Origin of the sequence: Amycolatopsis azurea DSM 43854 (assembly GCF_001995215.1) — a bacterium.
GTDB lineage: Bacteria > Actinomycetota > Actinomycetes > Mycobacteriales > Pseudonocardiaceae > Amycolatopsis > Amycolatopsis azurea.
The window spans coordinates 255,705-371,047 of record NZ_MUXN01000016.1; the positions used below are offsets into that span (position 1 = coordinate 255,705).

Consider the following 115,343-nt stretch of genomic DNA (forward strand, 5'->3'; position numbering starts at 1 on the left):
GCTGAAGGACGCTTTCGCCGCATGCGATGCGGCGAAAGGGCCCTTCGCCGCGTGAGACGTGACGAAAGGCCCCTTCAGCCCACGCCCGCCCTGCCGAAAGTGCGTGAAAGTCCCTGTCACGAAAAGAAATCCTTGCCTCCCGCGAGTCGCCGGGCGCACTCTTGATCTTGTGTTCATGCCGATCGCCTTCGCGGTGGCGGGCGCCGGATCGGCGCTCGCCACGCGCTCCTGCCTGCGCCGGGCGGGAGCGCCGGTGACGGCTTGGGCGGCCGCCCTCGCGGCGGTGGCGCTCGTCGCGGTCTGGCTGCGATACCAAGCGGGTGCCTGGCCGTCGTGGTGGCTCGCGGTCCCCGCCGTCCTGACCGTCTTCGCGGTCCCGCTGGCGCTCGCCGACCTCAAGTACCGCCGCCTGCCCGACATCCTGACCTTGCCCGCGTATCCGGCGCTGGCCGCCGCGCTGGCGGTCGCCGCGCACGGGGGCGGGGCGGCCATCGTCTGGCGGGCCGTGCTGGGCGCGCTGGTCTTCGGCGGGGCGCACGCGCTCGTCCACGCGCTGTCGCCGCGTTCGCTCGGCGCCGGTGACGTGAAGCTCGCCGGGAGCGTCGGCGCGGTCCTCGCCGCGACGGGCTGGCCGTCGGTCGTGCTCGGCGCCGTCGCCGCGGCGCTACTGAGCGTGGCGCTCGCGGTGGGCGGGCCCCGCCATCCCGCGGTGCCGCACGGACCCGGTCTCCTGGTCGCGGCGTGGGCGCTCGCCGTCTTCGCCGGACCCGGTCCGGGATAGCCCGGCCTGTCCTGGGACGGAGAGGAGGTTGTGACAGGATCTGTCAGGTGTTGCGCTGGATAACCGCAGGGGAATCGCACGGACCCGCCCTCGCCGCCATCCTGGAAGGGATGCCCGCCGGGGTCGAGGTCACCACCGCCGAGGTGAGCGAGCAGCTCGCGCGACGGAGGCTCGGCTTCGGCCGCAGCCCCCGGATGGGCTTCGAGACCGACCACATCGAGTTCACCGGCGGCGTCCGGCACGGGCTCACCCAGGGCGGCCCCGTCGCGGTCCAGATCGAGAACGCCGAGTGGCCCAAGTGGGAGAAGGTCATGTCGGCCGATCCCGTGCCCGCCGAGGAGCTGGCAGGCCTGGCGCGCAACGAGCCGCTGACCCGTCCCCGGCCCGGCCACGCGGACCTGCCCGGTATGCAGAAGTACGGCTTCCCCGAGGCCCGTCCGGTGCTGGAGCGCGCGAGCGCCCGCGAGACCGCGTCCCGGACGGCGCTCGGCACGGTGGCCCGCGCGTACCTCAAGCAGCTGCTCGGGGTCGAGATCCTCAGCCACGTCGTGTCCATCGGCGGCGCCTCGGCGCCGGAAGGCCCGCTGCCCGTGGCGTCGGACCTGCCCGCCATCGACGAGAGCCCGGTCCGCGCCTTCGGCCAGGAGGGGACCGACGCGATGGTCGCCGAGGTCGACGCCGTGCGGAAGGCGGGTGACACCGTCGGCGGCGTGATCGAGGTGATCGCCTACGGCCTCCCGCCGGGCCTCGGCTCGCACGTCCACTGGGACCGCAGGCTCGACGCCCGCCTCGCCGGCGCGCTCATGGGCGTTCAGGCGATGAAGGGCGTGGAGGTCGGAGACGGCTTCACCACGGCCCGGCGCTGGGGCAGCCAGGCCCACGACGAGATCGACCGCGGCACCGGCCCGGTCGGGGTGACCCGCCGGTCCAACCGCGCGGGCGGCCTCGAAGGCGGCATCACCAACGGCGAGCCGCTGCGCGTGCGCGTGGCCATGAAGCCGATTTCGACCGTCCCCAAAGCACTGTCCACTGTGGATGTCACGACCGGTGAACCCGCGGTCGCCATCCACCAGCGTTCCGACGTCTGCGCGGTACCCCGCGCCGGTGTCGTGCTGGAGTCGGTGGTCGCGCTGATCCTCGCGGACGCCGCGCTGGAGAAGTTCGGCGGCGACTCGCTGGCCGAGGGCAAGCGCAACGCCGAGGCCTACCTGAAGGCGCTCGAGGAGCGCTGGTGACTCCTCGCGCGGTGATCATCGGGCCGCCGGGCTCGGGCAAGAGCACGGTCGGCCCGGCGCTCGCCGCCCGGCTCGGGCTCGCCTTCCGCGACAGCGACGACGACATCGTCGCCAGTGCGGGCAAGCCCATCACCGACATCTTCGCCGAGGAGGGCGAGCCCGCCTTCCGCGCGCTGGAAGAGGAGATGGTCGCGAAGGCGCTGTCCGAACACGACGGCGTCCTCTCGCTGGGCGGGGGAGCGCCGATCACCCCGGGCACCCGGGAGCGGCTGGCCGGGCACACCGTGATCTTCCTCAACGTCGGGATGGCCGCGGGTGTGCAGCGCGCGGGCCTGTCGACCGCGCGCCCGCTGCTGGCCGGGGTGAATCCCCGCGCCACCTACAAGGCGCTGCTCGACGCGCGGCTGCCCATGTACCGCGAGGTGGCCACGTTCGAGATCGAGACGGACCGGCTGACCGCCGACGAGGTCGTCCAGGCCGCGCTCATCGGGTTGGCCGAGATCAGCAAGGAACGAGCATGAAGCGCACCACCGCCGGAGTACTGCTCGCCGTCGCGGCCCTGACCCTGACCGCGTGCGGCGAGGAGAAGCAGCCCGCGGGCGCCGACGTCATCCAGACCGGCGCCGCGACCAGTGGCGCGCCTGCCTCGGCGGCGCCCGAAGCGGATGTCGCCGCGGACGTCAAGGTCACCAAGTGCGACAGCGGCGGCTACACCCCGAAGGTCACCATCGAGGTCACCAACAGCACCGGTGAGGACGCGCGCTACGCCGTCACCATCGCGATCAAGGACGCCGACGGCAAGGCCTCCGGTGAAGCGCTGTTCGCGAAGAACCGGATGACGCCCGGCCAGAAGGTGACCGAGGAAATCCCGGGCGACACCCCGGTCAAGGGCAAGATCACCTGCGAGGTCGCGAGGGCCAAGCGGCTTCCGCCGAAGTGAGGGGAACGATGACCGAACCGGTCCGCATCACCGTCAACACCCCCAAGCCGTACGACGTCGTCGTCGGCCGGGGCCTGCTGGGCGAGCTCACCGAGCAGCTCACCGGCGCCTCCAAGGTCGCGCTGATCCACCCGCCGACGCTGACGACCACCGCCGAGGCCATCCGCGACGAACTGGCCGCGGCCGGTATCGACGCGCACCGGGTCGAGATCCCCGACGCGGAAGACGGCAAGGCGCTCACCGTCGCCAGCTTCTGCTGGGAGGTCCTCGGCCGCATCGGCCTCGACCGCCAGGGCGTGGTCGTCGGACTCGGCGGCGGTGCCGTGACCGACCTGGCAGGCTTCGTCGCCGCGACCTGGATGCGCGGCGTCCGCCTGGTCAACGTGCCCACCACGCTGCTGGGCATGGTCGACGCCGCGATCGGCGGGAAGACCGGCATCAACACCGAGGCAGGCAAGAACCTCGTGGGCGTCTTCCACGAGCCGAGCGCGGTCCTGGTCGACCTCGCGACGCTGGAGACGTTGCCGCCCAACGAACTCGTCGCCGGGATGGCCGAGATCGTCAAGGCCGGGTTCATCGCGGACCCGCGCATTCTCGAACTCGTCGAGCAGGACCCGGCCACCGCGCTGGACACCACCGGCGAGGTCATCGGCGAGCTGGTCCTTCGCTCGATCCAGGTCAAGGCCGACGTCGTCGCCGCGGACCTGCGCGAGTCGAACCTGCGCGAGATCCTCAACTACGGCCACACCCTCGCCCACGCCATCGAACGCCGTGAGCGGTACCGGTGGCGTCACGGCGCGGCGGTCAGCGTCGGCCTGGTGTTCGCCGCCGAGCTCGCGCGGCTGGCCGGTCGTCTCGACGACGCCACCGCGGAGCGGCACACGTCGGTCCTCAAGCTCCTGGGCCTGCCGACGACCTACGACCCGGACGCCCTCCCGCAGCTGCTGGAGACCATGAAGGGCGACAAGAAGACCCGGTCGGGTGTGCTGCGCTTCGTCGTCCTCGACGGGCTCGCGAAGCCCGGCAGGCTGGAAGGGCCGGACCCGTCGCTGCTCGCGGCGGCGTACTCGGTGGTGGCGGGCGAGCCCCCGAAGGCCGGCGGGAGCGTGCTGCTGTGAAGGTGCTCGTCCTCAACGGTCCCAACCTCGGCAGGCTCGGCCTGCGCGAACCGGGGATCTACGGGTCCACGACGCACGCCGACCTGGTGTCGACCTGCGTCGGCACCGGGAAGGAACTCGGGATCGACGTCGAGGTCCGGCAGACCGACCACGAGGGCGAGATGGTCGGCTGGCTGCACGAGGCCGCCGACGCGGGCTGGCCGGTGGTGCTCAACGCGGCCGCGTGGACGCACTACTCGATCGCGGTGCGCGACGCCGCCGCCCAGCTCAAAGCGCCGTTGATCGAGCTGCACATCTCCAATGTGCACAAACGCGAGCAGTTCCGGCACCACAGCGTGCTGTCGGACATCGCGACCGCGGTCGTCGCCGGGCTCGGGGTCGACGGCTACCCGTTGGCCCTGCGCTGGATGGCCACGAACGCGGCATGAACAACCCGCCCGCGATCGAGACCGCGAGGCTGCGGCTGCGCGCACTGACCGAGGCCGACACCGAAGCGGTCATCAAGCTCTTCGCCGACCCGCAGATGAGCGCGCATTTCGCGGTCCCGCTGACCGAACCGGAGCGGATTCGCGAAATGGTCGGCCGCCGGCTGTCCTACGCCGGACCGGCGGGGATGGGGCACTGGACGATCGACCGCGACGGCGAGGTCATCGGTCTCGCGCATCTGCGGCCGTCGGAGGAATTGCCGGGCGGCGTCCCGGAGATCGGCTACTACCTGTCGCGTGCGCACGGCGGGCAGGGGCTGGCGACCGAGGCCGCGCGTGCCCTGCTGGAGCACGGACTCGTCGGGCTCGGCCTGTCGTCGGTGTGGGCGCTGGTCGGCGAGTCCAATGTGGCCAGTCAAAACCTGGTGCGGCGCTTGGGTTTCCTCGACGTCGGCGGTGGCGACCACTACGGCAGCGGACCGCATCGCGTGTTCGTCGCGCTGCCCTCGGAGCACGGCAAGGCCCACCACATCGAACTGTGGGTGCCGGATCTCGTCCGGGCGGAGGAGAGCTGGGGCTGGCTGCTGCGCGAACTCGGCTGGCGTGAGTTCCAGCGCTGGCCCGCCGGAGTCAGCTGGAAGCACGGCGCGACATACCTCGTCGTCGAGCGTTCTCCCGCGCTCAGCGGCGAAAAGCACGAGCGGACCGCACCGGGTCTGAACCACCTCGCCCTGCACGTCGAGTCCCCCGATCGGGTGGACGAACTGGCTTCGAAAGCGCTCGAACACGGCTGGTCGGCGATGTTCGCGGACAAGTATCCGACTGCGGGGGGTGATCACCACTACGCCGCCTACCTCGAAAACACCGATGGCTTCGAAGTGGAATTGGTCGCCCTACCGGGGACTGATGTCACCCGGCTGGGTTAAGTCTCGCTACACTCGGCCATCATGCGCCTTTTTCGTGGGGGTCGGCGACCCGCCCGTCTCGTGGTGGCCCTCCTCTCGGCCGGCGCGGTCCTCATGGCGTGCAGCGACGGCACCGTCCAGTCCCAGGCCGACGGCAAGGGCGGCGGGATAGGCGGAGCCCAGCAGCCGCCCAAGGAAAAGCCGCGGCCGATGGACGTCGAACTCGCGACGAGCGATCCCCGGGCCGGCGGTGGCGTGGTGGGCGCGGGCGATCAGGACGCGGTCTACAACTACGGCCCGACCGTGATGCGCGATGGCGGCAAACTCAAGATGTGGTGGTGCAGCCAGTACGGCAGCGCCCAGCCGCCCGGTGACGACGTCCTCTACGCGCAGTCCCCGTCGCTCGACGGTCCTTTCACCGGTCCGTCCGGTGGCGGTCCGGCGGCGGTGTTCTCCGGCGCGCCCGGCGGTTTCGACGGGATGCACACCTGTGATCCGTCGGTGATCAAGGTCGGCTCGACCTACTACATGTATTACACCGGCGCGGCGGGCGATCACGCGCTCGGCAACTCGATCGGGCTCGCCACCAGTCCCGATGGGCTCACCTGGACCCGCGCGGCGGGCGGGCAGCCGATCATCGGGCCCGCGCACGACGTGCACCGTGACAACGTCTACGGCGCCGGTCAGCCCTCGGCGGTGTACCTCGACGGCTGGTTCTACGTGCTCTTCACCGACACCACCGCCAAGGCCGCCGGGTGGAACGGCGCCGGGCAGTTCCTGCTCCGCGCCAAGGACGCGGCGTTCACCCAGGGCGTGGAAACGCTGGGGGAGCAGGGTTTCGTCGCCAAGCCCAGCACGATCTCGCCGCGTACGCGCTCGCTGGTCGACGGGTTCAGCACCGACCTGATGTGGGTCGGCGCGCTCGACGCGTTCGTGATCGCGCACGAGACCGACGCCGGCACCACGCTCACCTTCTGGACCAGGGACTTCTCCGCACAGCCGTACCGGCCGGTGCTCATCCCCGGCGCGTGGAAGGAGGGCCCCGGGCTGGTCCGGCGGCCCGACGGGCACGCGCCGGTTTCCTCGGGCGACGTCTGCGAGCGGGTCCCGTTCGACGTCGTCCGTGCCACGATCGTCGGCGGCGCGGGGGCGCCGACCGACCTCAAACATTTCGGCCTCGACGTCCGCGGTTCGCGGGCCTGCGACGGCGACGCCCGGATCCGGACCTCGTTCGAAGGCGTCGCGATGCCGTCGCCGCAGCGGACCATCGACCTGGTCGCCGGCGGCAGCCTCGTGCGGGTCGACCGGCGCTCGGTGGCGGCGGCGCTCGCGGGCGAGGTGCTGGACCAGCGGATCAAGGTCGTCGACAAGTTCCCGCAGGCGGCGCGCCTGAGCGCCGGGGCGAGGATGGTGCGCGCGCCGGGCCGCGGGTTCGCCGTGGTGCTCGACGGCAAGCTGTACGCGATGCCGGACGCGGGCCCGGCGGGGCTGAACGACTCGACCGTCGAAGAGATCAGCGATCAGGCCTGGGACGGCTTCCCGGCGGGCTTCTCGCTCGCGGGCTGAACTTCGTCCTCGTCGTCGTCTTCCGGGGCCTTCTTGGCGATGAGCCCGCCGACGAACAGGCCGAGCCCGGCCGGGATCAGCACCAGCAGGGCGGAGAACGCGGCGCCGCCGGTGAGCGCGCCGCCGAGCTCCGAGGCGCCGGTCTGGTCGACGAACACCGCGCGGCCGATCACGTACAGCACGCCGGAGACCGGGCCGGCGATCAGCGCCGCGATGAACCAGTTCCTGCCGCGTTCGGGTTTGCCCTGCCAGGCGTCGACGGCGCTCCAGCCCGCCGCCGCGCCGACCAGGACGGCGAGGGCGAGGGAGGTGAAGAGGGTCTTGTCGGTGGGGTTGAAGACCTCGTACTTGGCCAGCACGGTGACGGCCGCGCCGTGCAGCAGCGCCATCACGAGTCCACGAGTCAGCCACGGTGCCATTGGTGAAGCTTAACTCGCCAGTAGCGACCAGTGCGGTCAAGTCCGTGAAGGCCTCCTTGAGGGACCCAGAGTCCCTCAAGGAGGCCTTCACGGACCACCGGCCGTCAGCGCGCGACATAATGCGACAGTGCGTGAATACTTCTCTCGCCGCCGCGCGGCGCTGCGTTCCCTGCTGGCCGACTCCGGCGTGGACGCGCTGCTGGTCACGGACCTGCTCAACATCAGGTACCTGACCGGCTTCACCGGGTCCAACGCCGCCCTCCTCGTCCACGGGAGCGGCGACGACAAGACGATCTTCTGCACCGACGGCCGCTACACGGTCCAGTCGGCGACCGAGGTACCCGATCTCGAAAGGGTGCTGGACCGCGCGAGCGCGGCCAAGCTCGCCGATCTGGCGGCCGAGAAGAAGCTCGGCAAGACCGGGTTCGAGAGCCAGCACGTGAGCGTCGAGCAGCACGAGGACCTCAAGGTGCGCTTCGACCGCGTCGAGCTGGTCCGGACGCCCGGTCTCGTCGAGCAGCTGCGGCTGGTCAAGGACGAGCAGGAGATCGAGGCGCTGCGCCAGGCGTGCGCGGCGGCCGACAGGGCGCTGGAGGACCTGGTGTCCGCGGGCGGGCTCCGGCCGGGCCGCACCGAGCTGGACGTCGCCCGCGACCTCGAGAATCGCATGCTCGGCCACGGCTCCACCGGGCCGTCGTTCGACACGATCGTCGCGGCGGGCGCCAACTCCGCGATCCCGCACCACCGGCCCACCTCGGCCGTGCTCGCGACCGGCGGCTTCGTCAAGATCGACTTCGGTGCCACGGTCGACGGCTACCACTCCGACATGACCCGCACGTTCGTGATCGGCAAGCCCGCGGCGTGGCAGGAGGAGGTCTACGAGCTGGTCCAGCGCGCGCAGGCGGCGGGCTGTGACGCCGTCCTCCCCGGTGCCGAAGTGTCCGAAGTGGACAAAGCGGCGCGTGGGGTGATCGTCGACGCGGGTCGCGGCGAGGAGTTCGGCCACGGTCTCGGCCACGGCGTCGGACTGCAGGTGCACGAGGCGCCCAGCCTCGCCACCACCGGCGTCGGTACACTGTCCGCCGGTATGGCCGTCACCGTCGAGCCTGGTGTGTATCTGCCCGGACGCGGAGGCGTGCGCATCGAGGACACGCTGGTCGTGCGGGAAGGTACGCCCGAACTCCTCACGCTGAGCACCAAGGAACTCGTGGTCGTCTGACGGCGGCCCGGAAGATCGACACAGGAGACTGCACACTCGTGGCCACCACCAACGACCTGAAGAACGGGCTCGTCCTCAACCTCGACGGCCAGCTCTGGACCGTCACCGCGTTCCAGCACGTCAAGCCGGGCAAGGGCGGCGCGTTCGTCCGCACCACGCTCAAGCACGTGCTGACCGGCAAGGTCGTCGACAAGACCTTCAACGCGGGCACGAAGGTCGATACGGCCACCGTCGACCGCCGCAACATGACCTACCTGTACAAGGACGGCGCGGACTTCGTGTTCATGGACGCGGAGACCTACGACCAGATCACCGTGCTGGCCGAGACCGTCGGCGACAACGCGAACTACCTGCTCGAGAACTTCGAGGTCCAGGTCGCGGTGCACGAGGGCGTCCCGCTGTACATCGAGCTGCCGACCTCGGTCGAGCTGATCGTCCAGCACACCGACCCGGGCCTGCAGGGCGACCGCTCGACCGGTGGCACCAAGCCGGCCACCCTGGAGACCGGCGCCGAGATCCAGGTGCCGCTGTTCCTCACCACCGGCGAGAAGATCAAGGTCGACACCCGCGACGGCCGCTACCTGGGCCGCGTCTCCAGCTGATGGCAGGCTCAGACAAGTCCGGCAAGTCGCCGAACCGCGGCGGGCCGATCAGCCGGCGGCAGGCCCGCAAGCGTGCCGTCGAGATGATGTACGAGGCCGCCCAGCGCGGTGCCGACGCGGTGACGCTGCTGGCGGACAGGGTCGGTTCGGTCGAGGTCGACCCGATCGCCGACTACACGATCTCGCTGGTCGAGGGTGTCACCGGGCGCAAGACCCAGATCGACGAGCTGCTCTCCGAGCACGCTCAGGGCTGGACGCTGGACCGGATGCCGCCGGTGGACCTCGCGGTGCTGCGGGTCGGCGTCTACGAGCTCCTGTGGGCCGAGGACGTGCCGGACCCGGTCGCCATCGACGAGGCCGTCGGGCTGGCGAAGGAGCTGTCGACCGACGACTCGCCGCGGTTCGTCAACGGCGTGCTCGGCCGCATCGGCACGATCGCCGACAGGCTGCGCGCGGTCCTCTAGAAGACGTACGACAACGGGCCGTGTCCTCTCACAAGGGCACGGCCCGTTCTCTTGCTCGGTGGCTCTGCTTGGCGTTTCCGGTCCCCCCGGACCGAAAACGTCGCCATCTCTAGTCCTCTTTGGACGGTCGAGCCTCGGGCGGCAGCACACCCCAGTCGATCAGCTGCTCGGTGAGCTCGCCGGGGGTCATGTCGTAGATGATCGCCAGCGAACGCAGGTCCTCGGTGCGGATCGAGAGCACCTTGCCGTTGTAGTCGCCGCGCTGGCTCTGGATCGTGGCCGCGTAGCGGGCGAGCGGCCCGACCTTCTCCGCCGGGAGCTGCTGAAGGCGCTCCAGGTTGATGACGATCTTCGTGGCGGGTTCGGCGCCCGACGGCACCCGGCCCTCCGGCAGCAGCTCGACCACCGGGACACCGTAGAAATCGGCGAGCTCGGCGAGCTTCTGCACGGTGACGGCGCGGTCGCCGCGCTCGTACGAACCGACGACGACGGCCTTCCAGCGGCCTCCGGACTTCTGCTCGACCCCGTGCAGGGACAGGCCCTGCTGCTGGCGGATCCCGCGGAGCTTGGCCCCGAGCGCCTTGGCGTAATCGCCCATCTGGTGGTTCTCCGTTTCCTCACCCCCAACCGGTCGGGGTGACCGGTCCAGGGGACTCCTCGAGTCGAATACTCAGAGTAATGGTTACGCATAGTTGTCACCAGGTCAAGCGGGTGCTTTCACGAGGGCTTCGTCACCTGGGGCGCGCCACCCGTAAGAATGAGGCCCAACTCCTGCTAGTGTCGACTCGATTTCCTCGCTACGCAGGAAGTCGACGTCCTTTAAGGACCCGTCCAGAGAGGCGGGGAAGGAGGTCCGCCTTGTCGTCACGCCCGCGTGGCGCGGCGGAACCGGCGGGAGAGCGTGAGCTGCTCTCGTCCGGTGATGTCGCGCGCACGATCGCCCGAATGGCCCACCAGGTCATCGAGAAGACCGCTCTCGGTGCCGGTGGCTCGACTCCGCCCGTGTTGCTGGGCATCCCCACTCGGGGTACCCCGCTCGCCCTGCGGCTCGCGGACAAGATCGCCGAGTTCTCCGGCATCCGTCCGCCGACCGGCGCGCTGGACATCACGCTCTACCGCGATGATCTCCGCCGCCGCCCGCCCCGCGCGCTCGAACATTCGCAGCTGCCGCCGACCGGTATCGACGACGCGGTGGTGATCCTGGTCGACGACGTGCTGTTCTCCGGCCGCACCGTCCGCGCCGCCCTCGACGCCCTGCGCGACCACGGCCGCCCGCGCGCGGTCCAGCTGGCCGTGCTGGTCGACCGCGGTCACCGCGAACTGCCGATCCGCGCCGACTACGTGGGCAAGAACGTGCCCACCTCGCGTGCCGAGGGGATCGAGGTCCTGCTGTCCGAAGTGGACGGACGGGACTCGGTTCTGCTGCGGTCGTTGAATGAGAGCGCTTCACCAGAAGGAGATCGATCGTGAAGCACCTGCTCGCCACCGACGGGCTTGACCCGGCGCTCGCGACAGCCGTGCTGGACACCGCCGAAGAGCTCAAGCACACCCTGCTGGGCCGCGAGGTCCGGAAACTGCCGACATTGCGCGGCCGCACCGTCATCACGTTGTTCTACGAGAACTCGACCCGCACCCGCGTCTCGTTCGAGATCGCGGGGAAGTGGATGAGCGCCGACGTGATCAACGTCTCCGCGTCGAGTTCCTCGGTCAACAAGGGTGAATCGCTGCGGGACACCGCGCTGACGCTGGCCGCGGCCGGCGCCGACTGCGTGATCATCCGGCACCCCGCCTCCGGGGCGGCGCAGCGCCTCGCCGGTTGGCTGGCCGAGCCGGGCACCTCGGTCGTCAACGCGGGGGACGGCACGCACGAGCATCCGACGCAGGCATTGCTCGACGCGGCCACGCTGCGGGAGCGGCTCGGCTCGCTGGAGGGCCGCCGCATCGGGATCGTCGGCGACGTCCTGCACAGCCGGGTCGCGCGGTCGAACATCCACCTGCTGTCCGCGCTGGGGGCGGAGGTGGTGCTCGTCGCGCCGCCGACGCTGCTGCCCGCCGGGGTCGAGACGCTGCCGGTCACGGTGTCGCACGAACTCGACGCCGAACTGCCCGCGCTCGACGCGGTCATGATGCTGCGAGTGCAGGCCGAACGCATGCACGGTGGCTTTTTCCCGAGCGCGCGCGAGTACTCGATCGCCTACGGGCTCAACGAGCGGCGGATGAAGCTCCTGCCGGAGCACGCCGTCGTCCTGCACCCCGGTCCGATGCTGCGCGGGATGGAGATCGCCTCGGCGGTCGCCGACTCCCCGGCCTCGGCCATCACCGAACAGGTCCGCAACGGCGTCCACGTGCGCATGGCGGTCCTCTACCACCTGCTCGCCAGCGAAGGAGCCGCCGCGTGACCACCGTCCTGATCAAGGGCGCCCGACCCTACGGCGAGGGCGACCCGGTCGACGTGCTCGTCGAGGACGGGGTCATCACCGACATCGGTTCTCTCGACGCGCCGACCGACGACACAGCCGAAGTGATCGACGCGGGCGGCCAGGTGCTGCTCCCCGGCTTCGTCGACCTGCACACCCACCTGCGCGAGCCCGGCCGCGAGGACACCGAGACCATCGCCACCGGTTCGGCGGCGGCCGCGCTCGGCGGCTACACGGCGGTGTTCGCCATGGCCAACACCGATCCGGTGGCGGACAACGCGGTGATCGTCGACCACGTGTGGCGGCGCGGCCAGGAGGCCGGGCTGGTCGACGTGCACCCGGTCGGCGCGGTCACGGTGGGCCTCAAGGGCGAGAAGCTCGCCGAACTGGGCACCATGGCCAAGTCCGAAGCCCAGGTCAAGGTGTTCTCCGACGACGGGCTCTGCGTCGCGGACCCGCTGCTCATGCGCCGCGCGCTGGAGTACTCGACGGCGCTCGGCGTGGTCATCGCCCAGCACGCCGAAGAGCCGCGGCTGACCGTCGGCGCGCAGGCGCACGAAGGCGAGCAGGCCGCGCGCCTGGGCTACACCGGCTGGCCCGCTTCGGCGGAGGAGTCGATCGTCGCCCGTGACTGCCTGCTCGCCCAGCACGCGAACGCGCGGCTGCACGTCTGCCACGTCTCGACCTCGGGCACGGCCGACATCCTGAAGTGGGCCAAGGATCGCGGCACCAAGGTCTCGGCCGAGGTCACGCCGCACCACCTGCTGCTGACCGACGAGCGGCTCGCGACCTACGACCCGGTCAACAAGGTCAACCCGCCGCTGCGCACCGGATCCGACGCCGAAAAGCTGCGCGCCGCGCTGGCCGAGGGCGTCATCGACTGCGTCGCCACCGACCACGCGCCGCACGCCGTCCAGGACAAGGACTGCGAGTGGAACTCGGCCCGGCCCGGCATGCTCGGTCTCCAGACCGCGTTGTCGATCGTGGTCGAGACCATGGTCCGCACCGGCCTGCTGGACTGGCGCGGCGTCGCGCGGGTGATGAGCGAGCGGCCCGCCGAGATCGGCAACCTGTCCGATCACGGCCGTCCGATCGAGGTCGGCGAACCGGCGAACCTGACGCTGGTCGACCCGGACACCGAATGGACCGTGCGGGGCGCGGAGTTCGCGAGCATCGCGGCCAACACCCCGTACGAAGGAATGCGGCTCCCCGGCGTGGTGACGGCGACGTTGCTGCGCGGGCGGATCACCGCGCGGGAAGGGAAGATCAGCGCATGAGCGACCGGATTCTGCTGACCCTGGCGGTCTTCGCCTTCTTCCTGATCTGCGTCTTCCTGATGTGGCGCGGCTGGCGGCGCAAGTCCCGGACGCAGAGCGTCCAGGTGCCGCCGTTCGCGGAGATCCCCGCCGAGCCCGGTGAGGCCCTGCTCGAATCGGTGGGCGTCTACATCAGCACGACGACCGCGGGCCACTGGCAGGAGCGCGTGGTCACCCGTGGCGCCGGCCTGCGCACCGGCGCGGTCTGGCGGCTGCACGAAGACGGCATCGCCATCGAACGCGGTGGCGCCCCGGACTTCTGGATCCCGCGCGCCTCGGTCACCGGCGTCCGCAAGGACAAGGGGATGGCCGGGAAGGTGATGGGCATCGACGCCCTGCTGGTCATCACCTGGCTGGCCGGGGACGTCGAACTGGACACCGGATTCCGCGGCGACGACGTCGATGACTATCCACAGTGGATCGAAGCTTTGCAAGACACTCGCAACGACATCAAGGGAGGTGCCTGATGAGCACCGCGAACAGCACCAGGACCCCCGCCGCACTGGTCCTCGAAGACGGCAGGGTGTTCCGCGGCTCCGCGTACGGCGCCCGCGGCCGGAGCCTGGGTGAGGCGGTGTTCTGCACCGGCATGACCGGCTACCAGGAGACGCTGACCGACCCCTCGTACCACCGGCAGATCGTGGTCCAGACCGCGCCGCAGATCGGCAACACCGGCTGGAACGACGAGGACGACGAGTCCTCGCGCATCTGGGTCGCGGGCTACGTCGTCCGCGACCCCGCGCGCACGCCGTCCAACTGGCGCGCCAAGCGCACGCTGGACGAGGAGCTGGAGCGCCAGGGTGTCGTCGGGATCTCCGAAGTGGACACCCGCACGCTGACCCGGCACCTGCGCGAGCAGGGCGCCATGCGGTCCGGCGTCTTCTCGGGCGACGCGCTCGGCACCGACGAGGAGATGCTCGCCGAGGTCAAGGCCAGCCCGCAGATGAAGGGCGCCGACCTCGCCGGCGAGGTCAGCACGAAGCAGACGTACGTCGTCGAGGCGCAGGGCGAGCGGAAGTTCCGCGTGGCGGCGTTGGACCTGGGCATCAAGTCCAACACCCCGCGCCTGATGGCCGCGCGTGGCATCGAGGTGCACGTGCTGCCCTCGTCGTCCACTGTGGACGATCTGCTCGCGGTCGAGGCCGACGGTGTGTTCCTGTCCAACGGTCCCGGCGACCCGGCGACCACCGCGCACGCGACGGAGCTGACGAAATCGGTGCTGGAGCGGGAGATCCCGCTGTTCGGCATCTGCTTCGGCAACCAGATCCTCGGCCGCGCGCTGGGGCTGGGCACCTACAAGATGCGCTACGGCCACCGCGGGATCAACATCCCGGTGATCGACGTGGCCACCAAACGGGTCGCGATCACCGCGCAGAACCACGGTTTCGCCCTCGAAGGCGAGCCGGGACAGCGGTTCGAGACGCCGTTCGGCGCCGCGCAGATCTCGCACTACTGCCCGAACGACGACACCGTCGAAGGTGTCCGCGCGTTCGACGTCCCCGCGTTCTCGGTGCAGTACCACCCCGAGGCCGCCGCCGGTCCGCACGACGCGGCCCCCCTGTTCGATGAGTTCGTCAGCTTGATGGAGAAGGCCAAGTAAATGCCGAAGAGGACAGACATCCAGCACGTGCTGGTGATCGGCTCCGGGCCGATCGTGATCGGCCAGGCGGCGGAGTTCGACTACTCCGGCACCCAGGCCTGCCGCGTACTCCGCGAAGAGGGACTGCGCGTCTCGCTGGTGAACTCGAACCCGGCGACCATCATGACCGACCCCGAGTTCGCCGACGCGACCTACATCGAGCCGGTCACCCCGGAATTCGTCGAGAAGGTCATCGCCGAGGAGCGTCCCGACGCGATCCTCGCGACGCTGGGCGGGCAGACGGCGCTGAACTGCGCCGTCGCCCTGCACGACCGCGGTGTCCTGGAGAAGTACGGCGTCGAGCTGATCGGCGCCGACGTCGACGCCATCCAGCGCGGTGAGGACCGGCAGAAGTTCAAGAACATCGTCGCCGAGATCGGCGCGAACACCCCGCGCAGCCGGGTCTGCAACACGATGGACGAGGTCCGCGCGACCGTCGCCGAGGTCGGCCTCCCGGTCGTCATCCGGCCGTCGTTCACCATGGGCGGGCTCGGCTCGGGCATGGCGCACACCGACGAGGAGCTGGAGCGCCTCGCCTCCACCGGTCTCGACGAGTCGCCGGTCACCGAGGTGCTCATCGAGGAGAGCGTCCTCGGCTGGAAGGAGTTCGAGCTCGAGCTCATGCGCGACCGGCACGACAACGTGGTGGTCGTCTGCTCGATCGAGAACATCGACGCGATGGGCGTGCACACCGGCGACTCGGTCACCGTCGCGCCCGCGATGACCCTGACCGACCGCGAGTACCAGCACATGCGCGACGTCGGCATCGACGTGCTGCGCGCGGTCGGCGTCGACACCGGCGGCTGCAACATCCAGTTCGCGATCAACCCGGCCGACGGCCGCATGGTCGTCATCGAGATGAACCCCCGGGTGTCCCGGTCGAGCGCGCTGGCGTCGAAGGCGACCGGTTTCCCGATCGCCAAGATCGCCGCGAAGCTCGCCATCGGCTACACCCTCGACGAGATCCGCAACGACATCACCGGCGAGACCCCGGCGGCCTTCGAGCCGACGCTGGACTACGTCGTGGTGAAGGTGCCGCGGTTCGCCTTCGAGAAGTTCCCCGGCGCGGACCCGACGCTGACCACGACGATGAAGAGCGTCGGCGAGGCGATGTCGTTCGGCCGCAGCTTCCCCGAGGCACTCGGCAAGGCGCTGCGCTCCATCGACACCAAGGCCACCGGCTTCTGGACCCGCCCCGACCCCGAAGGCGCGACGCTGGAGTCCGTCCTGGAGGCGCTGCGCACGCCGCACGACGGGCGGCTCTACGAGGTCGAGCGCGCGCTGCGGTTCGGCGCCACCGTGCAGCAGGTGCACGAGGCGTCGGGCATCGACCCGTGGTTCATCGACCAGATCGCCCTCATCGGCGAGGTCGGCGCCGAGGTCCGCGACGCCCAGGTGCTGGACGAGCCGTTGCTGCGGCGCGCCAAGCGGATCGGCCTGTCCGACCGCCAGATCGCCTCGCTGCGGCCGGAACTGGCGGGGGAGGACGGCGTCCGCGCGCTGCGCCGCCGTCTCGGCGTGCGGCCGGTGTACAAGACCGTCGACACCTGCGCGGCCGAGTTCGCGGCCAAGACGCCGTACCACTACTCGGCCTACGAGACCGATCCCGCCGCGCAGTCGGAGATCACCGCGCAGACCGAGAAGCCGAAGGTCCTGATCCTCGGCTCCGGGCCGAACCGCATCGGGCAGGGCATCGAGTTCGACTACTCGTGCGTGCACGCCGCCATCGCGTTGCGCGAGGCCGGTTTCGAGGCCGTCATGGTCAACTGCAACCCCGAGACCGTCTCCACCGACTACGACACCTCGGACCGGCTCTACTTCGAGCCGCTGTCGTTCGAGGACGTGCTCGAGGTCGTCAACGCCGAGCAGGAGTCGGGCACCGTCGCCGGGGTCATCGTGCAGCTGGGCGGCCAGACGCCGCTCTCGCTCGCGAAGCGCCTCGCCGACGCCGGCGTCCCGGTGATCGGCACCTCCCCGGACGCGATCCACCTGGCCGAGGACCGCGGCGCGTTCGGCGAGGTCCTCACCGACGCCGGGCTGCCCGCGCCGAAGTACGGCACGGCGACCTCGTTCGAGGGCGCGAAGCGGATCGCCGACAAGATCGGCTACCCGGTCCTGGTGCGGCCGTCCTACGTGCTGGGCGGGCGCGGCATGGAGATCGTCTACGACGAGGAGTCGCTCGCCGGCTACATCCATCGCGCCACCGAGGTCACCCCCGAGCACCCGGTGCTGGTGGACCGCTTCCTCGACGACGCCATCGAGATCGACGTCGACGCGCTGTTCGACGGCGACGAGCTGTACCTCGGCGGCGTCATGGAGCACATCGAGGAGGCCGGGATCCACTCCGGCGACTCCTCGTGCGCGCTGCCGCCGATCACGCTGGGCCGGACCGACATCGAGACGGTGCGCCGCTCGACCGAGGCCATCGCGCGCGGCGTCGGCGTCCGCGGGCTCCTGAACGTCCAGTACGCGCTCAAGGACGACGTCCTGTACGTCCTGGAAGCCAACCCACGCGCGTCGCGGACCGTCCCGTTCGTGTCGAAGGCGACCGCGGTGCCGCTGGCCAAGGCCGCCGCGCTGATCATGACCGGCTCGTCGATCAAGGACCTGCGCGAGTCCGGCGTCCTCCCGGCCGAGGGTGACGGGGGCCACCTGCCCGCCGATTCGCCGGTCGCGGTCAAGGAGGCGGTCCTGCCGTTCCACCGCTTCCGTACGCCGGAGGGCCACGGTGTCGACTCGCTGCTCGGCCCGGAGATGAAGTCGACCGGCGAGGTCATGGGCGTCGACGTCTCCTTCGGCAAGGCGTTCGCCAAGTCGCAGGCCGGCGCCTACGGTTCGCTGCCGACCTCGGGCAAGGTCTTCGTCTCCGTCGCCAACCGCGACAAGCGTTCGCTGGTGTTCCCGGTGAAGCGGCTGGCGGACCTCGGGTTCGAGATCCTCGCCACCTCGGGTACCGCGGAAGTGCTGCGGCGCAACGGGATCACCTGCACCGTCGTGCGCAAGCACTACGAAGGTTCGGCCGAAGGCGAACAGAACGTCGTGGATGTCATCCTCAGCGGCGAAGTGCAGATGGTGATCAACACCCCTTACGGCAACAGCGGTCCGCGGATCGACGGCTACGAGATCCGTACCGCCGCGGTGTCGCGGGACATCCCGTGCATCACCACGGTGCAGGGCGCCGCGGCGGCCGTGCACGGGATAGAGGCGGTCATCAAGGGCGACATCGGCGTCCGGTCCCTGCAGAGCCTCCAGGCGGCGCTGAAGGCGAAGGCGTGAGCGGGCGGTTCGGGGCGAGGCTGGCGCGGGCGGTCGCGGAGAAGGGGCCGCTCTGCGCCGGGATCGACCCCCACCCCGGGTTGCTCCAGGCGTGGGGTCTTCCGGCGGACGCGGGCGGACTGGAGAAGTTCGCCCTCACGGCCGCCGAGGCGATCGCGCCCGAGGTCGCGGTGATCAAGCCCCAGTCGGCCTTTTTCGAGGCCTACGGGCCTCCTGGGGTCGCTGTCCTCGCCAAGACGATGAAGGTGTGCCGGGAGGCGGGCGCGCTCGTCCTGCTGGACGTCAAACGCGGCGACATCGGCTCCACGATGGCGGCGTACACGGCGGCTTTCCTGCCGTCCGGCGCGGAACTCGAGGCCGACGCCATAACGGTGTCCCCATACCTCGGCTTCGGTTCGCTGGACTTCGCCGTCGAGGTTGCGCAGGCGCAAGGCAAGGGGCTGTTCGTCCTCGCGCGCACCTCCAACCCGGAGGCGCAGGGATTGCAGAACGCCTTGCTGCCCAACGGAAAGACCGTCGCGCAGGACATCGTCGACACGGCGGGCGCGCATAACGCCGGTGTCGGGCCGCTGGGTGACATCGGTGTCGTCGTCGGCGCCACCATCGCGCCCGGAGAGCTCGATCTGAGCAAGCTGAACGGTCCCGTCCTGGCACCCGGTTTCGGGGCCCAGGGGGCCACTCCGGCCGATTTGCGGGCCCTTTTCGGGCCGGGACTGCCGGGTGTGCTCCCCGCGTCGTCCCGCGACGTCCTCAAGCACGGACCGGACCCCGAAGCCCTCCGTGCGGCCGTTCGGCGGACACGGGATTCCCTCGGACCCCTGGAAAAAGACCAATAGCAGGCCCGGGAATCCGTCATGACCAGCCACCCCCGCATTGTGGGCCGAGGTAACGGGTGGGTACCGTCGCCACACCCACCCAGATTTGAGAACTACCGGAGGAAAACGTGGCACTTCCCCAGCTGACAGAGGAACAGCGCGCTGCGGCGCTGGAGAAGGCCGCCGCCGCCCGCCGCATCCGTGCTGAGCTGAAGGAGCGGCTGAAGCGGGGCGGTACCACTCTGGTCGACGTGTTGAAGCAGGCCGAGGAGAACGAAGTCCTCGGCAAGATGAAGGTCTCGGCTCTGCTCGAGGCTCTTCCGGGTGTCGGCAAGGTCCGCGCCCAGCAGACCATGGAACGACTGGAGATCGCACCCAGCCGTCGTCTTCGCGGCCTCGGCGACCGGCAGCGCAAGGCGCTGCTGGCCGAATTCAGCGGCGAGTGAGCGGCATCGGTCAGGACCACCCGGTGACCCCGGGCGCTGACCGCGGCGGTGAGCCGGTGGCGGGAGTCGAATCCCGGCACCGGCTCACGGTCGTCTCAGGGCCTTCGGGAGTCGGGAAGTCGAGCGTGGCGAAGGAGCTGCGCAAGCTGGATCCGGAGATCTATTTCAGCGTCTCGGTGACCACCAGGAAGCCGAGGCCGGGTGAGGTGGACGGCGAGCACTACCACTTCATCGACCGCGCCGAGTTCGACCGCATGGTCACGGGCGGCGAACTGCTCGAACACGCCGAGTTCACCGGCAACTGCTACGGCACTCCGCGCGAGCCCGTGGAGCGGGCTCTGACCGCCGGTCGCAACGCCATCCTGGAGATCGAACTCCAGGGCGCGCGGCAGGTCCGCAAGGCGATGCCGGAGGCGCGGCTGGTGATGCTGATGCCGCCGTCGTGGGACGAACTGGTCGGCAGGCTGACCGGCCGCGGCACCGAGAACGAAGCCGCGGTGAAGGCCCGGCTGGCCGAGGCCGAGCGCGAACTCGCCGCCGCCGGGGAGTTCGACGAGCGCGTCGTCAACGCCGACGTGCGAGAGGCCGCTGAGCAGTTGCTAAACTTGATAACCGGCGACAAGTAAACCGAAGATTCGGAGCACCACGAGTGACGACTCAGGCCACGCTGCACGAAGAGCTCGAAGGCATCACCAACCCGCCCATCGACGACCTTCTCGAGAAGGTCAGCTCGAAGTACGCGCTGGTGATCTACTCGGCCAAGCGCGCTCGCCAGATCAACGACTACTACGCCCAGCTGGGCGAGGGTCTGCTGGAGTACGTCGGCCCGCTGGTCGAGCCGGGCCCGCGCGAGAAGCCGCTGTCCATCGCCCTGCGCGAGATCCACGGCGGTCTGCTCGAGCACACCGAGGGTGAGTAAACCCCGGATCGTTCTGGGCGTGGGTGGCGGGATCGCCGCCTACAAGGCCTGTGAGGTCCTGCGCGGATTGACCGAATCCGGTCACGACGTCCGCGTGGTCCCCACCGAAGCCGCGCTGAACTTCGTCGGCGCGGCCACCTTCGAGGCACTGTCCGGGAACCCGGTCCACACCGGCGTGTTCACCGAAGTGCCCGAGGTCCAGCACGTCCGCGTCGGCAAGGAAGCCGACCTGGTGATCGTCGTGCCCGCCACGGCGAACCTCCTCGCCAAGGCCGCGCACGGCATCGCGGACGACCTGCTGACGAACACCCTGCTCACCGCCCGGTGCCCGGTCGCCTTCTTCCCGGCGATGCACACCGAGATGTGGGAGCACCCGGCCACCCGCGACAACGTGGCTCTGCTGCGCTCGCGCGGGCTGGTCGTCGCCGAACCCGCCGCGGGCAGGCTCACCGGCAAGGACACCGGCAAGGGACGGCTCGCCGACCCGGCCGAGATCGTCGACCTCGCCCGGCTCCTGCTCGCCGTGCCGAACGCCCTCCCGCGCGACCTCGAAGGCGTGCGCGTGGCGATTTCGGCGGGTGGCACCCGTGAGCCGCTGGACCCCGTCCGCTACCTGGGTAACCGCTCGTCGGGCAAACAGGGTTACGCGCTGGCCCGGGTCGCCGCCCAGCGCGGCGCGGAGGTCACCCTGGTCGCCGCGCACACCATCGCGCTGCCGGAGCCCGCGGGCGCGAAGGTCGTCCACGTGTCGACCGCCGAGGAGCTGCGCCAGGCGATGCACGCCGAGGCCGCCTCCGCCGACGTCCTGGTGATGGCCGCCGCCGTCGCCGACTTCCGGCCGTCGAACCGGGCCGATCACAAGATCAAGAAGTCCGACGACACGCCGGATCCCGTGGTCGAACTGGCGCGCAACGCGGACATCCTGGCCGAACTGGTGCGGAACCGGACGACCGGCCAGGTCGTCGTGGGATTCGCCGCCGAAACCGGGGACGACAAGGGCGGCGTCCTCGATCACGCCAGGGTCAAACTGAAGCGCAAGGGCGCGGACCTGCTGGTGGTGAACGCCGTCGGCGAGGGGAAGGCGTTCGGGACCGAGGACAACTCGGGCTGGCTGCTCGGGGCCGACGGGACCGAGATCCCGATTCCACTGGGTGCCAAGGCCGAGCTGGCGTCCACATTGTGGGACGCTGTTGTGACCTTGATGAAGCGTTGAGAGCCCCCGCGGCGATAGTCAGTAGGCTTGAGCATCAAGCTGAGGGGTGCCTAACTTACTGGGCATCAGACGTCTAGGTGAGGGAGTGACGGCCACCGTGACCGCGTCCACGAGGAGACTGTTCACATCGGAATCGGTGACTGAGGGTCATCCCGACAAAATTTGCGACGCCATCAGCGACTCGATCCTGGACGGCCTGCTGGCCAAGGACCCGCGCAGCCGGGTGGCGGTCGAAACCCTCATCACGACCGGGCAGGTACACGTCGCGGGTGAGGTGACCACCGAGGCGTACGCGGACATCCCGACGATCGTGCGCGACGTGATCCTGAAGATCGGCTACGACTCGTCGGCCAAGGGCTTCGACGGCAACTCGTGCGGCGTCAACGTCGCGATCGGGTCGCAGTCGCCGGACATCGCGCAGGGCGTCGACACCGCGTACGAGTCCCGCGTCGAGTCCGACGAGGACGAGATCAACCGCCAGGGCGCCGGCGACCAGGGCCTCATGTTCGGCTACGCCTGCTCGGACACCCCCGAGCTGATGCCGCTGCCGATCGCGCTGGCGCACCGGCTCTCGCAGCGCCTGACCCGGGTTCGCAAGGACGGCGTGCTGCCGTACCTGCGCCCGGACGGCAAGACCCAGGTCACCATCGAGTACGCCGGTGACCAGCCGGTGCGGCTCGACACGGTGGTCGTGTCCACCCAGCACGCGGACGGCATCGACCTCGAGCAGATGCTCGGCGTCGACGTCCGCGAGCACGTGGTCGCCCCGGAGATCGCCGAGCTGGGCCTCGACACCTCCAACGTGCGGCTGCTGGTCAACCCGACCGGCCGGTTCGTCATCGGCGGGCCGATGGGTGACGCGGGCCTGACCGGCCGCAAGATCATCGTCGACACCTACGGCGGCATGGCCCGTCACGGTGGCGGCGCGTTCTCGGGCAAGGACCCCTCCAAGGTGGACCGTTCGGCCGCGTACGCGATGCGCTGGGTGGCGAAGAACGTCGTCGCCGCCGGGCTCGCCGCGCGTGCCGAGGTCCAGGTCGCCTACGCGATCGGCAAGGCGGCCCCGGTGGGCCTCTTCGTCGAGACCTTCGGCACCGAGACGGTCGACCCGACGAAGATCCAGGCCGCCATCACGGAGGTCTTCGACCTGCGTCCGGCCGCGATCATCCGCGACCTCGACCTGCTTCGCCCGATCTACGCGCCGACGGCCGCGTACGGCCACTTCGGCCGTCCCGAGCTGGGTCTGCCGTGGGAGAGCACGGCGCGGGCCGCGGACCTGAAGTCGGCCGCGGGCGCCTGATCGCTTCGCTCCGTGAAGGCCTCCTTGCCTACCTTGAGGGTAGGGAAGGAGGCCTTCACTGCGTCGCCGACCCGACGTGCCCGGTACCGGCCTCGCCGCGAGTCGTCCTTCTGGACACATGTGTCGTCCGTCTGATCACGTGTGTCGTCCCTTCAGTCACGCGAACCCGCCCGTTCGCGGCCAGGACGGAAGCGTGATTCGCGTGATCAGATGCCGGACTCGCGTGACTGGGGCCGGAACTCGCGTGCTTGGAGGCGGAACTCGGGTGTACGGCGTCTGATCACGCGAGTTCCGGCTCCAAGCACGCGAGATCCGGCTCCGATCACGTGAGTGCGGTGTTCGATCACGCCGGGCCACGCGGTACGGCCGGTGACTGGCGTATCCGGGGGAGTCTGGTAGAGATCACCGGGTGAGCAGCAGTCCCGAACCGACCCCGCTGTGGGAGCTTCCGGAGCCTCCGCCGAAGGCCGAGCCCGCGCGGAAGGCCAAACCGGCACGCGGCAAGACCAGCCGTCGTGGCGCGCAGAATCCCGCGCCCGAGAACCCGGTCGCGCGGATCGTCGTGGACATCCCGCTCACGCATCTCGACCGCACCTTCGACTACCGGATCCCCGAGAAACTCCATGAGACCGCCGTACCCGGCTGCCGCGTGCGGGTCCGGTTCGCGGGGCAGCTCGTCGACGGCTACCTCGTCGAGCGTGCCGACACCACGGAGTTCACCGGGAAGCTCGCGTACATCGACAGGGTGACCTCCAGCGAGCCCGTCCTGCCGCCCGCGCTGCACGCGCTCTGCCGGTCCGTCGCGGACCGGTACGGCGGCACGCTCAGCGACGTCCTGCGGCTCGCGATCCCGTCCCGGCACGCGAAGGTCGAGGGCGAGCCGCCCGCCGAACCCGCACCGACACCAGAGGCACCTGAGACCGCGCTTTGGGACAAGTACCAGAGCGGTCCGGCGTTCCTGGAAGCCGTCGCGGAACGGCGTCCGGCCAACGCCGTCTGGCAGGCGTTGCCGGGGGAGGACTGGCCGCGCCGCCTCGCCGAAGCCGCCGCCGTCGCGGCCGCGGCGGGACGCGGTGCCGTCATGGTCGTCCCCGACCACCGTGACTTGACGCGGGTGCACGACGCGTGCGTTTCCTTGCTGGGCGCCGATTCCGTGGTCGCGCTGATCGCCGGTCTCGGCCCCGCCGAGCGGTACCGGCGCTGGCTCGCGGTGCTGCGCGGCGCGGTGCGCGTCGTCGTCGGCACCCGCGCGGCGATGTTCGCACCGGTCGCCGATCCCGGGCTGTTCGTGGTGTGGGACGACGGCGACGACGTCCACCTCGATCAGCACGCGCCGTATCCGCACGTCCGCGACGTGCTGATGGACCGCGCGCACGCCGCGAAGGGGTCCATGCTCGTCGCCGGTTTCGCGCGGACGGCCGAGGCGCAGTTCCTGGTGGAATCGGGCTGGGCACAGGCCCTCGTGGCGGCGCGTCCCGAACTGCGGGCGGCCGCGCCGAGGGTCACGCCGGTCGGCGAGGACTTCGACGTCGCGCGGGACGAAGCGGCGAAAGCGGCACGGCTCCCGTCGGTCGCCTTCGAGGCCGCACGGCAGTCGCTGGCCGGCGGGTTCCCCGTCCTGGTGCAGGTTCCGCGTCGCGGATATGTCCCGGGTCTCGCGTGCGGCAACTGCCGGACGTCGGCGCACTGTCGTCGCTGCGCGGGCCCGCTCTCCTTGCCGGGCGGGCTGATCGACGGCGCGCCGAGGCCGCCCGCCTGCCGGTGGTGCGGCGTCCCCGAGACGAACTTCCATTGCGCCGCTTGCGGTTCCGTCCGGCTGCGGGCGGTCGTCGTCGGCTCCAAGCGCACCGCGGAGGAACTGGGGCGCGCGTTCACCGGATTCCCGGTGCGGACCTCGGGCGCGACGGAGGTTTTGGCTTCGGTGCCCGGAAAACCGGCACTGGTGGTGTGCACGCCGGGAGCCGAGCCGGTCGCGGAAGGCGGCTACGGCGCGGCGTTGCTGCTGGACGGCTGGGCGCTGCTGGGGCGGCAGGACCTGAGGGCGGGCGAGGAGACCCTGCGCCGCTGGATGGCGGCGGCGGCCCTGGTGCGGCCGGGGACCGAAGGCGGTCGCGTGTTCGTCGGCGCGGAAGCGGGTCTTTCGGTGGTGCAGGCGCTGGTCCGGTGGGATCCGGGCTGGCACGCGAGCCTGGAACTGGCGGAGCGGCGTGAACTCGGTTTCCCGCCCGCGATGCGGATGGCGAGCATCGAAGGCACGCCGGACGCGGTCGCCGGGCTGCTCGACGACCTTCAGTTGCCGGAAACCGGCGAGGTACTGGGGCCGGTGCCGCTCGGCGACGTCGACGAGGACGGCAACGCCGAACGGGAGCGGGCCCTGGTGCGGGTCGCGCGTCCGGACGGGAAGGCGCTCGCGGCCGAGATCCACGCCGCTGCCGGCCGCCGGGACGCGCGCAAGGCCTCCGAACCCATCCGGATCCAGCTGGACCCCTTGGAACTCATCTAGCGCACCCCGCGTTTCGTCCGGTTGGGCCGCGCTGGCGGGCTTGAGTGGCGATTCGGGTTGTTGGGCCGTAAGGCAACGGTGTTGTGCCAGACCGCGCCGAGCCAAGGTGCGTGGTCTGGCGGGTCGTCTTTTCCCGGTCCCTGTTCCCAATGTCGCATTTGAGACGCTCAGCGTCTCAAATGCGACATTGGGAACCTTCGCCGCCGAGATCACAAGATCGCTAGCTTTGCCTTGCCCTCAAGAGAACGCGTGGGTCAGAGGGTGGTGCCGGGGGTGGCGAGGACGTCGGCGCGGGCCGAAGCATCCGAAGCGCCCGAAGTGCCAGGAGCGGGCGTAGCGGGTGCAGTGGGCTTAGCCGGCGCGGAGCCACCCAGGGCGGCGGTGAGCAGCGTGACGATCTGCGACGAGATCGCCGCCCGCCGCGCCTCGAAATCGGCGTCGGTCAGCGCCGAAGGATCGGCAGGTGTGCCGAGGACGGGCGTGTGCAGGTGCCCGCCCGCGATCCCGGCCAGCCCGAGTCCCGTCCGCAGCCGGTTGCTTCTGAACATGGACTCGTTCGACAGATAGTTGCCGCCGCCACCGGAAGCTGCGATCTCACCGGGCTTCGGCGCGTCCGTCCGGCAGACCGCGGTCCCGGTTCCCGGATGACCGCTGTCCGGCCAGACGCAGAACGCCTGGTTGTACTGCACGTCGTACGCCCCTGCGGGCGCGGCGAGCATCTTTTCGTACGGCAGCGTGGTTTCGATGAACTGGACGTCCGGCTGCGGCCAGCCGTCGGCGGGCGGGACCGGACCCTTCACCGGCACGTCCAGGTTGTCCGGCGAACCGCCGCGCCAGGCTCCGGCCCACCGCTCGATGTCGAACCGGCCGGGGCGGCCCTGGCTGATCGTCATGATCAGTTCCGGGCGGCGGAGGCGGTCCTTGAACGCCTGTCCGTAGGCCGCCTCGACGATCCCGGCGTCGAAGTAGCTCCACACCACCGGGAACGACACGGCCTGCACCTGCGCGGGCCCGGCCGGGGTCTGGATCACCTTGCCGTCCAGGTGCAGTGCGGCGGCACCGGACGGGTTCCCGATGCGGACGCCCGCGCCGTTGAGGGTGAACGGGTCGAATCCGCTCACCAGCACTCGGCGCGGCTTCGGGCCGGACGGGAAGCGGGAGTCGTCGAGTCCGCGCGCGCCGACGTCGAACGTCTTCAGCAGACCGGCACGGGCGGGCGCGGAGAGCGGGAACCGCGGCGTCCACTGACGCAGCGCCTTGCTCATCTGGAGGCGCGCCCAGTACAGCGGCCGGTCGTCGGCCTTGTCGATGCTCCCGAGATCGGGACGGCGGCCCTGCGCGCGGTCGACCGCGGTCCGCCAGAGCCCGGCACCGGCGGTCTCGGCGAGTTTTTCGGCGCGCAAAGCGGTCTTCGTCGCGCAGAGCCGCGTCGTGAAGTCGGAGACGAGCTTGTCGAAACCGGCGAGCCGGACCAGTTCGGGACCGACCGCCGGGCCGCCGGAAGGCATGGTCGCGGCGAGCCGCTTCTCTTCGACGGTGATCGCCGCGGAGTCGTCGAAGCAGGCACGCGCGCCTTCGGCTCGCGCGACGCCGGGGACCGCGAGGACGGGGAGGGCGATAAGCAGCGGGAGGAGCGCGCCCCACCGCCTGCCGGGAGTCTTCATGGGACCGCATTCTGCTCAGCACGGCGGGGCCGCACCACCGACGAACGCAGGGCTGGACGGGTCTTGTCCGAGGTGGACAGGCGGGGCAGACTCGCGCCATGGCCGCGCACAGAAGCACTCCGGTACGTATCACCGCAGTCACCGCGATCGCCGCCCTGGTCGTCACCGCCGCGCCGGGCACCGCGACGGCGGCGCCACCGACACCCAAGTCCCCGGTCGCCGTCGGTTACCTGGGCGCGGTGTCGAGCATCGACGCGGACGCGACCGCGATCGGCACGAAGATCCTGCGCGAGGGCGGCAACGCCGTGGACGCCGCCGTCGCGACGGCGGCCGCGCTGGGGGTCACCGACCCGTTCTCCGCCGGGGTCGGCGGTGGCGGCTTCTTCGTCTACTACGACGCGCGCACCGGCAAGGTGCACACGCTCGACGGCCGCGAGACCGCGCCGTCGTCGGCGAACGAGAACCTCTTCGTCGAGAACGGCAAGGCGATCCCGTTCGCCGAAGCCGTCACCAGCGGACTGAGCGTCGGCGTGCCCGGCACGCCCGCCACCTGGCAGGAAGCCCTGCGCAAGTGGGGGACGAAGTCGCTGGCGAGGGCGATCAAGCCCGCCGAAGACCTCGCCCGCAAGGGTTTCACCGTCGACCAGACCTTCACCACCCAGATCTCGAACAACGCCGCCCGCTTCTCGGCGTTCCCGTCGACCCGGTCGCTGTACCTGCCCGGCGGGGCGCCGCCCGCGGTCGGCACGACGTTCAAGAACCCGGACCTCGCCGGGACGTACGCGCAACTCGCCGCGAAGGGCACCGACGCGCTCTACCGCGGCCCGATCGGCGCCGACGTCGTCGACACGGTCCGGAAGCCGCCGGTCGACCCGGCCTCGACGCTGAACGTCCGCCCGGGTGACCTGAGGACGGCCGACCTCGCCAAGTACCGCGTCGTCGAACGGAAGCCGACCAAGACCGAGTACCGCGGCCTCGACGTCTACGGGATGCCCGCGCCGTCGTCCGGCGGTCTGACAGTCGGCGAGGCGCTGAACATCCTCGAGAACACGAAGCTCTCCAAGCTGGAGAAGGCCGACTACCTGCACTACTTCCTGGAGTCGACCCGGTACGCCTTCGCCGACCGCAACCGGTGGATCGGCGACCCGGCCTTCGTCGACGTCCCGGCGAAGGAACTGATCAGCCAGAAGTTCGCCGACAGCCGCGCGTGCCTGATCGACCCCGCGAAGGCCGGGACGAGCCCTGTCGCGCCCGCCGATCCGCGCAAGCCGGCGCCGTGCGTGGCGGGGACTAACGCCGCCCCGACGCCGTACGAGGGCGAGAACACCACGCACCTCACGGTCGCCGACCGGTGGGGCAACGTCGTCGCGTACACGCTGACCATCGAGCAGGAGGGCGGGAGCGGCATCGTCGTGCCGGGCCGCGGGTTCCTCCTCAACAACGAGCTGACCGACTTCTCCTTCACCCCGGTGACGCCGGGCGTGCCCGACCCGAACCTGCCGGGCCCGGCCAAGCGGCCGCGCTCGTCGATGGCGCCGACCATCGTGCTCGACCACGGCAAGCCGTTCCTCGCCGTCGGCTCGCCCGGTGGCGCGTCGATCATCACCACCGTGCTGCAGGTCCTCACCGGCCGCATCGACCGCGGCCTGAAGCTCGTCGACGCGATCGCCGAACCGCGCGCCTCGCAGCGCAACTCGGCGGCCGCGCAGGTCGAGCAGGCGTTCCTCGACCAGACCGACGTGCTCGCGATCCTCAAGGCCAAGGGACAGGGCTTCTCGACGGCGCCCGCGGAGATCGGGGCCGCGACCGGCGTCGAACGGCTACGGGACGGCCGTTGGCTCGCCGCGGCGGAACCCACGCGGCGGGGCGGCGGCTCGGCGGCCGTGGTCCTGCCCTGGCCACCCCGGTAGCCGAAGGGGACTTTCCCCGCATCTCACGCGGTGAAGGGCGCTTTCCTCGCATGTCATGCGGGGAAAGCGCCCTTCAGCGACCGCACAGGGAGAGCGGGCGCGCCGGGGAAGCGGGACCCTTCTAGACTTCTCGACGATGTTCGCCCAGTCAGAGGTACCCGTCCCCCCGGTGGAGGTGCGTTGATGCGCTTGGTCTTCGCCGGTACCCCGGAACCCGCCGTCCCGTCGCTGCGGGCGCTTCTCGCGTCCGAAGAGCACGAGGTCGTCGCCGTGGTCACCCGTCCCGACGCGCAGGCGGGCCGCGGCCGCCGGGTCGTCCGGTCCCCGATCGGCGCGCTGGCCGACGAACACGGGATCGAGGTGCTGACCCCGCCGAAGGCGAGCGACCCCGCGTTCCTCGCCCGGCTCGCGGAGATCGCCCCGGACGCGTGCCCGGTGGTCGCCTACGGCGCGCTGCTGTCCCAGGCCGCGCTGGACATCCCGGCGCACGGCTGGGTCAACCTGCACTTCTCGCTGCTGCCCGCGTGGCGCGGCGCCGCGCCGGTCCAGGCCGCGATCCGCGCCGGTGACGAGATCACCGGCGCTTCGACCTTCCGCATCGTCAAGGAACTCGACGCGGGCCCGGTCTACGGCGTGATCACCGAGCAGATCGCCGCCGGTGACACGGCCGGGGAGTTGCTCGGCAGGCTGGCGGAGTCCGGGGCGAAGCTGCTCGTGTCCACGATGGACGGAATCGCCGACGGCACGCTGCGCGCGGTCGCGCAGACCGGCGACGGTGTCAGCTACGCGCCCAAGGTGACCGTCGAGGACGCGCGTGTGTCGTTCGCCGACCCGGCCGCCGCGGTCGACCGGCAGATCCGCGCGGTCAGCCCGGAACCGGGCGCGTGGGCGGAATTCCGGGGCGAGCGGCTGAAGCTCGGCCCGGTGACGGTCGTCGACGAGCCGGGTCCCCCGCCGGGCGAACTCGTCGTGGAACGCAAGCGGGTCCTGGTCGGCACGGCGTCGAAACCGGTGCGGCTGGGCGAAGTGCAGGCGCAGGGGAAGAAGCGGATGGCGGCCACCGACTGGGCGCGCGGTACGAGGATCGAACAAGGAGAGCGCCTGCAGTGAACGAGCGTAGGGAACGTCGGCCGTCGAGGCCGCAGCGAGGCCGTCCGGCCCCGCGCAAGGAAGGGCCCAGCCGCCCGCCGCAGATCGACCCGGCCCGGCAGGTCGCCTTCGACGTCCTGCGCGCGGTGCGGGAGGACGACGCGTACGCGAACCTGGTGCTGCCGCAGCTGCTGCGCAACCGCCGGATCTCCGGCCGCGACGCCGCGCTGGCCACCGAACTGACCTACGGCACCTGCCGCGCGGTCGGCATGCTGGACGCCGTCATCGCGGCTTGCCTGGACCGCCCGCTGGAGAAGGTCGACGCCATCGTGCTGGACGGCCTGCGGCTCGGCGCGTACCAGCTGCTGCGCACCCGCATTCCCCAGCACGCCGCCGTCGGGTCCACTGTGGACCTCGTCCGTGCCGAAGTCGGTTCCTGGATCGCGGGTTTCGTGAACGCCGTGCTGCGCTCGGTGTCCGAAAAGGACGAAGAGACCTGGCTGAACGAGCTGGCGCCGGATGAGGCCGCCGACCCGATCGGCGCCTACGCGCTGCGGACCGCGCACCCGCGCTGGGTCGCGCGTTCGTTCGCGGAAGCGTTGGGGGACAAGGGAGCCGAGCTGAAGGCGGCCCTGGAGGCCGACGACGACCGCCCCGACGTGCACCTGGTCGCCCGCCCCGGTGAGATCAGCGCCGACGAACTGGCCGCCATCACCGGCGGCGACGTCGCCCCGTACTCGCCCTACGGCGTCCGGCTGCCCTCGGGCTCCGGCGACCCCGGCGACATCGAGCCGATCAAGGAGAAACTGGCCGCGGTCCAGGACGAGGGCAGTCAGCTGTGCGCGGTCGCCGTCACGAAGGTCCCGCTCACCGGCTCCGACGAACGCTGGCTCGACCTGTGCGCCGGTCCAGGCGGCAAGGCCGCGCTGCTGGGCGCGCTGGCGTCGATCAGCGGCGCGACCGTGGACGCCGTCGAGAAGGCGCCGCACCGCGCGAAGCTGATCGAGAACGCCGTCCAAGGGCTTCCTGTGACCGTCCACGTCGCCGACGGCCGTGAAACCGACCTCGAACCGGGCTACGACCGCGTCCTCGTCGACGCGCCGTGCAGCGGTCTTGGATCGCTGCGCCGCCGGCCGGAAGCGCGCTGGCGCCGCCAGCCCGGCGACATCTCGGACCTGACGAAACTCCAGGGCCAGCTGATCACCGCGGCGCTGGACCTGGTCCGCCCCGGCGGCATCGTCACCTACGTCGTCTGCTCGCCGCACCTGGCCGAGACCGAAGGCGTCGTGGGGGAGACCGCGCGCCGCGCGAAAGCCGAGATCGTCGACGCGCGGGAGTTCTTCCCCGGCGTCCCGCAGCTCGGCAACGGCCCGTACGTCCAGCTGTGGCCGCACCGGCACGGTACGGACGCGATGTTCTGCGCCGTCCTGCGGAAGCCGGAAACCACCGGGTGAGCAGGGTCCTCGGCCTGGTCGCGAGCTCGTGCGGCGGACTGGACACCCGGTTCGCCGCGCAGCTCGCGAAACCGGCCGCGGACCGCGGCTGGGACCTCGCGATCACGCTGACCCCGACCGCGGCCCGCTGGCTGGAGAAGACCGGCGGGACCGGTGACCTCGAAGCGTGCACCAGGCTGCCCGTCCGCAGCACTTCCCGGCTGCCCGGCGAACCCCGGCCGCATCCGGATCCCTCGGTGTTCCTGTTCGCGCCCGCGTCCGCGAACTCCGTGGCGAAACTGGCACTGGGCATCGCCGACAACCAGGCGCTGACCCTGCTCGGCGACGTCCTCGGCACGCCGGGGATCACGATCGTGCTGGGCTACCAGATCCAGGACACGCGGGTGCACCATCCGGCCTGGCAACGGCATCTCGACACGCTCGCATCGGCGGGCGTCACCACCGCGCGGCTCACCCCGGACGCGTCCTGGACCTCGGTGCTGGACCTGCTTCCGACGCCTTAGCGCGAGCAGAACGCCGTGTCGACGGCGGCGGCGAGATGCGCCGACGCCCCGTCCGGCAGCGGGTCCATGTTGGCGACGACGTTCACCCGCTTCCCGTGCGGAACCGCGCCGGAGATGTTCGAGAACCCGACGAGATTCCCGCCATGGCCCCAGAAAGTCCCGCCGCAGGACAGCGGGACGGAGCCGAGCCCGAGCCCGTAGGCGGCGCCGGGAATCCCCAGGTTCGCCGGAACGGTCCGCTGCATCTCCGCCTGCTGTGCCTTCGGCAGGAGACGGCCGTCGACGAGCGCCCCGTAGAAGCGGTTCAGGTCCTCACCCGTCGAGACGAGCCCGCCGGAAGCACCGGCCGCCGACGGGTCCAGTTCGGTGAAGTCGACCAGACCCGGCGCGTACCCCCTGGCGTGCGGCCGCGGCAGACTCTCGTCGCCGCGCAGCGGCAGGTAGGTGTCGCGCAGGCCGAGCGGCTTGGCGATCCTGCTCCGGATCTCGGTGGAGACCGATCGGCCGGTGAGTTTCTCGATGAGCATCCCGGCGATCACGTAGTTCGTGTTGGAGTAGGACCACTTCGCGCCCGGCTCGAATTCCGGCGGATGCGCGAGGCCGATCGCCACCAGCTCTTCGGGTTCGGCGCCGCGATGCCGCCACTCGTCGATGTCGAGGTCGCGGACGTAGTTGTAGAGCCCGCTGGTGTGCTGGAGCAGCTGCCGGACGGTGATCTTGGTCCCGTCGTTGCCGTTCCCGCGCACGAGACCGGGCAGATACCGGTCGATCGGCGTGTCCAGCCGGACCTTTCCTTCGGCGACCAGTTGCAGCACCACGACGGCGACGAAGGTCTTGGTGACACTGGCCGCCCGGAACTTCGAACCGTGCGGGAACGGCGTCCCGGTCTCGACGTTCCCGACGCCTTCGCGCTCCGACCACGTCCGGCCGGACGCGCTCGTCACGGTCGCCTGCGCGCCGGGAACGCCGTCCTGCACGAGTGTCTTCAGTGCTTTGTCGACCTCGTGATGGGAGCCGGTCACCGCGAGCGCCGGGGCGGCGGTCGTCGCCGCGAGCAGCGCGACCAGTGATCCGACGGCGATGATCTTCTTGCCTGGCAAGGATTTTCGCATGATTCAAAGTTAGGGACGCCGCGGGGGAGCGGCCATGGGGCAGGCCCCCACCCCTCATCGGGGGCCTGCCCCACCTTCACGAAACCGATCAGCGCAGCCGCAGAGCGCGCTTCAGGGTGTCGAAGAGGTCGGTCTGGTTGGTCAGGCCGACGACGTTCGCCGCCTGCGGACCGTAACCCGCGACGCGGATCTGCGTGCCGGTGTGGTCCTGCGACGAGCCGGGCATGCCGGTGCCGTAGTTGATGGTCATGTTCGCGCCCTCGTTGGTGATCAGGGTCGCGGTCTGGCCGGGGCTGACGGTGCCGTTGCCGATGATCTGGCTGGTGTGGCCGTGGTCGCCGGTGACGATCACCAGGGTGTCGGGGTTGCTGCGCGCGAACGCGAGCCCGGCCGCGACGGCCTGGTCGAAGTCGATCGTCTCACCGATCTGGCCGCACGGGTCGGCGGCGTGGTCCTGCTTGTCGATGCTCGCGCCCTCGACCTGGAGGAAGAAACCCTTGTCCTTGCGGCGGTCGTCGAGCAGCGAGATCGCCTTGCGGGTCTGGTCGGCCAGCTTCGGCTGGGTCTTGGGCAGGGCGGGGTTCGGCGTGCAGCGGGTCGGCGGGGTGCCGCCCTGCTTCGCGGCCGGGCCGGTCCAGTTGACCGGCAGGTTGCCGGCGGCGAACAGGCCGAGCAGCGGCTTGCCCGGCTTGGCCGCGTCGAGGTCGGCCGCGGTGTTCACCACCTGGTAGCCGGCGGACTTCGCCTGGTCCAGCACGGTCTTGCCGGCGAACTTCCCGGCCTTGACCGTCTGGTCGAAGTACTTCGCGCCGCCGCCGAGCAGGACGTCCGGCTTGGTCTGGACCAGCTGCTCGGCGATGGAACCGGCGCCGCCGTTCTCCTTGGCGTTGACCGCGCACTTCTTGCTGGTCTCTTCGGGGCCCTTGCAGTCGCGGTTGACGACGTGCGAGCCGAGCACCGCCGGGGTGGCGTCCTGGACCTCGGCCGTGGTGACGTCACCGGTGCGCAGGCCCGAACGCTTGGCGATCTCGAGGATCGACGGGACGGCGTTGCCGTACGGGTCGACGGAGATCGCGCCGTTGTAGGTCTTCACACCGGTGGCCCAGCCGGTGCCGGAGGCGGCCGAGTCGGTCACGTAGTCGGGCTTCGAGGGGTTGTTCTTCTCGACCGCGTACGTCGTGTAGTCACCGGTGAGGGGGAGGCCGTCCATCGCGAGCCGCCCGGCCGCGCCGCGTTCGTAGTTGCGCGCCGACGTGATCTCGGACTGGCCCATGCCGTCGCCGATGAACAGGATGACGTTGCGGGCGTGGCCGCCCTTGATCGCGGCGCGCACGTCCTGGGTGCGGTCACCCTGCGCGGACGCGAGGCGGGCGTCGTCGCCGGCGGCGAGCGCGGCGGGCGCCAGCGCGATGAGCGTGACGCCGAGCGCCCCGCCCGCGAGCCATTTGCGCCGTCCGGTGAACAGCGAAGCCATTGCAGTTTCTCCTTGTGACACTTTGGGATACCTGGGGATCAGGGCAGTCCCATTAGTCACCGCGCATGTGTGCGGCCGGGGGTCTCCGGGTGAACACGGGAAGAACAGCGGCGGTCCGCTAGCGCAGGCTGTGACCCGGTGCGACGATGCCTGTCTCGTAAGCGAACACCACCGCCTGACTGCGGTTGGCGGCGCCCAGTTTCCCGAAGATGTTGCCCACGTGGGTTTTGACGGTTTCGAGACTGATGACCAGATCGGCCGCTATGTCCACATTGGACTTACCGGTGGCGATGAGCCGCAGCACCTCGGTCTCCCGTTTCGTCAGCGACGACGGCCGGGGCGCCAGACCGGACGGGGCCGGGCGCGCGGTGACCATCCGCCGGATGGCGTCCGGGAACAGCAGCGTCTCCCCGGCGGCGATGGTCCGGATGGCGTGCGCGAACTCCTCCTTGCGCGCCCGCTTCAGCAGGAAACCGCTCGCCCCGGCCAGCAGCGCGTCGTAGACGTAGTCGTCGTTGTCGAACGTCGTGATCACGAGCACCTTCGGCGGCTCGGGGAACCCGGCCAGCACCCGCCGGGTCGCCTCGATCCCGTCCACCCCGGGCATCCGGACATCCATCAGGACCACGTCGGGATTCACCCGGCGCACCAGATCGACCACCTCGCCGCCGTCGCCCGCCTCGCCGACCACGGTCAGATCCGGCTGGTTGTCCAGCAAGGAGCGCAATCCGGCGCGCAGCAACGGTTCGTCGTCGACGATCAGGACACGAAGGGTCATGATCGCGACCGTAGCGGGATCGTGGTCACCAGCCGCCACAGCGGTTCCCCGTCGACGGCGGGGCCCGCGATGAGCTCGCCGCGCAGCGCCTCCACCCGTTCGGTCAGCCCGGGCAACCCGTTGCCACCACGATCCGGCGTGACGGCCAACTCCCTGAGCGGGTTCACGATCTCGATCCGCAAAGCGTCCGCCAGCACCGCGACCCGCACGGTCACCGGGCCGGGATGCGCGTGCCGCAGCGCGTTCGTCAGTCCTTCTTGGACGATCCGGTACGCCTCCCGCGAGAGGGTCGCGGGCAGTTCGGCGGCGGGTCCGGTCAGCTCGTAGTCGATCACCGCGCCGCCGGAGCGTGCCCGTTCGGCCAGCGTCGCGACTTCGATGAGCCGTCGCTCGGGTTCGCGGGACGACTTGTCCTCACGCAGCAGGCCGAGTACGTGATCGAGGTCTTCGAGCGCCGCCCTGGACGACTCCTCGATGGTGCCCAGCGCCCGGCGCACCAGTTGTGGCTCCGAATCGACCAGTTCGGCGGCCGCGGCGGCCTGGATGGTCGACGTCGTCAGCGTGTGGCCGATGGAGTCGTGCAGCTCGCGGGCCAGCCGGTTGCGCTGCTCGAAGTGGTTCGCCCGGACCTCGGCCGCGGCGACGCGTTCGGCGGCGGACGGGCCCAACAGCGAGATCGCGCTGTACTGGTAGAGCTTGGTGAACCCGGCGAGGACGTAGGCGATGACGACCAGTGTGACCAGACCGATGGGCAACGTCCACAGCCCCGCGGAGCCGGATTCGACCGTCACTCGCTCGCCGAAGAACTCGATGGGGCTGCCGCCGCCTGCCAGCCACACCAGGGGCAGGGCGAAGCCGAAACTCAGGAAGACGCCGACGCCGAACATCACCCATCCGAGTCCTGCGTGCACGACCAGCCATGCCGCCGAGCGCCCGCGTGCCGCCCAGGCGACCTTCGTATTCGGCAGGGGCTGCGCGATCCGGGTGCCCAGCATCTGGTTGGCGAACCACACGCCGACCCGCCGCATCGGCCCCGGCAGCCCGGCGAGTGCGACCAGCACACCCATCGCGAGCATGCCGTAGACCAGCTTCACCCGTACGTCGCCGGGGATGAGGATGGCGGGGATGAGCGCGATCGGGAACGGGATCGCCGTGATCGCCATGCCGAGGAGTCCGAAAGGCACACTCCGATAGCTGCCGATCCGGACCAGGGGCTTCAGTGGGTTGACCATGACCGGAACGCTATTCGGCGGCGTGTGCGCGCACCTCCCACTGCGGTGCCATTTCGCGTCATACTCCAGACCGGGACGCCGGTCACAGCCGGTTAGCGGGCGTTAGCGGCGTCCTCCTACACTCGGGCGCGTGGCTCACCGACCTTTGATCGCCCCCAGCATCCTTTCCGCGGACTTCGCCCGGCTCGGCGACGAGATCCGCGCCGTCGCCGGTGAGGGGGACACCCGCGCGGACTGGGTCCACGTCGATGTCATGGACGCGCACTTCGTGCCGAACCTGACCCTCGGGCTGCCCGTGGTGCAGTCGCTGCTCAAGGCCACCGACGTGCCGATCGACTGCCACCTGATGATCGAGAACCCGGACAAATGGGCCATCGGGTACGCCGAGGCGGGCGCCTACAACGTCACCGTGCACGTCGAGGCCGCGCACGACCCGGTCATGCTGGCGAAGAACCTCCGCGCCGCCGGGGCGAAGGCCGGTCTGTCGATCAAGCCGAACACGCCGATCGAGGATCACCTCGACACCCTCAAGCACTACGACACGCTGCTGGTGATGTCGGTCGAACCCGGCTTCGGCGGCCAGTCGTTCATCGAGGGCGTCCTCGACAAGGTGCGCACCGCGCGGCGCCTGGTCGACACCGGTCACCTCAAGCTCGTCGTCGAGATCGACGGCGGGATCAACGCCGACACCATCGAGCGGGCCGCCGAGGCCGGAGTGGACTGCTTCGTCGCCGGTTCCGCCGTCTACGGCGCCGAAGACCCTGGTAAGGCCGTCGCGGCGCTGCGTGAGCAGGCGGCCCGCGCCCGGGGCTGATCCCGGTTCTTGATCCGCCCGTCGGGTCAGGAGAAGGAATCGGCCCGGATGGGTGTTGGATGAGGGGAGCGCCGTTTCCAGCGACGGCGTGACCAGGAGGAGGGCAGCAGGAGTGTTCACCGGCATTGTCGAGGAACTCGGCGAGGTCACCGCGGTCGAGCAGGTCCCCAACGCCGCGCGGCTGACCGTGCGAGGGCCGCTGGTGACCAGCGACGCCGGTCACGGCGACTCCATCGCGGTGAGTGGCGTGTGCCTCACCGTGGTCGCGGTGGCGGGCGGTGAGTTTACCGTCGATGTCGTGCACGAGACCCTGCAGCGCTCCAGCCTCGCGAAGGTGAACGTCGGCGACGTCGTCAACCTGGAACGCGCGACGCCGGCGGGCGGCAGGCTCGGCGGGCACATCATGCAGGGCCACGTCGACGGCACCGGTGTCTTCCTCAAGCGGGACGAGCAGGGACTCACCTCGTTCGCCCTGCCTCCGAAGCTGGCCAGGTACGTGGTCGAGAAGGGGTCGATCGCGGTCGACGGCGTCTCCCTCACGGTCGCTTCGGTGACCGACGAGGAGTTCTCCGTCGCCCTGATCCCGACCACCCTCGAACTGACCACCCTCGGCCGGAACACCCCGGGTGACCTGGTGAACCTCGAGGTCGACGTGGTCGCCAAGTACGTCGAGAAGCTGGCCATGCCGCACCTGCGCACGCAGGGGGACAATGGCGGCACGGAGGAGCGGGCGTGAGTGAGACGAGTGCGATTCCGGGGTCGGCCGATCTGACCCCCTGTGGAGGCGGGGTGGCCGTGAACGCCGATGCCATCGAGGCGGCGATCGCCGACATCAAGGCGGGCCGTCCGGTCGTCGTGGTGGACGACGAAGACCGCGAGAACGAGGGCGACCTGATCTTCGCGGCGGAGAAGGCCACGCCCGAGATGATGGCCTTCATGGTGCGCTACACCTCGGGTTACGTCTGCGTGGCGCTGACCGAGGCCGAGGCGGACAGGCTCGACCTGCCGCCGATGTACCACACGAACCAGGACCAGCGCGGTACCGCGTACAGCGTCACGGTCGACGCCGCCGAGGGCATCACCACCGGCATCTCCGCGGCCGACCGGTCGCACACCGTCCGCCTGCTCGCCGACCCGGCGTCCAAGGCGTCGGACTTCCGGCGTCCCGGTCACGTGGTCCCGCTGCGCGCCAAGCAGGGCGGCGTCCTGCGGCGCCCGGGGCACACCGAAGCCGCCGTCGACCTGGCCCGCCTCGCCGGGCTCTCGCCGTCCGGCGTGCTCTGCGAGATCGTGTCGCAGAAGGACGAGGGCGACATGGCCCGCCGTGACGAGCTCGAGGTGTTCGCCGCGGACCACGACCTCAAGATGATCACCATCGCCGACCTGATCGCGTACCGGCGGCGCACCGAGAAGCAGGTCGAGCGGGTCGCCGAGGCGCGTATCCCGCTGAACGCGGGCACGTTCCGCGCGGTCGGGTACGACAGCCTGCTCGACGGCATCGAGCACATCGCCTTCGTCTACGGCGAGATCGCCGACGGCGAGGACATCCTGGTCCGCGTGCACTCCGAATGCCTCACCGGCGACGTCTTCGGCTCGCTGCGCTGCGACTGCGGCCCGCAGCTGGAGGCGGCACTGGAAGCGGTGGCCAAGGAAGGGCGCGGCGTCGTCCTCTACATCCGCGGCCACGAGGGCCGGGGCATCGGGCTGCTGCACAAACTGCAGGCCTACCAGCTGCAGGACGCCGGCGCGGACACCGTCGACGCGAACCTGCAGCTCGGCGTCCCCGCCGACGCGCGGGACTACGGCACCGGCGCGCAGATCCTGTGCGACCTCGGCGTCCGCTCGATGCGGCTGCTGACGAACAACCCGGCCAAGCGCGTCGGGCTGGAGGGCTACGGCCTGCGGGTCAGCGGCCGGGTGTCGCTGCCGATCTCGCCGAACCCGGAGAACCTGCGCTACCTCAAGACCAAACGGGACCGGATGGGGCACGACCTGTCCCAGCTGGAGCATTTCGACCAGGTCGGCGCCGAGGTCGACCAGGGCAACGGAGGTGGCACGCGGTGAGCGGCGAGGGCCGTCCGGACGTCGAACTCGACCTGTCCGACTGTAAGAACATCCGGCTCGGGATCGTGGCCACGCGCTGGCACACGAAGATCACCGGCGCCCTGCTGGAACGCGCCCTCGAGGCGGCCAAGGTGGCCGACCTGGAGGAGGAGCCGACGGTCGTGCGCGTCGCGGGTGCCGTCGAGCTGCCCGTCGCCGCGCAGGCGCTGGCCCGCACGCACGACGCGGTCGTCGCGCTGGGCGTGGTCGTCCGGGGCGGGACGCCGCATTTCGAGTACGTCTGCGACGCGGTCACCGCGGGCCTGACCAGGGTGGCGCTCGACGAGAGCACCCCGGTCGGCAACGGGGTGCTCACCTGCGACACCGAGCAGCAGGCCCTCGACCGGTCCGGTCTGCCCGGTTCCGTGGAGGACAAGGGCTACGAAGCGACCGTCGCCGCGCTGGACGCCGCGCACGCGCTGCGGAACCTGCGCCAGCCGTGGACCGAGCGGGGTTTCGTGTGAGTGTCGAGGCGGATGTGATGACGGAGTCCGAGGTCGTGGTGGTGCGGCCCCGTCGTGCGCTGGTGATGTGCTCGGTGCTGGCGGTGATCCTGCTGGCGACGTTCGTGGTCGTCGCGGTCCTGCTGCGCGGCTCGGACACCGGCGTGATCTTCCAGCCGTCCGATCAGGCGGCGATGATCGGCATCGGGGTCCTGCTCGCCGCGGGCACGATGCTGTTCGCGACCGCGCGCGTGAAGGCCGACGCCGACGGCATCGAGGTCCGGAACGTGCTGATGACGAAGAAGTTCGCGTGGAGCGAAGTGCTCTCGGTGAGCTTCCCGGACGGGGCTTCGTGGGCGCGGCTGGAGCTGCCGGACGACGAGTACTACTCGGTCATGGCCGTGCAGGCCGTGGACCGGGATCGCGCGGTGGCCGCGGTGCGGGCGCTGCGGCGGCTGCACAAGGCGGCCTGGAACGGCTGAGGCCTCGTGAGTGGTGAGGCTGGTTAGAACCGTCCTTGTCACTCACGAGACCCAGCGCCTTCACGGATTTGAGCAGGCGGGGCGGGCGCGGTTGGCTCCGCGTGCCGGTTTCGGGGAGTTGCGAAAGCCACTTTCGCAACCTTCAACGTTGCGAAAGTGGCTTTCGCGTCACCGCTGGGCCTTCATCACCGCTGATCACTGCCCAGCACCGGCTGGCGTCTCGTGAGTGGTAAGGACGGTTAGAACCAGCCTCGCCACTCACGACCTCAAAGCGAAAGGTCCACCACGATCGGCGCGTGGTCCGAGGAGCCCTTCCCCTTCCGCGCCTCACGGTCCACATAGGAATCCGTGACCGCGCCCGCCACCGTCGCGTCGGCGTACACGAGGTCGATCCGCATTCCCTTGTTGTTCGGGAAGTTCCCGGCCCGGTAGTCCCAGTACGTGAACGGGTGGTCGTACTTCAGCGGCCGCGGGAACACGTCGGACAGGCCGAGATCGCGCAGCGCGGCCAGGGCCTTCCGCTCCGGCTCGGTCACGTGCGTCGACTCGGTGAACACGCCGATGTCCCAGACGTCCGCGTCGGTCGGCGCGATGTTGAAGTCGCCGAGCACCGCGAAGGGCAACCCGCGCGCCTGCTCCTCGCGCACGGTCGCCTCCAGCGCCGAGAGCCAGGCGAGTTTGTAGTTGTAGTGCGGGTTCTCCAGGTCACGCCCGTTCGGCACGTACACCGACCACAGCCGCAGCCCGCCGCAGGTGGCGCCGATGGCCCGCGCGTCGGTCTTGTCCTCGAAGGTGGGCTCGCCGGTCAGGCCGCGCGTCACGTCCTCCAGGCCGACACGGGACAGGATGGCCACGCCGTTCCAGCGCCCGATGCCGTACGCAGCGGTCTCGTAGCCCGCTTCCCGCACGGCGTCGAAGGGGAAGGCGTCGGTGCCGCTCTTGAGTTCCTGCAGGCACAGCACGTCGGGCCGCACCGTGCCCAGCCACTCCAGCACCCTCGGCAGCCGGGGCCCGATCGAGTTCACGTTCCAGGTCGCGATCCGCATGCCCGCGAGCGTCCCACACCCCACCGACACACCGACGCGAAAGGGCCCCTCCGAGACGGGTCGCGTCTCGGAGGGGCCCCACCGGGGTGTGAGGTCAGACCCCGGCGGTCGTGCGGATCCAGGAGCGGGCCGAAGCGACGCTGCCGTAGTTGTTGGTGCCGCGGGTGTTCGAGCCGCTCTGGTTCTGCACGGTCGAAGCGACACCGACCTGGACGCCGTTGGAGACCTGGGGGCCGCCCGAGTCGCCCTTCCACGCCGAACCGTTGATGCCGACGCTCTGGATGGCCGGGCCGCCGTAGGCGTCCGAGGAGCTGCCGCTGACGCGGACGTTGGCGACCTTCAGCGCCGAGGCGGGCGGGCCGGTCGGGGTCTCACGGCCCCAGCCGTAGAGCTGGTTGGTGCTGCCCACCGACGGGTTCGAGCTGGCCAGGGAGATCGGCGTGACGCCGGCGTCGGAGGCCAGGTGCAGCAGCGAGATGTCGGAGCCCGCGGGCGAGGACACCTTGCGGTCGACGGCGATCACGCGGCCGCCCTGAAGGGCGTTGCTGCCGACGCGGACCCGCATGCCGCTGCCGTCGGAGTCGAGGCAGTGCTTGGCGGTCAGGACCCAGCGCTGGGCGATGACACTGCCGGAGCAGTTGAAGCCGTCCCACTGACGGCCCGGGGTGTTGACGTAGACCTGGGCGCCCCAGCTCACGGTGGGGGCGGTGCCGCCGCCCACGATGTTCGGCTGGACACCGGTCGGGGTGCCGGCGGAGGCGACGCCGGCGGTCATGGTGAGGGCTGCGGCGGCGAGTGTGGCGGCGCCGAGCGTGCGAAGACGGCTCACGGTGCAGGAGTCCTTTCGAGCGTCATCTGACGAAGAACCGAGTGAAGTGGAACTGAGACGGAAAGTAATCACCCTGTTCACCCGCTAGGAACCAACGAACGTCGGTTCCGGCCCAATACCCGACTTAGGTCGGTATACGTAGTGAAATAAGGACCGGATCGTGGGAATGGCCACTCGAAGGGTTGACCGGAGCCTGGCTAGGGGCGGGGGCTCGCAGGACTGTCGGTGGTGCCCAATAGTCTTGGTGGCGTGGCTGACCCGACCACCTACCGTCCCTCGCCGGGGAGCATCCCGGACGCCCCTGGCGTGTACAAATTTCGTGACGCCACGAAGAGGGTCATCTACGTCGGCAAGGCGAAAAGCCTCCGCAGCAGGCTGAACTCGTACTTCGCCGACCTCACCGGCTTGCACCCGCGCACGCGCCAGATGGTGACCACGGCGGCGAGCGTCGAGTGGACCGTGGTCGGCACCGAGGTCGAGGCGCTCCAGCTGGAGTACAACTGGATCAAGGAGTTCGACCCGCGGTTCAACGTCCGCTATCGCGACGACAAGAGCTATCCGATGCTCGCCGTCACGATGAACGAGGAGTTCCCGCGCCTGCACGTCTATCGCGGCGCACGGCGGAAGGGCGTGCGGTACTTCGGCCCGTACGCGCACGCCTGGGCCATCCGCGAGACGCTCGATCTGCTGCTCCGGGTGTTCCCGGCGCGCACCTGCTCGGCGGGCGTCTTCAAACGGCACGGCCAGATCGGCAGGCCCTGCCTGCTCGGCTACATCGGCAAATGTTCCGCGCCGTGCGTCGGCAAGGTCTCCGCCGACGAGCACCGCGCGATCGTCGAGGACTTCTGCGACTTCCTCGCCGGCCGCACCGACGCGCTGATCCGCCGCCTGGAACAGGAAATGGCGGCCGCGTCCGAAGAGCTGGAGTTCGAACGCGCCGCCCGGCTGCGTGACGACCTCGGCGCCCTGCGGCGTGCGATGGAGAAGCAGGCGGTCGTGCTCGGCGACGGCACCGACGCGGATGTCGTCGCCTTCGCCCACGACGAACTCGAAGCCGCCGTCCAGGTCTTCCACGTGCGCGGCGGCCGGGTCCGCGGCCAGCGCGGCTGGGTGATCGACAAAGCCGAAGAGATGGACGTCAAGGACCTCGTCGACCACTTCCTCACGCAGTTCTACGGCGAGGAGGCCGAACGCGCGGACGATCCCGACCTCGGGTCCCCGGTGCCGCGCGAGGTGCTCGTCCCCGAACTGCCCGCCGACGCGGAGGCGCTCGGCGACTGGCTTTCCGGGTTGCGCGGGTCGAGGGTGAGTCTCCGGGTGCCGCAGCGTGGCGACAAACGCGCGCTCGCGGAGACGGTGACACGCAACGCCGGCGAGGCGTTCACCCAGCACAAACTGCGCCGCGCCGGTGACCTCACGGCCCGTTCGGCCGCGCTGGCGGAACTCCAGGACTACCTGGCGCTGGAGACCGCGCCGCTGCGCATCGAATGCGTCGACATCAGCCATATCCAGGGCAGTGACGTGGTCGCGTCGCTCGTGGTGTTCGAGGACGGGATCCCGCGCAAGTCCGAGTACCGGCGGTTCGCCTTGCGCGAGGCCGCGGAGGAAGGCGACGTCGCCTCGATCGCCGAGGTCGTCCGCCGCCGTTTTTCCCGGTACCTCAAGGAAAACGCCGAGGGCGTCGAGGTCGATCCGGACCGTCCCGGCATCGACCCGGAGACCGGCAAGCCGCGCAAGTTCGCGTACGCGCCGAACCTGCTCGTCGTCGACGGCGCGGGCCCGCAGGCCACCGCCGCCGCGGACGTCCTCTCCGAACTGGGCGTCACCGACATCGCCGTGGTCGGCCTGGCGAAGCGGCTGGAGGAGGTGTGGCTGCCGGGCGATCCCGATCCGGTGATCCTGCCGCGCACCTCCGACGCGCTGTATCTGCTGCAACGGCTGCGCGACGAGGCACACCGCTTCGCCATCCGGTACCACCGGGAGAAGCGGTCCAAGCGGATGCAGGTGTCCGCATTGGACGGTGTGCCGGGACTGGGGCAGGCTCGTCGTACCGCGCTGATCAAGCACTTCGGCTCGGTGAAGAAACTCCGCGAGGCGAGACTCGAGGAGATCGAGGCGGTGCCCGGCTTCGGCAGGCGCACCGCGGAAGCGGTCGTCGCGGCGCTGGCAGGGGAGCCGGCCCAGACGACGGGGGAGTCCAGTACGTGATCGGGGAAAGGACCATCGTGAGTGCGCAAGAAGAAGGCCGCGGTTCCGGGATGGAGGTCGCGGTCGTTTCCGGGCTGTCCGGCGCGGGCCGCAGTACCGCCGCGAAATGCCTGGAGGACCTGGGCTGGTTCGTGGTGGACAACCTGCCGCCCGAGCTGATCGCCACCATGGTCGAGCTCGGCGCGCAGGCGCGGGGCGCGATCACCAAGGTCGCCGTGGTGATGGACGTGCGCTCGCGCGCGTTCACCGACGACCTGGCGTCCGTCATCAAGGACCTCGACGCCCGTGGCTACAAGCCGCGCGTCCTGTTCCTGGAGGCCACCGACGCGGTGCTGGTGCGCCGGTTCGAGGCCGTCCGCCGCGGGCACCCGATGCAGGGTGACGGCAGGCTCGCCGACGGCATCACCGCCGAGCGCACGCTGCTGGAGCCGCTGCGGGAAGAGGCCGACCTCGTGCTCGACACGTCGTCGCTTTCGGTGCACGACCTGCGCGCCAAGATCGAGGACGCCTTCGGTTCCGAGGCCGGCACGCAGACCAGGGTCACCGTGCTGTCGTTCGGCTACAAGTACGGCCTGCCGATGGACGCCGACCTGGTGATGGACGTCCGCTTCCTGCCGAACCCGTTCTGGATCCCGGAACTGCGCGAGCACACCGGTCTCGAGGGCGAGGTCCGCAACTACGTGCTCAGCCAGGAAGGCGCGGACGAGTTCCTCGACCGCTACCACCAGCTGCTGCGCCTGATCGGCGCGGGCTACAAGCGCGAGGGCAAGCGGTACCTGACGCTGGCCGTCGGCTGCACGGGCGGGAAGCACCGCAGTGTCGCCATTTCCGAGGAGCTCGCCCAGCGGCTGTCCAATGAGGACGGTATGGCCGTGAAGGTGGTGCACCGCGACCTTGGCCGCGAGTAGCGAGCCGCGTGCGGTGGCTTTGGGGGGCGGGCACGGACTGCACGCCACCCTCACCGCGTTGCGCCGGGTGACCTCGCAGGTCACCGCCGTGGTCACCGTCGCCGACGACGGGGGCTCGTCCGGCAGGCTGCGCCGCGAACTCGGGCTGCTGCCGCCGGGCGACCTGCGGCAGGCCTTCGCCGCGTTCGCCGCCGAAGACGGCGGAACGCTGTGGGCGGAGGTGTTCCAGCACCGCTTCGGCGGTGATGGCGCGCTCGCCGGGCACGCGGTCGGGAACCTGTTGCTGGCCGGGTTGTTCGAGGTGCTCGGTGACCCGGTCGCCGCACTCGACGAGGCGAGCAGGCTGATGGGCATCTCCGGTCGCGTCCTGCCGATGTCACCCGAACCGCTGGAAATCCAGGGCGAGGTTTCGGGGCTGGACGCCGAGAACCCCGAGGCGATCCGGCGCATTCGCGGTCAGGTGGCGGTGGCGACGACACCTGGGCAGGTGCACCGGATCAGCCTGCACCCGACCGGGCAGGCCGACCGGCCGCCGCGTGGGTGCCCCGAGGCGATCGAGGCCGTCCTCGGCGCGGACGTGGTGTTCCTCGGCCCGGGGTCGTGGTTCACCAGCGTGCTGCCGCATCTGCTGGTGCCGGATCTGCACGACGCGTTGCTCCGGACGGAGGCCACGAAGGTCGTGATCCTCAACCTGATCCCCCAACCGGGGGAGACGGCCGGATTCTCCCCGGAGAAGCATTTGGACGTACTCTTCGAACACGCCCCGGAATTGCGGGTGGACGCGGTCATCGCGGACCGGGACTCGGTGCCCTCACCAGCCCGGTTGCGGGACGCGGCCGGAGAGCTCGGCGCGCGGGCGTTGCTGGGGGCGGTGGCTGACCCGGTCGTGACGGGGCGGCATGATCCTGATGCGCTCGCGGGCTGTATGCGAGACGCTCTCGGTCTCACCGGGGGAGAAGCTGAAGGTATGGAGGGGCAGCGATGGCGATGACCGCCGCCGTGAAGGACGAGCTGAGCCGGCTGGAGATCACCAAGATCGGCCCGCGCCGCGCGGAGGTCGCGTCGATGCTGCGATTCGCGGGCGGGCTGCACATCGTGGCCGGCCGCGTCGTGGTGGAGGCCGAACTCGACACCGGGTCGGTGGCGAGGCGGCTGCGCAAGGAGATCCACGAACTGTACGGACATCAGTCCGATGTCCACGTCATTTCCTCCAGCGGCTTGCGCAAGGGCACGCGGTACGTCGTCCGGGTGGTGAAGGACGGCGAGGGGCTCGCCCGGCAGACCGGCCTGATCGACCAGCGCGGCCGCCCGGTGCGCGGGCTGCCCGCCGCCGTCGTGTCCGGCGGCGTCGCCGACGCGGAAGCCGCCTGGCGCGGAGCGTTCCTGGCGCACGGTTCGCTCACCGAACCCGGCCGCTCGTCGTCGCTCGAAGTCACCTGCCCCGGCCCCGAGGCCGCGCTGGCGCTCGTCGGTGCGGCACGAAGGATGGGCATCCAGGCCAAGTCGCGCGAGGTCCGCGGCGCGGACCGGGTCGTGGTGCGTGACGGTGACGCCATCGGCGCCCTGCTGACCCGCCTCGGCGCGCACACGAGCGTGCTCGCGTGGGAGGAGCGGCGGATGCGCCGCGAAGTGCGCGCCACCGCGAACCGGCTCGCGAACTTCGACGACGCCAACCTGCGGCGCTCGGCCCGCGCGGCCGTCGCGGCGGCGGCCAGGGTGGAGCGGGCGCTGGACATCCTCGGCGAGTCCGCCCCCGAGCACCTGCTCGCGGCGGGCAAACTGCGGCTGTCGAACCGGCAGGCCTCGCTCGAAGAGCTGGGCCAGCTGTCCGATCCGCAGATGACCAAGGACGCCGTCGCCGGCCGGATCCGCCGTCTGCTCGCGATGGCCGACAAGAAGGCGAAGGAACAAGGCATCCCGGACACCGAATCCGCGGTGACCCCGGACATGCTGGAAGAAGACGAGGCCTGACCCCCACGCATTTAGTCCTCTACATGCGGTCCTTGCGCGCGCATCGATCGCATGTAGAGGACTAAATGCGGGGCTCCAGGAGGGTTTCGCCGAACACCGCACTGGGCTGGGGTGCTCGTGAGTGGCGATTCGGGTCAGCGAGCGGAAAGCGAAGAGGGCAGTGATCGAGCCCACTGCCGAGTAGTTCTGACCGTCGGTTCCCGCAGGGCTTTCGTGGCGCGGTCTGAACGGGCCCCGCGAGAAGGCGACCACGACCGTCCACAAGGGATGATCAGCCTGATCGGAGTGCCCGTTTTAGGGGCTTTGGCCCGTTTCGGGTAGGGGTCGTGAGTGCTAAAGAGCGTTCTAACCCTCTTTAGAACTCACGACCCCTATCAAGATTCGGGCATATCGACATCAAACGGTTATTCAGTCTTCGAGAACTGTCCCTTGTGGACACCGGTGTAGAGGTCAGGTTTCTCTGGGACGCCAGAGCGCCAGCTGTTCCCGGATCTTCGCCGTCTCCGGATGCCGTTCGCCCCGGACCTCGACGGAGTCCTCCAGGAGCAACGCCCACTCCGAAAGCGCTTCGGTGATCTGACCGGCTTCGGCGCGAGCCAGTGCCTGCCCGAATCGGAGATCGAGGACGTCGGGATGCCTGTCGTTCAGCCGTTCCCGGGCTTCGGTCAGCAGCTGTTCGTACTCCTGTACCGCCGGAGGAGCGCCCTCGGTCAGTGCGCTCCAGAAGGCGATGTTGTGCCGGATGTGCATGACGATCACGTCGTCGCCCAACGCGTTCTTCGCTCGTGGCAACAGTTCTCGGCTGAGACGCAGGGATTCCGCCCCGTCGCCGGTCTTGCCGGTCGCGACTGCGAGCAGGTGCCGGGCGTGCAGGGTCTCGCGGTGGCTCGGGCCCAGCGCGCCGGTCGCGTCCCGGACCAGGGCTTCGAACGCGGCCCGGGAATCCTCCGGGCGATCCAGTTCGCCGAGCAGATGACCGATGTTGTTGCGAATGCTCAGGACGTCCTCGTCGCCCGCGCCCAAGGTGTCGACGGCGATCGGTGACAGAACCTCGAACAGCGCGAGCGCTCCGGCCAGGTCGCCCGCTTTGCCCGTCCAAGTCGCATGCCGGGCCTTGCAGCGCAAAGTGATCCGGTGTGTCTCCCCGAGCGCCCGCTCCGACCGCCGGGCCCACATCGCCCACGTCTCCCGGTTCTCCACCGGGATCCCGGACGCCCGCCGCTCGATGGAAGCGAGCGCGTCCTCGTGCAGGCCCGCGAGCCACAGGAACTCGGCTTCGTTGATGGCCGCGTAAGCCTGTTCCGGTGTCGGTTCCTCGTCTCCGGAGGCCGGTTCGATGTCCGCCATCGCCGCCGCCAGCTGGGTCGGCAGCGGCTGGATCCCACCGGTATAGGGGCCGATCCACAGGACGGTTTCGGTCGGCAGTCCCGCTTGCGCCCGGCGGACGTCATCGCCCAGCACCGCCAGCTCGTCCCGGACCCGCACCGTCCGGTCCGGGCCGCCGCTCTCGGCGCTCGCCTTGGTCAGGACCGAGATCGGGATCGGGCCGTGCGGCGCCGTGAACCGGAGCAGGTCCAGCAGGATCGCCTGTGCCGGCCGGGGTGACGCGATCGAGCCGGTGTCCTCGTCGGCCTCCTCCTCCGGCCACCTCTCCTCTTGGCTCACGCTGATGAAAGTGACGGTCGAGTCGCCGAGCCGGATCACGTCGCGATGACCCAGTTCGATGGTCCGCACCCGTTCCCCGTTGACGACGGTGCCGTTGGCCGAGTCGAGGTCGGTCAGCCACGCGCTCTCGCCGTCCCAGCGGATTTTGCAGTGCATCCGGGACACGCGCGAATCCGCGACGCGGATGCCTGCCTGGCGGCTGCGCCCGAGGACGGTCAGCCCGAAGGACAGTTCGTGATTGACCACGGTCTGTCCCGGGACGTCGACGATCAGCGTGGCGGGAGTGATCGTCGGCGACGTCACCGAACCGGTGTCGCGGTCGGGCCGGGTTCCGGGCACGTTCGTCCGAGGGTCTTCCGTCGGACGAGGCATGGGCTCCCAGGCCTCCTCTTGCGCGGGCCGTGGGTAGGCGGTGACCGAAGGATCCGGCTTCGGGACATCGATCGTCCGGATCAGGCGCACCACGGTCGCGGACGGAAGGTTCTTCGGGTTCCGCGTCGCCACCACCGTCTTCACCCACGGCAGGTCCGGGTCGGTGGAGAGGCTGTTCAGGAAGCCGACCAGGCGCGAGGCGACGGCGGGGTGGAGTTCGTCGAGCCCGTCCAGGGCGATCCGCACCGGACTGTTCGTCCACTGTGGAGTGATCGTCCTCAAGGGGCCGAGGATCGCCAGATCGAAAGCGCTTGCGCCGTTCCGCGCGCCGTCGTCGAGGGTGTTCAGGAACGTCTCGCCGGACTCGGCGAACCACGGGACCGTGTGCCGCAGCTGGCGGGCCAGTTCCCGGGCGAGCTGTTCCGCGGTCTGCCCGCGGGTGGCGAACAGCACGGCGTGCAGGAAGTCCGGTGGCACATAGGATCCGGCCACCGACGGCCGGGCGAGCGCGGCCAGCGTCGCCGATTTCCCGGCACCGGCCTCCCCGGCGATCGCGACCAGGCGGGCGCCGGTGAGCAGATGTCCGACGGTCTCGCCGAGTTCCGGGTTCTGCCGGTAATCCGCGGTCAGCCGTTCGATGTCCGGCGCCGCGGGGTTGCCTGCCAGCGGCGAACGACGCCACGCGGGCGAGGAGTTGAGCGCGAGCCACAGGCCTTGATCGGCTCCGATGATCTCGCGGGTGCCGTCGAAGCCGAGGTGGACGGCGGTCTGCGCCGGGCACAACCCGGTGATGACCCGTTTGAGATCCGCGCAGCGGACGTGCTCGCCGAAACTCGTGTGCCCCGACCGCAGCACGGTGACCAGCGAGCGGCTGAAGCAGCCGTTGGCGGCGACCCGGTCGTCGGACGCGGTGAGCAGGTCGAACCGCCTGCCCGCCTCGCCGACGATCCGCAGCCAGCGCCTGCCCGCTTGAAGCGCGCCGATCCCCGCGTGGCAGGTGTCGAGCAGGACGACCAGACCGTCGAGCGTCGAATAGCGGCCGAGCAGTTCCTTGATCCGTTGGGCGAACAGGAACGACCTCCTGCTGTCCACCGGCAGGCTGGTTTCCTTGGTGAGGAAGTAGAAATCGTCGTCGGCGTATTCGCCGTGCCCGACGAGCGACAGGAAAAGCGTCGCCTCGTCCTCCGAAGCGCGTTCGAACGCCTCCACCAGCGCTTCGTCGAGTTCGACCATCGTCGGGTCGACGAGCAGGCCGCGGCCGTCCGCGAGCGCGGGGACACAGCCGCCGATGCCGGGATCCAGCAGAGCCGTCGAAACGTCGTGGCCGACGTCGGGAAGGAACGAAAGCAGGTTCAGCGAATCGCATTGCGACGCGACGACCAACGACCTCCGCTCTCCCACGGAGATCACTTTGTCTCATCGGCGGTGCACCGGCAAGCGTTTCGGCGATACTGTGCGCCATGGCCCGGATCGTCCTCGTGCACGGCATCGCCCAGGAACAGAAGTCCGCGGACACCCTCGAGGCGGAATGGCTGCCGAGCCTGGCGGGCGGGGTCCGGCTCGTCGGCGATCCCGCGCTGGCCGACGCCCTGTGGCGCGATTCCCGCCCCGGTGACGCGCGGATGGCCTTCTACGGTGACCTTTTCCTCCGCGACGGCCAGCAAGGCGGTGCGGACGAACTCACCGAGGACGAATGGAAACTCGCCGAGGCGCTGGCGGGGGAGTGGCTGCGGAACGCGGCCCTCCGGTCGTCCAGGGAAAGCGATCGGGACCGGGCGCGAACCGACCTGGACCGCCTCGGCGGGTCTTCCGACGAGTACCAAGGCGTCCGCGCGGCCGCCCGTCCGGTGCTGAACGCGCTGATGCGGCTTCGGCCGTTCGCGAGGCTCGGGGTGGCGTTCGCCGAACGCGTGGTGGTCAAGGCACTCAAACAGGTGACGCTGTACCTCACCGACGAGACGATCCGGAAACAGGTGCAGGACCGCGTCGCCGAGCACATCGGCCCCGACACCGAAGCGATCATCGGGCACTCGCTCGGCTCCGTCGTCGCTTACGAAGCCGCCCATCTGCACGGCCGTCCGCTGCCGTTGCTGCTCACCCTGGGTTCGCCGCTGGGCCTGCGCACGGTGGTCTACGAACGGACCCGTCCGCAACCGCCGTCCGTGCCGCCCGGCGTCGCGCGCTGGGTGAACCTGGCCGACCGGGACGATCTCGTCGCCGCGAAGCCGGACCTCGGCCCGCTGTTCCCCGGCGCCGACGGCGTCCTGGACAGCGGCTACACCGTCGACAACGGGGCGAAACCGCACGAGGCGACGTTCTACCTCGCCAAGCGCCGGACCGGCGAGGTCCTCTCCGCCGCGTTGTCCCGGCCCGGCCGTTAACCTGCGCCCGGCAGGCGTAACGCGGCGGTTTCCGCAGTGACGACGGATGGAAACAGCCTCCCTCGAAGCTCACCGGTGAGGTGATCTTCGAGGGAAAGAGGAAGCCATGCGGGTATCGGCGGAGGTCGGCACGTGGCTCGCCCGGCGCAGCAGCCGGGCGGGCGACTGGTGGGCGGCGGAGCTGGTCGCGGCAAAACGCGGGACGCGGGTCTCGGTGGTGATCCCGGCCCGCGACGAAGAGGAGACCGTCGGCGCGATCGTCGGCACCATCCGGCGCGAACTCGTCGAACGCTTTCCCCTGGTGGACGAGATCCTGGTGGTGGACAGTCATTCCACCGACGCCACCGCCGAGGCCGCCAGGGCTGCCGGGGCGGATGTCGTCGCGCAGGACAAGGTGTTCCCGCAGCTGGAAAGCCTGCCAGGCAAGGGGGAAGCGCTGTGGAAGGGCGTCGCGGAAACCACCGGTGACCTCGTCGTCTTCGTCGACGGCGATCTCCGCGACTTCACCGCCGACTACGTGACCGGTCTGCTGGGTCCGCTGCTGACCGACCCGTCGATCGCCTACGTCAAGGGCTTCTACCACCGTCCGCTCGTCGGCGGAGCGGGTACCGAACCCGACGGCGGCGGCCGGGTCACCGAACTCGTCGCCCGTCCGCTGCTCAACATGTACTGGCCGGAACTCGCCGGGTTCGTCCAGCCGCTCGCCGGTGAATACGCCGGGCGACGGGAAGTGCTCGAAGGCATCCCGTTCGTCACCCATTACGGCGTCGAGGTCGGGCATCTCATCGACCTGCTCGACCTGCACGGGCTCGACGCGCTCGCGCAGGTCGACCTCGGTCATCGGACACACCGCCACCAGGGCACCCAGGCCCTCGGCCGGATGGCCGCGCAGATCATGCTGACGCTGATGGACCGGCTGGAGCGAAGCGGCCGCGTGATCTCCGCGGCGCCTCCGTCGACGGCACTCGCACAGTTCCGGCGTGGCGCGGGGGAGGCGGTCGAGCGGGAACTCGTGCTGACTGACGTGGGCCTCGCACAGCGGCCGCCGCTGGAGAGTCTCCCGCCGGAGATCCGGCCGGCGAACTCATCCTTGTTGCGCAGGACCGCTTAGGCTCAGTTCTTTCGCGGGCTGCCAGCCCGGCGGTCCGAACACGTACCCGAGTTTGTCCCGCCACGACCTGGCCGCGCGGACGTCGCGCAGGATCGAGCCGTATTCGTGGAAGCCGACCTTGAGCAGGTTGTGGGACTCGACGTTCTTGGTCAGCCCGTAGGTCGGCCGCTTGCCCTCGGGCACGAAGCTGCGGAACATTCGGTCCCAGATGATCAGGATGCCGCCGTAGTTCGCGTCCAGGTACTCCTGGTCGCTGCCGTGGTGCACACGATGATGTGACGGGGTGTTGAACACGTACTCGAACCAGCGCGGCAGCTTCCGGATCTTCTCGGTGTGCACGAAGAACTGGTAGACGAGGTCGATCGACAGGCCGGTGAGGATCATCCACGGCGGGATGCCGGCGAAGGCGAGGATCGACCAGAACGGCAGCTGGAAGTACGGGGTCCACTTCTGCCGCAGCGCCGTCGAGAAGTTGTAGTGCTCGCTCGAATGGTGGACCTGGTGGCCCGCCCACATGATCCGGACGCGGTGACTCGCCCGGTGGTAGGCGTAGAAGACGATCTCCTGGCCCAGCAGCATCAAAACCCAGGTCCACCAGTCGTGCGGGCTGAACTTCACCGGCGCCAGTTCGTAGAGCGCGGCGAACACGAACAGCATGGCGACGCGGAAGACGCCGTTGATCACCACCGCCACCGCGCCCATGGACATGCTGGTCCGGGTGTCCTTGACGCTGTAGCCGATGACGTTGTCGTCGTGGCCCAGCACGTGCAGCGCGAGGATCTCGATCGCGACGAACAGCAGGAACACCGGCGTCGCCATCAGCACCGGGTCACTCAGATGGGCAAGTAAATCCGCCACCGCATCTCTCCCTGTCTCGACCCCCGGTGATCTGACCTTCCGGTAACTTACCCTAGGGTCATTTACCTCAGGGTAAGATATCCGCCGTGACAGAAGCAAGGGCCGTCGGCACGAAGGGGGTGCCCCGTGAAGAGCGGGAAACCCAGATCGTGCGCGCCGGGACGGAGGAGTTCGGCAAGAACGGGTACGCCGGGGCGTCGATGGTGGAGATCGCCCGCCGGGTCGGCGTCACGAAACCCTTGCTGTACCAATACTTCGGCTCGAAGGACGGGCTGTACCTCGCCTGCCTGCACCGGGCGGGGGACAGGCTGACCGAAGGGGTCGCCGAGACGATGGCGGAGGAGGGCGAACCGCCCGAGCGGATGCCGCTCGCGGTGCTCTCGGCCATTTTCGAGACGTTCGACAACGACCGGTACGCGTGGAAGCTGCTCCGCGACCCGACGGTGCCCTCGACCGGGGAGATCGCCGGGGTCGCGGTCGACTACCGCTACCGGCTCGACGGGTTCGCGCTGATCGGCGCCGCCCAGCTGATGCACTCGCGCGGACTGGACGACGAACGCGACATCGAGGCGATCGCCCAGGTCTGGACCGGAGTGGTCGATTCCCTGATCAGCTGGTGGATCGACCAGCCGGATCAGGACGCCGCGGCGATGACCGAACGTTGCTCACGGATCATGCGGAATCTGTTCGGCTGGTGAGCGCCGCTAACGCCGCCTCGCAGTCGGAGAAGGCGAGTGGCGGGCGATCGGTCAGCGGGAACCAGGCGTACCCGGAATTCTCTTCCGACAGCACGATTTCCGTGTCCGGCGGGAGTTCACAGGTGAAGGCGAGTCCGATCGTCTTCAGTCCGGTTTCGCCGTAGACCGACGAATACGATCCGGCGAATCGGAGGTTCCGGAGTTCGCAGCCGATTTCCTCGAGTCCTTCGCGGACGAGGTTCTCTTCGGCTGTCTCGGCTCCCGAGAGGAAGCCGCCGACGGTGTCCCAGCTGCCCTTCCGGGGCTCGTGTGCCCGGCGCAGCAACAGGATCCGGTCGCCGTCGAGGATGAGACCGACCGTTGTCGGCAGCGGGTTGTCGTATTTGGTGAAGCCGCAGGCGGGGCACTCGGCGTGGGTGTCTTCGCCTTCGCCTTCGAGCCTTGTCCGGTCGCCGCAGCGGGGGCAGAACGTCCAGTCCTTCACCGGCCGGAGTTTATCGGCCGGTGAAGGACTGGACATCAGGCCTGGATCAGAACCACCACTGGTTCTTGGCGCCCGCCACGAAGTCCCACAGTTGCACGACGCCGCCATCACGGCCGGCAGTGTTGAGGTCGGAGTCGAGGTAGCGGCCGTTGCGCACGTTCTGCAGGCGCAGGAAGCCCTCGGGGTTCTCGGTCACCGAGAACCACTGGTTCGACGCGGCCGCGATGTAGTCCCAGAGCTGGATCTTGGTGCCGTTGCTGTCGATCGTGCCGAGGTCGGCGTCCAGGTATCGTCCGCTCCAGACGTTCTGGAAGCGGTAGTGCCCCTCGGGGATCTGCGTGATGTACCAGGCCTGGTTGGCCGGCACGGAGCCGTCCGGGTTGACGATGCAGGTCCACAGCTGGACCCTGGTGCCGTTTCCGTCGATGGTGCCCAGATCCGCGTCCAGGCAACGGCTTTCGTCCGAGGCCGGGCCGAGGAGATACGCCTGCTGTTCCGCGGCGACTCGCGCACCGCTCGTACCGTTGATCTTGGCGGGCCGCAGCGACAGCTGGCCGAGGTTGACGTGTTCGTCCGCCTGCGCGGCGGGCGCGCCGAACAGCGCCGAGAATCCGGCGAGGACGGTCATGGACACGAGGAATCGTTTGAGATTACGCAATTTCTCTCCCCAGATCACCGCAGGCGTCTCCACTGGGCCCCGACCCGGACGACCTGCTTACCATGATCTTGCCGGTACGCTGACGCCGCGTCAATGAGGTTGTTTCCCACGAAAACGCCACCCCGTCGGGAAATCCCGGACGGGGTGGCGCCTCTCCAGTTCACACTGGATACGGTCGGGGTGCCCGGCGCCGCTCCGGACACCCCGACCGTGACTCAGGACGCGGCCTTGGAATTGCCGCGCAGTTTGACGTTGGCCGTCGAGGCGTTCTTGATCGCCGTCTCGATCTGCGCCATCGTCGAGGACGAGGACAAGCCCGGCACCGTCGCCGTGTTCAGCGCGTAGAGCGTGAACGTGTAGGGATGGCTGGAACCGCCGGGGCAGGGGCCGAAGTACTTCTGTGTGTTCGCACCGCTTCCCATGGCTTTCTGCTTGGCGCCGTTCTGGTTCGGGACGGTGTAACCCGCTCCCAGTCCTTCGGGCAGTGACGCCGCGGACGCCGGGAGGTCCCAGATCGCCCAGTGCAGTTTGTTGCCGTTGTTGGCCACGTCGGCGAAGACGATCGCGTATCCCTTGGCGCCGGTGGTCCCGGCACCCCACGCCAGCGGTGGGGAGGTGTCCTGGCCCGCGGCGCCGTCACCGGCGCAGCTGTACTTGTCGGGAATGGAAGCGTTGTCGGCGAACGCGGAACTGGCCAGTTTGAACGCTCCCGGCTGCTGCCCACCGCCCGGGAACTTCAACCGCACCACCACGTTGTCGATGCCGCTCGGGGTGCCGCCGTTCTTGTCCGCGTTGGTCGAGGTGACCCACAGGCCGCCGTCCGGGGTCTTGGTGACCGAGCGGAGCCTGCCCCAGCGGCCGGAGAACAGCGACTGCACCGAACCGACGCCGGTGCCCGACGAGTTGATCTGGGTGGCGAAGAGCTGTTCGCTCGTGACGGCCGCGATGTAGATCCAGTCGTTGACGATCTCGATCCCGCTCGGCCCGCCGGAACTGGTCGGCCAGGTCTTCTTCGGCGCGACCGTGCCACCGCAGCTGCCGTCGGTGCCTTCGCACTGGGGCCAGCCGAAGTTGCCGCCCTTCTGGATCAGGTTGAGCTCGTCCAGCTTGCCGTCACCGAACTCCGAGGACCACAGCTGCCCGCGGGAGTCCCATGCCAGGCCCTGCGGGTTGCGGTGCCCGAAGCTCCAGACGTAGCGGGCGTTGCCGCCGGTGGAGAAGAACGGGTTGTCGCTCGGCGCCGAACCGTCGGTGTTGACCCGCAGGATCTTCCCGTTGAGCGAACCCTTGTTCTGCGCGGTGTCCTTGTTCTGGCCGTCGCCGACGGTGGCGTAGAGCTTGCCGTCCGGGCCGAAACGGAGCCTTCCGCCGTTGTGGTAACGGTTCTTCGCGATCCCGGTGAGCACCGGGATCGACGTCGACGACAGCTTTCCGTTGTCGTAGGTCATCTTCACGATCCGGTTGTCGCCGGAAGCCGTGTGGTACAGGTAGATCGCGTGATCGGTGGCGTAGTTCGGCGAGATCGCGATGCCGAGCAGACCGCCCTCGCCGTTCGTGCCGACCGCGCCGGGAACCTTGCCGACCGCGGTCTTCTCGCCCGACGGCGTGATCCGCAGGATCTCGAACCGGTCCCGTTCGGTCGCCAGTGCGCTGCCGTCCGGCAGGAAGTCGACCGACCAGGCGAGGTCGACCTTCGTGATGTCCTTGTCGTACTCAGGGATTCCGCCGCCCGCGTTCCCGCTCGTCTTGGTGGTCAGCGCGGTGCTCGCGGCCGAGACGTTGCCGTCGAGGTCACGGGCCTTCACCGTGAACGTGTACGACGTGTTCGCCGTCAGTCCGGTGATCGTGGCGTCGAGGGAAGGGGTCGTCGCGACCTTCGTGGTGCCCTGGTAGACGTCATAGCCGGCGACGGTGCCGCTGTCGTCCGTGGAAGCGTTCCACGCCAAGGAGACGCTGTTCGCGGTCACCGACGTCGAGCGCAGGTTCCCCGGCACGGTCGGCGGGGTGGTGTCCCCGCTGGGTGGCGTGGTGAACTGCACGACATTGCTTTGCTGCGAAGGGTTTCCGGCCGCGTCGAAGGCACCGACCGAGATGTCGTAGGCCGTGTTCGGCTGGAGGTTGTCGACGGTCGCGGTGAGTGTGTTCCCGTCGACGCTCTTGAGGACGTTGCCGCCGCGCATGACGTCGTAGCGGACCACGCCGACGTTGTCGGTCGCGGCCTCCCAGGTGAAGGTGGCGCTCCGGGCCTTGATGTCCTTGGCCGCCAGGTTCTTGGGCGGGGTCGGCGCTTCGGCGTCGGACACTCCGCTCGCGGTGAGCTTGTCCGCGTTGGGGCCGCCTTCCGCCGTCGTCGCGGTGGTGCGGATCTTGTTGGCCCCGGCGGCCAGCGTGACGTCCTTCGTGACGGTCTTCCAGGTGGTCCAAGCCCCGGAACCGGGGAAGGACAGCGTCCCCGCGGAAGTGCCGTTGACGCTCAGCGAGACCGGCCTGTCGACCGTGGTTCCGTTGGCGTAGCGGAAAGTCAGTGTCTGGGTTCCGGCCTGCGCGGCGTTCACCGTGTACTCGACATAGCTGCCGACGACGTTGTCGAAGTTCACGAACCCGGTGCCGGAATAGCCCGCGTGGTTCTTTTCGACGGCGCCTTGGGAGATCGTCGCGGCTTCGGATTCGTAGTCGGTCGGTGCCGCGCCGGCGGGAAGGGCCGGCAGGACGGCGAGGGTCATCGCCGTCGCTGCGGCACACGTGCCGAGCGCGCGCCACGGTGGTCGGGGTGCCACTGGAGCCTCCATGCGTGAAGTGGGGGACGGGAGGTGCAACGGCGGACCGGGGCGAGACCCGGCGGGGGATCGTTTTAGTTAGGAAACTTTCCTATCTATGGTTCAGATCACACACCAGTGGGTGCTTCGTGTCAATAGTCGACCAACATCAACACGGAGTGTCACGCCCGCTGTCGCGTTCAGCGGGACGGCGGTACCCCTAGAAAGCATCTAGTCCTCTGGATGCGGTCCTCGCGTGTGCAAGTACCGCATCCAGAGGACTAGATGCGAAGGGGAGAAGGGGCGTCAGCCGGCGATGTCGGCCCGCGCGATCACCTTCACGATTTTCGCCCGCACCAAGGACTCCTCGGGGACGGCGTTGCGCTTGCCGTAGGCCTCGGCCTTGTCTGCGCCCATGTACCGGCCACCGAGCCTGGTCGCCCATTCGAGCATCTCGTCGTAGTCGTCGTGCAACACGGCCTCGGCGGTGAACTGCACATACGAGTACGGCGGCTTCTGGTCGTCGACGGCCAGCGAAAGCCGCGGGTCGCGCCGCAGCGCCTTCCCCTTGAGCGTGTCGGTGCCGGTGGTGAAGATCAGCTCGTCCCCGTCAGGGCCCTCGTTCAGCAGGAACCACACCGGCGTCACGATCGCCGCCCCGTTCGCGCGGACCAGGCCGAGCATGCCCGTCCGCGTCCCTTCGCTCGCGAAGGCCCACCATTCGTCACGGCTCATTTCACGCATGAACCAGACGCTACCGCCGCCCGGAGGCCCGGGCACCCCGGTCACCCGTGCGGGGTGGGAGGGGCGGCGACTAGCCTGGCCTGCTGTGCGAGACGACGAGCTGACCGGGATGGGGCTGGCCGACGAGGGGCTGACCCGCCGCCTCAAGGCGCTGGCCTGCACCGCGCCCTTGCACGACCTCGACGCGCGCAAGGCGAAGCTCGACTGGGCGGACGCCACGATCTACCAGATGGCCGAGATCGCCCTGCACACGATCGACCAGGTCACCGTGTCGATGGACTTCGACACCGGCGCCGACCACGAACAGGTGATCACGCGGTTGCTGCCGTTCGTCGCGCTCCAGGCGCCGGGCCGGACGCCGGACGAGCACGCCAAGGTCGCCCGGTGGGTGCTGGACAACCTGATCAACGTCGGCACCACCGATCGCGGGTTCCGCCGCGTCTACGGCTCCATCGGCCCCGGCGGCGGCTACCAGCGCCGTCAGTTCGACTTCAAGCTGCTCGTCGAACTGGCCGCGCCCGACGGCGAGGTCTACCTGCGCGCCACCGACGAGGCGATCAACGTGCTGGTCGGCGCGCTGGACACCGACGTCGAGTCCGCGCAGATCGCGGCCGAGGTCAAACTGGAGAACCTGATCAACCGCGGCCGCCTCGCCGACGCGAAGCTCGCCGCCGAGCAGGCCCGCTATCGCACGGTCCAGTACGGCGAGACACTGCGCGCCAAACTCGACGCCACCCGGCGCGACGTGCGCGCGGTCGACTGGGAGCGCGAGGTCCCGGACCTGCTGGACCAGGCCCTGTCCCATATCGAGTCCCGCTTCCGCGCCGAGAACGCGATCCTCAAGAACATCACCGCGTCGAGGGACGAGACCGAGGACCTCGACCGCAAACGCCGCGCCGCGGAGCTCGTCGACATCGTCGGTGACTGCATCCGCCGCCACACGCGGCTCCAGTCGAGGCTGGCCGACGCCGGCGCGGTGTTCCGCGCCGAGCAGGACCGCCAGCAGTTCTCCGGGCCGCCGCAGCGCGCGACGATCGACCTGTTCGGCCAGCTCCTGATGCCGACGCTGGGCCTGCCGATCGCCGAAGCCGTCGCGCCCGCCGAGTCGTTCTTCCACGCCGGGGCCGGGATCTCCCCGCCGACGGTGCCGTCGCTGTCGTCGCTGGTGTCGCTGCTGCTGCGGCCCGCGCCGGAACGCGACCAGCTCGTCGGCGAGATCCCCGAACCCGAGCTGATGCCCGCCGACGTCACCGACCGGTTCGGCGACGAGCAGTGGCGCCTCGCCGACGAACTGCTCGACCTGCCGGAGGTGCCGCGACGGCTCTCCGGGCTGCTCGAAGAGGCCAGGCGGATCGATCCCGGGCTGCCCGCCCTGGTCGCGTTGCGGGCGGTGCACGCCTACAGTCCCGAGGTCGGCGCGGCGCTGCGGCTGGGGGAGCGTCAAGTGCTGCTGGCCGTCGACGACGGAACTTTGCTCGAAGACCCCGAGTTCGGCGGGGCGGATCTGCTGCTTTCGTCGGCCAGGGTCGACCGTGATGATCAGGAAGAGGAGGAGGTCGCGTGACGACGGGGATTTCCACAGGGGACGTCGAATCCGCGGCCCGGCTCGTCTCGTTCGGCATGCGGCCGAAGCAGCTGCCGTCGCGGGACGTCGTCTACGGCGATCTCGTCCGGCGCTATGGCGAGGACAGGGCGTTCAAGCAGCTCACGCACGCTGTCGCGGCCGGGCTCGGGCTGATGGTGCTGGAGGTCAATCTCCAGGCCGGTGCCGTGCTGGCGGCGACCGACGAGTCCGTTTTCGAGATCAAGATGGACAGCTACGCCCGGCAGAGCAAGATCCGCGAACGCCGTGAGACCGAGAAGGTGCTGCACGGGCTCGTCCACCTCGCGACCGCCGCGCTCGGCTACCCGCGCCCGGACGACCTCGCCAACGACACCTACATCGGCCGCGTCAGCGTCGAGCAGGTGGACGCGATGGTGCGCGAGGCCTGCCGGATCCTCGACGAGCGCGCGGCGGAGGCCGAGGCGAACAACGACCCGCTGGCCGACGCGCCCGAACTCGAACAGGCCTGGCGCGCCTACGCCCGGCGTCCGGCGGCCGCGGCGACCAAGGACGGCAGGCTGGCGTCGGACACCACGCGCGGCATGGTCGCGCGGGCGCTGCGTTTCCTCGCCGATCAAGGCTTTCTCGTCCAGGTCAGCGGCGAACAGGGCGGGACCTACCGCACGACACCGCGTTATCAGGTGCAGGTGCGCGAACTCGCCGCCGACGCGGCCTTCGACGATCTGCTCGAACTGAACGTGGTCTCGGTCGCCAACGGCGGCGGAACTTTGCGCGCCGCCGCGTCGGACACGCTGTAACAAGGGGAGTCGATGTACGAGCTTTCGCGGGTTCGCCTGCACTCGGTGGGCCCGGCGGGCGCGCGGTACCAGGACGTCGTGCTGGACTTCAGCGGCGTCGGCGCGGCCATCACCGCGCCCAAGCAGGACGCGCTGTTCAGCGCCGGGATCCACCTGGCGGGGGAGGGGCCGCCGCGCCGGCCGTCGCCGGCGAGCGTGCTGTTCCTGGAGAACGGCGGCGGCAAATCCGTCCTGATCAAGCTGATCTTCTCGGTGATGCTGCCCGGCCGCCGACAGGTCGTCGGCACGACCAACACCAAGGTGCTGGAGAAGTTCGTCGCCGCCAAGGACGTCTCGCACGTCGTGCTGGAGTGGCTGCAGGTCGAGACCGGCCACAGGGTGATCACCGGCAAGGTGTCGGAATGGCGCGGGCACGTGGTGTCGGCGGACTCGGAGAACCTCGCCGACTCCTGGTACTGCTTCCGCCCCACGCCCTCGCTCGATCTGGACACGCTGCCGCTGACGTCCGACGGCAGGCTGCTGACCATGTCCGGCTTCCACGACCAGCTCGACAAGGTGCACGGCGGCGAGCCGGAACTGGAGCTGTTCTGGACCCGGCGCCACCACGAGTGGACGTCCCGGCTCGACGGCCTCGGCCTCGACACCGAGCTCTTCCGGTACCAGCGCGCGATGAACGCCGGTGAGGGCGAGGCGGCGGACGCCTTCGCGTTCAGCACCGACGAGGCGTTCGTCGAGTTCCTGCTGCGCGCGGTCCTTTCGGAGGAGGAGCCGAAGGATCTCGCCGAGGTCGTCGCGACCTACGCGCACAACCTCGCCCAGCGCGGGGACCTGTTGTCGGAGCGGGACTTCGTCGCGGGGGCGCTCGACCTGCTCACGCCGCTGGCGGAGGAGGAAGGCGTCGCCGCCGCGTCGCGGAAGCTCGCCGACGCGGCCCGCGCCGAGATGCGGACGCTCGCCGGTCAGGTCGCCGCTCGCGACAAGCTGGAGAACGAGCGGCTGAGCGGCCTGGAACAGCACGTCGACGAGGTGAAGTCCGCCGAGAAGCTGGCCGAGGGCGATCACCGCCGTCTCACCGCCGGGGTCACCGAACTCCGGCGCCTGGTCGGAAAACTGCGGCTCGACGAGGCGCAGGAGAGCAAGAAGCGGATCGACGGCGAACTGGCCGAGGCCAAGACCGCCGCCGAGGCCTGGCGTGAATGCGCCACCGTGCTCAACCACCTCAACGCCGCCCGCAAGGCGCGTGATTTCCGGGAGCTGGTGGGGAGCCGCGAGCAGAAGGCGCAGCCCGCGCTCCAGGCGCGCAACACCGCGGCCGCCGCGCTCGCCAGGGGACTGCTGGCGCTGGCCAAGAACGCCACCGAACAGGCCTCGAAGGCCGAAGCCCATGTCGGCGCCCTGCGCGCCGAAGCGGAGAAAGCCCAAGCCGAGCGCGACGAGTCGGCGAACCTCGCGGCCTCGCGCCGGGCGGAAGCCCGCGGGCTGGGGTCGCGGATCGCGGAAATCCGCGAGGAGATCGCGGAAGCGGTCCGGTCCGGCGCGCTCAAGGCCGGGGCCGACGTCGCCGAGGCGGCGCGTGCGGCCCGGACCGAGGCCGAGACGACCGCCGCGGAACTCGTCCGCCGTGAGCAGGAACTCGAACGCGTGACGGAGGATCTGCGGTCGGCGCAGACCACCGTCAACGACGCGCACCGGCTCGCGGGGTCCACAAAGGACAGGCTGGAACGCGCGGCCGAGGAGCTCGACAGGGCCAACCGGCGCACCGACGCGCTCGCCGTCGAACCCCGGCTGAGCGAACTCCTCGGCGCGGACGACGTCGCGCTGGAGACCGACCTCCCGGTGCTGCTGGAACGGCTGCGCGAGGCGGGTTCGGCCGCGGAGAAGGAACAGACCGCGCTGCGGATGGAGGAGTCCGTCGACGAGCGCGCGCTGAACGCGCTCGGTTCGGGCGGTCTCCTGCCCGCCCCCGAAGAGGTCCAGGCCGCGTTGGACGCGCTGGAAGCCGCCGGGATGAACGCGTGGTCCGGCTGGCGCTATCTGTCTACTTTGGACAAGAAGCGGCGGGCGGCCGTGCTGGCCCGCGCGCCCCAGCTGGTCTCGGGGATCCTGCTCAACGAGCCGGAGCAGGTCCGGCTCGCCGAGAAGGTCCTGGCGGAGCGACGCCTGCTGCCCAGCACGATCATCCCGGTGGCCACGACCGAAGCCACCACGACCGACCGCCTGCCCGGTGAAGCGGGCATCGAGTTCCTCGTGCCGCCCAATCCGGCGATGTACGACGAGGAAGCCGCCGACGCCGAGCGCGAGGCGATCGCGCTCCGGCACGCGGAACGGCAGCGCCGCCTGGAGGCGTTGACGACGTCGCTGGCCGACGACAGCGCGTTGTCGTGGAAGCTCAAGACCTGGCGCGAGGACTACCCGCCCGGCAGCATCGCGACGCTGGCCGAGCAGCGGCAGAACGCGCGCACCGCGCACGAGACCGCGCAGACCGCGCTGGAGCAGGCGGAGAAGGAGTTCCAGCGGCTCGGCGAGAAGTCGGCCGGGTTGCGGGAGCGGATTCCCGAACTGCGCACGGCTTCGGCCGAGGCGGGGGAGCGCGCCCGCGGCCTGGAAACAGTCTCTGCCCGCGCCGCGAAGATTCCCGAGTGGACGGACGACGTCGAGCGCGCGTCGGAGACCGCCGAGCGGGCCGAGTCGACGGCGTCCGAAGCCGCGGCCAAGGCTTCCCGGCTGCGTGAGCAGGCCGGTGAGGAACAGCGCACCGCGGACGGGCACCGGCGCACGGCGACGACCGCGAAGTCGGAACTGGCCGAGGTCCCGGGATCGAGTGACGTCACCGAGGACGACCCCGCGCCCGGCGAACCGGTTGACGCGTTGCGGCGTACCTTCGCGTCGGCTTCCGAGGCGTACGCGAAGGTCGAGGTCGGCAGCGACCTCCGGGCCGAACTCGACCAGGCCGAGAGCGTCGAGGCGTCCGCGCGGGCGGCCCTCGAAGCACTGGACGACGCCGTCCGCGAGCGAGCGTCGGTGTTGCTGGAGACGCCGGACGGTTCCGACGCTTCGGCGCGGGCGGCCGCGCAGGCACGGGCGAACCGCGCGGTCGCGGTCCTGGAGGAGGAACGCACCGAGATCGTCGGCCTCGTCGCGACCCGCAAGGCCGAACTGAGCCAGCTCCCGGAGCAGCCGTCGGCACTCGCCGCGATCTCGTCCGACGCGCGGCCGAAGGACATCGAGCACGGCCTGGCGCTGATCGACGACGCCAGCCTCGAAGTGTCCGCCGCCGCGCGGAAATGGGAGGAGCTCCAGGAGCGCCGCGCCGCCGCCGAAGCGACACTGGAGTCCGCGAAGACGTCCGCGTCCGGCTTCGGCCTGCTGGCCGAGTCCATGGCGCACTTGCTGTCCAAAGAGGACGACGAGGCGGCGTTCGACGGCGACGTCGAATCCGCGCGGGCCAAGCACTCGCGGCTCAACACCGCGCTCACCGACGCGCAGGACGCCGCCGACGCGGGCGACCGCCGGGTGCGGGCCGCGGCCGACCAGCTGGCGCAGTACGCGACGGACAAGCGGTTCGAGAAGCTCAGCACGCCGGTGCGGCAGCAGGTGATCTCGGTCCGCCGTGATCAGCTGCCCGCCCACGCCGCGGAATGGGCCGAGGCGTTGCGGCCGCGGTTGCGCACGCTCACCGACGATCTCGCGCAGATCGACCGGCACCGCGGCGGCATCATCACGCGGCTGCAGGGCATGGTCGACGGCGCGCTGCGCACCCTCCGTGCCGCGCAACGGGTTTCGCGGCTGCCGGACGGTCTCGGCGACTGGTCGGGTCAGGAGTTCCTCCGGATCCGCTTCACCGAACTCGAGGAGAACGTGCTCGCCGAGAAGCTGGGCGAGGTCGTCGACGAGGCCGCGGTGGGGAAGACCTCGGACGGCCGGGACGTCAAGCGGGACGGGCTTTCGCTCGTGCTGCGCGGCGTACAGGCCGCCGCTCCCAAGGGTTTCCGGGTCGACATGCTGAAGCCGGACTCCGTGCTGCGGACCGAGCGGCAGCGGGTTTCCGAGATCCGTGACGTGTTCTCCGGCGGGCAGCAGCTGACCGCGGCGATCATCCTGTACTGCACCCTGGCGGCGCTGCGGGCGAACAACCGGGGCAAGGCCCGCAACCGGCATTCCGGTGTGCTGTTCCTCGACAACCCGATCGGCCGCGCGTCGGCCGGGTACCTGCTGGAGCTGCAGCGCGCGGTCGCGGAGGCGCTGGGTGTCCAGCTGATCTACACCACCGGCCTGTTCGACGCGGGCGCGCTGAGCGAGTTCCCGCTGATCGTGCGGCTGCGCAACGACGCGGACCTGCGGGCGGGACGGAAGTACCTGTCCGTCGACGCGACGATCCGGAACGCGACCGACGAACTCGGGGAGCCGGACGGCGTCGCGCGGCTTTCGGCGACGCGGCTGTTCACGCGGCCGGCCGAGGAGCCCGAGCCGAAGGAAGAGCCTGCCTGACGGGCCAGGGAGTGTCCCGAGCGCCACGTTCGAGACGGTGAGCGTCCCGTGCGAGGCGCTCGGGACGTGCGCATAGCCCGATCCGGTCACCCGGCCGGTGTCGGCCTGAGGCTTTCGCGGCTGGAGGCCCGGTATTGCCCGGGGGCTTCGTGCCGTGCGCGCCGGAATGCCCGGCTGAACGCGAACACCGACGTGTAGCCGACCGAATGGGCGATGCTGTCCACCGTTTCGTCGGTGTCGCGGAGCCGGACCGCGGCCAGGTCCATCCGCCACTGGGTCAGGTAATCGCCGGGAGTCCGGCCGGTGGTGTCGCGGAAACGCCGGGTCAGCGTGCTGCGCGAGGTCGCCAGTTCCGCCGCCAGCAGGTCGGTCGTCCACGGTCTCGCCGGGGCCTCGTGGATCTTGGCCAGTGCCACGCTGACCAGCGGATCGCCCAGGACGCCGAGCCAGGTTCCCCGCGCCTCGGCCGGTTTCTCGGTCCGCCACACGCGGAGCAGCTGGACCAGGAGGATGTCGACGAGCCGGTTGAGGACGAAGTCGGTGGCGATCTGCGGACCGGCCAGTTCCCGCGACAGCAGCCGGACGGTGTCGTCCAGCCCGTCGCCGCCGCGGTTCGCGCGGATGTGCACCACATCCGGCAGCGTGGCGAGTACCTGGGTCGACACCGCCGGGTCGTAGTCGTAGGACGCGCCGAGAACGTGCGTCTGCACCTCGCCGGAGCCGAGGCGCAGCACGCCGCCGCATTTCCGCGCCCGCTCCGCCACCGAGCAGAGCTGGGGAATGACCGGCGCGTCCGGGGCGCTGCGCAGAGTGTGCTCCTGGCCGTTCGGCAGCAGGACGACGTCACCGGGCATGAGCTGCCGCGGTGGCTGGCCGGGCAGGTCGAGCCAGGCCGTCCCGCAGGTGACGGCGTAGAAGGCCGCGCCGGCGATGCGGTGCCAGAGGATTCCCCACGGTCCGGACCCCTCGATCCGGGCCCCGGCGGTACCGCGGACGCCGCCGACGGCGAGGGTTTCGGCCAAAAGGTCCATGAGACCGATGATAATGCGACAGATGGATATGTCCATGGCGTTTTCAGGCATCGATACGGTCACCCTGTGCGCCATACGATCGAGTTCATGGCAGAAACGATCGAATTCGACTTCGACGAGATCAACCGCACCGTGATCGCCGAATTCCGCCAGACCGGCGGCAAGGCGGGCGGCATGTTCGAGGGCTTCCCGCTGGTCCTCGTCCATCACACCGGCGCGAAGTCCGGCAAGGAGCGGATCGCGCCGCTCGTCCCGCTTCTGGAGGGCGACCGGATCTACATCTTCGCCAGCAAGGGCGGCGCCGACGACAACCCGGCGTGGTTCCACAACCTGGTGGCCCACCCGGACACCAAGGTCGAACTCGGCACCGAGACCTTCCCGGTCCGCGCGCGGGTGCTGACCGGCTCCGAGCGCGACGACGTCTACGCCCGGCAGTCCACTCTCATGCCGCAGTTCGCCGAGTACCAGAGCAAGACCAGCCGGATCATCCCGGTGTTCGAGCTGGAGCGGATCTAGCCGAGGGCGCCGGGGCGGCCGATTGCGGTGTGGTCGGCGGGGGAAGATTCCGGCCGTCTGACGTCCGGAATCTTCCCCCGTCAGGTTGTCCGCCACAGGGCAGGGCAGGCGCGACCTTGATCAACGGAGGATCGGGGACGTTGAGTGTCCCCGATCCTCCGTTGATCAAGGCAAGCGACCGGATGTACCCGCGCAACCACCACCCTCACGCAGGTCAGGCATAGGTAAGCAAATACGAGGCCTCCTTGAGGGACCCAGAGTCCCTCAAGGGGGCCTTCACCGACAGGCGCTCGGAGGGACCCGGAGGGGCGGGTGACGGGGCTTTCGCAACCGAGTTCGGGCGTAGGGCGAGCGACCTCGACACGCCACCTTTGCCTTGTCGCTCAAACGTCCCGAATCCTCCGCGCTCGCCCTTCAGCCGCTCGGGACCGGTTTTGTCGGGGCCCGGTGGTAGAACCGATCCGTGACCCCCAAGATCGACATCCGGCAGCGCCGCGCCCGTCTCGCCACGCGTCATCACCTGGCCGCGCCCGCCTCGTCGGTCCACACCGTGGCGGACGCGGTCGTCGCGCTGCACGCCACCGACCCGGCGACGGTCCATCTCTCGGCCTGGGCCCGGCTCAAACGCGACTGTGTCGCGGACGTGGAGCACGCGCTCTACGACGAGCGCGCGCTGATGCGGATGCTCGGCATGCGCCGCACGGTCTTCGTGCTCGGGTACGAGAACGCGTCGCTGGTCCAGGCGGCGTGCTCGGCGGACATCGCCAAGAAACAGCGCCGCCTGCTCGAACAGCATCTCGGCACGCAGGGGCATCCGGAGAACGTGCCCGAGCCGGGCCGCTGGCTCGCCGAGGTCGAGGACGCGACCGAGCGCGCGCTGATGGCCCGCGGTTCGGCCACGGCGCAGCAGCTCTCCCAGGACGAGCCCCGCCTCAAACAGCAACTCCTGATGGCGAAGGGGAAGCCGTACGAGGCGATCGCCAACGTCACCAGCCGGGTCCTGTTCCAGCTCGCGGTCGACGGCCGCATCGTCCGCGGCCGCCCGCGCGGCAGCTGGATCAGCAGCCAGCACTACTGGGCCACGATGGCGGATTGGCTGCCGCAGGGCCTCACCGAGTGGGACGCCGACGAGGCGAGGGCCGAGCTCGCCCGCCGGTGGCTCTTCGCCTACGGCCCGGCGCCGATCGCGGATCTGCGGTGGTGGACGGGCTGGACGGTCGGGCAGACGAAGAAGGCGCTCGCCGCGGTTCAGCCGATCGAGGTCGACCTCGACGGCGTCCCCGGCGTGGTGCTCGCCGACGATCTGGAACCGGTCGCGGACCCCGGGCCCTGGGTCGCGCTGCTCCCGTCCCTCGACCCGACGTCGATGGGCTGGATCGAGCGGGACTGGTACCTCGGCCCGCACCGCGCGCCACTGTTCGACGGCACCGGCAACATCGGCCCCACCGTCTGGGCCGACGGCCGGATCGTCGGCGGCTGGGCGCACCGTCCGGACGGCGAGGTCGTCCACTACTTCCTGGAGGACGTCGGCGCGGAGGTCGAACAGGCCGTCGAAGCGGAGGCGAACCACCTGGCCGAGTGGTTCGGAGAGGTGCGAGTCACGCCACGGATGCGCACCCCGCTGGAGCGACGGCTAGCACAACAAAGCTGAGAGTTTTCGCAAGACGTCCTGGTAGCGATGCACTTAATCGATTCTTGACCTGACCCACCGAGTGGTGGAAGTCTCGTCAGGGCAAAGAGGGTCGCCCGAGCACGCACGCTAGGGTTGCGCCCGAGTAAAGGACGTCTTACCGGGGCGATCCCGGACGAGTCTCAAGGGAGTGGCAGCAGTGACGGTTCGCGTAGGTGTCAACGGCTTCGGCCGCATCGGCCGCAACTTCTTCCGGGCCGTGCAGGCCGCCGGTCACGACATCGAGGTTGTCGCGTTCAACGACCTCGGCGACGTCGCCACGATGGCCCACCTGCTGAAGTACGACTCCATCCTCGGCCGTTTCCCGGGCGAGGTCAGCGTCAGCGACGAGGGCATCGTCGTCGACGGCAAGACGATCAAGGCCCTCGCCGAGCGCGACCCGGCCAACCTGCCCTGGGCCGACCTGGGCGTGGACGTCGTCGTCGAGTCGACCGGCTTCTTCACCAACGCCGACGCCGCCAAGGCGCACCTCGCCGGCGGCGCGAAGAAGGTCATCATCTCCGCGCCCGCCAAGGGCGAGGACCTGACCGTGGTGCTGGGCGTCAACGACGACAAGTACGACGGCTCGCAGAACATCATCTCGAACGCCTCCTGCACCACGAACTGCCTCGGCCCGCTGGCCAAGGTCCTGCAGGACTCGTTCGGCATCGAGCAGGGCCTGATGACCACCATCCACGCGTACACGCAGGACCAGAACCTGCAGGACGCGCCGCACAAGGACCTGCGCCGCGCCCGCGCCGCCGCGCTGAACATCGTCCCGACCTCGACCGGTGCCGCCAAGGCCATCGGCCTGGTCCTGCCGGAGCTGCAGGGCAAGCTGGACGGTTACGCGCTGCGCGTCCCGATCCCGACCGGCTCGGCCACCGACCTCACCGTCACGCTGACCAAGAGCGCGACCCTCGAGGAGATCAACGCCGCGTACAAGGCCGCCGCCGAGGGCCCCCTGGCCGGCATCCTGCGCTACAGCGACGACCCGATCGTCTCGGCCGACATCGTCACCGACCCGGCGTCCTGCATCTACGACGCGCCGCTGACCAAGGTCATCGGCAACCAGGTCAAGGTCATCGGCTGGTACGACAACGAGTGGGGCTACTCCAACCGCCTCGCCGACCTCGTCAAGCTCGTCGGCACCAAGCTTTCCTGACCGATGGCGCTGAAGAACCTCGAAGACCTGCTGAGCGGGGACGTTTCGGGCCGGTACGTACTCGTGCGTTCCGACCTGAACGTCCCGCTCGACGGGGACAAGATCACCGACGACGGCCGCGTCCGCGCGGCCCTGCCGACCCTCAAGCGGCTCGCCGAGGCGGGCGCGAAGGTGGTCGTCACGGCGCACCTCGGCCGTCCCAAGGGCGAGCCGGACCCGAAGTTCTCGCTCGCGCCCGTCGCCGCGAAGCTCACCGAGCTGCTCGGCGTGGACGTCCCGCTGGCGGGTGACCTGGTCGGCGAGTCCGCCAAGGCCACCGTCGCGGGCCTGGCCGACGGTCAGGTCGCCCTGCTGGAGAACGTGCGTTTCGACGCGCGCGAGACCAGCAAGGTCGAGGCGGAACGCCAGGAGCTGGCCGCCGAGCTGGCCGCGCTCGTCCCTGGCGGCGCGTTCGTCTCCGACGGCTTCGGTGTCGTGCACCGCAAGCAGGCCTCGGTCTACGAGATCGCGCGGGCGCTCCCGGCGTACGCGGGCGGCCTCGTGCTGGCCGAGGTCGACGTCCTCAAGAAGCTGACCGAGGACCTCGCCCGGCCGTACGTCGTCGTCCTCGGCGGCGCGAAGGTGTCGGACAAGCTGGGCGTGATCGCCAACCTGCTGACCAAGGTCGACAGGCTGCTCATCGGCGGCGGCATGGCGTACACCTTCCTCAAGGCCCAGGGCCACGAGGTCGGCAACTCGCTGCTCCAGGAGGACCAGCTGGACCAGGTCCGCGGCTTCCTCGCCGAGGCGGAGAAACGCGGCGTCGAGCTGATCCTGCCGGTGGACGTCCTCGCCGCGACGGGCTTCGCGGCCGACGCGGAGTTCGACGTCGTCGAAGCGACGGCCATCCCGGCCGGCCGTATGGGCCTCGACATCGGCCCGAAGTCACGCGAGCTGTTCGCGGGCAAGCTGGCCGACGCCGCGACCGTGTTCTGGAACGGCCCGATGGGCGTGTTCGAGTTCGAGTCCTTCGCCGGCGGCACCCGTGCCGTGGCCGAAGCGCTGGTCAAGAGCGACGCCTTCACCGTGGTCGGCGGCGGCGACTCCGCCGCGGCCGTCCGGCAGCTGGGCCTGCCCGAAGACGGCTTCTCGCACATCTCGACCGGCGGCGGCGCGTCGCTGGAGTACCTGGAGGGCAAGGAACTGCCCGGAGTCGCTGTGCTGGGAGAGAACGACTAGTGGCGCGCAAACCGCTCATCGCCGGCAACTGGAAGATGAACCAGAACCACCTCGAAGCCATCGCGCTGGTTCAGAAGATCGCCTTCGCCCTGCCGGAGAAGTACTACGCGAAGGTCGACGTCGCGGTCCTGCCGCCGTTCACCGACATCCGCAGCGTCCAGACGCTGACCGACGGCGACAAGCTGTCGCTCACCTACGGCGCCCAGGACCTGTCGCCGCACGACTCCGGTGCCTACACCGGTGAGGTGTCGGGCCCGATGCTGGCGAAGCTGGGTTGCAGCTTCGTCACCGTCGGGCACTCGGAGCGGCGTGAGTACCACGGCGAATCCGACGAACTGGTCAACAAGAAGGTCAAGGCCGCGCTCAAGCACGGCATCACGCCGATCCTGTGCGTGGGGGAGAAGCTCGAGGTCCGCGAGGCGGGCGAGCACATCACCCACACCACGACCCAGCTGGTCGAGGGCCTGAAGGGGCTCAAGGCCGAGCAGGTCAAGGACGTCGTGGTCGCCTACGAGCCGGTCTGGGCCATCGGGACCGGCAAGGTCGCGACCCCGGCCGACGCCGAGGAGGTGTGCGGAGCCATCCGCGCCACCCTCGCCGAGAAGTACGGCGCCGAGGTCGCGTCCTCGGTCCGCGTGCTCTACGGGGGCTCGGCCAAGGCCAACAACATCAGTGACCTCGTCGCCTGCGAGAACATCGATGGTGCGCTCGTCGGTGGTGCCAGCCTGGATGGTGACGAGTTCACCAAACTCTGCGCACTCGCCGCGGGCGGGCCCCTGCCCTGATCGGGGCACCTACCGGGTAACCTGGGTATCCGGTCCGTCACACAGCAGTGGACGAGTCCAGGAGTACGGTGTGTTCTGACAGTCACAAGCTGTCGGTGGCACACCGTTTTCCTGCATTCTCCAAGAGCGCAGAGGATGACATGAAGCTGTTCCTGCAAATCCTGTTGATCGCCTCCAGCTTTTTCCTGGTGGTAGCCGTGCTGCTGCACCGCGGCCGTGGTGGCGGTCTGTCTTCGCTGTTCGGTGGCGGTATGCAGTCGAGCCTGTCCGGCTCGAGCGTGGCCGAGAAGAACCTCGACCGGATCACGCTGCTGCTGGGCGCGGTGTGGCTGATCAGCATCATCGGCCTCGGGCTCCTGCTCAAGGTCTGATCGATCCAGGTGTTTCGGCGTGCCTATGGGGGGCGCGCCGCCGATCCCTATAGGTGTGAGGATTCATGGTTGGCGGTAACGCGATTCGGGGCACCCGTGTGGGTGCTGGGCCTTCGGGCGAATCGGAGCGGGGTGAGTCGGCGCCGCGGCGTCGCATCTCCTACTGGTGTGCCAACGGGCACGAGGCGCAGCCCTCGTTCTCGATGGACGCCGAAATTCCCGACGAATGGGATTGCCCGCGCTGTGGGCTCCCCGGTGGGCAGGACGAGAAGAACCCGCCTGCCGCGCCGCGGACCGAGCCCTACAAGACTCACCTGGCGTATGTGAAGGAGCGGCGTTCCGACGCTGACGGCGAGGCCATCCTCGCCGAGGCGCTGGAGCGGTTGCGCCAGCGCCGGGAGATCTAACAGCCGCTCACCGGTCGAGCGGGTACCGGGCACGCACCCGGAACCCGCCGTCCTCGGTGTCGGCGGTCTCGAAGCTCCCACCCAGCAGTCGAGCGCGTTCGGCCAGCCCGGTCAGCCCGTGCCCTCCCGAGGGCAGGGCCGAACCAGTCGTCCGAGCGCGCTCGTTGCGTATTTCGACCTTGAGCGAACCGTGCTCGCCCTGGATCCGGATGGTCGCGGTGGCGCCCGGCGCGTGCTTGTGCACGTTGGTCAGGCATTCCTGCACGGTCCGGTAGGCCGCCGCCGAGATCTGGCTGGGCAGCAGGTCGGGGATCCGCTCGACGGTCAGGTGCACCGGGACGTCCGAGCCCCGGATCAGCCTGTCGAGCTCGTTGATCCCCGGCCGCGGCCCGTCTTCTTCGGAGCCCGAGCGGAGCACGCTCACGAGTGAGCGCAGTTCTTCGAGGGTCTTCGTGCTCAGCTTTCGGATGACCTGCGCGGTTTCGAGCGACCGGGCGTCGGAGGTCTGCGCCTGCAGGGCGCCGGCCTGCATCGCGATCAGCGTGATCTGGTGCGAGACGACGTCGTGCATCTCCCGCGCGAGGCGGGCGCGCTCTTCCGCGCGGACGGCGTCGGCGTGGAAGCGGCGTTCGCGGTCGCGGCTGGCGGCGAGTTCGGCGAGCTTCTGCGAGACCTCGGTCCGCGCTCCGATGAGCAGGCCGATGGCCACCGGCATCCCGGCGACGATGACGCCGTAGATCCCGTCCAGGACGTGTTCGCGCCAGCTGAGCTCGACGAAGTCGGCCAGCGGCCACTGGACGAACCGGCAGGTGAAGACGAGCGCGAACCCGGTCCAGGTCTGCCAGTGCATCTGCTTGCGGGTGGCGAGGAAGCCGAGCGCGATCATCGCGGCGAGCTGCGACCATCCCGCCAGGAAGCCCGGGACGGTGACGATCACCGCGAGGAACGGCAGCTTGCGGCGGAAGGCGAGGCCGAGGCACGCGGCGCCGGACAGGTAGATGGAGTACGGCTGGGCCTTCTCGGGGATCACCAGCCAGACGTCGAGCGCCGCCAGGAAGATCGCGAGCGTGTCGATGCCCAGCGCGACCAGCGCCGGACGTTTGATCTTGGCGAACGACATGACCCCGGCGGCACGGCGCATCCGGTCGGCGGCGTCCGCTCCGGAGCCGCCCACCGAGATACCTGGCATCGAGAGACCCTCTGTGCTCATCGCTGGCGACCTCACTCGTCTTGTGGACTTGAATGGTGAGACGTGTTCTTCGCCCGATCGGGACGCGCAGGAACGAACAAATGTGCGGATGCTAACGGGTGGATGTAGCAGGACGGTAAGTTTCCCCCAGTCGGGCTAGTGACTGTCCGGTCACTGTCCGTTCTGCGGACAGGTGCATGAACGTTCGGTCGGTCGAATCCACACCGGACCACTCGGGCTCAGTGGTCCGCTGATCACTTCGACGGGCGACTGGCCCGGTTCTGACGAGAAACCGGCGAGAGTTGATCTATGTCACTTTTCGCGTTCGGACGGTGACTGTGGGCCGGGGACTGGAGCTCGGGTTTCTTCAGCGTAGGGAAAAAGTGGCCCGGCGGACGTCCGCCATGGGGGTGTCACGAAACCGCCGAATGCGCGTGAAGACCCCCTCCTTCGGCTCAACCGAGAGAGGGGGCCTAGATGTCTTGTCGGGTGTCAGGTCCGTGAAGGCCTCAGTGTCTGTTTATCCACTGGTGCGGCCGGCGGTGATCGCCGAAGTCCCGGAAGCGTGGCGAAAGCCACTTTCGCAACGTTCAACGTTGCGAAAGTGGCTTTCGCGACACCCGAGGTCGGCGGCCCGGCGGGCGACCGAACACGCCATGTGCCTCTACCCCCTCAACCGAGGGAAGGGCTTCACCCGTGACGAGGTCAGGCTGTCGGGGTCTGATAGACCTTCGTGAGTTTCGAGGCCGAACCCCGGTCCAGCAGCCAGAGCGTGCGGCGGCTGCCGCGTGCTCCCGCCACCGGGATCTGGACCTCGCCCGCGCCGGCCAGTGCCTGCGAGACGGCGTCCGCCTTCGCCTCGCCGCCGGTGACCAGCCAGATGTCCTGCGCGCGACGGATCGCGGGCAGGGTCAGCGAGATCCGGGTCGGCGGCGGCTTCGGGCAGTCGCGCACCGCGACGACCGAGCGTTCCTTCTCGAACACCGCCGGGCTCTCGGGGAAGATCGAGGCGGTGTGCCCCTCCCCACCGAGGCCCAGCAGCATGATGTCGAAGGCCGGGACCTCGGGCGTCAGGATCTTCGCGTAGGCCGCGGCCGCCGCGTCGACGTCTTCGCCGAACTCGCCGTCCGAGGGTGCCATCGCGTGCACCCGCTTCGGGTCGAGCGGGACGTGATCGAGCAGTGCCTCGCGAGCCTGCTTCTCGTTGCGCTCGTCCGAGTCCGCCGGGACGAACCGCTCGTCGCCCCAGTAGACGTCGAGACGCGACCAGTCGATGGCGTCACGGGCGCTGGAGTCGCGCAGTTCCCGAAGGATGGCGATCCCGGTACCGCCGCCGGTGAGCACCACCGAAGCGGAGCCCTTGGCGGCCTGGACGTCCACGAGCCGGGTGACCAGCCTGGCCGCCGTAGCGGCGGCCAGGAGGTCCGGGTTCTCGTAGACGACTACCTCGGTCTTGCTCATGAAGCGCTCTTCGCGGTCTTGGCGGTTTTCGTGGCAGGAACCTTCTTGGCCGGAGCCACCTTCTTCGCCGGGGAAGCCTTGGCAGCGGTACCCGACTGGATCTTGGCGAGGCCGTTCAGCGAGGCCTCGTAGATCTCGTCCGGGTCGAGCCGCCGCAGCTCCTCGATCAGGCAGTCCTTGTTGTCCCGCCGCTGCAGGGCGATCCGGCGCGTCGGCTGGCCCGGCTGGGTCAGCGTGCCGACCCGTCCGTCCGGCCGGTGCAGTTCCACCGGGCCGGAACGCCGGTCCAGCGTCACCGAGATGATGCCCGCGGCGCCGGTGCTCTTGACCCGCTTCACCGGCACCTTGAGGTACTCGGCCAGCCAGCCGGCGAGCAGCTCGGTCGACGGAGAGTCGGCCTCGCCGGTCACGGTCGCGCCGGTGATCTTCTCGTGCGGCGGAAGGTCCAAGGCGGACACGAGCTGCGCGCGCCAGCTGGTCAGCCGGGTCCACGCCAGGTCGGTGTCACCCTCCACATAGGACTTCGCCCGCGTGGTGAGTGCTCTTATGGGCGCCTTTTCCGCCGCCGAGTCGGTGATCCGGCGCTGAGCCAGCTCACCGAGCGGGTCCTTGGCCGGGGCCTTGGGACCGGTGCCCGGCCACCAGGTGACGATCGGCGCGTCCGGCAGCAGCAGCGGCACGACCGCGCTCTGTCCCTGCGCCGCCAGCGGACCGTAGAGCCGCAGGACGATGACCTCGCTCGCGCCGGCGTCGCCGCCGACCCGGATCTGGCCGTCGATCCGCGGCGCGGCGGTCCGCGCGCCCTTGGCCACCACGATCACCCGCGACGGGTGCTCCCGGCTGGCCTCGTTGGCGGCCTCGATCGCCTCTTCGAGCCGGTCGTCGTCGTCGGCCACTATGACCAGCGTCAGCACCCGGCCCAGCGCCACCTGCCCGCCCTGTTCGCGGATCTCGACGAGTTTCTTGTTCAGCTGCGACGTCGTGGTCGACGGCAGGTCGATGATCACGGACGCCTCCAGTTCCGGCCGGTACGCTCCAGCATTTCGTCCGCGGACGGCGGTCCCCACGAACCGGGCGGGTACGCCTCGGGCGCGCCCTTCTTGGCCCAGTGATCGAGGATCGGGTCGAGGATCTCCCAGGACAGTTCGACCTCTTCGTTCACCGGGAACAGCGACGGTTCGCCGAGCAGCACGTCCAGGATGAGCCGCTCGTAGGCCTCCGGAGAGGACTCGGTGAACGCGTGGCCGTAGCCGAAGTCCATGGTGACGTCGCGGACCTCCATCGTGGTCCCCGGCACCTTCGACCCGAACCGCAGCGTGATGCCCTCGTCGGGCTGCACCCGGATGACCAGCGCGTTCTGGCCCAGTTCTTCGGTCGAGGTCGAGTCGAACGGCAGATGCGGCGCCCGTTTGAACACCACGGCGATCTCGGTGACCCGGCGGCCCAGCCGTTTGCCGGTGCGCAGGTAGAACGGCACGCCCGCCCAGCGGCGGTTCTGCACCTCCAGCGTCACCGCGGCGTAGGTCTCGGTGGTCGAGTCCTTCGCGAAGCCGCCTTCCTGCAGCAGGCCCGGCACCTTCGTGCCGCCCTGCCAGCCGCCCGCGTACTGCCCGCGCGCGGTGGTCTCGTCGAGCGGGCCGAGGGGCTTCGTCGCCGAGAGCACCTTGACCTTCTCCGCACGGAGAGCGCGCGGAGCGAACGAGACCGGCTCCTCCATCGCTGTCAGCGCGAGGAGCTGCAACAGGTGGTTCTGGATGACGTCGCGAGCGGCGCCGATACCGTCGTAGTACCCCGCGCGGCCGCCGAGACCGATGTCCTCGGCCATGGTGATCTGCACGTGGTCGACGTAGTTGGCGTTCCAGATCGGCTCGAACAGCTGGTTCGCGAACCGCAGCGCCAGCAGGTTCTGCACCGTCTCCTTGCCGAGGTAGTGGTCGATGCGGAACACCGACTCCTCGGGGAAGACGTCGTTCACGATCTCGTTGAGCTCCTTGGCGCTCTTGAGGTCGCGGCCGAACGGCTTCTCGATGACGACGCGGCGCCAGGTGTCGTCGCTCGCGTCGGCGAGGCCGGAGCGGGCGAGCTGCTTGGTCACCACCGGGAACGCGCTCGGCGGGATCGACAGGTAGAACGCGGTGTTGCCCCCGGTCCCGCGCTCGGCGTCGAGGTCCTTGACCGTCTGCGCGAGCCTGTCGAAGGCGTCGTCGTCGTCGAAGGTGCCCTGCACGAACCGGATGCCTTCGGCGAGCCGGTTCCACACCGACTCCTTGAACGGCGTCCGCGCGTGCTCCTTGACCGAGTCGTGCACGAGCTCGCCGAAGTCCTGGTGCTCCCAGTCCCGGCGGGCGAACCCGACCAGCGAGAACCCGGCGGGCAGCAGCCCGCGGTGGGCGAGGTCGTAGATCGCCGGCATCAGCTTCTTGCGGGCGAGGTCACCGGTCACGCCGAAGATCACCAGGCTGGACGGCCCGGCGATCCGCGGCAGCCGCTTGTCGCGCGGGTCGCGCAGCGGGTTGCTCCAGGCTCGGGTCACTCGCCTGCCTCCTGTACCGCGCGGACCAGTTCGGCCAGGCCGGCGGCCCGGTCGGTGAGGTGCAGGCGCAGCACCGGACGACCGTGCTCCGCGAGCACCTGGCCGTCGCCGAGTGCCTGCGCGTGCTGGAGCACGCCGAGCGTGTACGGCCGGTCCGGCACGTCGAGATCTTCTTCGACGGCGCCGGTGATCTGCAGGAAGACACCGTTCTGGTGCCCGCCCTTGTGGTACTGCCCGGTCGAGTGCAGGAACCGCGGCCCCCACCCGAAGGTGGTCTGGCGGCCCGTCCGCTTGGCGATCTCGCCGCGCAGGAGCGACGTCGACGCGTCGTCGAGACGGTCGAGGTACGCCTGTACCGCGATGTAGCCGGTTTCCGGTGCGGAGTCGAAGAAAGCCCGCAGAATGTCCGCGAGCTTCCCGTCGGTGGTCACGCCTTCCGAGCCGAACACCTGGACCGCGCCGTCCACAGTGGACGGCTCTTCGCCGCCCTTGAGCTTGTCCGGGTTGTCGAGCAGCGACCGCGCGGCCTTCTTGGCGGCCTCGACGTCGGGCTGGTCGAACGGGTTGATCCCGAGCAGCCGTCCGGCGAACGCGGTCGCGAACTCCCACAGCAGGAACTGCGCGCCGAGCGAGCCGGTCACGGAGATCTTCGCGGCGCCTTCCGCCTGGCCGACGGCCACCGGGGTGGCGTCGTCCTTGGCGTCGGCGAAACCGGGGGAGTCCGGGCCTTCGACGGCGACCGGCAGGAGACCGGTGCCCTGCTTGCCGGTGGACTCGGCGATCAGCTGCTCCGCCCAGTCGGCGAAGCCCTTGATGCCCGATCCGGTGTCGGCGATGACGACCTTCTCGGCGCCCTTTTCGTGCGCCGCCGCCCACGCCGCCGCGAGCTTGACCGCGGGGTTGTCCACGGTGTCGGCCGCGAGGGAGTCGGCCACCGAAGCGGCCTGGTCGAGCAGGCGGGCGACGTCCGCGCCGGCGAGCCCGGCCGGGACGAGCCCGAACGCGGTCAGCGCCGAGTAGCGGCCGCCGACGTTCGGGTCGGCGAGGAAGACCTTGCGGTAACCCTCCTTTTCGGACAGTTCCGCGAACGGCGAACCGGGGTCGGTGACGACCACGATCCGGCGGGCCGCGTCGATGCCCGCGTCGGCGAAGGCCTTCGCGAAGATCCGGCGGTGGCTGTCGGTCTCGACGGTGCCACCGGACTTCGACGACACGACGATGACCGTGCGCTCCAGGTCACCGGCGAGCGCGTCGGCGACCTGACCGGGGTCGGTGGTGTCGAGGACGGTCAGCGCGACCCCGTCGGTCGCGGTGATGACCTCGGGGGCCAGCGACGAACCGCCCATGCCCGCGAGGACGACGCGGTCGACGCCCTCGGAACGCAGGTCGGTCCGCAGTGCCTCGATCTCGCCGATCAACGGCCGCGAGGACTTGTGCAGCGTCGTCCACGACAGACGGATCGACGCTTCGGACTCGGCTTCGGGACCCCACAGTGTGGCGTCCTGGGACGCCAGTTTCGATGCGACCTGGTCGGCGACGAGCCGCTCCGCGAACGGAGCGGCTTCGCCGGCCAGGGCGGCGTCGACGATTTCGACGCCGGTCGTTTCCCCTGCCATGGTCCAGATCAGTCCTTTGCCTTTTCCAGCTGCCCGGTGACGGTCTCGAGAAGCTCCACCCAGGACTTCTCGAACTTCTCGACGCCTTCGTCCTCGAGGACCTTGAACACGTCGTCGATGTCGATGCCGACCACGCTCAGCTTGTCGAAGACGGCCTGCGCGTCGGGGCCCTTGCCGGTGACCGTGTCACCGGTGACGTCGGCGTGGTCCGCGGACGCGTCGAGGGTCTTCTCCGGCATCGTGTTGACCGTGTCCTTGACGACGAGCTGGTCAACGTAGCGGGTGTCGGAGTACTCGGGGTCCTTCACGCCGGTGGAGGCCCACAGCGGACGCTGCGCGTTCGCGCCCTCCTCGGCGAGAGCCTTCCAACGGTCCGAAGCGAAGAGCTCCTCGAACGCCGCGTACGCGAGGCGCGCGTTGGCGATCGCGGCCTCACCGCGCAGCGCGGTGGCGGCGTCGGTGCCGATGGCGCCGAGCCGCTTGTCGATCTCGGTGTCCACACGGGACACGAAGAACGACGCGACCGAGTGGATGCCCTTGAGGTCGTGGCCGTTGGCCTTGGCCTGCTCGAGTCCGGCGAAGTAGGCCTCGATGACCGCCTTGTACCGCTCGACCGAGAAGATCAGCGTGACGTTGACGCTGATGCCCTCGGCCAGGGTCCTGGTGATCGCCGGGAGACCCTCTTCGGTGGCCGGGATCTTGATCAGCACGTTCGGCCGGTCCACGGTCTTCCACAGGTCCTGTGCCTCGGCGACCGTCTTGTCGGTCTCCTTGGCCAGCCGCGGGTCCACCTCGATGGACACCCGGCCGTCGACCCCGTTCGTGGCGGTGTAGACGTCGCGGAACAGGTCCGCGGCGTTGCGCACGTCGGTGGTGGTCAGCTCGCGGATGGTGGCCTCGACGTCGGCGCCGCGGGCGGCGAGCTCCTTGGTCTGCTCGTCGTACGCCTCGCCCTTCGACATCGCGTTGGCGAAGATCGTCGGGTTGGTCGTCACGCCCACGACGTGCTTGTCGCGGATCAGGGCGGCGAGGTTGCCGGTGTTCAGGCGCTCACGCGACAGGTCGTCGAGCCAGATCGACACCCCGGCCTCGGACAGCTGCGCGAGCTTGTCGGTGCTCATGCTTGCTTTCCCCTTCAGTTCTTGGTGTTGGAGATCGAGCGACGGGCGGCGTCGACGACGGCTTCCGCGGTGAAACCGAACTCGCGGAACAGCGTGCCGGCGTCGGCCGAGGCACCGAAGTGCTCGATCGAAACGTTCTCCCCGGCGTCACCGGTGAAGCGGTGCCACGACTGGGCGATACCGGCTTCGACGGAGACGCGTGCCTTGACCGACGGCGGCAGGACGGAGTCCTTGTAGGACTGGTCCTGCGCGTCGAACCACTCGACACACGGCATCGAGACGACGCTCGCCGGGATGCCGTCGGCTTCGAGGGTCTTGCGGGCCTCGACGGCCAGCTGGACCTCGGAGCCGGTCGCGATCAGCACGACCTCGGGGCTGCCGTTGGACGCCTCGGCGAGGACGTAACCGCCCCGCTTGACGCCCCCGGCGCTGGTGCCCTCCAGGACCGGCACGTTCTGCCGGGTCAGCGCGAGGCCCGACGGGTGGTGGACGTCCTCCAGGACGGCCTTCCACGCGTACGCGGTCTCGTTGGCGTCCGCCGGGCGGACGACGTTGAGGCCGGGGATGGCGCGCAGCGAGGAGAGCTGCTCGATCGGCTGGTGGGTGGGGCCGTCCTCGCCCAGGCCGATCGAGTCGTGCGTCCAGACGTAGGTGACCGGCGCCTTCATCAGCGCGGCCAGCCGCACGGGCGGGCGCATGTAGTCGGAGAAGATCAGGAACGTCGCGCCGTAGGGGCGGGTGCCGCCGTGCAGCGCGATGCCGTTGAGGATCGAGCCCATCGCGTGCTCGCGGATGCCGAAGTGCAGCGTCCGGCCGTACGGGCTGGTCTTCCACATGTCGGTGGAAGCCTTCTCCGGGCCGAACGAGTCGGCCCCCTTCATGGTGGTGTTGTTGCTTTCCGCGAGGTCCGCGGAACCGCCCCACAGCTCGGGAAGCGGGTCGGCGAGCGCGTTGAGCACCTCACCGGAGGCCTTGCGGGTCGCGATGCCCTTGGCGTCCGGCTCCCACTTCGGGAGGTTGTCGGCGAAGCCCTCGGGCAGCGTGCGGGTCGACATCCGGTCCGCGATCTTCTTGCGCTCCGGGTTGGCGGCGCCCCACGCCTCGAACTTCTCCTGCCAGTCGGCGCGGGCGGTCTTGCCGCGGTCGACGGCCTGGCGGGTGTGCGCGATGACCTCGTCGTCGACCTGGAAGTCCCGGTCCTTGTCGAACCCGAGGTACTCCTTGACCGCGGCGACCTCTTCGGCGCCGAGCGCGGCGCCGTGGGCCTTGCCGGTGCCCATCTTCTTCGGCGCCGGGTACCCGATGACGGTCTTCAGCGCGATGAACGACGGGCGCTCGGTCTCGGCCTTCGCGGCCTTGATCGCCTCTTCGATCGCGACGACGTCCTCGCCACCCTCGACGACCTGGGTGTGCCACCCATAGGCCTCGTAGCGCTTCACGACGTCCTCGGACAGCGCGATCTTGGTGTCGTCCTCGATCGAGATCTCGTTGTCGTCCCAGAAGACGATGAGGTTGCCCAGCTCCTGGCGGCCGGCGATCGAGGAGGCCTCGGCGGTGACGCCCTCCTCGATGTCACCGTCGGAGGCGACGACGTAGACGTAGTGGTCGAAGATGCTCTCGCCCTGCGGAGCGTCCGGGTCCAGCAGGCCGCGCTCGCGGCGGGCCGCCATCGCCATGCCGACCGCGTTGGCCAGGCCCTGGCCCAGCGGGCCGGTGGTGGTCTCGACACCCTTGGTGTGGCGGTACTCCGGGTGGCCCGGGGTCTTCGAGTCCCACTTGCGGAGCTGCTTCAGGTCTTCCAGCTCCAGGCCGAAGCCGGCGAGGTACAGCTGGATGTAGAGAGTGAGGCTCGAGTGGCCGGCGGAGAGGACGAAGCGGTCACGGGCGGGCCACTCGGGGTCCGCCGGGTCATGACGCAGCGTCCGCTGGAAGAGCGTGTAGGCGAGCGGCGCCAGGCTCATCGCGGTGCCGGGGTGACCGCTGCCGCAGTTCTCGACCGCGTCCGCGGCGAGCACCCGCACGGTGTCGACGGCCCGCGTGTCGAGGTCGGTCCAGTCGGCGGGCGTGTTGCGCCGGAGGAGTGGGTTCTTCTCGCTGGTAGAGGCGGTTTCGGACACTGAACTCGAACTCCCCGTCATCAGGTTGTGGCTTCTCTTCCCTCGTGGGTGGCCCACGCGTACCGCTACTAATCTCAATCGATCCGGAAGGGACGATATTCCTGCTCCGGGCCGTTCGCAGAGGCACGCCGCGACCTACCGCGGCCAGCCTAATGGTTCGGCCGGTCGAGGACCCGCGATCACCCTCTGGAAACAGCACGTCTAACATCGGGGAAGGGTTCAGAACACGGGTATCCGGGGCCGCCACATCACCCGGAAGCCTGGTGGGCCCCGCCCCGAAAACTGACGCAGGGAGTGAAATGTCGTTGGTGAACGCTGCGCACGGACGCAGTGACAGCACCAGCGCCGTACATCCGACCGGTGAACGACCGCACGGTGGCCGGCGAACAATCCGCCAGGTCGTCGGCGCGTACGCCGCCCTCGCGAAGCCCAGGGTGATCGAGCTCCTCCTCGTCACCACGATTCCCGCGATGTTCCTGGCGGGACGGGAAATCCCGTCGCCGTGGCTGGTGCTCGCGACGCTCGTGGGCGGCACGATGGCCGCCGGCAGCGCCAACGCCTTGAACTGCGTCATCGACGCGGACATCGACAAGGTGATGAATCGCACCAAGCGGCGTCCGCTGGTGAAGGAGTCGGTGCCCCGGCGCGGCGCGCTGATCTTCGGTCTGACGCTCGGAGTCCTGTCGTTCGCCGTGCTCTATTTCACGGTGAACCTGCTCTCGGCGATCCTCGCGATCGCGACGATCCTGTTCTACATCTTCGTCTACACGCTGGTGCTGAAGCGGCGTACGTCACAGAACGTGGTGTGGGGCGGCGCGGCGGGCTGCATGCCGGTCGTCATCGGCTGGGCCGCCGTCACCGGAACCGTCGAATGGCCCGCGTTCGTGATGTTCGGCGTCATCTTCTTCTGGACCCCGCCGCACACCTGGGCGCTGGGCATGAAGTACCGCGACGACTACGAGCGCGCCGGTGTCCCGATGCTGCCGGTGGTCGCCACCCCGCAGCACGTGGCGCGGCAGATCGTCATCTACTCGTGGGTGATGGTCGCGTGGACGCTGCTGCTGGTCCCGGTGACGAGCTGGATCTACACGACGTTCGCGATCCTGGCGGGCGGCTGGTTCCTCTTCTACGCGCACAGCCTGAACGCGGCGGTGCGGCGCGGCGAGGAGACCAAGCCGATGTCGCTGTTCCACCGGTCGAACACGTACCTGATGATCGTGTTCGTCGCGCTGGCCGTGGACTCGGCCATCGGGCTCCCGACCATCGGCCTGCCCTTCTAGTCTCTTGTAGCGCGTGAAGGCCCCCTTCCCTCGGCTCAGCCGAGGGAAGGGGGCCTTCACGCGTGTCGGGAACACGCGGATCTGCGAGCGGTGGCGCACGCTCCAGCGCTCTAAACGAGGAGGATGCGCCCAATGTGGCATTGGAGACGCCCAACGTCCCCAACGCCACATTCGGGGACCGAGCTAGTCGCGACCACCCCGAGGGCGTGCGGCCCGCGTGTCCTGAAGTGGCCTTCGGGACGTTCGAACCGGGTCGTTCCCGCCTGCTGACGGGCGTTGCCCAGCCGGGTTACGGGTCGGCGTCGCCACCGTCCTCTCGCTGGCGGCCTTCCTCCTGGTCCTGGCGAGATCTCGGGAATGAGATGATGGCGGGCGCCGTTGTAACCCCTTCGGCCCCTGTCCCACCTCCGAAAGCAGGCTGCTTTTGTCCGTGTCCCCGGACCGGGAACTCGACGCGCTCGAGCGGGATGTCGCGCTCGAGCAGGAGTACGTCACCACCCTCTACCGCAAGCTCGACGCCGAACGCGTCGACGCCCAGCGCAGGCTCGACCAGACGCTGCGCCAGACCGGCGGCACCCCGCAGGCGCGCACCGAACGCGACGTCGCCACGACGCTGTACACCGACCGGCTGTCCCAGCTGAGCTCCGTCGAGCAGGGCCTGTGCTTCGGCCGCCTCGACTTCCTGCCCGACCACGCCGAAGAGACCTCCTACATCGGACGGCTCGGGCTGTTCGACGAGGACGACGACTACCGCCCGCTGCTCGTCGACTGGCGCGCGCCGGTCGCGCGGCCCTTCTACCTCGCCACCGCCGCGTCACCCGAAGGTGTGCGACGGCGTCGCCACATCCGGTCGCTGAGCCGGAAGGTCGTCGGCGTCGACGACGAGATCCTCGACCTCTCCGCCGCCGACCAGGGCCAGGACCTCGGTCTCGCGGGGGAGGCCGCGCTGCTGGCCGCGCTCGAACGCCGTCGCACGGGTGAGATGAGCGACATCGTCGCCACCATCCAGGCCGAGCAGGACCGCATCATCCGCGCGTCGCCGAACGGGGTCCTGGTGGTCCAGGGCGGACCGGGCACCGGCAAGACCGCGGTCGCGCTGCACCGCGCGGCGTACCTGCTCTACACCCACCGCCAGCAGCTCACCACGCGCGGCGTGCTGGTGGTCGGGCCGAACAGCACGTTCCTCCGCTACATCGGGCAGGTCCTGCCGTCGCTGGGCGAGACCGGGGTGCTGCTCGCCACGATGGGGCAGCTGTACCCGGGCCTGGACGCCACCGGGCCGGTCACCCGCGAGGCCGCCGAGATCAAGGGCCGTCCGGTGATGGCCGACGTGCTCGCCAACGCGGTCCGCGACCGCCAGCGCGTCCCGGAACCGGTGCTGGAGATCGAGTTCGAGCGCGAGATCCTCATGCTCGACCGCAAGACCTGCACAGAGGCGCGGACGCGGGCCCGCCGGTCGCGCCGTCCGCACAACCTCGCCCGCCGCATCTTCGTGTCCGACCTCCTCGACGCGCTGACCCGCCAGGCCGCCCGGAAACTGGGGGAGGACCTGCTCGACGCACGCGATGTCCAGGACATCCGCGCCGAGGTCGCCGCCGACAAGAACGTGGCCGCCGCGATCAACGGGTTGTGGCCCCAGCTCACTCCCGAGATCGTGCTCGACGAGCTGTTCGCCGACCGCGAACGGTTGCGCAGCGCTGCCGGGAAAGCCTTGTCAGACACCGATCGTGAGCGTCTCTACAGCCCGACGGACGCGAAGTGGAGCCCGTCGGACGTCCCGCTGCTCGACGAACTCGCCGAACTGCTCGGCGAGGACGACACCGATGTCCGGGCCGAGCGCGCCCGCCGCGAGCGGGAAGACCGCGCGTACGCGGAAGGCGTGCTCGACATCCTCGAACAGGACGAGGAGATCGTCGACGAGGAACTGCTGCGGGTCGGCGACGTCCTCGACGCCGAGCTGTTCGCCGAGCGCCAGCATCGCCGCAGCGAGATGACCGCGGCGCAGCGGGCCGCCCAGGACCGGACCTGGACCTTCGGGCACGTGATCGTCGACGAGGCGCAGGAGCTGACCGCGATGGACTGGCGGCTGCTGATGCGCCGGTCGCCGAACCGGTCGATGACGCTGGTCGGCGACGTCGCCCAGACCGGCGCCTCCGGCGGCGCGCGGTCCTGGGGCGAGGTGCTGTCGCCGTACGTCGCCGATCGCTGGCGGCTCGAAGAGCTGACCGTGAACTACCGGACCCCGGCGGAGATCATGGCCGTCGCGTCCCGGGTGCTCGCCGACGTCAATCCGGAACTGGAAGCGCCGGTTTCGGTGCGGGAGACCGGTTTCGAGCCGTGGCTGCGGTCCGTGGCGCCTGCCGATCTCACCGCGGAACTGCCCGGGATCGTCGACGCCGAACTGTCCGCCGTGGACGGTGGAACGGTCGTCGTGCTGTGCCCGGTCCCGATGATCGAGAAGGTGTCCGAGGCACTCGGCGAGGCGGGGGACCGGGTCTCGGTGATGCCGGTCGAGCGGGCGAAGGGCCTGGAGTTCGACTCGGTGGTGCTGGTCGCCCCCGACGAGGTCGTGGCCGGGTCCCCGCGCGGGCTCAACGACCTTTATGTGGCCCTGACCAGGGCGACCCGTCGGATGGGCGTAGTGCAGACCGGTGACCTTGTTCCGGCTCTGGAGGGTCTTGGCTAAGGTCGGCCGCATGCGCACATTCGGCAAGATCGTGGTCATCGGCGCGGGCGTGCTCGCCCTGGCGGCCTGTGGCGAGAAACAGAACACCGCAGGTTCGGTCCAGTCCTCCGGCGCGGCCCCCGCGTCGGCCTCGACGTCGGCCCAGGCCTCGAAGGCCCCGACGGGCAAGGAGTGCACGGCGGAGGACGTGAAGACCACCGGGAAGTTCGGCGAGGCGCCGACCATCACCATCCCGGACGACTGCGACCCGCCGAAGAAGCTCATCACCAAGGACCTCGAACCCGGCACCGGTGAGGGTGCCAAGGCCGGTCAGCAGCTGAAGATGAACTACTCGCTGGTCACCTGGTCCAACAAGCAGAAGCTGGACAGCTCCTTCGACCGGGGCGAGCCGTTCGACCTGAATCTCGGCGCGGGTGACGTCATCAAGGGCTGGGACCAGGGCCTCGAAGGGATCAAGCAGGGCGCGCGGCGGCTGCTGATCATCCCGCCGGACCTCGGCTATGGCCAGGGTGGCCGCGGCATCGCGCCGAACGAGACCCTGGTGTTCGTGACCGACGCGGTGAGCGTCCCGACCGCCAAGGGCTGACCCGCAGGGCTGAAAGGGCCCTTCACCGAGTCTTACGCGGTGAAGGGCCCTTTCGCTGCGTCCGATGCGGGGAAAGTCCCCTTCAGCCGCTGTACTCCCAGGTGAGCAGGGTGATCTCCAGTCCCTTCTCGACCTTCGCCTCCGGCGGCGCGTCGGTCAGGGCGTAGCCGACCCGGCGCGCGACGGCCTCGCTCGCCGCGTTCTCGGAGTCGATCTGCAGCTTCAGCGGGCTCAGCCCGAGCTCCAGCGCATACGCGGTGAGAACCCGCAGCGACCGGGCCGCCAGGTCCTGTCCGCGATGTGCGGGACCGACGGCGTAACCGAGTTCGGCGGGCCCCGAGAGACCCTCCTTCAGCAACAGCACCACCTCGCCGAGCGGCTCGCCGCCGTCGGTCGTGATGGCCAGCCGCAGCCCTTTGCCTTCCGCGCGGCTTCCGACGTACTTCTCGTAGTGAGCCTTCGCCGCCACCTCGTCGAACGGCGACGGCAGCGGCGTGAACCGCGCGACGGCGGGATTGTCGAACAGTCCCGGCAGGTACGCGACGTCGTCTTCGATCCACTCCCGCAGGACGAGCCCCTCGCCGGTGAGCCGGACGTCGTCGGGCCAAGGCGCCGTCACGGGATCAGCAGGAGCTTGCCGGTGGTGCGCCGCCCCTGGAGGTCTTCGTGCGCCTGGCGCGCGTCGGCCAGCGGGTAGCGGCCGCCGATGCGGATGTTCAGCGAGCCGTCTCCGACGGCGGCGAACAGTTCGTTCACCCGCCACTCCAGTTCCTCGCGGGTGAGCACGTAGTGCGCGGAGGTCGGCCTGGTGAGGTACACCGAGCCGCTGCGGTTGAGCTGCTGCGGGTCGATCGGCGGCACCGGACCGCTGGCCGCGCCGTAGAGGGCGAGCAGGCCGCGGATCTTCAGGCTCGCCAGGCTGCCGTCCACAGTGGACTTGCCGACGCCGTCGTAGACCACCGAGACACCCTTGCCGCCGGTGAGGTCACGGGTCGCCTTGGCGAAGTCGACCTGGTCGTAGCGGATGACGTCGTCCGCGCCCGCCTGCTTGGCGAGTTCGGCCTTCTCGTCGGTGGAGACGGTGCCGATCACCCGCGCGCCGCGGGCCTTGGCCAGCTGGACCAGCAGCAGGCCCATGCCGCCGGCTGCGGCGTGGATCAGCACGTCGTCGCCCGCCTTGACCTCGTAGGTCGAGGCGATCAACGCGTGCGCGGTGACCCCCTGGAGCATCGTCGCGGCGGCGGTCTCCTCGGTCACGCCGTCCGGGATCTTCACTGCGATCGACGACGGGAGCAGACGGCGCTGGGCGTAGCTGCCCAGCGAACCCTGCCAGGCGACCCTGTCCCCGACCGTGAACCCGGTCACGTCCGCGCCGACGGCGGCCACCGTGCCCGCGCCTTCCATCCCGAGGATGAACGGCGTGTCGACCGGGTAGATGCCTTCGCGGTGATAGGTGTCGATGTAGTTGACGCCCGCCGCGGCGACGTCCACGAGCAGTTCCCCGGCGCCGGGCTCGCCCACCTCGACTTGCGCCAGCTCAAGGACTTCGGGGCCGCCGGTTCGCCGGATCTGCACTGCCGTGGGCATACATCCTCCTCGTTCAAGGTCGTTCCGACCGGGACAACTATGGCCGACGCCACGGTTATTCCGCGTCCCGGGCCGTTCGCGGTTAAGCTCGGCCCGTGGCTGAGACCGAAGAGAAGACCGAGACCGCCGCCCCCACGTCGCGCCAGGTCGCGGCCGCCCGCGACTTCGTGAAGCGGCACGGGAAGCCGTCGCGCGCGGTGGTGGAGAACATCGGCCGGATCGGCGCCAGGGTCGTGCTCGTGGGCGCCGACGGCGCGCTCGGCGACGTCGTCGTCGCCTCCACGGAGGCGGGTGACGCGCTGGTCGAGGCCGTCGAGGACCTCGAACCCGCCGAATGGGACAGCGAGACCGTCAAGGCCACCAAGATCGGCGCCGAGCACCGCCGCCGGATGGCGGGGAAGTGAGCGGCTCCGCGATCCTCGTCTCCTGTTCCGCGCTGCCGGAAGGCGACGGCGACGAGCACGCCGTCCCCGAGGCGCTGGCCGACCTCGGGTTCGAGACCCGCTGGGCCGCTTGGGACGACAAGACCGTCGACTTCGGCGCCGCGGACATCGTCGTGCTGCGTGCCACCTGGGACTACGCCGAGCGCCGCGACGAGTTCCTGTCGTGGGCCGAATCCGTGCCGACGCTGGCCAACGCGGTCGAAGTCGTGCGTTGGAACACCGACAAGTCCTATCTGGCCGAACTCGGTGACGCCGGGGTCGCGGTCGTGCCGACGACGCTGATCGCGCCGGGTGACGACGCTCCGCGCTGGCCCAAGGGCGAGTTCGTGCTGAAGCCTGCGATCGGCGCGGGCTCCCGGGGTGTCGGGAAGTTCTCGGCCGGCGACGACGCCTCGTCGCATCTGAAGACCCTCCACGACGACGGCCACACCGTGATGATGCAGCCGTATCAGTCCAGTGTGGACAGTGAAGGCGAGCTCGCGCTGGTGTACTTCGGCGGCGTGTACTCGCACGCGTTCTCGAAGGCCGCGATGCTGGGCCGGGAGCTCGACGAGTCCGGTTTGTACGTGACGGAGAAGCTCGCGCCCGTACAGCCGTCCGCCTCCTTCCGTGCCGTGGCCGAAGACGCTTTGGACGCGACGGCGGCGTTGCTCGGCATCCTGCGCGCGGAACTGCTCTATGCCCGCGTCGACCTCGTCACCGGTCCGGACGGCAAGCCGCTGCTGCTGGAACTGGAGCTCGTCGAGCCTTCGCTCGGCTTCCGGCAGACCGACGCCGCCGCCGCTTGGCGCTTCGCCTCCGCTGTGCGCCAGCAACTCGCCTGACGCGTTTCGTCCTCTGGATGCGGTAGATGCGCGTGCAACCACCGCATCCAGAGGACTAAATGCGGCAGAGGTCAGGCGGGTTTGACGCGCTTCGCGGCCAAGCGCTCCGGCTTCGGCCACCGCACGTCCCGCGCCCACCCGAACTTCTCGAACAGCCAGATCACTCGCGCCGACACGTCGACCTGTCCACGCAGGACACCGTGCCGCGCGCAAGTCGGGTCGGCGTGGTGGGAGTTGTGCCACGACTCGCCCATGGACAGGATCGCCAGCGGCCAGAAGTTCGCCGCCTTGTCCCGGCTGGCGAACGGGCGTTCGCCGATCAGGTGGCAGATCGAGTTCACCGACCAGCTGACGTGGTGCAGGAACGCGATCCGGACCAGCCCGGCCCAGAAGAACCCGGTCACCACGCCCCACCACGACCAGCTGAGCAGTCCGCCGAGCACCGCGGGCAGCGCGAGGCTGAGCGTGATCCACAGCCAGAAGTAGCGGTTCACCACGCGAAGATCCTTGTCCGCCACCAGATCCGGCGCGAACCGTTCGTAGTTGGTCACCTCGCGGCTGAACATCCAGCCCATGTGCGCGTGCCAGAACCCGCGCAGCAGCGCCCCGGGCGACGTCCCGAACAGCCAGGGGGAGTGCGGGTCGCCTTCGCGGTCGGCGAAGGCGTGGTGACGGCGGTGGCTGGCCACCCAGAAGATGACCGAGCCCTGCACCGCGAAGCTCCCGGCGATGGCGAGCGCGATCCGCAGCGGCCGCCCGGCCTTGAAGGCGCCGTGGGTGAAGTAGCGGTGATATCCGACGGTCACCCCGAGCGTCCCGAGCGTGTAGAACACCGCCGCCAGCACGAGATCGACCCAGGTCATGCCCCAGCCCCACACGATCGGCACGGCGGCGAGCAGCGCGACGAACGGGACCAGCAGGAAGGTCTTGAGTATCAGCATCTCGCCGGAACCCCGGCGGTGCGAGATCAGCGGTTTCGACTGGGTTTCCCCAGGTGCGGGATCGGTGCTGGCGGTCATGCGACACCTCGTGTGCCTAGGACTCGGCGGTCACTCCCGGACGGGGTACCGAGGCGCAGCGTAAGGGCACCGTCTGGCGAGTACGCCGCCTGGGGGTTACGTCCGGTTCAGTTCGAGGTGGCGAGTTCGCGTTCGGGCGCCGTCGCGGAGGGAACGGGACCGCGATCGCGGGAACCGCACCAGAGCGCGGCCGTCGAGATGATGACCAGCGCGGAGCCGAGGACATGGAACGAGACCAGCGCCTCCGGCACGCCCAGGGCGTACTGCACCGAGCCCAGGACGCCCTGGGCGAGCGCGATGACCCACACGATGGTGTATCGCTGCCACAACTGCTTGGGCGTCTCGCCCCGCATCAGCTGGAGCCCGAAGACGGCCAGCACGATCAAATAGACCACCAGCAGTCCGCCGTGGACCTGGGTGAGCGTCTCGATCGGGGCCTGGAACCGGTGGGTGCCGGGGTCGCCGCCGTGCGGTCCCGCACCGGTCACGGTGGTCCCCGCCACCAGGACGGCCCACATCGTCGCGGCGAGCACGATCAGCGTCTTACGGCCCGCGTCCGGGATCAGCCAGCGGGCGGGCTCGTCGCCCTCGTTGAACGCGCGCAGCAGCAGGACCGCGAGCCAGACCAGGGGAGTGGAGGCCAGGAAGTGGAGCGCGACGGTCCACCATTCGAGTTTCGCGAGCACGGTGATGCCGCCGACGACGGCCTGCAGCATCACGCCGGCGGGCATCGTCCAGGCCAGCTTCACCAGACGGCGGCGGCTCGGGTGCTCGATCTGCACGCGCCACGCGGTGATCACGCACAGCGCGGCGACGGCGATGACGACGCCGGTCAGCATCCGGTTGCTGAACTCGATCCACTGGGTGAGCGCGTCGAACTCGGGGTGTGCCACCGGGACGATGCTGCCCTCGACGCACTGCGGCCAGGTCGGGCAGCCGAGGCCCGAACCCGTGACGCGGACGACCGAGCCGGTGACGCCGATTCCGGCCTGGGCGATCACCGCCGCTATCGCGACCGCTCGCTGAACCGCGAACGAGGGATACGGCAGACGCGCTACAAGGCTCTGGAACGGCACCGTCCGATGCTAGAACGCCCTTCCTGAGAGCGTTCCACCGGCTACGTGGGGTGTGTCCGCCGCCTCAGAAGAGCTTCAGGTGAGCTTGGTGGTCCTGCTCGCCAGCGCGCCCGCGACGACGCCCCAGCCGACGAGGACCGCGAAGGGACCCCAGCCGAACGAACCGTCCAGCAGCACCGAGCGCAGGCCTTCGGCGAGCGCGCCCGACGGCAGCAGTTCGACGACCGTCGCGAGCCCGGTCGGCATCGTCGACGGCGCCAGCAGGATGCCGCCGGCGAGCAGCAGTACGAACCAGACGATGTTCGCCAGCGCCAGCACGGCCTCCGCGCGCAGCGCCCCGCCGAGCAACAGGCCCAGGGCACCGAACGCGAGCGTGCCGACGATCAGGAACGGGATCGCGCCGAGGATCCCGCCGAGCGACGGCGACCAGCCCAGCAGCGCGGCCACCACACCGAGGATCACCGCCTGCAGCGCGACCACGACCAGCGCGGCGGCCACCCGGCCCGCGACGAGCAGCCAGCGGGGCAGCGCGGTGGCGGAAAGCCGTTTGAGGACGCCGTACCGGCGGTCGAAGCCCAGCGCGATGGCCTGCCCGGTGAACGCGGACGACATCACCGCGAGCGCCAGGATCCTCGGCGTGATCCAGTCCACTTTGGACGAATCGCCGAGTTGCGACGACGGCAGGATGTCCAGCAGCGACAAGCCGATCAGCAGCGCGAGCGGGATGAGCAGGGTCAGCAGGATCTGCTCGCCGTGGCGCAAGGTCAGGCTCGCCTCGACCTTCGCGTGCGTGCGCAGCATCTTGCCGAGCGAACCGCGGCCGGGGGCCGGGGTGAACGTGCCGGGGGCGAACCGGGGCGTGGGTGTGGTGGTCATGCGCGCAGTTCCCGTCCGGTCAGCTCCAGGAAGACCTCTTCCAGCGTGCGCCTGCCGACCTGCAGCTCCTCGGGCATGACGCCCTGCTGCGCGCACCACGCCGTCACCGTCGACACCACCTGCGGGTCGATCGCGCCCTCGACGAGGTACGTCCCCGGCGCGGATTCGTGCACGAGGTGGCCTTCGGGCAGCGCCGCGGTCAGAAGACCGGTGTCGAGCCGCGTGCGGGCCTTGAACCGGAGTTGCGCGCTCTCGCCCGCCTCGACGGTCAGCGACTGCGGGGAGCCTTCGACGACGACCTTGCCGTGGTCCACGATCACCACGGTGTCGGCCAGCGTTTCGGCCTCCTCCATCAGATGCGTGGTGAGCAGCACGCTGACCCCGTCGGCGCGCAGCGCTTCGAGCAGATCCCAGACCAGGCGGCGGGCCTGCGGGTCCATCCCCGCCGTCGGCTCGTCGAGGAAGAGCAGCTCCGGGCGCCCGACGAGCGCGCAGGCGAGCGAGAGCCGTTGCTGCTGCCCGCCGGAAAGCCGTTTGAACGGCGTCTTGCGCGCCCCCGCGAGACCGAGGACGTCCAGCAGCCAGGCCGGGTCGAGCGGATTCGCCGCGCACGCGGCGACCAGGCCGAGCATCTCGTCGGCGCGGACGCCGGGGTACGCGCCGCCGCCCTGGGGCATCACGCCGATCCGCGGCCGCAGAGCGGATCCCTCACGCGACGGATCCATGCCCAGGACCCGGACTTCGCCGCCGTCAGGCCGCAGGAAGCCTTCGCAGATCTCGACGGTGGTGGTCTTGCCGGCCCCGTTCGGGCCGAGCAGCGCGAGCAGAGTGCCGCGGTCCATCCGCAGATCGAGTCCATCGACCGCGGTGGTGGATCCGTAGCGTTTCACCAGCCCGGTGATCTCGACGGCGGGGGTGTTCACGACAGGTCACGATACGGCGTCACGCCGGGACCGAATGCTCCGGGGACGGTCTGGACAGCAGCAGCGGTGAGAGGCGGTGGACGACGAACAGCCCCACGAGCGTGACGACCCCGGCGGCGACCCACGCGAACGGCAGGACGAAACCGCGGCCCTCGAAGGTGCTTCCCGTCGTCGGCAGCAGGAACGGCAGGACGGCGGTGACGATCGTCGCGGCGATGCGGAACCGTGAGGTCCCCGCCGCCGCGGCGAGCGGGATGATCGCCCACAAGAGGTACCAGGGCTGCAAAGCCACGTGCAGCACCATCACCGCGCCCAGCGAGACCCCGAGGCCGATGATCGGCCGGTAGCGCCATTTGAAGCTGTCCCACAGGAACTTGACCGTCACCGCGCCCGCGACGAGATAGCCGAGCGCGCCGAGGATCGGGACCATCGCGTTGGTGTGGTTGCCGAGGCCTAGCGCGATGCCGAGGACACCGCCGAGCGCGGCCAGCTCCGACGTCGGGGAGATCCACGAGCGGACCAGTCCCGGCGTCCCGAGCGCGCCGACCCAGCCGAAGCCGAGACCGGTGCCGTAACAGACCGCCACCAGCACCACCCCGAACAGCAGCGCCATCGGCACCGCCGCGGTGACCAGGTCCTTGATCCGGCCGTGCCAGCGTCTGGCCACCATCACCGTGAAGAACGGCAGCGCCAGGATCGCGTTCAGTTTCACCGCGACGCCGAGGGTGATGAGCACCACCCCGAGTCCGATGTAGAGCAGTTCGCCCTTGGCCAGCGGGGGAGGCTCGTCGTTCTTGAACCGCACCGGCATCCGCTGGAGGCCGACCTCCAGTCCGGCCACCATGAGCCCGATGGCCAGCGCGTCGTTGTGGGCGCCCGCGACGAAGTGGAAGATCAGCAGCGGGTTCGCCGCGCCGAGCCAGAGCGCGGTGGCGGGCTGCACGCCGAACCGCTTGGCCAGCCGGGGCAGCGCCCAGATGATCAGGATGACGCCGATCAGCGCGAGCCCGCGCTGGAGCAGCACGCCGGTGACGATGTTGCCGCTGCTCAGCGGGGCGAGCCAGCCGCCGAGACGCAGCAGCAGCGGGCCGTACGGCGCCGGGGTCTCGCGCCACATGTTGGAGACGCCCGAGGTCAGCGGGTCGGAGACGCCGAGCGCCTCGGCCGGGCCGAGGGAGTACGGGTCCATCCCGCGGGCCACGATCTCGCTCTGCGCGAGATAGCTGTAGACGTCGCGGGAGAACAGTGGCGGGATGAACAGCAGCGGCGCGCACCAGAGCGCGATGGTGCGCGCGAGCTGGCCCTGGGTGGCGAGGCGGCGGCGGGCCGGCTGCGCGAACCGGCCGAGCAGCAGCCAGCTGAGCACGATGATCGCCATCCCCGCCAGGCCCATCGCGAGCGAGACCATGGGGATGCGGGTGAACAGCCGCAGGACCGGGATCTCCTGCACCGGGTTGATCACCGGCGCGGCGCCCGCGCCGAGCGAGCCGAGGGCGAGGAACAGCGAACCGACCGCGCCGAACCGGCGGACGACGTTCAGCCCGCGCAGTTCCTTGTCGTCGAGCGGCTCCGGTTCACGCGGGTGCCCGGGAGAGAGCGTCGCCACCGACCCCGCGGCCGGGTACTTCTCCGGGCCTGCTTCGTCCGTGTCCCGCCCTGCCGGGTGATCGCCCACTGCCACGCACGAAGGGTAGCGATCGCGGGAACAGACCGAGCGGGTACGTGGTTACCGAGGGCTGAAGGGGCCTTTCGCCGCATGCGACGCGGTGAAGGACGCTTTCGTCTCATCGCATGTGGGGAAAGCGTCCTTCAGCCCCCGAGAGTGACCCACGCCACTCCGTGAGCCACCCCTCTTTGCCGTCTCCCCGGAAATACGTCACACTTGTGTTGTGAAAAAGACGGGGACGCAGGACGAGGCCGGTGGCGACATGCCCCGCGCCGAGGTCCAGCCTGTCCCCGCACAGGTCGGCCCCGAGGGTCGGACCAGGCACGAAGTGGCCCGCTTGCTGCTGGAACAAGGTCCGATGACCGCCGTCGAGGTGGCCGATCAGCTGGGCATCAGCGCCGCCGCCGTCCGCCGTCACCTCGACGCGCTGCTCGCCGACGGCGAGGCCGAAACCCGGGACGCGCCCCGCCGCGGCCCGCGCGGCCGAGGCCGTCCCGCCAAGAACTTCCTGCTCACCGAAACGGGCCGCGCCCGGTTCGGGCACGCCTACGACGACCTCGCGTCCTCGGCCATCCGCTTCCTCGCCGAGCACGCCGGCGAAGACGCCGTGAAGGCCTTCGCGGAGGCTCGTGTCGCTTCGCTGGTCGGCCCGCATCAGGACGCGATCACCAAGCACACCGACCCGGCCACCCGTGCCGAGGCCCTCGCTGCGGCGCTGACCAGGGAGGGTTACGCTGCGTCGACCCGTCAGGTCGGTGTCGGCGAACAGCTTTGCCAGCACCATTGCCCGGTCGCCCACGTCGCCGCCGAGTTCCCTCAGTTGTGTGAAGCCGAGACAGAGGCTTTCGCGGAACTTCTGGGTACTCACGTGCAACGACTGGCGACCATCGCACGCGGTGACAACGTGTGCACCACCCACGTGCCCGTCATTTCGACGGGTCACCCGGCCACACCCGCGCCGGGAAGCACGGCGCCCTCCCCAGGGCGCACAGCACGGATCCCGAATGGAGGGAAACCCGCATGACTGCCGCTGCCGAGCAGCGCACTCCCACCACCGCGCCCATGAGCCAGGAAGAGACCATCGAGTCCCTTGGCAAGTACGCGTTCGGCTGGGCGGACTCCGACGAGGCGGGCGCCAGCGCCCGCCGAGGACTGAACGAGGACGTCGTCACCGACATCTCCTCGAAGAAGTCCGAGCCGGAGTGGATGCGCGAAGCGCGACTCAAGGCGCTCAAGCTCTTCGATCTGAAGCCCATGCCCAACTGGGGTGCGGACCTCTCCGGGATCGACTTCGACAACATCAAGTACTTCGTGCGGTCCAGTGAGAAGCAGGCCACCTCCTGGGAGGACCTGCCCGAGGACATCAAGAACACGTACGACCGGCTCGGCATCCCCGAGGCGGAGAAGCAGCGCCTCGTAGCCGGTGTCGCCGCGCAGTACGAGTCCGAGGTCGTCTACCACTCGATCCGCGAGGATCTGGAGGCGCAGGGCGTCCTGTTCCTGGACACCGACACCGCGCTCAAGGAGCACCCGGAGATCTTCAAGGAGTACTTCGGCTCCGTGATCCCGGCCGGGGACAACAAGTTCTCCGCGCTGAACACCGCGGTGTGGTCCGGCGGCTCGTTCATCTACGTCCCCAAGGGCATCAAGGTGGACATCCCGCTGCAGGCGTACTTCCGCATCAACACCGAGAACATGGGTCAGTTCGAGCGGACCCTGATCATCGTCGACGAAGACGCCTACGTGCACTACGTCGAGGGCTGCACCGCGCCGATCTACCAGTCCGACTCGCTGCACTCGGCGGTCGTGGAGATCATCGTGAAGAAGGGCGCCCGCTGCCGCTACACGACCATCCAGAACTGGTCGAACAACGTCTACAACCTGGTCACCAAGCGCGCCAAGTGCGAAGAGGGCGCGACCATGGAGTGGATCGACGGCAACATCGGTTCCAAGGTCACGATGAAGTACCCGTCCGTGTTCCTCATGGGCGAGCACGCCAAGGGCGAGGTCCTCTCGGTCGCGTTCGCGGGCGAGGGCCAGCACCAGGACGCCGGCGCGAAGATGGAGCACCTGGCGCCGCACACCTCCTCGACCATCGTGTCGAAGTCGGTGGCGCGCGGCGGTGGCCGCACCTCCTACCGCGGCCTGGTCAAGGTCGCGAAGCGGGCGCACCACTCGCGGTCCAGCGTGGTCTGTGACGCGCTGCTGGTCGACACGATCTCGCGGTCGGACACGTACCCGTACGTCGACATCCGCAACGACGAGGTGTCGATGGGCCACGAGGCGACCGTCTCGAAGGTCAGCGAAGACCAGATGTTCTACCTCATGTCGCGCGGTCTCGACGAGGCCGAGGCCATGGCGATGATCGTGCGCGGGTTCGTCGAGCCCATCGCGCGTGAGCTGCCGATGGAGTACGCGCTCGAGCTGAACCGCCTGATCGAGCTTCAGATGGAAGGGTCCGTCGGCTAGTCATGTCGGTTACCGAGAACAACGTTTCCGAAGCGATGCGCGAGGGCGTGGTCATCCCGGCCACGTCCCGCGCGGAGCGCTTCACCTCCCACGACGTCGAGGCCTTCGAGGTCCCCGGCGGTCGCGAGGAGAACTGGCGGTTCACGCCGATGAAGCGGCTGCGCGGCCTGCACGACGGGTCCGCCACCGTTTCGGGTTCGGCCACTGTGGACGCCGACGCCGCCCCTGAACTGAAGATCGAGAAGGTCGGCCGGGACGACGAGCGCCTCGGCGTCGCGGGTGTCCCGAGCGACCGGATCGCCGCGCAGGCCTACTCCTCGTTCACCGAGGCCACCGTCATCACGGTGCCCAAGGAGACGAAGACGTCGAAGCCGTCGACGGTGAAGATCACCGGCCCCGGCGAGGGCAAGGTCGCCTACGGGCACGTGCAGGTCCGCGCCGAGCAGTTCTCCGAGGCCGTCATCGTCCTCGACCACGTCGGCTCCGGCACCTACGCCGACAACGTCGAGTTCGTCATCGGCGATTCGGCGAACGTGACCGTGGTCAGCGTCCAGGACTGGGCCGACGACGCGGTGCACGTCTCCGAGCAGCACCTCAAGCTCGGCCGCGACGCCACGCTCAAGCACATCGTCATCACGCTGGGCGGTGACCTGGTCCGCGTCTCGCCGACGGCGACCTTCGCCGACAAGGGCGGCGACGTCGAGATGCTCGGCCTGTACTTCGCGGACGAAGGACAGCACCAGGAACACCGTCTCTTCGTCGACCACGCGGTGCCGAACTGCAAGTCGCGGGTGATGTACAAGGGCGCGCTCCAGGGCGATGGCGCGCACACCGTGTGGGTCGGCGACGTGCTGATCCGCGCGGCCGCCGAAGCGACCGACACCTACGAGCTCAACCGCAACCTGGTGCTGACGCCGGGCGCGCGGGCGGACTCGATCCCGAACCTGGAGATCGAGACCGGCGAGATCGAAGGCGCCGGACACGCGAGCGCGACGGGAAGGTTCGACGACGAGCAGTTGTTCTACCTCCAGTCGCGGGGAATCGGCGAGGACGCCGCGCGGCGCCTGGTCGTACGCGGGTTCTTCCACGAGATCCTGGTCAAGATCGGCGTTCCCGAGGTGCGCGAGCGTCTCGAGGCCGCGATCGAAGCCGAGCTCGAAGCCGTGGGCGTCTAAGCCCTCGTCCGTCCACATCAGACTTTAGGAAAGAAATGCCTACGCTGGAAATCAAGGATCTGCACGCCTCGGTCACGACCGAGGAGGGCCCCAAGGAGATCCTCAAGGGCGTCAACCTGACCATCAAGTCGGGCGAGACCCACGCGATCATGGGCCCCAACGGTTCGGGCAAGTCCACGCTGTCCTACGCCATCGCCGGTCACCCCAAGTACGAAGTCACCTCCGGGCAGGTCCTGCTCGACGGTGAGGACGTGCTGGAGATGAGCGTCGACGAGCGCGCCCGCGCGGGCCTGTTCCTCGCCATGCAGTACCCGGTCGAGGTTCCGGGCGTGTCCATGTCCAACTTCCTCCGCACCGCGGTCACCTCGGTCCGCGGCGAGGCCCCCAAGCTTCGTCACTGGGTCAAGGAGGTCAAGGAGGAGATGGGCAAGCTGGACATCTCGTCCGAGTTCGCCGAGCGTTCGGTGAACGAGGGCTTCTCCGGCGGCGAGAAGAAGCGCCACGAGATCCTGCAGCTGGCGCTGCTCAAGCCGAAGATCGCCATCCTCGACGAGACCGACTCGGGCCTCGACGTCGACGCGCTGCGCGTCGTGTCCGAGGGCGTCAACGAGTTCAAGGCCAACAACGACGCCGGCGTCATGCTGATCACGCACTACACGCGGATCCTGCGGCACATCACGCCCGACTTCGTGCACGTCTTCGCCGGCGGCAAGATCGTCGAGTCCGGTGGCCGTGAACTCGCGGACGAGCTGGAGGAGAACGGGTACGTCAAGTACACCGGCTCCGCCGAGACCGCCGCGGTCTGAGCTCGCACAGCCTGATCACTGATTTCGCGACTACACCGAGAGGAGTTGGCCCGATGACCACCACCACGGCTAACTCTGTACCGCTAGATGTGGCGGCCATCAGGGCCGACTTCCCGATCCTGACCCGCACCGTGCGGGACGGGAAACCCTTGGTGTATCTGGATTCCGGTGCGACGTCCCAGAAACCGGCGCAGGTGCTCGAAGCCGAGCGCCGGTTCCTGGAGACCTCGAACGCCGCGGTGCACCGCGGCGCGCACCAGCTCGCCGAGGAGGCGACCGACGCCTACGAATCCGCCCGCGTGCGGATCGCGGAGTTCGTCGGCGCCTCCCCGCACGAGCTGGTGTTCACCAAGAACGCCACCGAGGGCATCAACCTCGTCGCCTACGCGATGAGCAACGCCGCCACGGCCGGTCCCGAGGCCGAGCGGTTCAAGATCGGTCCCGGCGACGAGATCGTCATCACCGAGATGGAGCACCACGCGAACCTGGTGCCGTGGCAGCAGCTCTGCCAGCGCACCGGCGCGACGCTGAAGTGGTTCTCCGTCACCGCCGACGGCCGCCTCGACCTGTCCAATGTGGACGAGCTGATCACCGAGCGGACCAAGGTGCTGGCGTTCACGCACCAGTCCAACGTGCTCGGCACGATCAACCCGGTCGAGTTCCTGGTGAAGAAGGCCCGCAAGGCCGGCGCGCTGGTCGTGCTGGACGCCTGCCAGTCGGTGCCGCACTTCCCTGTGGACCTGCACGCGCTGGACGTCGACTTCGCCGCTTTCGCCGGGCACAAGATGGTCGGCCCGTACGGCATCGGTGTCCTCTACGGCAAGCGCGAGCTGCTCGAAGCGATGCCGCCGTTCCTGACCGGCGGCTCGATGATCGAGCTGGTCCGCATGGAGCAGACCACGTTCGCCGCGCCGCCGCAGCGGTTCGAGGCAGGCACCCCCATGACGTCGCAGGCCGTCGGCCTCGGCGCGGCCGCCGACTACCTGTCGGCGATCGGCATGGAGCGGGTCGCCGCGCACGAGCACCTCCTCACCGAGGCCGCGCTGACCGGGCTCGGTGAGATCCCGGGCGTGCGGATCATCGGCCCCACCGACATGGCCGACCGCGGCGGGCTGGTGTCGTTCGTCATCGACGGCGTCCACCCGCACGACTCGGGCCAGGTGCTGGACAGTCTCGGCGTCGCCGTCCGCGTCGGGCACCACTGCGCGTGGCCGCTGCACCGGGCCTGCTCGGTCCCGGCGACCGTGCGCGCGTCGTTCTACGTCTACAACACACTGTCCGAAGTGGACGCTCTGGTGAACGGTGTGCGTGAGGCGCAGAAGTTCTTCGGGGTGGCGTGATGAACCTGGAGAGCATGTACCAGGAGATCATCCTGGACCACTACAAGAACCCGCACGGCCGCGGTCTGCGCGAGCCGTTCGACGGCGAGTCGTTCCAGGTCAACCCGACCTGTGGTGACGAGGTGACACTGCGGGTGAAGGTCGACGACGGGAAGGTCGCCGACGTCTCCTACGAGGGGCAGGGCTGCTCGATCAGCCAGGCCTCCACGTCGGTCTTGACGGATCTCGTCGTCGGGCACACCGTGGAGGAGGCGTTCACCACCATGGACGCCTTCGTCGAGCTGATGCAGGGCAAGGGTCAGATCGAGCCGGACGAGGAAGTGCTGGAGGACGGCATCGCCTTCGCCGGCGTGGCCAAGTACCCGGCTCGCGTGAAATGCGCCCTGCTCGGATGGATGGCGTTCAAGGACGCCGTCGCCCGCACGACCAACGGAGTTGAGACGGCATGACCGAACAGCAGACCGAAACCCGCGAGGGGCGCACGGCCGCCGACCTCGACGCCGAGACCACCGCCGCCCCGGACGCCGCCGACGTGGCGAAGGTCGAGGACGTCGAAGAGGCGATGCGTGACGTCGTCGACCCCGAACTCGGCATCAACGTCGTCGACCTCGGGCTCGTCTACGGCATCCACGTCGAGCCGGACAACACCGCCACCATCGACATGACGCTGACGTCCGCGGCCTGTCCGCTGACCGACGTCATCGAGGACCAGACCGGTGCCGCGCTCGTCGGCGGGGGAACGGGGCTGGTCAAGGACTTCCGGATCAACTGGGTCTGGATGCCGCCGTGGGGCCCGGAGAAGATCACCGATGACGGCCGCGAACAGCTGCGCGCCCTCGGCTTCACCGTCTGATCCCTGCTTTTGCGCGTGAAGGCCCCCTTCCCTCGGCTCAGCCGAGGGAAGGGGGCCTTCACGCGCTTCGGGGATCGCATTAAGTTCGGTGGAGTGGGCCTCGGGGTCATCGGGGCGATCGTGACCGTTGCCCGGTCCGCCGGAAAACGACGAAAAGCAGCCGCAGTCCCACCAGCGCGCTGACCACCAGCAGGTTGTAACCGAACATCTGGTGCAGCGTGACACCCGGCAGGACCTCCGGGCCGGTCGCGCTGCCCAGCAACAACACGGCCATGAGCCCGGTGGCCGCGCCGACGAACGCCAGCAGGACCTCGTGCACCAGTCCGGTGACCACGTCGCGGTCGCGTTCGTCGGAGAACAGCCGGACGTTGACCGAAAGCCTGCCCTGTTCGAGCGCGTTGCCGATCCGGTCGATCCGGCGGGGCAGGCGGCGCAGCACCGGCAGGAGCGCCATCAGTTCGTTGGTGGCAGTGGAACGCAGCGATTCCGGCCGCAATCCGGCACCCACCTGCTCGGCGGCGTAGGCGCGGGACTCGACGACGATGTTGAATCCCGGCGCCAGCGCGGCCAGCGTTCCCTCCAAAGTGGCCAGTGCGCGGAACACCGCGGCGATCGGCGGGGGAACGCTGAGCCGGAAGTCGGCGATCACCCGGAACAGGTCGGTGAACATGTCCAGGTCCGGGGCCTGTCCGTGGTTGAAGTGCTTGGCCACCAAGGCACCCAGTGCCCGCTCCAGCCGTCGCTCCTCGATGTCGTCCGGCCGGTCGACGATCTCCAGCAGGCCGTCGCGCAACGCGGCCGGGTCGCCGCGGTCGAGGGCGAGGATGAGGTTCTGCAACCCGCCGCGCAGACCCGAGTCGAGCCGTCCGACCGAGCCGAAGTCGAGCAGGCCCAGCCTGCCGTCGGCGAGCAGCAGGACGTTGCCGGGATGCGGGTCGGCGTGGAAGACGCCGCTGCCCATCACCTGGCCGAGCACGCAGCGCAGCATCGACCGCGCGAGGTTCGCCCGTTCCGCGGCCGGGACCCGTTCCTTGGCGGCGGCGAGCGGTTTGCCGTCGAGGCGCCGCATCACCAGGACTCGCTCGGTGGACAGTGCTTTGTGGACGGTCGGGAGAGCGACTTCGTCGCCGGGGTAGGCGGCCGCGACCGCTTCGATGTTCCTGGCTTCGGTGCGGAAGTCGAGTTCCTCGACCAGCGCGTCGGCGAATCCCTCGGCCAGATCGACGACGCCGAGCGAGCGCGCCCAGTCCGCGCGCTGGTCCAGCGCGGCCGCGACCCGGCGGACGATGTCGAGGTCCCGCTCGACCAGTGCCTGGACGCCGGGCCGTTGCACCTTGACGACGACGTCCTGCCCGTCGCGCAGTTTCGCCCGGTAGACCTGCGCGATCGACGCGGCCGCGATCGGTTCCGGATCGAACTCGGCGAAGATCTCGTCCGGGTTGCCGCCCAGTTCCTCTCGCAGCACCGTCGCGACCTCGTCCGCGTCGGCGAAGGCGACCTGGTCCTGGAGTTTGCTCAGTTCGTCGACGAACACCGGCGGGAGCAGATCGGACCGCGTCGAGAGCAGTTGCCCGAGTTTCACGAACGTCACGCCGCCCTCCTCCAGCGCGCGCCGCAGCGAACGCGCCAGTTTGGCGTGCCGGACCTGGGCGAGGCCGGGTTCGCGGCGGCCGGTGAGGTACCGGCCGAGGCCGTGTTTGATCGCGATCCGGGTGATCTGCGAGTACCGCCGTGTCCGGGCCGCGCGGCGGCGCAGCGACCGGATCCTGCCGATCAGGCCGAGCCCCGAACCGGACGGCAGGACGAACTCCGCGACGAACAGGAAGATCAGCGTCGCCAGGAACGCGCTGCCCGCCACCGGGATGACCAGTCCGGCGAAGGCGCTGCCCGCGTACATCAGGCGGGGGACCGCGGTGAGGATGCCGCCCGCGACCAGCCAGCCGAAGCCGGCCGCGCAGAACGCGCGGATCACGCCGATCCGCACGCCCAGCACGCGGCGGGCGGCGACCACGAGCGGCCACAGCATCAGCGCGTAGACGGGCAAGGTGAGCAGGCCGAGCAGCAGGTTCATGCCGATGAGGACATCACGCGCAGCCCACGCGGGATTCCCGCTCCGGCGGGACGGTACTCACCCTTGAGAGGGAACGGACCCCGAAGTTGTACGTAGTGGTCGCTTCCTTGGGCGCGAACAGGACTCCGAGGACGGCCACCGCCGCGGCCGCGAGGAAGCCGGCGCGAAGGTCGATCAGATCGCCGAGGAGGCCGATGAGCGGTGCCCCGGCGGCTTGGCCGAGCGCCAGCATCAGGAAGGCCACGCCGACACCGAACGCGGGCGCCGTCGGATAAGCCCTGGTGCCCCAGAGGATCAGCACGCCGGTCAGTCCGATGTAGACGGCTCCGAACAGCGCGGCCGCGATGACGAGCGCGGGGAACGACCGGGTGGCGAGCGCGAAGAGCGCCGTGGCGAGGGCGAACAGGACCATCCCCGCCGACCATGCCCGGCGCAGTCCCGCCCGCGAGGTCAACGCGGCGGTGAACGCGCCTGCCAGGCCGACCGCGCCGAGGACGATCCACACCACCGTCGACTCCGTTTCGCCGAGCCCGCCGACACTCACGGCGATGTCCCGGCCGAACGTCCAGATAGCCGCGCTGGCCAGGCCGAGTGTCGCGGCGGCGGGCAGCAGCCGTCCGATGGCCGGCGGGAACAGCGGTACCGGCAGCCCGCGTGCCCGGTCCTCCTTGACCGGCGGCACGACCCGCGCGATCCACAGGGTGACCAGCGCCGAGGCGGCCGCGAAGGCCCACCAGGCCAGCCGCCAGTCGCCGATCGCGAGCAGCGAGACCGGGCCCGAGACCAGCACGCCGAGCCCGGTTCCGGCGTTCACCACGGATTGGGCGCGGTCGCGCCGGGTCACCCGCACGACCCGGGAGACCGCGTCCGCGAGTGACGGGGAGGCCAGGCCCGTGCTGGCCCCCGCGAGGACGACGCCGAGCGCGAGGACGGCGGCGTTCGGCGCGGCCGCGATCAGCGCGGTTCCCGCGGTGGCGGCCGTCCCGGCGGCGAGCGCGCCGGTCCGCGAACCCCAGCGGGTCGTGACGGCGGTCGAAACGACGACGGCCAGGCAGTACGCGACGTAACTTCCCGCCGCGATGGCGCCGAGCGCGCCGCCGTCGAGGTCGAACTCCGTCCGGAGGGTCGGCGCGAAGAGCCCGTACGCGTACCTCGCGAGTCCGTAGGTGACCGCGATCAGCGACAACCCGGCCGCGGTGAGCGTCAGCTCGCGTTTGTGCGAAGACACCAGTAGACCTCCTCTGTATATATACCGAGCGGTATACCTGGGGAGTGTTCCCGCATTTCGCGCTCAGGTCAACCGATCGGTATAGTCGAGGCATGCTGACTCCAGCCGGCGAGCGTGTCCTGGCGGCCGCGACCGAGCTCTTCTACCGGGAGGGCCTGAACGCGGTGGGCGTCGCCGCCGTGGCAGAGGCCGCGGGCGTCACGAAAAAGACGCTGTACGCGTGCTTCGGGTCGAAAACGGAACTCACGCTCGCGTACCTGCGGCGACGGCACGACGTCTGGTGGGCGTACCTCGAAGAGCGGCTGGCCGGTGCCGACTCGCCCCGGGCGCTCGTGGTCTTCGACGCCTACATCGATCACCCGAAACTCGGCAGTGACAGGGGTTGCGCGTTCCTCAACGCGGCCGCCGAACTGCCCGCCGGGCATCCCGGGCTCGACGTGATCCGGCGGCACAAGGAGGCGGTCCGGGCGAAGTTCGCCGAACTCCTCCGAGAGGACGCCCCGGGCGCGGCCGATCCCGAGCGGCTCGCGGAGCAGCTCTTCCTCCTGTTGGAAGGCGCTGTCGCGCACACCGGCATCGACGGGGACGCGCATCGGGTCACGCTCGCGAGGGAGATCGCGGAGATACTGATGAGGGATCCGCGCGAAGCAGGCACACGCTAGAAAGAGCGCATGCGACTTTTCGGCCCGCTCGTGGACCGGGCGACCTACCGCCGGTGGGTGTACTTCATCCTCGGCGGCGCCCTCAGCGTGCCGTACCTGCTCTTCGCCGCCATCGTGGTGCCGTCGCTGCTGCCCCTTGTCGTGACGATGGGGCGCGGGATCGTCATCGCGATGATCACCGTCGTCCTGGTGGTGATCGCGTCGTCGTTCCTCCCCGCCGTCCGGGTGCTGGAAGGCGCGGCCGTCCGGGAACTGCTGGACGATCCGGTGCCCGGGGTGACGTTCGGGCCCGCGGGGAGCTGGCCCGTCCGGCTGCGGTCGAGCGCGATGTTCCTGCTGCACGTGGCCACCGGCTGTGTCGTCAGCCTGGTGAGCCTGCTCGTCCCGGTCGCCTTCGGCTTCTCGGTCGCGGCGCCGTTCACCGGCCGGATAGCGCTGTCCACAGAGGACCCGATCACGGTGCCGAAAGGCTGGGCGAGCGCCTGGATCCCGGCGGCGTTCCTGCTCGGCCTCGTCGCGCTGGCGTACGCCGTCTGGATCGCCGGAGCGCTGCTGACCCGCTGTGCCAAGAGCCTGCTGGGGATCTCGGCCGCCGAACGGATCGCCCAGCTGGAGAAGCGCACCGAACAACTCGCCGAACGCAACCGGCTCGCGCGGGAACTGCACGACTCGGTCGGCCACGCGCTGAGCGTCGTGACCATCCAGGCGGGGGCCGCGCGCCGGACCCTGCGGTCGGATCCGGAGTTCACCGAGCAGGCGCTCACCGCGATCGAGGACTCGGCCCGTGCCGCGCTGGACGACCTGGACCACGTGCTCGGGCTGCTGCGCGAGGAGGCGTCGTCGCGGGCGCCGCAGTCGGGACTGACGGAACTGTCCGCGCTGGTCGAGGCCACGCGGCTGGCCGGCGCCGAGGTGACGGCGGAGGTGCGGGGGGACCCGGCGTCGGTCCCGCCGGTCGTCTCCCGTGAGGCGTATCGGATCTTGCAGGAATGCCTGACGAACGCGTTGCGGCACGCCGGTAAGGTGCCGGTGACGGTGCACGTCGAAGCCGAAGCGGAGCTGCTGCGGTTGCGGGTGGCCAACCCGCTCGGCACCGCGGCACCGTCACGGGATGGGGGCGGCCGGGGGCTGCGGGGAATGACGGAACGGGTGGAAGTGCTCGGGGGCACGATCACCGCGGGCCGGGCGGACGGATGCTGGAAGGTCGAGGTGGCGGTGCCATGGGGGAAACGGCGATGAGCATCGGGGTGCTGCTGGTCGACGACGAACAGCTGATCCGGGCGGGACTGCGGGCGATCGTCGCCTCCGAACCCGATCTGGAGGTCGTGGGCGAGGCGGCCGACGGCGCCGAGGTGCCCGGTCTGGTCTCGCGGTTCCGGCCCGACGTCGTGCTGATGGACGTCCGGATGCCGTCGGTCGACGGGATCCGCGCGACCGCTCATCTGAGGTCCACCATGGACAATCCGCCGAAGGTGATCGTGGTGACCACCTTCGAGAACGACGACTACGTCTACGACGCCCTGCTCGCCGGCGCCAGCGGCTTCCTGCTGAAGCGGGCTCGGCCCGAGGAGATCGTCGCGGCGATCCGGACGGTGGCGGCGGGGGAGTCTCTGCTGTTCCCGGCCGCGATCCGGCGGCTGGCCGCGCAGCAGGCGCGCCGGGGCCCGCAGGACGGTCTCGACGGCGCCGGCCTCACCGAACGCGAACGCGAGGTGCTGCGGCTGATGGCCGCTGGACTGTCCAATGTGGAGATCGCCGGGGAGCTGTACCTCGGTGTGCAGACGGTGAAGACGCATGTCGGGAACATTCTCGCGAAACTCGGCGCGAGGGACCGGACGCAAGCGGTGATCAAGGCCTACGACACCGGATTCGTCACACCGGCGGGCTGAAAGCGGTAGGGTTCCGGAGTGGACACGAACGTCAACCGCCGTCGCGTGCTGGGGCTGGGAACGGTCGCCGCCGCGGGCGCGGTACTCGGGACAACGCAGATCGCCCAGGCCGCCGAAGAGTCCGAAATCGACACGCCTTCCGCTGATGCCTCGGCCGCCGCGCGCCGGATTTCCCAGGTGTACGCCCGGGAAACCGCGAAGGCGGGCGGTACTTGGTCGTCGTACGTCAGCGTCGCAGACACCGCCGGGAACCTGATCCCCGCCGTCTCCGAGCGGGCCGACGAGGTGGTCGAGGCCTACAGCGTCAACAAGATCGCGGTCGCCACCGCGGTACTCGACAAGATCGACCGCGGACTGCTCACTTTGGACCAGCGCGTCGACGTCACAGCCGACATCGTCATCAAGGACACCGACGGCATCTTCGGCCTCGACGGCGCGTACCCGAGTTCGGTGACCCTCGGGCACGCGATGGCCGCGCTGCTGACGCTGTCCGACAACACCGCCGTCCGCCTGTGCGGGCTGGTCGTCCCCGCCGCCGAGGTCAACGAGATCCTGCGCGGCAAGGGATTCGTGCACACCCAGGTCGTCCCGGTGGCGAACCCGAACCGGTTCTTCCTCGGCAGGACGACCCCGGCCGAAACGCATACGCTGCTGCGGAAACTGGTCGGTGGGACGCTGCTTTCGGCGAAGTCCACCGAGTACCTGCTGAACATCCTGCGTTCGCTGAGCGCGTTCACCGACGGCGTGCGCCTCGACCTGACCTCGGCCGAGCGGCTGCGGGTCGCCACGAAGGCGGGCTGGTTCAAGGACGGCCGCAACGAGGCGGGCGTGATGTTCAGCGCCGACGGCAAGCCGATCCTGACCTACTCGCTGTTCGCGTCCGGTGAGTTCGCGGGCGACCCGGCGGTCAACAAGGACGACTACGCCTCGACGCATCCGGCGCTGAGGGCGCGGACGAAGCTCGGGAAGACGATGTTCCGGTCGGTCGAGAAGCTGACGGCCACCACCGCCCGGACCTACGCGGCCGCTCCGTACCGGGCCTCCAACGGCGGCTGAAGGACGCTTTCCCCGCATAGGACGAGGCGAAGGGCGCTTTCCCTGCATCTCATGCGGGGAAAGCGCCCTTCAGCTACTCCAAGGCGGCGAGGATCAGCGCGGCCATCGCGGCGGGGTCCCCGTTTTCCGGGCGCAGCACCAGATCCGGGCTCTCCGGTCGCTCGTAGGGAGCGTCCACCCCGGTGAAGCCGCTGATCTCGCCCGCCCTCGCCTTCGCGTACATCCCCTTGGGGTCGCGGTCTTCGCAGACCTCGAGCGGGGTGTCGACGAAGATCTCCAGGAACGGCAACCCGGCCGCCTCGTGCGCGGCGCGGGCGAGTTCGCGGTCGGCCTGATACGGGCTGATCAGGGACACCACCGACACCACGCCCGCGTCGGCGAACAGCTTCGCGACCTCCGCGACACGCCGGACGTTCTCGGCGCGATCGACGGGGCTGAAGCCGAGGTTCCCGTTGAGCCCGTGCCGGAGATTGTCGCCGTCCAGCAGATACGCGGGCCGCCCGGACGCCACCAGCCGCCGCTCAAGTTCCACGGCCACGCTCGACTTCCCGGACGCGGAAAGCCCGGTGAGCCAGACGGTGAGCCCGCGGGTCGGACGTTCCGCCCTGGTGACCGCGGCGGTGTGCCAGACGACGTTCGACGCCGTCACGCTCGGGCCGGTGATCATGCCCGCCGCGACCGTCGCTCCGGAATGCTCGTCGACGAGGAGGAAACCGCCGGTGGACCGGTTGCGGCGGTAGGAGTCGAACAGCAGCGGCTGCCGGGCGCGCAGCCGGATCCGGCCGATCTCATTGAGGGACAACGCTTTCGCGGTCTCGTCACGGTGCAGGCTGGTGACGTCGAGCCGGTAGTCCAGGTCGCGGACCTCGGCCTTGGTCTCCCGGGTGGTGTGCCGCACGACGTACTGCGAACCGGGCTTCAGCGTGTCCTGCTCGGAGAACCAGCACACCATCGCGTCGACGTCCCGGCTGGTGTGCGGCCGGTTGCCGGGGCGGCAGATCAGGTCGCCGCGTCCTAGGTCGAGGTCGTCGTCGAGTTCGATCGTGACGGCCTGCGACGCGAAGGCTTCGGTGATCGCGGTGCCGCCCGGCCCCCAGATCGCGCGCACCGTCGTGGTGAAGCCGGACGGCAGCACGGCGACCTCGTCGCCGGGTTTGAACACCCCGCCCGCGACGGTGCCCGCGTACCCGCGGAAATCGCGGCTGTGCTCCCGGATCACGTACTGCACCGGGAATCGCGCGTCGATGAGGTTGCGATCCGACGCCACGTGGACCTGTTCGAGGTGATGCAGCAGGGAAGTGCCTTCGTACCAAGGCATACTGGCACCCCGGTGCACGACGTTGTCGCCGTGCAGCGCCGACATCGGCACGAAGGTCAGGTCGTGCACCTGGAGCTTCATGGCGAAGCGCCGGAAGTCCTCGCGGATCTCCTCGAAGCGTTCCTGCGACCAGTCGACCAGGTCCATCTTGTTGACGCACAACACCAGATGCGGGATTCCCAGCAGGCTCGCCAGGAACGCGTGCCGCCGCGACTGTTCGAGCACGCCCTTGCGGGCGTCGATCAGGATCAGCGCGAGGTCCGCCGTGGACGCCCCGGTGACCATGTTCCGGGTGTACTGCACGTGTCCCGGCGTGTCGGCGATGATGAACTTCCGCCGCGGCGTCGCGAAGTACCGGTGGGCGACGTCGATCGTGATGCCCTGTTCGCGTTCGGCGCGCAGGCCGTCGGTCAGCAGCGCGAGGTTCGGATACGCCTCGCCGCGGTCGCGGCTGGTGCGTTCGATGGCTTCGAGCTGATCGGTGAACACCGTCTTCGAATCGAACAACAGGCGGCCGATGAGAGTCGACTTCCCGTCGTCGACGCTGCCCGCGGTCGCGAGCCGGACCAGCTGTGAAGCGCCCATCAGAAGTAGCCTTCCTTCTTCCGGTCTTCCATGCCCGCCTCGGAGATCCGGTCGTCGGCGCGGGTGGCGCCGCGTTCGGTGAGCCTGCTGACCGCCACCTCGGCGACCACTTCACCGGGTGAGGTCGCCGTCGACTCGACGCAGCCGGTGCAGGTCGCGTCGCCGACGGTGCGGAAGCGAACCGTTGCCTCGTAAGGGCTTTCGCCTTCGCTCAAGGTGAGGAAGCGAGTGTGCGCGAGCAGCATCCCGTCCCGTTGGACGACCGGGCGCCGGTGCGAGTAGTAGATCGAAGGCAGGTCGACGTCCTCGGCCTCGATGTACTGCCAGATGTCGAGTTCGGTCCAGTTCGACAGCGGGAAGACGCGGATGTGCTCGCCCTTGCGATGTCTGCCGTTGTAGAGATCCCAGAGCTCCGGCCGCTGATTGCGCGGATCCCACTGGCCGAACTCGTCGCGGAAGCTGAACACGCGTTCCTTGGCGCGGGCCTTCTCCTCGTCGCGCCGGGCGCCGCCGAAGACGGCGTCGAAGGAATGCTCGCGGATCCCGCGCAGCAGGGCGGCGGTCTGGAGACGGTTGCGGCCGGCCTTCGGGTCTTCGACGACCCGGCCCGCGTCGATGTCGTCTTGGACGCTGGTCACGACGAGCCGGAGCCCGTACGTGTCGACCGTGCGGTCCCGGAACTCGATCACTTCGTCGAAGTTGTGCCCGGTGTCGACGTGCATCACCGGGAACGGTGGTGGTGACGGCCAGAACGCCTTGGCCGCCACGTGGAGCATCACCATCGAGTCCTTGCCGCCGGAGAACAGCAGCACCGGTCGTTCGAAGGTCGCCGCGACCTCGCGGAAGATGTGCACGGCTTCGGCTTCGAGTGCTTCGAGATGGGTGAGCTCGTAGGTCGGCGACGCCATCGTGACCTCCGTGGTTCGAGATCAGAAAAGTAGAACAGGTTCTTGTGATTGGTCAAGGGGAGGAGGACGCTGTCGGCATGGACCTGGTCGCGCTCGAAGAGATCCGTCGCCTCAAAGCCCGCTACCTCCGCTGTCTCGACCTCAAGCTGTGGGACGAGATGGGCGGGACCCTGACGACCGACGCGCACGCGCGCTTCGGCACGCCGTCCTACGGCGAACCGCTGGCCTTCGAAGGGCGGGACGCGATCATCGGGTTCTTCCGGAACGCCGTCGGCCTCGGTGTCACCACGGTGCATTTCGCCGGGCAGCCGGAGATCGACGTCGACGGCGACACCGCGACGGGCACGTGGCTGATGCGGGACAAGGTGATCGTGCCCGAGCACCGGGTGGTGATCGAGGGCGCGGCGTACTACGAGGACACCTACCGGCGGGTGGACGGCGCGTGGTTGACCGCGTCGACCCAGTACGACCGGCTGTACGAAACGATGATGTCGACCGCCGACCTGTCCAGCTTCAAGCTCACCGCGAACCGCTGGTCCTCCTGACCCGCATTTCGTCCTCTAAATGCGGTCCTTGCGCGGCTCGCTGAGTGTCCCCAATGCGGCATTGGGGGCACTCAGCGTCCCTAATGTGGCATTGGGGACATCGGGTGGCGCGGGCAACTACCGCGTTCAGAGGACTAAACGCGGGGGGCGGCGGCCGCCGGATTCGGCGGTGACGGCGTCGGCGGTGGCGACCAGTGCCGCGCCCCGCCGCGCGATCTCGGCGCCGGTGATCGGCTCGCCGACCGACAGCGTGAGCACCAGTTCCTGCCTGCCCGAAGCGTCGAACGTCGGCGCGGCGAGCAGGCTCACCGCGTGCTTGTGGCGCGGCTCCAGATCGGCGCCGAGGTAGACGCGTTCGCCGAGACTCGACACGAGCTCGCCCACCAGACCCCGCACTTCGGGCGGCAGTTCCTCCGCGCCGACGCCGGCCATCAGCGCGTAGAGCCGTCGTCCGGCGGAGGTCAGGCTCTCCACCAGGTAGCCGTGCTCGCGGCATTCGGCGACGACGCGACGCAGGTGCGCCTCGTCCAGCCGCACCGGCACCGCCGGGGGTTTGGCGAGCCACGCGTCGAACGTCGCGTCGGCATCCCACAGCACGTACATCAGGCCGACCGGCGGCGCGAACGGGTAGGTCTCGCCGAGTTTGACCCGACCGGGCCCGGCGCTCTGCAGCATCAAGATCCGGTCCCCGACGACGGCCGACGCCGTGCACGTGGCGGCGTATCGCCTGCTCAGGTCCTCCAGATGCCGTCGCGCGACCTCGCTCGCACCGAAACCCTCACTCGCGACGCGGCCCGCGGCGACCATCGCCGGACCGAGCCGGTAGGTGACCGGGCCGGGATCCCGGACCAGGTAGCCGCCCGCGGCCAGCTCGGTCACGATGCCGAGACAGGTCGGTTTGGCCAGGTCCAGTTCGCGCGCGAGTTCCGACAGGCCGAAGCGACGGCCGGGGTGCGCGGCGAAGAAGTCCAGCAGCCGCACGACTCGCTCGGTGGGCGGGGAACGTCGGGTCATTGACCCATCCTTAGAACGCGTTCTAGTCTGATGTCACGAAGAACGTACCAAGCCGGTACGTATTTGTACCAGCATGAGGAGTCGCCGGTGCTCACTCAACCGTTCGCGGACGCGATCGTCGAAGCCGAGAAGGTCATCGCGGAGGCGCCGCACATCCGGACCGAACAGGATCTGGTCGAGGGGTACGACTACCTCGCCGGCAGCATCCGCGCGTCCCTGCAGATGGCGTGGGCCTACGAACGGGACTATCCGTTCTTCACCCAGTCCACCGGCCCGTACACGAAGATGGGCCTGGACAACCCGGACACGCTGTACTTCAACGCGAACATCCGCGAAGGCCGCGAGTACGTCGTCACCGGGACGCGGGGGAGCACGGCCGACGTCAGTTTCCAGGTCCTCAACGGCGACTACTCACCCGTCGAGGTACCGGACAGTCTCGCCGCGTTCGACGACCGCGAGATCGAGATCGCCGGCGACGGCACGTTCGAACTCCGCTTCGGACCGGCCAAACCGGATCCTGGCCCCAATTACTTCGTCCTCGGCCCGGGTTCTTCGATGCTCGTGGTGCGCGAGGTCTACAGCGACTGGGCGACCGAACGCCGCGGCACGATCCAGATCCAGTGCGCCGACACCGCGGGTGGCGCGCCCGCGCCGCTCACCCGCGACGGGCTGGCCAAACGCTACGGCGTCTCCGGCAAGATCCTGCTGAGCAGGCTGCGCACCTTCCTCGCCTTCCCGAAGTGGTTCTACCTGAACCTGCCGGTGAACACGATGACCGAACCGCGTCCGACGCCGGGCGGCCTGACCACGCAGTACTCGTCGGCCGGGCATTACGAACTCGGCGACGAGGAGGTCATGATCGTCACCGTGCCCCGCTCGGACGCGCCCTATCAGGGCATCCAGCTCGGCAGCGTCTGGTACCTCTCGCTCGACTACATCAACCACCAGACGAGCCTCACCGCCGACCAGGCGCGGGTCGACCCGGACGGCAAGATCCGGTTCGTGATCAGCGAACGCGACCCCGGCCTGGCGAACTGGCTCGAACGCACCGGGCACGACCGCGGCTACGTCCAGATCCGCTGGCAGCGGCTGTCCCGCGCGCTGGACGTCGCCGACGGTCCCGAGGTCGAGGTGGTGAAGTTCGG

103 protein-coding genes (1 of these 103 only partly in view) are annotated in these 115,343 nt (G+C 69.7%); 68 read left to right on the forward strand and 35 right to left on the reverse strand.

Going from position 1 to position 115,343, the window contains the following annotated elements; all coding sequences use genetic code 11:
* Positions 1-169 precede the first annotated feature (169 nt).
* From B0293_RS22310 to B0293_RS22345, 8 genes are read left to right on the forward strand one after another with little or no spacing between them, the layout of a single operon-like run.
* Positions 170-781: a prepilin peptidase gene (locus B0293_RS22310; protein WP_005152405.1), complete on the forward strand. Its 612-nt coding sequence runs from the start codon at positions 170-172 to the stop codon at positions 779-781.
* Positions 782-828: 47 nt separating this feature from the next.
* Positions 829-2,016: a chorismate synthase gene (aroC, locus tag B0293_RS22315; RefSeq protein ID WP_005152403.1), complete on the forward strand. Its 1,188-nt coding sequence runs from the start codon at positions 829-831 to the stop codon at positions 2,014-2,016.
* A complete protein-coding gene (locus tag B0293_RS22320; RefSeq protein ID WP_005152402.1) occupies positions 2,013-2,537 on the forward strand; it encodes a shikimate kinase in 525 nt (174 codons plus the stop codon). Before aroC ends, B0293_RS22320 begins: the two co-directional genes overlap by 4 nt.
* Positions 2,534-2,956: a hypothetical protein gene (locus tag B0293_RS22325; RefSeq protein WP_005152400.1), complete on the forward strand. Its 423-nt coding sequence runs from the start codon at positions 2,534-2,536 to the stop codon at positions 2,954-2,956. Before B0293_RS22320 ends, B0293_RS22325 begins: the two co-directional genes overlap by 4 nt.
* Positions 2,957-2,964: 8 nt before the next feature.
* Positions 2,965-4,074 carry a 3-dehydroquinate synthase gene (gene aroB / locus B0293_RS22330; protein ID WP_005152397.1) on the forward strand — a complete coding sequence of 370 codons (1,110 nt, stop codon included), beginning with the start codon at positions 2,965-2,967 and terminating at the stop codon, positions 4,072-4,074.
* Positions 4,071-4,502: a type II 3-dehydroquinate dehydratase gene (gene aroQ / locus B0293_RS22335; RefSeq protein WP_005152396.1), complete on the forward strand. Its 432-nt coding sequence runs from the start codon at positions 4,071-4,073 to the stop codon at positions 4,500-4,502. The genes aroB and aroQ overlap by 4 nt, the downstream gene beginning before the upstream one ends.
* Entirely contained in the window at positions 4,499-5,425 is a 927-nt protein-coding gene (locus tag B0293_RS22340) for a GNAT family N-acetyltransferase (RefSeq protein WP_005152395.1), read from the forward strand. Before aroQ ends, B0293_RS22340 begins: the two co-directional genes overlap by 4 nt.
* Positions 5,426-5,485: 60 nt before the next feature.
* A complete protein-coding gene (locus B0293_RS22345) occupies positions 5,486-6,970 on the forward strand; it encodes a glycoside hydrolase family protein (protein WP_005152394.1) in 1,485 nt (494 codons plus the stop codon).
* Here the strand turns inward: B0293_RS22345 and B0293_RS22350 are convergent.
* The gene (locus tag B0293_RS22350; RefSeq protein ID WP_005152388.1) at positions 6,925-7,359 is read right to left on the reverse strand and encodes a B-4DMT family transporter; all 435 of its coding nucleotides are present in this window, start codon (positions 7,357-7,359) and stop codon (positions 6,925-6,927) included. The two genes, B0293_RS22345 and B0293_RS22350, sit on opposite strands and share 46 nt — an antisense overlap.
* A 157-nt stretch (positions 7,360-7,516) precedes the next feature.
* On the opposite strand from B0293_RS22350, the gene B0293_RS22355 reads away from it, so the two are divergent.
* Genes B0293_RS22355 through nusB form a run of 3 tightly spaced genes read left to right on the forward strand, consistent with a single transcriptional unit; the run spans position 7,517 to position 9,674 of the window.
* The gene (locus B0293_RS22355; protein WP_005152386.1) at positions 7,517-8,608 is read left to right on the forward strand and encodes a M24 family metallopeptidase; all 1,092 of its coding nucleotides are present in this window, start codon (positions 7,517-7,519) and stop codon (positions 8,606-8,608) included.
* A gap of 38 nt (positions 8,609-8,646) precedes the next feature.
* On the forward strand, positions 8,647-9,210 hold the full coding sequence (gene efp, locus B0293_RS22360) for an elongation factor P (protein ID WP_005152384.1): 564 nt from the start codon (positions 8,647-8,649) through the stop codon (positions 9,208-9,210).
* A complete protein-coding gene (gene nusB, locus B0293_RS22365; protein ID WP_005152382.1) occupies positions 9,210-9,674 on the forward strand; it encodes a transcription antitermination factor NusB in 465 nt (154 codons plus the stop codon). The genes efp and nusB overlap by 1 nt, the downstream gene beginning before the upstream one ends.
* Before the next feature lie 109 nt (positions 9,675-9,783).
* On the opposite strand, the gene bldD is transcribed toward nusB, so the two are convergent.
* Positions 9,784-10,272 carry a transcriptional regulator BldD gene (gene bldD, locus B0293_RS22370; RefSeq protein ID WP_003096372.1) on the reverse strand — a complete coding sequence of 163 codons (489 nt, stop codon included), beginning with the start codon at positions 10,270-10,272 and terminating at the stop codon, positions 9,784-9,786.
* 260 nt (positions 10,273-10,532) lie between these two features.
* On the opposite strand from bldD, the gene pyrR reads away from it, so the two are divergent.
* The 13 genes from pyrR to B0293_RS22435 all read left to right on the forward strand — a co-directional run bounded on the left by pyrR (position 10,533) and on the right by B0293_RS22435 (position 25,518).
* Positions 10,533-11,144 (forward strand): bifunctional pyr operon transcriptional regulator/uracil phosphoribosyltransferase PyrR, encoded by a 612-nt coding sequence (gene pyrR, locus B0293_RS22375; RefSeq protein WP_005152376.1) that lies wholly within the window; start codon positions 10,533-10,535, stop codon positions 11,142-11,144.
* The gene (locus B0293_RS22380; protein ID WP_005152374.1) at positions 11,141-12,073 is read left to right on the forward strand and encodes an aspartate carbamoyltransferase catalytic subunit; all 933 of its coding nucleotides are present in this window, start codon (positions 11,141-11,143) and stop codon (positions 12,071-12,073) included. Before pyrR ends, B0293_RS22380 begins: the two co-directional genes overlap by 4 nt.
* Entirely contained in the window at positions 12,070-13,368 is a 1,299-nt protein-coding gene (locus B0293_RS22385; protein ID WP_005152373.1) for a dihydroorotase, read from the forward strand. Before B0293_RS22380 ends, B0293_RS22385 begins: the two co-directional genes overlap by 4 nt.
* Entirely contained in the window at positions 13,365-13,874 is a 510-nt protein-coding gene (locus B0293_RS22390; RefSeq protein WP_005152372.1) for a PH-like domain-containing protein, read from the forward strand. The genes B0293_RS22385 and B0293_RS22390 overlap by 4 nt, the downstream gene beginning before the upstream one ends.
* Entirely contained in the window at positions 13,874-15,007 is a 1,134-nt protein-coding gene (gene carA / locus B0293_RS22395; RefSeq protein WP_005152370.1) for a glutamine-hydrolyzing carbamoyl-phosphate synthase small subunit, read from the forward strand. The genes B0293_RS22390 and carA overlap by 1 nt, the downstream gene beginning before the upstream one ends.
* Complete coding sequence (carB, locus tag B0293_RS22400) at positions 15,008-18,322, forward strand: carbamoyl-phosphate synthase large subunit (protein WP_005152369.1); 3,315 nt, start codon at positions 15,008-15,010, stop codon at positions 18,320-18,322. It begins immediately after the preceding gene.
* Entirely contained in the window at positions 18,319-19,158 is an 840-nt protein-coding gene (pyrF, locus tag B0293_RS22405) for an orotidine-5'-phosphate decarboxylase (RefSeq protein WP_005152362.1), read from the forward strand. Before carB ends, pyrF begins: the two co-directional genes overlap by 4 nt.
* A 107-nt stretch (positions 19,159-19,265) precedes the next feature.
* Positions 19,266-19,583 carry an integration host factor, actinobacterial type gene (gene mihF / locus B0293_RS22410; RefSeq protein WP_003096398.1) on the forward strand — a complete coding sequence of 106 codons (318 nt, stop codon included), beginning with the start codon at positions 19,266-19,268 and terminating at the stop codon, positions 19,581-19,583.
* Complete coding sequence (gene gmk, locus B0293_RS22415; RefSeq protein ID WP_005152355.1) at positions 19,580-20,209, forward strand: guanylate kinase; 630 nt, start codon at positions 19,580-19,582, stop codon at positions 20,207-20,209. The genes mihF and gmk overlap by 4 nt, the downstream gene beginning before the upstream one ends.
* 23 nt (positions 20,210-20,232) lie before the next feature.
* On the forward strand, positions 20,233-20,502 hold the full coding sequence (gene rpoZ, locus B0293_RS22420; protein WP_005152353.1) for a DNA-directed RNA polymerase subunit omega: 270 nt from the start codon (positions 20,233-20,235) through the stop codon (positions 20,500-20,502).
* Complete coding sequence (gene coaBC, locus B0293_RS22425) at positions 20,495-21,715, forward strand: bifunctional phosphopantothenoylcysteine decarboxylase/phosphopantothenate--cysteine ligase CoaBC (protein ID WP_077241357.1); 1,221 nt, start codon at positions 20,495-20,497, stop codon at positions 21,713-21,715. Before rpoZ ends, coaBC begins: the two co-directional genes overlap by 8 nt.
* 97 nt (positions 21,716-21,812) lie before the next feature.
* Positions 21,813-23,015, forward strand: a complete 1,203-nt coding sequence (gene metK / locus B0293_RS22430; RefSeq protein ID WP_039915902.1) for a methionine adenosyltransferase — start codon at positions 21,813-21,815, stop codon at positions 23,013-23,015.
* 409 nt (positions 23,016-23,424) lie between these two features.
* The gene (locus tag B0293_RS22435) at positions 23,425-25,518 is read left to right on the forward strand and encodes a primosomal protein N' (RefSeq protein WP_039915872.1); all 2,094 of its coding nucleotides are present in this window, start codon (positions 23,425-23,427) and stop codon (positions 25,516-25,518) included.
* A gap of 254 nt (positions 25,519-25,772) precedes the next feature.
* Here the strand turns inward: B0293_RS22435 and B0293_RS22440 are convergent, their stop codons facing one another.
* Positions 25,773-27,182 (reverse strand): hypothetical protein, encoded by a 1,410-nt coding sequence (locus tag B0293_RS22440; protein WP_005152344.1) that lies wholly within the window; start codon positions 27,180-27,182, stop codon positions 25,773-25,775.
* A 98-nt stretch (positions 27,183-27,280) separates the two neighbouring features.
* Between B0293_RS22440 and ggt the strand changes: the two genes are divergently transcribed.
* The 4 genes from ggt (at position 27,281) to B0293_RS22460 (ending at position 32,138) form a co-directional block, all read left to right on the forward strand.
* The gene (gene ggt / locus B0293_RS22445) at positions 27,281-29,092 is read left to right on the forward strand and encodes a gamma-glutamyltransferase (RefSeq protein WP_005152342.1); all 1,812 of its coding nucleotides are present in this window, start codon (positions 27,281-27,283) and stop codon (positions 29,090-29,092) included.
* Positions 29,093-29,275: 183 nt separating this feature from the next.
* On the forward strand, positions 29,276-30,202 hold the full coding sequence (gene fmt, locus B0293_RS22450) for a methionyl-tRNA formyltransferase (protein WP_005152341.1): 927 nt from the start codon (positions 29,276-29,278) through the stop codon (positions 30,200-30,202).
* The gene (locus B0293_RS22455) at positions 30,199-31,635 is read left to right on the forward strand and encodes an RsmB/NOP family class I SAM-dependent RNA methyltransferase (RefSeq protein ID WP_005152340.1); all 1,437 of its coding nucleotides are present in this window, start codon (positions 30,199-30,201) and stop codon (positions 31,633-31,635) included. The genes fmt and B0293_RS22455 overlap by 4 nt, the downstream gene beginning before the upstream one ends.
* Complete coding sequence (locus B0293_RS22460; RefSeq protein WP_005152339.1) at positions 31,632-32,138, forward strand: flavoprotein; 507 nt, start codon at positions 31,632-31,634, stop codon at positions 32,136-32,138. Before B0293_RS22455 ends, B0293_RS22460 begins: the two co-directional genes overlap by 4 nt.
* Here B0293_RS22460 and B0293_RS22465 read toward each other — a convergent pair.
* The 4 genes from B0293_RS22465 to B0293_RS22480 form a co-directional block, all read right to left on the reverse strand.
* The gene (locus B0293_RS22465; RefSeq protein WP_005152335.1) at positions 32,135-33,250 is read right to left on the reverse strand and encodes a serine hydrolase domain-containing protein; all 1,116 of its coding nucleotides are present in this window, start codon (positions 33,248-33,250) and stop codon (positions 32,135-32,137) included. The genes B0293_RS22460 and B0293_RS22465 overlap by 4 nt on opposite strands.
* Positions 33,251-33,338: 88 nt before the next feature.
* The gene (gene phoA, locus B0293_RS22470) at positions 33,339-34,724 is read right to left on the reverse strand and encodes an alkaline phosphatase (protein ID WP_005152333.1); all 1,386 of its coding nucleotides are present in this window, start codon (positions 34,722-34,724) and stop codon (positions 33,339-33,341) included.
* Between the two features lie 118 nt (positions 34,725-34,842).
* Positions 34,843-35,502 carry a response regulator transcription factor gene (locus tag B0293_RS22475; RefSeq protein ID WP_039915868.1) on the reverse strand — a complete coding sequence of 220 codons (660 nt, stop codon included), beginning with the start codon at positions 35,500-35,502 and terminating at the stop codon, positions 34,843-34,845.
* Complete coding sequence (locus tag B0293_RS22480; protein ID WP_005152330.1) at positions 35,499-36,734, reverse strand: ATP-binding protein; 1,236 nt, start codon at positions 36,732-36,734, stop codon at positions 35,499-35,501. The genes B0293_RS22475 and B0293_RS22480 overlap by 4 nt, the downstream gene beginning before the upstream one ends.
* Positions 36,735-36,879: 145 nt before the next feature.
* On the opposite strand from B0293_RS22480, the gene rpe reads away from it, so the two are divergent.
* The 5 genes from rpe to B0293_RS22505 all read left to right on the forward strand — a co-directional run bounded on the left by rpe (position 36,880) and on the right by B0293_RS22505 (position 40,576).
* Entirely contained in the window at positions 36,880-37,548 is a 669-nt protein-coding gene (gene rpe, locus B0293_RS22485) for a ribulose-phosphate 3-epimerase (RefSeq protein ID WP_039915865.1), read from the forward strand.
* A gap of 112 nt (positions 37,549-37,660) precedes the next feature.
* Entirely contained in the window at positions 37,661-38,284 is a 624-nt protein-coding gene (locus tag B0293_RS22490) for a riboflavin synthase (RefSeq protein WP_005152328.1), read from the forward strand.
* A 53-nt stretch (positions 38,285-38,337) separates the two neighbouring features.
* On the forward strand, positions 38,338-39,612 hold the full coding sequence (locus tag B0293_RS22495) for a bifunctional 3,4-dihydroxy-2-butanone-4-phosphate synthase/GTP cyclohydrolase II (protein WP_005152327.1): 1,275 nt from the start codon (positions 38,338-38,340) through the stop codon (positions 39,610-39,612).
* Positions 39,609-40,115, forward strand: a complete 507-nt coding sequence (ribH, locus tag B0293_RS22500) for a 6,7-dimethyl-8-ribityllumazine synthase (RefSeq protein ID WP_005152326.1) — start codon at positions 39,609-39,611, stop codon at positions 40,113-40,115. The genes B0293_RS22495 and ribH overlap by 4 nt, the downstream gene beginning before the upstream one ends.
* Positions 40,116-40,132: 17 nt before the next feature.
* On the forward strand, positions 40,133-40,576 hold the full coding sequence (locus tag B0293_RS22505; protein WP_039915899.1) for a PH domain-containing protein: 444 nt from the start codon (positions 40,133-40,135) through the stop codon (positions 40,574-40,576).
* 266 nt (positions 40,577-40,842) lie between these two features.
* Here B0293_RS22505 and B0293_RS22510 read toward each other — a convergent pair whose 3' ends face one another.
* Both B0293_RS22510 and B0293_RS22515 read right to left on the reverse strand, forming a co-directional pair.
* On the reverse strand, positions 40,843-41,622 hold the full coding sequence (locus B0293_RS22510; protein ID WP_005152323.1) for an exodeoxyribonuclease III: 780 nt from the start codon (positions 41,620-41,622) through the stop codon (positions 40,843-40,845).
* 94 nt (positions 41,623-41,716) lie between these two features.
* Positions 41,717-42,451 carry a S1 family peptidase gene (locus B0293_RS22515; protein ID WP_005152321.1) on the reverse strand — a complete coding sequence of 245 codons (735 nt, stop codon included), beginning with the start codon at positions 42,449-42,451 and terminating at the stop codon, positions 41,717-41,719.
* Positions 42,452-42,700: 249 nt separating this feature from the next.
* On the opposite strand from B0293_RS22515, the gene uvrC reads away from it, so the two are divergent.
* The 4 genes from uvrC to whiA are packed head-to-tail and all read left to right on the forward strand — an operon-like array spanning position 42,701 to position 47,538.
* Entirely contained in the window at positions 42,701-44,659 is a 1,959-nt protein-coding gene (gene uvrC / locus B0293_RS22520; RefSeq protein ID WP_077241358.1) for an excinuclease ABC subunit UvrC, read from the forward strand.
* Positions 44,660-44,709: 50 nt separating this feature from the next.
* Entirely contained in the window at positions 44,710-45,567 is an 858-nt protein-coding gene (gene rapZ, locus B0293_RS22525) for an RNase adapter RapZ (protein ID WP_039915897.1), read from the forward strand.
* Positions 45,568-45,580: 13 nt separating this feature from the next.
* The gene (locus tag B0293_RS22530; RefSeq protein ID WP_005152316.1) at positions 45,581-46,558 is read left to right on the forward strand and encodes a gluconeogenesis factor YvcK family protein; all 978 of its coding nucleotides are present in this window, start codon (positions 45,581-45,583) and stop codon (positions 46,556-46,558) included.
* Positions 46,549-47,538, forward strand: coding sequence for a DNA-binding protein WhiA (gene whiA, locus B0293_RS22535; protein WP_005152315.1), 990 nt, complete (start codon positions 46,549-46,551; stop codon positions 47,536-47,538). Before B0293_RS22530 ends, whiA begins: the two co-directional genes overlap by 10 nt.
* A gap of 450 nt (positions 47,539-47,988) precedes the next feature.
* Here whiA and B0293_RS22540 read toward each other — a convergent pair whose 3' ends face one another.
* Positions 47,989-50,958 (reverse strand): FHA domain-containing protein, encoded by a 2,970-nt coding sequence (locus B0293_RS22540; protein WP_005152313.1) that lies wholly within the window; start codon positions 50,956-50,958, stop codon positions 47,989-47,991.
* Between the two features lie 77 nt (positions 50,959-51,035).
* Here B0293_RS22540 and B0293_RS22545 point away from each other — a divergent pair, with 77 nt between their 5' ends.
* Together B0293_RS22545 and B0293_RS22550 are read left to right on the forward strand one after the other, a co-directional pair.
* Entirely contained in the window at positions 51,036-51,956 is a 921-nt protein-coding gene (locus B0293_RS22545; protein WP_005152311.1) for a hypothetical protein, read from the forward strand.
* 106 nt (positions 51,957-52,062) lie between these two features.
* A complete protein-coding gene (locus B0293_RS22550; RefSeq protein WP_005152309.1) occupies positions 52,063-53,067 on the forward strand; it encodes a glucosyl-3-phosphoglycerate synthase in 1,005 nt (334 codons plus the stop codon).
* On the opposite strand, the gene B0293_RS22555 is transcribed toward B0293_RS22550, so the two are convergent.
* A complete protein-coding gene (locus B0293_RS22555; RefSeq protein ID WP_039915858.1) occupies positions 53,041-53,925 on the reverse strand; it encodes a sterol desaturase family protein in 885 nt (294 codons plus the stop codon). The genes B0293_RS22550 and B0293_RS22555 overlap by 27 nt on opposite strands.
* Before the next feature lie 86 nt (positions 53,926-54,011).
* Here B0293_RS22555 and B0293_RS22560 point away from each other — a divergent pair, with 86 nt between their 5' ends.
* The gene (locus B0293_RS22560) at positions 54,012-54,623 is read left to right on the forward strand and encodes a TetR/AcrR family transcriptional regulator (RefSeq protein WP_245191856.1); all 612 of its coding nucleotides are present in this window, start codon (positions 54,012-54,014) and stop codon (positions 54,621-54,623) included.
* Here the strand turns inward: B0293_RS22560 and B0293_RS22565 are convergent.
* From B0293_RS22565 to B0293_RS22580, 4 genes are all read right to left on the reverse strand, one after another.
* Entirely contained in the window at positions 54,598-55,107 is a 510-nt protein-coding gene (locus B0293_RS22565; protein ID WP_005152306.1) for an NUDIX domain-containing protein, read from the reverse strand. The genes B0293_RS22560 and B0293_RS22565 overlap by 26 nt on opposite strands.
* Before the next feature lie 46 nt (positions 55,108-55,153).
* Complete coding sequence (locus tag B0293_RS22570; protein ID WP_039915854.1) at positions 55,154-55,735, reverse strand: RICIN domain-containing protein; 582 nt, start codon at positions 55,733-55,735, stop codon at positions 55,154-55,156.
* Between the two features lie 245 nt (positions 55,736-55,980).
* A complete protein-coding gene (locus B0293_RS22575) occupies positions 55,981-58,488 on the reverse strand; it encodes a PQQ-dependent sugar dehydrogenase (RefSeq protein WP_005152304.1) in 2,508 nt (835 codons plus the stop codon).
* Between the two features lie 339 nt (positions 58,489-58,827).
* A complete protein-coding gene (locus B0293_RS22580; RefSeq protein ID WP_005152302.1) occupies positions 58,828-59,265 on the reverse strand; it encodes a PPOX class F420-dependent oxidoreductase in 438 nt (145 codons plus the stop codon).
* 109 nt (positions 59,266-59,374) lie between these two features.
* On the opposite strand from B0293_RS22580, the gene B0293_RS22585 reads away from it, so the two are divergent.
* Genes B0293_RS22585 through B0293_RS22595 form a run of 3 tightly spaced genes read left to right on the forward strand, consistent with a single transcriptional unit; the run spans position 59,375 to position 66,114 of the window.
* The gene (locus B0293_RS22585; protein WP_039915850.1) at positions 59,375-60,829 is read left to right on the forward strand and encodes a hypothetical protein; all 1,455 of its coding nucleotides are present in this window, start codon (positions 59,375-59,377) and stop codon (positions 60,827-60,829) included.
* A 56-nt stretch (positions 60,830-60,885) separates the two neighbouring features.
* A complete protein-coding gene (locus B0293_RS22590; RefSeq protein WP_046199931.1) occupies positions 60,886-61,626 on the forward strand; it encodes a hypothetical protein in 741 nt (246 codons plus the stop codon).
* Positions 61,627-61,638: 12 nt separating this feature from the next.
* The gene (locus B0293_RS22595) at positions 61,639-66,114 is read left to right on the forward strand and encodes a coiled-coil domain-containing protein (RefSeq protein WP_005152291.1); all 4,476 of its coding nucleotides are present in this window, start codon (positions 61,639-61,641) and stop codon (positions 66,112-66,114) included.
* An 86-nt stretch (positions 66,115-66,200) separates the two neighbouring features.
* Here the strand turns inward: B0293_RS22595 and B0293_RS22600 are convergent, their stop codons facing one another.
* Positions 66,201-67,145 (reverse strand): AraC family transcriptional regulator, encoded by a 945-nt coding sequence (locus B0293_RS22600; protein ID WP_039915848.1) that lies wholly within the window; start codon positions 67,143-67,145, stop codon positions 66,201-66,203.
* Between the two features lie 87 nt (positions 67,146-67,232).
* On the opposite strand from B0293_RS22600, the gene B0293_RS22605 reads away from it, so the two are divergent.
* From B0293_RS22605 to B0293_RS22635, 7 genes are all read left to right on the forward strand, one after another.
* A complete protein-coding gene (locus B0293_RS22605; RefSeq protein WP_039915895.1) occupies positions 67,233-67,661 on the forward strand; it encodes a nitroreductase family deazaflavin-dependent oxidoreductase in 429 nt (142 codons plus the stop codon).
* A 463-nt stretch (positions 67,662-68,124) separates the two neighbouring features.
* Positions 68,125-69,312 (forward strand): winged helix DNA-binding domain-containing protein, encoded by a 1,188-nt coding sequence (locus B0293_RS22610; protein ID WP_005152287.1) that lies wholly within the window; start codon positions 68,125-68,127, stop codon positions 69,310-69,312.
* Positions 69,313-69,490: 178 nt separating this feature from the next.
* Positions 69,491-70,495 (forward strand): type I glyceraldehyde-3-phosphate dehydrogenase, encoded by a 1,005-nt coding sequence (gene gap, locus B0293_RS22615; RefSeq protein ID WP_005152286.1) that lies wholly within the window; start codon positions 69,491-69,493, stop codon positions 70,493-70,495.
* Positions 70,496-70,504: 9 nt separating this feature from the next.
* Positions 70,505-71,713 carry a phosphoglycerate kinase gene (locus B0293_RS22620; RefSeq protein WP_280617811.1) on the forward strand — a complete coding sequence of 403 codons (1,209 nt, stop codon included), beginning with the start codon at positions 70,505-70,507 and terminating at the stop codon, positions 71,711-71,713.
* Positions 71,713-72,498: a triose-phosphate isomerase gene (tpiA, locus tag B0293_RS22625; RefSeq protein WP_005152284.1), complete on the forward strand. Its 786-nt coding sequence runs from the start codon at positions 71,713-71,715 to the stop codon at positions 72,496-72,498. The genes B0293_RS22620 and tpiA overlap by 1 nt, the downstream gene beginning before the upstream one ends.
* 140 nt (positions 72,499-72,638) lie before the next feature.
* A complete protein-coding gene (secG, locus tag B0293_RS22630; RefSeq protein ID WP_005152283.1) occupies positions 72,639-72,869 on the forward strand; it encodes a preprotein translocase subunit SecG in 231 nt (76 codons plus the stop codon).
* A 65-nt stretch (positions 72,870-72,934) separates the two neighbouring features.
* Positions 72,935-73,276: an RNA polymerase-binding protein RbpA gene (locus tag B0293_RS22635; protein WP_034311760.1), complete on the forward strand. Its 342-nt coding sequence runs from the start codon at positions 72,935-72,937 to the stop codon at positions 73,274-73,276.
* Positions 73,277-73,283: 7 nt separating this feature from the next.
* Here B0293_RS22635 and B0293_RS22640 read toward each other — a convergent pair whose 3' ends face one another.
* From B0293_RS22640 to tkt, 7 genes are all read right to left on the reverse strand, one after another.
* Positions 73,284-74,486 carry a sensor histidine kinase gene (locus B0293_RS22640; protein WP_167334532.1) on the reverse strand — a complete coding sequence of 401 codons (1,203 nt, stop codon included), beginning with the start codon at positions 74,484-74,486 and terminating at the stop codon, positions 73,284-73,286.
* Between the two features lie 684 nt (positions 74,487-75,170).
* Complete coding sequence (gene pgl / locus B0293_RS22645; RefSeq protein ID WP_005152279.1) at positions 75,171-75,926, reverse strand: 6-phosphogluconolactonase; 756 nt, start codon at positions 75,924-75,926, stop codon at positions 75,171-75,173.
* On the reverse strand, positions 75,923-76,933 hold the full coding sequence (gene opcA / locus B0293_RS22650) for a glucose-6-phosphate dehydrogenase assembly protein OpcA (RefSeq protein WP_005152278.1): 1,011 nt from the start codon (positions 76,931-76,933) through the stop codon (positions 75,923-75,925). The genes pgl and opcA overlap by 4 nt, the downstream gene beginning before the upstream one ends.
* The gene (zwf, locus tag B0293_RS22655) at positions 76,930-78,459 is read right to left on the reverse strand and encodes a glucose-6-phosphate dehydrogenase (protein ID WP_005152277.1); all 1,530 of its coding nucleotides are present in this window, start codon (positions 78,457-78,459) and stop codon (positions 76,930-76,932) included. The genes opcA and zwf overlap by 4 nt, the downstream gene beginning before the upstream one ends.
* The gene (locus B0293_RS22660; protein ID WP_005152276.1) at positions 78,456-80,075 is read right to left on the reverse strand and encodes a glucose-6-phosphate isomerase; all 1,620 of its coding nucleotides are present in this window, start codon (positions 80,073-80,075) and stop codon (positions 78,456-78,458) included. Before B0293_RS22660 ends, zwf begins: the two co-directional genes overlap by 4 nt.
* Before the next feature lie 8 nt (positions 80,076-80,083).
* Positions 80,084-81,196, reverse strand: coding sequence for a transaldolase (gene tal / locus B0293_RS22665; protein WP_005152273.1), 1,113 nt, complete (start codon positions 81,194-81,196; stop codon positions 80,084-80,086).
* Positions 81,197-81,210: 14 nt separating this feature from the next.
* Positions 81,211-83,313: a transketolase gene (gene tkt / locus B0293_RS22670; protein ID WP_005152271.1), complete on the reverse strand. Its 2,103-nt coding sequence runs from the start codon at positions 83,311-83,313 to the stop codon at positions 81,211-81,213.
* A 299-nt stretch (positions 83,314-83,612) separates the two neighbouring features.
* Here tkt and B0293_RS22675 point away from each other — a divergent pair, with 299 nt between their 5' ends.
* The 3 genes from B0293_RS22675 (at position 83,613) to B0293_RS22685 (ending at position 87,865) form a co-directional block, all read left to right on the forward strand.
* Complete coding sequence (locus tag B0293_RS22675) at positions 83,613-84,593, forward strand: heme o synthase (RefSeq protein ID WP_005152269.1); 981 nt, start codon at positions 83,613-83,615, stop codon at positions 84,591-84,593.
* Between the two features lie 430 nt (positions 84,594-85,023).
* On the forward strand, positions 85,024-87,279 hold the full coding sequence (locus tag B0293_RS22680) for a HelD family protein (RefSeq protein WP_005152256.1): 2,256 nt from the start codon (positions 85,024-85,026) through the stop codon (positions 87,277-87,279).
* A gap of 10 nt (positions 87,280-87,289) precedes the next feature.
* Positions 87,290-87,865, forward strand: coding sequence for an FKBP-type peptidyl-prolyl cis-trans isomerase (locus B0293_RS22685; RefSeq protein ID WP_005152255.1), 576 nt, complete (start codon positions 87,290-87,292; stop codon positions 87,863-87,865).
* 82 nt (positions 87,866-87,947) lie between these two features.
* Here the strand turns inward: B0293_RS22685 and B0293_RS22690 are convergent, their stop codons facing one another.
* Positions 87,948-88,484 (reverse strand): GNAT family N-acetyltransferase, encoded by a 537-nt coding sequence (locus tag B0293_RS22690; protein WP_005152250.1) that lies wholly within the window; start codon positions 88,482-88,484, stop codon positions 87,948-87,950.
* Positions 88,481-89,452: a quinone oxidoreductase family protein gene (locus tag B0293_RS22695; protein WP_005152248.1), complete on the reverse strand. Its 972-nt coding sequence runs from the start codon at positions 89,450-89,452 to the stop codon at positions 88,481-88,483. The genes B0293_RS22690 and B0293_RS22695 overlap by 4 nt, the downstream gene beginning before the upstream one ends.
* A 95-nt stretch (positions 89,453-89,547) precedes the next feature.
* Here B0293_RS22695 and B0293_RS22700 point away from each other — a divergent pair, with 95 nt between their 5' ends.
* Both B0293_RS22700 and B0293_RS22705 read left to right on the forward strand, forming a co-directional pair.
* Positions 89,548-89,856, forward strand: coding sequence for a hypothetical protein (locus B0293_RS22700; RefSeq protein ID WP_005152245.1), 309 nt, complete (start codon positions 89,548-89,550; stop codon positions 89,854-89,856).
* Positions 89,853-90,719, forward strand: a complete 867-nt coding sequence (locus B0293_RS22705; RefSeq protein WP_005152244.1) for an ATP-grasp domain-containing protein — start codon at positions 89,853-89,855, stop codon at positions 90,717-90,719. The genes B0293_RS22700 and B0293_RS22705 overlap by 4 nt, the downstream gene beginning before the upstream one ends.
* 71 nt (positions 90,720-90,790) lie before the next feature.
* Here the strand turns inward: B0293_RS22705 and B0293_RS22710 are convergent, their stop codons facing one another.
* The 5 genes from B0293_RS22710 to mptB all read right to left on the reverse strand — a co-directional run bounded on the left by B0293_RS22710 (position 90,791) and on the right by mptB (position 96,219).
* Positions 90,791-91,738 carry an acyl-CoA desaturase gene (locus B0293_RS22710; RefSeq protein ID WP_005152242.1) on the reverse strand — a complete coding sequence of 316 codons (948 nt, stop codon included), beginning with the start codon at positions 91,736-91,738 and terminating at the stop codon, positions 90,791-90,793.
* Between the two features lie 107 nt (positions 91,739-91,845).
* Entirely contained in the window at positions 91,846-92,814 is a 969-nt protein-coding gene (locus B0293_RS22715; RefSeq protein ID WP_039915838.1) for a COX15/CtaA family protein, read from the reverse strand.
* 75 nt (positions 92,815-92,889) lie between these two features.
* Entirely contained in the window at positions 92,890-93,690 is an 801-nt protein-coding gene (locus tag B0293_RS22720) for an ABC transporter permease (protein ID WP_005152235.1), read from the reverse strand.
* The gene (locus B0293_RS22725) at positions 93,687-94,613 is read right to left on the reverse strand and encodes an ABC transporter ATP-binding protein (protein WP_005152234.1); all 927 of its coding nucleotides are present in this window, start codon (positions 94,611-94,613) and stop codon (positions 93,687-93,689) included. The genes B0293_RS22720 and B0293_RS22725 overlap by 4 nt, the downstream gene beginning before the upstream one ends.
* Positions 94,614-94,632: 19 nt before the next feature.
* Positions 94,633-96,219, reverse strand: coding sequence for a polyprenol phosphomannose-dependent alpha 1,6 mannosyltransferase MptB (gene mptB, locus B0293_RS22730; protein ID WP_039915836.1), 1,587 nt, complete (start codon positions 96,217-96,219; stop codon positions 94,633-94,635).
* Positions 96,220-96,502: 283 nt separating this feature from the next.
* Between mptB and B0293_RS22735 the strand changes: the two genes are divergently transcribed.
* From B0293_RS22735 to B0293_RS22765, 7 genes are read left to right on the forward strand one after another with little or no spacing between them, the layout of a single operon-like run.
* Positions 96,503-97,303 carry a helix-turn-helix transcriptional regulator gene (locus tag B0293_RS22735; RefSeq protein WP_407640104.1) on the forward strand — a complete coding sequence of 267 codons (801 nt, stop codon included), beginning with the start codon at positions 96,503-96,505 and terminating at the stop codon, positions 97,301-97,303.
* 38 nt (positions 97,304-97,341) lie between these two features.
* On the forward strand, positions 97,342-98,748 hold the full coding sequence (sufB, locus tag B0293_RS22740; RefSeq protein ID WP_407640105.1) for a Fe-S cluster assembly protein SufB: 1,407 nt from the start codon (positions 97,342-97,344) through the stop codon (positions 98,746-98,748).
* A 2-nt stretch (positions 98,749-98,750) separates the two neighbouring features.
* Positions 98,751-99,923 carry a Fe-S cluster assembly protein SufD gene (gene sufD / locus B0293_RS22745; RefSeq protein WP_005152228.1) on the forward strand — a complete coding sequence of 391 codons (1,173 nt, stop codon included), beginning with the start codon at positions 98,751-98,753 and terminating at the stop codon, positions 99,921-99,923.
* Between the two features lie 35 nt (positions 99,924-99,958).
* A complete protein-coding gene (gene sufC, locus B0293_RS22750) occupies positions 99,959-100,729 on the forward strand; it encodes a Fe-S cluster assembly ATPase SufC (protein WP_005152224.1) in 771 nt (256 codons plus the stop codon).
* Between the two features lie 53 nt (positions 100,730-100,782).
* Entirely contained in the window at positions 100,783-102,069 is a 1,287-nt protein-coding gene (locus B0293_RS22755) for a cysteine desulfurase (RefSeq protein WP_005152222.1), read from the forward strand.
* Positions 102,069-102,518: a Fe-S cluster assembly sulfur transfer protein SufU gene (sufU, locus tag B0293_RS22760; RefSeq protein ID WP_005152220.1), complete on the forward strand. Its 450-nt coding sequence runs from the start codon at positions 102,069-102,071 to the stop codon at positions 102,516-102,518. The genes B0293_RS22755 and sufU overlap by 1 nt, the downstream gene beginning before the upstream one ends.
* On the forward strand, positions 102,515-102,922 hold the full coding sequence (locus tag B0293_RS22765; RefSeq protein WP_005152216.1) for a metal-sulfur cluster assembly factor: 408 nt from the start codon (positions 102,515-102,517) through the stop codon (positions 102,920-102,922). Before sufU ends, B0293_RS22765 begins: the two co-directional genes overlap by 4 nt.
* A 106-nt stretch (positions 102,923-103,028) precedes the next feature.
* On the opposite strand, the gene B0293_RS22770 is transcribed toward B0293_RS22765, so the two are convergent.
* Together B0293_RS22770 and B0293_RS22775 are read right to left on the reverse strand one after the other, a co-directional pair.
* Positions 103,029-104,993, reverse strand: coding sequence for an ABC1 kinase family protein (locus B0293_RS22770; RefSeq protein WP_005152215.1), 1,965 nt, complete (start codon positions 104,991-104,993; stop codon positions 103,029-103,031).
* A gap of 13 nt (positions 104,994-105,006) precedes the next feature.
* The gene (locus B0293_RS22775) at positions 105,007-106,221 is read right to left on the reverse strand and encodes an MFS transporter (RefSeq protein ID WP_005152214.1); all 1,215 of its coding nucleotides are present in this window, start codon (positions 106,219-106,221) and stop codon (positions 105,007-105,009) included.
* Positions 106,222-106,313: 92 nt separating this feature from the next.
* On the opposite strand from B0293_RS22775, the gene B0293_RS22780 reads away from it, so the two are divergent.
* The 4 genes from B0293_RS22780 to B0293_RS22795 are packed head-to-tail and all read left to right on the forward strand — an operon-like array spanning position 106,314 to position 109,828.
* Positions 106,314-106,883, forward strand: coding sequence for a TetR/AcrR family transcriptional regulator (locus tag B0293_RS22780; RefSeq protein ID WP_005152213.1), 570 nt, complete (start codon positions 106,314-106,316; stop codon positions 106,881-106,883).
* A gap of 9 nt (positions 106,884-106,892) precedes the next feature.
* Entirely contained in the window at positions 106,893-108,122 is a 1,230-nt protein-coding gene (locus B0293_RS22785; protein WP_005152207.1) for a sensor histidine kinase, read from the forward strand.
* The gene (locus B0293_RS22790; protein WP_039915827.1) at positions 108,119-108,772 is read left to right on the forward strand and encodes a response regulator; all 654 of its coding nucleotides are present in this window, start codon (positions 108,119-108,121) and stop codon (positions 108,770-108,772) included. Before B0293_RS22785 ends, B0293_RS22790 begins: the two co-directional genes overlap by 4 nt.
* Positions 108,773-108,790: 18 nt before the next feature.
* Positions 108,791-109,828 carry a serine hydrolase gene (locus B0293_RS22795; RefSeq protein ID WP_005152204.1) on the forward strand — a complete coding sequence of 346 codons (1,038 nt, stop codon included), beginning with the start codon at positions 108,791-108,793 and terminating at the stop codon, positions 109,826-109,828.
* Between the two features lie 73 nt (positions 109,829-109,901).
* On the opposite strand, the gene cysC is transcribed toward B0293_RS22795, so the two are convergent.
* Together cysC and cysD are read right to left on the reverse strand one after the other, a co-directional pair.
* Positions 109,902-111,731 carry an adenylyl-sulfate kinase gene (gene cysC, locus B0293_RS22800; RefSeq protein ID WP_005152202.1) on the reverse strand — a complete coding sequence of 610 codons (1,830 nt, stop codon included), beginning with the start codon at positions 111,729-111,731 and terminating at the stop codon, positions 109,902-109,904.
* Positions 111,731-112,639, reverse strand: coding sequence for a sulfate adenylyltransferase subunit CysD (cysD, locus tag B0293_RS22805; RefSeq protein ID WP_005152200.1), 909 nt, complete (start codon positions 112,637-112,639; stop codon positions 111,731-111,733). The genes cysC and cysD overlap by 1 nt, the downstream gene beginning before the upstream one ends.
* A 77-nt stretch (positions 112,640-112,716) precedes the next feature.
* On the opposite strand from cysD, the gene B0293_RS22810 reads away from it, so the two are divergent.
* Positions 112,717-113,184, forward strand: a complete 468-nt coding sequence (locus B0293_RS22810; protein ID WP_005152197.1) for a nuclear transport factor 2 family protein — start codon at positions 112,717-112,719, stop codon at positions 113,182-113,184.
* Positions 113,185-113,310: 126 nt separating this feature from the next.
* On the opposite strand, the gene B0293_RS22815 is transcribed toward B0293_RS22810, so the two are convergent.
* The gene (locus tag B0293_RS22815; RefSeq protein WP_005152193.1) at positions 113,311-114,198 is read right to left on the reverse strand and encodes a helix-turn-helix domain-containing protein; all 888 of its coding nucleotides are present in this window, start codon (positions 114,196-114,198) and stop codon (positions 113,311-113,313) included.
* 87 nt (positions 114,199-114,285) lie between these two features.
* On the opposite strand from B0293_RS22815, the gene B0293_RS22820 reads away from it, so the two are divergent.
* Positions 114,286-115,343: the 5' portion of a hypothetical protein gene (locus tag B0293_RS22820; protein ID WP_005152192.1), read on the forward strand. The gene runs 112 nt beyond the window's last position; only the first 1,058 of its 1,170 coding nucleotides appear in the window; its start codon is at positions 114,286-114,288; its stop codon lies off the right edge, out of view.

What these genes read in the sequence shown, in the direction of transcription:
- B0293_RS22325 (WP_005152400.1), top strand. Translation starts at nt 2,534, where the DNA reads ATGAAGCGCACCACCGCCGGAGTACTGCTCGCCGTCGCGGCCCTGACC.
- aroB (WP_005152397.1), top strand. Translation starts at nt 2,965, where the DNA reads ATGACCGAACCGGTCCGCATCACCGTCAACACCCCCAAGCCGTACGAC.
- B0293_RS22340 (WP_005152395.1), top strand. Translation starts at nt 4,499, where the DNA reads ATGAACAACCCGCCCGCGATCGAGACCGCGAGGCTGCGGCTGCGCGCA.
- B0293_RS22350 (WP_005152388.1), bottom strand. Translation starts at nt 7,359, where the DNA reads ATGGCGCTGCTGCACGGCGCGGCCGTCACCGTGCTGGCCAAGTACGAG.
- nusB (WP_005152382.1), top strand. Translation starts at nt 9,210, where the DNA reads ATGGCAGGCTCAGACAAGTCCGGCAAGTCGCCGAACCGCGGCGGGCCG.
- bldD (WP_003096372.1), bottom strand. Translation starts at nt 10,272, where the DNA reads ATGGGCGATTACGCCAAGGCGCTCGGGGCCAAGCTCCGCGGGATCCGC.
- B0293_RS22390 (WP_005152372.1), top strand. Translation starts at nt 13,365, where the DNA reads ATGAGCGACCGGATTCTGCTGACCCTGGCGGTCTTCGCCTTCTTCCTG.
- carA (WP_005152370.1), top strand. Translation starts at nt 13,874, where the DNA reads ATGAGCACCGCGAACAGCACCAGGACCCCCGCCGCACTGGTCCTCGAA.
- carB (WP_005152369.1), top strand. Translation starts at nt 15,008, where the DNA reads ATGCCGAAGAGGACAGACATCCAGCACGTGCTGGTGATCGGCTCCGGG.
- B0293_RS22440 (WP_005152344.1), bottom strand. Translation starts at nt 27,182, where the DNA reads ATGAAGACTCCCGGCAGGCGGTGGGGCGCGCTCCTCCCGCTGCTTATC.
- ggt (WP_005152342.1), top strand. Translation starts at nt 27,281, where the DNA reads ATGGCCGCGCACAGAAGCACTCCGGTACGTATCACCGCAGTCACCGCG.
- fmt (WP_005152341.1), top strand. Translation starts at nt 29,276, where the DNA reads ATGCGCTTGGTCTTCGCCGGTACCCCGGAACCCGCCGTCCCGTCGCTG.
- B0293_RS22465 (WP_005152335.1), bottom strand. Translation starts at nt 33,250, where the DNA reads ATGCGAAAATCCTTGCCAGGCAAGAAGATCATCGCCGTCGGATCACTG.
- phoA (WP_005152333.1), bottom strand. Translation starts at nt 34,724, where the DNA reads ATGGCTTCGCTGTTCACCGGACGGCGCAAATGGCTCGCGGGCGGGGCG.
- B0293_RS22475 (WP_039915868.1), bottom strand. Translation starts at nt 35,502, where the DNA reads ATGACCCTTCGTGTCCTGATCGTCGACGACGAACCGTTGCTGCGCGCC.
- B0293_RS22480 (WP_005152330.1), bottom strand. Translation starts at nt 36,734, where the DNA reads ATGGTCAACCCACTGAAGCCCCTGGTCCGGATCGGCAGCTATCGGAGT.
- B0293_RS22505 (WP_039915899.1), top strand. Translation starts at nt 40,133, where the DNA reads ATGACGGAGTCCGAGGTCGTGGTGGTGCGGCCCCGTCGTGCGCTGGTG.
- B0293_RS22510 (WP_005152323.1), bottom strand. Translation starts at nt 41,622, where the DNA reads ATGCGGATCGCGACCTGGAACGTGAACTCGATCGGGCCCCGGCTGCCG.
- rapZ (WP_039915897.1), top strand. Translation starts at nt 44,710, where the DNA reads ATGGAGGTCGCGGTCGTTTCCGGGCTGTCCGGCGCGGGCCGCAGTACC.
- whiA (WP_005152315.1), top strand. Translation starts at nt 46,549, where the DNA reads ATGGCGATGACCGCCGCCGTGAAGGACGAGCTGAGCCGGCTGGAGATC.
- B0293_RS22545 (WP_005152311.1), top strand. Translation starts at nt 51,036, where the DNA reads ATGGCCCGGATCGTCCTCGTGCACGGCATCGCCCAGGAACAGAAGTCC.
- B0293_RS22550 (WP_005152309.1), top strand. Translation starts at nt 52,063, where the DNA reads ATGCGGGTATCGGCGGAGGTCGGCACGTGGCTCGCCCGGCGCAGCAGC.
- B0293_RS22570 (WP_039915854.1), bottom strand. Translation starts at nt 55,735, where the DNA reads ATGACCGTCCTCGCCGGATTCTCGGCGCTGTTCGGCGCGCCCGCCGCG.
- B0293_RS22575 (WP_005152304.1), bottom strand. Translation starts at nt 58,488, where the DNA reads ATGACCCTCGCCGTCCTGCCGGCCCTTCCCGCCGGCGCGGCACCGACC.
- B0293_RS22580 (WP_005152302.1), bottom strand. Translation starts at nt 59,265, where the DNA reads ATGCGTGAAATGAGCCGTGACGAATGGTGGGCCTTCGCGAGCGAAGGG.
- B0293_RS22585 (WP_039915850.1), top strand. Translation starts at nt 59,375, where the DNA reads ATGGGGCTGGCCGACGAGGGGCTGACCCGCCGCCTCAAGGCGCTGGCC.
- B0293_RS22590 (WP_046199931.1), top strand. Translation starts at nt 60,886, where the DNA reads ATGCGGCCGAAGCAGCTGCCGTCGCGGGACGTCGTCTACGGCGATCTC.
- B0293_RS22595 (WP_005152291.1), top strand. Translation starts at nt 61,639, where the DNA reads ATGTACGAGCTTTCGCGGGTTCGCCTGCACTCGGTGGGCCCGGCGGGC.
- B0293_RS22600 (WP_039915848.1), bottom strand. Translation starts at nt 67,145, where the DNA reads ATGGACCTTTTGGCCGAAACCCTCGCCGTCGGCGGCGTCCGCGGTACC.
- B0293_RS22605 (WP_039915895.1), top strand. Translation starts at nt 67,233, where the DNA reads ATGGCAGAAACGATCGAATTCGACTTCGACGAGATCAACCGCACCGTG.
- secG (WP_005152283.1), top strand. Translation starts at nt 72,639, where the DNA reads ATGAAGCTGTTCCTGCAAATCCTGTTGATCGCCTCCAGCTTTTTCCTG.
- B0293_RS22635 (WP_034311760.1), top strand. Translation starts at nt 72,935, where the DNA reads ATGGTTGGCGGTAACGCGATTCGGGGCACCCGTGTGGGTGCTGGGCCT.
- B0293_RS22640 (WP_167334532.1), bottom strand. Translation starts at nt 74,486, where the DNA reads ATGAGCACAGAGGGTCTCTCGATGCCAGGTATCTCGGTGGGCGGCTCC.
- pgl (WP_005152279.1), bottom strand. Translation starts at nt 75,926, where the DNA reads ATGAGCAAGACCGAGGTAGTCGTCTACGAGAACCCGGACCTCCTGGCC.
- B0293_RS22660 (WP_005152276.1), bottom strand. Translation starts at nt 80,075, where the DNA reads ATGGCAGGGGAAACGACCGGCGTCGAAATCGTCGACGCCGCCCTGGCC.
- tal (WP_005152273.1), bottom strand. Translation starts at nt 81,196, where the DNA reads ATGAGCACCGACAAGCTCGCGCAGCTGTCCGAGGCCGGGGTGTCGATC.
- B0293_RS22675 (WP_005152269.1), top strand. Translation starts at nt 83,613, where the DNA reads ATGTCGTTGGTGAACGCTGCGCACGGACGCAGTGACAGCACCAGCGCC.
- B0293_RS22685 (WP_005152255.1), top strand. Translation starts at nt 87,290, where the DNA reads ATGCGCACATTCGGCAAGATCGTGGTCATCGGCGCGGGCGTGCTCGCC.
- B0293_RS22695 (WP_005152248.1), bottom strand. Translation starts at nt 89,452, where the DNA reads ATGCCCACGGCAGTGCAGATCCGGCGAACCGGCGGCCCCGAAGTCCTT.
- B0293_RS22710 (WP_005152242.1), bottom strand. Translation starts at nt 91,738, where the DNA reads ATGACCGCCAGCACCGATCCCGCACCTGGGGAAACCCAGTCGAAACCG.
- B0293_RS22720 (WP_005152235.1), bottom strand. Translation starts at nt 93,690, where the DNA reads ATGACCACCACACCCACGCCCCGGTTCGCCCCCGGCACGTTCACCCCG.
- sufB (WP_407640105.1), top strand. Translation starts at nt 97,342, where the DNA reads ATGAGCCAGGAAGAGACCATCGAGTCCCTTGGCAAGTACGCGTTCGGC.
- sufD (WP_005152228.1), top strand. Translation starts at nt 98,751, where the DNA reads ATGTCGGTTACCGAGAACAACGTTTCCGAAGCGATGCGCGAGGGCGTG.
- sufC (WP_005152224.1), top strand. Translation starts at nt 99,959, where the DNA reads ATGCCTACGCTGGAAATCAAGGATCTGCACGCCTCGGTCACGACCGAG.
- B0293_RS22755 (WP_005152222.1), top strand. Translation starts at nt 100,783, where the DNA reads ATGACCACCACCACGGCTAACTCTGTACCGCTAGATGTGGCGGCCATC.
- sufU (WP_005152220.1), top strand. Translation starts at nt 102,069, where the DNA reads ATGAACCTGGAGAGCATGTACCAGGAGATCATCCTGGACCACTACAAG.
- B0293_RS22765 (WP_005152216.1), top strand. Translation starts at nt 102,515, where the DNA reads ATGACCGAACAGCAGACCGAAACCCGCGAGGGGCGCACGGCCGCCGAC.
- B0293_RS22770 (WP_005152215.1), bottom strand. Translation starts at nt 104,993, where the DNA reads ATGAACCTGCTGCTCGGCCTGCTCACCTTGCCCGTCTACGCGCTGATG.
- B0293_RS22780 (WP_005152213.1), top strand. Translation starts at nt 106,314, where the DNA reads ATGCTGACTCCAGCCGGCGAGCGTGTCCTGGCGGCCGCGACCGAGCTC.
- B0293_RS22785 (WP_005152207.1), top strand. Translation starts at nt 106,893, where the DNA reads ATGCGACTTTTCGGCCCGCTCGTGGACCGGGCGACCTACCGCCGGTGG.
- B0293_RS22790 (WP_039915827.1), top strand. Translation starts at nt 108,119, where the DNA reads ATGAGCATCGGGGTGCTGCTGGTCGACGACGAACAGCTGATCCGGGCG.
- cysC (WP_005152202.1), bottom strand. Translation starts at nt 111,731, where the DNA reads ATGGGCGCTTCACAGCTGGTCCGGCTCGCGACCGCGGGCAGCGTCGAC.
- cysD (WP_005152200.1), bottom strand. Translation starts at nt 112,639, where the DNA reads ATGGCGTCGCCGACCTACGAGCTCACCCATCTCGAAGCACTCGAAGCC.
- B0293_RS22810 (WP_005152197.1), top strand. Translation starts at nt 112,717, where the DNA reads ATGGACCTGGTCGCGCTCGAAGAGATCCGTCGCCTCAAAGCCCGCTAC.
- B0293_RS22815 (WP_005152193.1), bottom strand. Translation starts at nt 114,198, where the DNA reads ATGACCCGACGTTCCCCGCCCACCGAGCGAGTCGTGCGGCTGCTGGAC.